This window comes from Mesorhizobium sp. ESP-6-4 (assembly GCF_020164735.1).
GTDB lineage: Bacteria > Pseudomonadota > Alphaproteobacteria > Rhizobiales > Rhizobiaceae > Mesorhizobium.
On record NZ_JAIUGS010000004.1, the window covers coordinates 1 to 113919 of the forward strand.

Below are 113919 nucleotides of genomic sequence, written 5' to 3' on the forward strand. Positions count from 1 at the left end.
ACTCCACAACCCCTTCGGGCCAAAAGTGTTACCCATGTCTCCGGTATAAACCGTAACCTATGTGTCCGGAACGGACCTTAAAAATTTTGGTGAGCGCGATGGGATTCGAACCCATGACCTACTGATTAAAAGTCAGTTGCTCTACCGGCTGAGCTACGCGCTCCCGTGGGCTCGGAACGCCGCCCTCGAAATTGCGCGGAACATAGGGAGAGTGCCGCGGCCGGTCAACCGGAAAAAGACGGGCTTCCAAGGCGGATTTCTTGAACGGATTCGAAGGGACGCCGCGGGTGAACGGCTTTCGATGCCTGCGCCAATGGCCCGGCCTGGGGCTGCTTCAGAAAGCCCTACAATAACAATGGGCTGACACAATGGGCTGATGCTGGAACGGGAACCATTGCAATTCGGGCCCGTTTCGCAAAACAGGACGTCCCCATCAACCATCGAGGAGAAGATCAATGAACAAGATCGCATCCGGCCTGTTGGCAACCGCTCTCTCGGCGTCGTTCCTCGCGGCGGAGATGGTGCCGGTCAACGCTCAGCCAGCTTATGTACCGCAACCCCAGGGCCTGTCGTCAGATCTTCAGACCGTGCAGTATCGGGACTGGAGAAGGCACCGCAGCTTCAACCGGGATTTCTCGCGTCGTGGTGACGCCGTATACTGGAACGGCCATCGCGGCTATCGTGAGTATCGCCGCGGCTATCGCCGGCATGGCGACTATTGGTTTCCGCTGGCAGCTTTCGCGACCGGCGCGCTGATCACCGGCGCCATCGTCAACAGCGAGAACAACCGCCTCTATCGCGGCAACGCGCACGTGCAGTGGTGCTACGACCGCTACCGCTCCTATCGCGCCTCGGACAACACCTTCCAGCCTAACAACGGCCCGCGTCAGCAGTGCGTTTCGCCCTACTGACAGCCTCCAGTCAGTACCCAGGGCCGTTGACTGAGCCCGTGCCGCAAGGCGCGGGCTCTCTCGTTGCCCTTCAGCCGAATTCAACTGGCCCAGCTAATGTTCTTCAAAATCAGATACAGACCTACGCCTTCATCAGAAGGAGAGCGATAGGCTCCGCAGGCGTTGCAAATCCGAGCCGCTGCCGAGGTCAATTCCCAACCGAGTGCATTAAGATCTTCGTCCGTCACATAGTCTTGAGTTAGCTCGCCGATGCCGTGCTTCTCACCGAAAGATCGAGTTGACTGGGCGTCAGTTATGAACTCCGAAGGCCAAATCGAATTGGCCCAAGCCCAGAGCCAATTGCCAGCCTTGGCGCTGGTAGAGCCCGCAACCTGGATTTCCGAAACGACCTTGACTCCACTCCGGTCGGAGAACAGCAGCTTTCCTGCCGTCAAATCGTAGTCGTAACGCGACCAACTGCCGAGGCGAAAATCTTTCGCCAGGCGCGCATTCTTGGCGATGAGCTGTTCAAAGGCCTCATCGCGCCAGGCAGGATACCAATCCGGCTGCATTTCCCGTTCGCCCGGTCCCGTAAACCGCTTCACACACTCAGCGTCCTGCGCACCGCATCGCGCCATCCGGCCAGTTTCGCACCCCGCGTTGCGGCGTCCATCTCCGGCTTGAAGCGCCGCTCCAGGGCCCAGCTCTTGGCGAATTCTTTCGCTTTCGGCCAGACGCTGGCCTTTGACCCGGCAAGCCAGGCCGCGCCCAGCGCCGTCGTCTCCAGGATCGTCGGACGGTCGACCGGTGCGTCGAGAATGTCGGCGAGCCGCTGCATGGTCCAGTCGGATGCCACCATGCCGCCGTCGACGCGAAGCACCGTCTTGGCCGAAGCGCCTTTCCAGTCCTTGCGCATGGCGTCGAGCAGGTCGCGCGTCTGGAAGGCGACCGATTCCAGTGCCGCGCGCGCGAACTCGGCCGGGCCTGAATTGCGCGTCAACCCGAAGATGGCGCCGCGCGCATCCGCGTCCCAATGCGGCGCGCCGAGGCCGACGAAGGCCGGCACCAGATAGACCTGCTGCGCAGGGTCAGCGGTCGCAGCCAACACTCCGCTCTGCTCGGCCTTGCCGATCACCTTGATGCCGTCGCGCAGCCACTGCACGGCTGCGCCCGCGATGAAGATCGAGCCTTCCAGCGCGTAGGTTGTCTTGCCGTTGAGCCGATAGGCGATGGTGGTCAAAAGCCGGTTCTTCGAACGCACCAGATCGGCGCCGGTGTTGAGCAGCGCGAAGCAGCCGGTGCCGTAGGTGGATTTCATCATGCCAGGCTCGAAACAGGCTTGGCCGATGGTCGCCGCATGCTGGTCGCCGGCCACCCCGAGGATCCGCATCTCGGCCCCGAAAAGGCTCTTCTCGGTGACACCGAAATCGTCGGCGCAGTCCTTCACCTCAGGCAGGATCGCGGCCGGGATCTTCAGGATCGAGAGCAGCTCGTCGTCCCAGACATTCTTCTCGATGTTGTAGACCAGCGTGCGCGAGGCATTTGTCGCGTCGGTGGCGTGCACTTGGCCGCCGGTCAGCCGCCAGATAAGAAAGCTGTCGATGGTACCGGCAAGCAGTTCGCCCCTCTCGGCGCGCCTTCTGGCACCCTTCACCTTGTCCAGCATCCAGGCGATCTTGGTGCCGGAGAAATAGGGGTCGAGCAGCAGGCCGGTCTTCTTCGTGAATGTCTTCTCCAGCCCCTGCTTCTTCAGCTTCTGGCAGAGCGGCGCGGTGCGGCGGTCCTGCCAGACGATCGCGTTATGGATAGGCTTGCCGGTCGCCTTGTCCCAGATGACGACGGTCTCGCGCTGGTTGGTGATGCCGATCGCGGCTACATCCGAAGCCGTGCGGGCGGCGGCCTTCAAGGCCGCTTTCACCGTGGCGAGAACGCTTGCCCAGATGTCTTCCGGGTCATGTTCGACCCAGCCGGAAGCCGGATAATGCTGCGCGAATTCCTGCTGGCCGGTGCCGGCGACTTTCATCCTGTCGTCGAACAGTATCGCCCTGGTCGAGGTCGTTCCCTGATCGATGGCCAGCACAAAACCGCTCATTCCGCATCCCTCCGCTTCTCATGCAACAGGGGAGACGGCAAAGCCGCCTCCCCTGCACTTCCGACATGGGCAAGCACGCCCGCGTCATGCAGTTACTGCTGCTGCCAGCTCTTCACCAGTTCGTCGTAGTTGATGGTGACCGGCTTTTCCTTTTCGTTCTCGATCTTCAACTGAGGAGCGAGATTGCCTTTCTTGACCGCGTCGGCGTTCCAGTAGGCAAGATCGTGCTCTTCGGCCATCTTCGGGCCGATGTCGCCCTGGACGCCCGACTTCTCGATGCGGCTCATGACTTTTTCCTGCTCGGCGCAGAGCGAGTCCATCGCTTCCTGGGCCGACTTCGCGCCGGAAGAGGCATCGCCGATCGCTTGCCACCAGAGCTGCGCCAGCTTCGGATAATCAGGCACGTTGGTGCCGGTCGGCGACCACTGGACGCGGGCCGGCGAGCGATAGAACTCGATCAGGCCGCCGAGCTTCGGAGCGCGCTCGGTGAAGCTCTTGTCGTGGATCGTGCTCTCGCGGATGAAGGTCAAGCCGACATGGCTCTTCTTCACGTCGACCGTCTTCGAGGTGACGAACTGCGCGTAGAGCCAGGCGGCCTTGGCGCGATCGTCAGGCGTCGACTTCATCAGGGTCCAGGAACCCACGTCCTGGTAACCGAGCTTCATGCCGTCCTTCCAGTAGACGCCGTGCGGCGATGGCGCCATGCGCCACTTCGGCGTGCCGTCGTCGTTCAGCACCGCTTTGGCGCCGGCGTCGACCATCGAAGCGGTGAAGGCGGTGTACCAGAAGATCTGCTGCGCGACCCCGCCCTGCGCCGGCACCGGGCCGGATTCGGAGAAGGTCATGCCCTGGGCTTCCGCCGGAGCGTAGGCCTTCAGCCAGTCGAGATATTTCTGGATCGAGTAGACCGCGGCCGGGCCATTGGTATCGCCGCCACGCGCCGTGCAGGAGCCGACAGGACGCGATTTCTCGTCGACCTTGATGCCCCATTCGTCGACGGGCAGGCCGTTCGGAATGCCCTTGTCGCCATTGCCGGCCATGGACAGCCAGGCGTCCGTGAACCGCCAGCCGAGTGACGGGTCCTTCTTGCCGTAGTCCATATGGCCGTAGACCTTCTTGCCGTCGATCTCGCGGCCGGTGAAGAACTGGGCGATGTCCTCATAAGCCGACCAATTGACGGGAACGCCGAGGTCGTAGCCGTATTTGGCTTTGAAGTCGGCCTTGTTCTTCTCGTCGTTGAACCAGTCATAGCGGAACCAGTAGAGGTTCGCGAACTGCTGGTCGGGGAGCTGATAGAGCTTCTTGTCGGGCGCCGTCGTGAACGAGGTGCCGATGAAGTCCTTCAGGTCGAGGTTCGGATTGGTGACGTCCTTGCCTTCATTCGCCATCCAGTCGGTCAGGTTGCGCACCTGCTGGTAGCGCCAATGCGTGCCGATCAGGTCGGAGTCGTTGACCCAGCCGTCATAGAGGTTCTGGCCGGTCTGCATCTGGGTCTGGATCTTCTCGACGACGTCGCCTTCCTGGATGACGTCATGTGTGACCTTGATGCCGGTGATGGCGGAGAAGGCCGGTGCCAGCACCTGTGACTCGTATTGGTGCGTGGCGATGGTTTCCGAAACGACCTTGATGTCCATGCCGGCGAACGGCTTGGCTGCGTCGATGAACCACTGCATTTCCTTTCCTGGTCGGCGCGTGAAAGCGTCGACAGGTCGCCTATCTCCTTGTCGAGAAAGGCTTTTGCCTCGTCCATACCGGCATAGGCATGGCCCGCTCCCAGCAAAAGGACAAGGGCTGTCGTCGATGTTAGAAATTGCCGTCGCATGTGTCTCCTCCAGTCTTAAGTTGCAAGTGCGATCCGGGGCGGCCGCCAGCACGCGGCCGATCCGGCTATTCCCCCTCTATACGTATCGGAACACGCCAACGGCGTAGACCACGGAGAGAGCGAGAGCCCACCACAGGTTGGGTCCAACCAGACCCAGCCAAGCGAGATGGATAAATGCGCTGCCAAGCAGCGACAGGAACAAACGATCGCCGCGCGTCGTCTCGAAGCGCAGCACCCCGATGCGCGGACGACCGCCGGGCGAGGCATATTCCCAGACGCCCATGCCAAAGAGCATCAGCACAATGACGATGAAGAAGGCGGCCGTCGGCCACGTCCACGCCATCCAGGAGAAGTCGAGATTCATGGCTTTAGACCCTCCCCAGGGCAAAGCCCTTGGCGATATAATTTCGCACGAACCAGATAACCAAGGCGCCGGGGATCAGCGTCAGCACGCCGGCGGCGGCGAGCAGACCCCAATCCATGCCGGCGGCAGAGACCGTGCGGGTCATGGTGGCGGCGATCGGCTTGGCGTCCGTCGTGGTCAGCGTGCGCGCGATCAAGAGCTCCACCCACGAGAACATGAAGCAGAAGAAGCAGGCGACGCCGATGCCGCTCGCGATCAGCGGCATGAAAATCTTCAGAAAGAAGCGCGGGAAGGAATAGCCGTCGATATAGGCGGTCTCGTCGATCTCCTTCGGCACGCCGGACATGAAGCCTTCGAGGATCCACACCGCGAGCGGCACGTTAAACAGGCAGTGCGCCAGCGCCACGGCAATATGAGTGTCGATCAGGCCGAACGCTGAATAGAGCTGGAAGAACGGCAGCGCGAACACCGCGGGCGGCGCCATGCGGTTGGTCAAAAGCCAGAAGAACAAATGCTTGTCGCCGAGGAAGCGGTAACGCGAGAAGGCATAGGCCGCCGGCAGCGCCACCGCCACCGATATCACCATGTTCATCACCACATAGGTGATCGAATTGATATAGCCCGAATACCAGGACGGGTCGGTGAAGATGGTGCGATAGTTCGCCAGTGTCGGATTATGCGGGAACAGCGTCAGCGACGACACGATCTCCGCATTGGTCTTGAAGCTCATGTTGATCAGCCAGTAGATCGGCAGCAGGATAACGACGATGTAGACCGTCGGCACGATCCACCACCAGCGCGATTCCTCGCCGCGGCGGCGCATCAGCTTCGCCACCTCGTCCTGCGACAGCGTGCTGCCCACTTCGGTGACCGCCGTCTCGCTCACGCGCGTCGTTTCGTTGGCACCCGCCATCTCAGCGCTCCGCGTCGTAGTTGGTCATCACGGTGTAGAACACCCACGATAACAACAGGATGATCAGGAAGTAGACCAGCGACATCGCCGCCGCCGGGCCGAGGTCGAACTGGCCGAGCGCCGTCTTGACCAGGTCAATCGACAGGAAGGTGGTCGAATTGCCAGGACCGCCGCCGGTGACGACGAACGGCTCGGTATAGATCATGAAACTGTCCATGAAGCGCAACAGCACGGCGATCAGCAACACGCGCTGCATCTTGGGCAGCTGGATGTAGCGGAACACAGCCCAGCGCGACGCGCCGTCGATCTTGGCCGCCTGGTAGAAGGCGTCGGGAATAGAGACCAAGCCGGCATAGCAAAGCAGCACGACCAGGCTGGTCCAGTGCCAGACATCCATGATGATGACGGTTACCCAGGCATCGATCGGATCCTGGACGTAGTTGTAGTCGATACCGAGCGCATTGATGTAATAGCCGAGCAGGCCGATGTCGTTGCGGCCGAACACCTGCCAGATCGTGCCGACAACGTTCCACGGAATGAGCAGCGGCAGCGCCATCAGCACCAGGCAGACCGGCACGCCCCAGCCCTTCTTCGGCATGTTGAGCGCGATGAAGATGCCGAGCGGCACCTCGATCGCCAGGATGATGAAGGAGAAGATCAGGTTGCGCACCATCGCTTCCCAGAAGCGGTCGGAGTGCAGCAGGTCCTCGAACCATTCGGTGCCGGCCCAGAAGAAGACGTTGTTGCCGAACGTGTCCTGCACCGAATAGTTGACGACCGTCATCAGCGGGATGACGGCCGAGAACGCCACCAGCACCAGCACCGGCAGGACAAGGAACCAGGCCTTGTTGTTCCAGGTCTTGTCCATCTATGCCCCCATCTCGACGCGCCAGGAATCGGCATAGATGTTGATGCCGGCCGGATCGAAGCGGACTTTCGGTTCGGCCGGCACCTCGTCGTCCTCGCCGATTACAGCGGCAATTTCCCTGCCTTCAAGGTTGGCGCGCACGACCTTGTGGCGACCGACGTCCTCGACCTTGCTGACCTGCACCGTCATGCCCTCGCGGCCGAGCCGCACATATTCGGGACGGATGCCGAGCTCGACGGCGCCGGTTTCAGCCTTGGGCACGCCGGGTAACTCGATGTGCTGCGCGCCGAGCTTCGCCGTCCTGCCTTCCAGCGCAACCGGCAGCACGTTCATGCCCGGCGAGCCGATGAAATAACCGACGAAGGTGTGGCGCGGACGCTCGAAAAGTTCGGCAGGCGTGCCGATCTGCACGATCTCGCCGTCATACATGACCACGACGCGGTCGGCGAAAGTCAGCGCTTCGGTCTGGTCGTGTGTGACATAGACCATGGTGTAGCCGAAGCGGCGGTGCAGTTGCTTCAACTGCGAGCGCAGCACCCACTTCATATGCGGGTCGATGACCGTCAGCGGTTCGTCGAACAGAATGGCGTTGACGTCGGAGCGCACCAGGCCGCGTCCAAGCGAGATCTTCTGCTTCTGGTCCGCGGTGAGCCGGCGCGCCTTCCTGTTCGCCATCGAAGCGAGATCGATCATGTCGAGCGTCTCGCGCACCTTGCGGTCGACATCGGCTTCCGGCACGCGCCGGTTGCGCAGCGGGAAGGCCAGATTGTCGTAGACGGTCATGGTGTCGTAAATGACCGGGAACTGGAACACCTGCGCGATATTGCGCTCCTGCGTCGACAGCCTGGTCACGTCCCGGCCATTGAACAGCAACTTGCCATGCGAGGGGTGCAGCAGTCCCGAAATGATGTTGAGCAAGGTGGTCTTGCCGCAGCCCGAAGGCCCGAGCAGCGCGTAGGCGCCGCCATCCTCGAAAGTGTGGTGCACTTCCTTCAGAGCGAAGTCGGAATCCTTCTGCGGGTTGGGCAGGTAGGAATGGCGGATGTGGTTGACCTCGATGCGCGCCATCGTTTTCTCCTCAGGCCGCCAGCTTCGACGCCGTCACGGCGCGGCCGTTATGGTCGAACACCATGATGTGGCGCGGGTCGATGAACACCTCGACCTCGTCGTCCGTCTCGAAATCGAGAATACCATGCGCAAGCATCACCCAGCGCGCATCGGCGAAATCGAGATGGACGAAGCTTTCCGAGCCGGTGATCTCCGTGATGGTGACCTTGGCCCGCACCGGCACGGCGCCGGCGTTCGGCCGCTCCAGCGACAAATGATGCGGCTGGAAGCCGATCGTGTAGCTGGCGTCCGCAATGCCGGCGAGTTCCGTCGGCACCGGCAGCTTGACGCCGCCTTCGAGCAGGAAATCCGACCCCTTCTTGGAGAGCACGATGGTGTTGAGCGGCGGATCGGCGAAGGTCCGCGCCGTCACCAGGTCGATGGGCTTGCGGAACACTTCGACCGTCGGGCCGAATTGCGTGACGCGGCCTTCCGAAAGCGTTGCCGTGTTGCCGCCGAGCAAAAGCGCTTCGTGCGGCTCGGTCGTCGCATAGACGAAGATCGTGCCGGCCGCGGCGAAGATCTTCGGCAATTCGGCCCGCAATTCCTCCCGCAGCTTGTAGTCGAGATTGGCCAAAGGCTCGTCGAGCAACACCAGGCTGGCATTCTTGACGATGGCGCGGGCAAGCGCGGTGCGTTGCTGCTGGCCGCCGGACAGGCTGAGCGGCGTGCGCTCGAGATAGGGCGTCAGCTTCAAGAGCGCCGCGGCGTTGCGCACCTCCTTGTCGATCATGGCCTGCTCGACGCCGGCGACCCGCAGCGGCGAGGCGATGTTCTCGTAGACGGTCATCGCCGGGTAATTGATGAACTGCTGGTAGACCATGGCGACGTTGCGCTTCTGCACCTTCTGTCCGGTGACGTCCTTGCCGTCGAACCAGACCGAGCCCGAAGTCGGCGCGTCGAGGCCCGCCATCAGCCGCATCAGGCTGGTCTTGCCGGAGAGCGTCGGCCCAAGCAGGACGTTCAGCGAGCCGTGCTGAAGCGTCAGCGACACGTCGCGGATATGCTCCTGCGCGCCGACGGTCTTCGTCACGTTCCTCAATTCCAGCATCACGCCTCCTCCCAGGCCTTGCGCATCAGCGGCCGATCCTTATTCCGCCGCCGCGACATGGCGGCTGCTCAGTCCGCGCATGAATTCTTCCAATGCCGCCGTCTGCTCGCGGCTGAAATGCAGGCCGCGCTTGGTGCGGCGCCACAACACGTCCTCGGCGGTGACCGCCCATTCGTTTTCGGCCAGATAGCGAACTTCCGCCTCGAAAAGGTCGGCGCCGAAATTGCGGCCGAGATCGGCATTCGACTTGGCGAGCCCGAGCAGCCTTTCCGCCCGCGTGCCGTAGAGCCGGGTGAAGCGGCGCGCCAGCCGCTGGTCGAGGAACGGATAGGCGCTCTTCAGCCTGGCGACCTGGGCATCGAAGCCGGTCGCTGCGAAATCGCCGCCAGGCAGCGGCGCGTCATGCGTCCACGGCCTGCCGCGCTTGCCGAGAAAACCTTCGATCTTCTCCAACATCGATTCCGCCAGCCGGCGGAAGGTGGTGATCTTGCCGCCGAAGGCGTTGAGCAAGGGGGCAGCACCCTCCCCGCCATCGGCCTTCAGCACATAATCGCGCGTCGCTTCCTGCGCCTTCGAGGCGCCGTCGTCATAGAGCGGGCGCACCGCCGAATAGGTCCAGACGATATCGGACCGCTTCACCGGCTGCGCGAAATATTCGCTTGCCGCCGCGCACAGATAGTCGATCTCGGCGTCGGAGATCTTCACCTCATGCGGATCGCCCGGATAGTCGCGATCGGTGGTGCCGATCAGCGTGAATTCTTCCTCGTAAGGAATGGCGAAGATGATGCGGCCATCCTTGTTCTGGAAGAAATAGGCGCGCGGATCGTCGAACTTCTTTCCGACTACGATATGGCTGCCCTGGACGAGGCGGACATTGTGGACGTCGTTCTGGCCGACGGCGGTCGAGAGCACGTGATCGACCCAGGGGCCGGCAGCGTTGACGAGAAGCCGCGCGCGAACTTCTTCGGTATCACCGGTGAGCACATTCTGCACTTTCACGGCCCAAAGCGCACCGTCGCGCCGCGCGCTGACGACTTTTGTGCGGGTGCGGATAATGGCACCCCGATCGGCGGCGTCACGCGCGTTCAGCGCCACCAGGCGCGCGTCGTTGACCCAACCGTCCGAATACTCGAAAGCCTTGCGGAACAATGGCTTGAGCGGCTTGCCTGCCGGATCGCGGGCCATGTCCAGCGTCTTCGTCGCCGGCAGCAGCTTGCGCCCGCCGATATGATCGTAAAGGAACAATCCCAACCGGATCAGCCAGGCGGGCCTGAGGCCCTTGGCATAGGGCAGCACGAAGCGCATCGGCCAGATGATGTGCGGCGCGTTCTTCCACAGAACCTCGCGCTCCATCAGCGCTTCGCGCACCAGCCGGAATTCATAGAATTCGAGATAACGCAGGCCGCCATGGATGAGCTTGGTCGAACCGGAGGAGGTCCCGCTGGCGAGATCGTTCATTTCGGCAAGGTAAACTGAAAATCCGCGGCCAACGGCATCGCGGGCTATGCCGCAGCCGTTGATGCCGCCGCCGATGACGAAAATGTCATGGATCCGAGATGCGTCCAAAGATTCCTCCAACGATTTCGCATTGCACCATTTTTGTGTTTTACGAAACCGTGACGGAATTATTTCGAACTCAAAGCGAATGTCAAACGAAATATCGCAGTCGGCTGAGTAAGCCGTCGAGGCGTGCCTTATTCGAACGCTGTCTCGATCAGTCGGACTTCGGTTTCCTCGCAAATCCTGCGAATCGACGGGATCTCGCAACGATCGGTGATGAAGGTATTCACCTGCGAAAGATGGCCAATCCGGACCGGCGCGGTGCGTTCGAATTTCGTCCGGTCGGAAACCAGGATGACGTGGCGGGCATTTGCGATGATGGCCTGCGCAACTTTCACCTCGCGGAAATCGAAGTCGAGCAGCGCACCGTCATGGTCGATCGCCGAGGCGCCGATGACTGCGTAATCGACCTTGAACTGGCGGATGAAATCGACCGCCGCCTCGCCGACAATGCCGCCGTCGGAACCGCGCACAACGCCGCCGGCAATCACCACCTCGATCGTGGGGTAGATGCGCATCCTATTGGCAACATTGATATTATTGGTGATGACCATAAGCCCGTTATGGTCGAGCAGCGCCTTGCTGACGGCTTCGGTGGTGGTGCCGATATTGATGAACAGCGAGGCATTGTCAGGAATCAGCCGCGCCGCCGCGCTGCCGATCGCCTCCTTCTCGTCGGCGGCAATCTTGCGGCGTGCCTCGTACTCCATGTTCTCGATGCCGGACGGGAACAGCGCACCGCCATGGATACGGGTCAGCAGGCGCTGATCGCACAGGTCATTGAGGTCCTTGCGGATGGTCTGCGGCGTCACGTTGAAATGCGTCGCCAGGTCATCGACCAGCACCCTGCCATGGTCTTTCGCCCTCTGGATGATCTCGGCATGGCGTGGCGAAAGAAACATTGCGCGTCCTCCATTTTCGTTTTTTCCCGTCTATATCGGAAAACGAAAGCGAAGAAAAGGTATAAGCCGGCTAACGAAAATCACCTGATTGAAAAAGGCAAACCAGTGTGGAACAGGTCTGCTGCCTCAGGATAAGCGCCGCGCAATCTCGGTTATGACGTCGAACGCCGCATCGACATCTGCCGCCGTCGACTCGAACTGCCCCGCCTGAAAGCGGATCGCCACGCGCCCATCGACCCGCGTTTGAGTCAGGTAAATGCGGCCGTTGGTGTTGATGGCGTCGACGAGGCGGAGGTTGTGCTCGTCAGGGTCGGCGCCTGCCACCGTGCGGTGCCGGAACGAGAACAGCGAAAGCATTGGCTCGCTGACGAGCTCGAAATCCTCTTCCCCGGCAAGGCGCGCGGCAAGCCCTGCGCTCCAGGCGACATGGTTGCGGATCATGGTGCGCAGGCCCTCGAGGCCATGGGCGCGCAGCAGGAACCAAAGTTTCAGGGCGCGGAAGCGGCGGCCGAGCGGCACCGACCATTCCGAATAGTTGATGATGCCGTCATGACCCAGCGTCTTCAGAAACTCCGGCTTGATGGCCAGCGTGCGAACGAGGTCTTCCGGCTGGCGCACGAACTGGATCGAGCAATCGAACTGCGCGCCGAGCCATTTGTGCGGATTGAAGACAATGGAATCGGCGCCTTCGACGCCGGCCCAGAAATGCCGGTATTCCGGGCAGATCATCGCCGACCCTGCCCAGGCGGCGTCGACATGGAGGTAAAGCCCGTGCCGCTGAGCGACCGCGGCCACCGCCGCGATGTCGTCCGTGCCGCCGGTGCTGGTGCCGCCGACGCAGGCGATGATGCCCGCGGGCAGCAGGCCAGCCTTGCGATCGGCAACGATCGCGGCCTCGAGCGCGTGCGTATCCATGGCGCGAAAACGTCCGGCGACCGGGATACGGACAAGGTTGTCCTCGCCGATGCCGGAGACCCAGATGGCTCGGTCGATCGAGGTATGGACCTGGTCGGAGGAATAGACGCGTAGCTTCGCCTGCCCGGCCAGCCCCTTCTTGTTGCCCTGCCAGTCAAGTGCCCGCTCGCGCATGGTGAGCACCGCCGCAAGCGTCGCCGAGGAAGCCGAATCCTGGATGACGCCGGAAAAGCCCTCGGGCAGGCCGAGCGCCTGGCGCATCCAGTCGACGATGCGCGTCTCGAGTTCGGTCGCCGCCGGCGAGGTCTGCCACAGCATGCATTGCGCGGCCATCGCCGAGACCAGATATTCGGCCACCACCGAAACCGGCGCTGCATTGGCGGGAAAATAGGCGAAGAAGCGCGGATGCTGCCAATGCGTCATGCCCGGCACGATTTTTTCTTCGAAGTCGGCGAAGATCCTGTCCATCGGCTCCGGCATTTCGGGCGGCGACGCCTCGATGCTTCTGAAAATCTCGCCCGGCGCGATCGCCGGCCGCACCGGACGGTCGCGCAGGTTGGCGCGATAGTCGGCGCCCCAGTCGGCGGCGCGCCTCGACCAGTCGCGGAATTCGTCGCTGTCCATATTTTCACTCCCCAGCGGCCGTCGAAGATACCGGCCGGTCGAACCGCTCTCGCAAAGCCCTATCCCGGAAAGTCCGGCAGATTTGAAAAAGCGATTTTCAGCGCGCTGGACCAGCCGTCCGATATGGTTCGGTAGTAAGGATCATCATGGCCGATCCGCCGGTTCAGCCCCACACTGAGCGCATCCTGTTCCAGGAACAGCAGATCGAGCGGCAGCCCGACCGAGAGGTTGGATTTCAGCGTCGAGTCGAACGACACCAGAAGCAGCTTCACCGTTTCGGCCAGGCTCATTGCCCGATCATAGGCACGGATGATGATCGGCTTGCCGTATTTCGTCTCGCCGATCTGGAAGAAAGGCGTGTCGTCGGTCGACTCGATGAAATTGCCTTCCGGATAGATCATGAACAGTCTGGGCGGGCTGCCCTTGATCTGGCCGCCGAGGATGAAGGAGGCATTGAAGTAAGAATCCGCCTTGTCGCCATTCGGCGAGGCATGCTCTATCACTTCCTTCACTGTATCGCCGACCAGCCTCACCGTCTGGTACATAGAGGGAGTTTCGAGCAGCTTCGGATGACGGTCGCTGACCGCCTTGTTACGCTCGTCGAGCAGGCTGACAACGGCCTGCGTCGTGGCAAGGTTGCCCGCCGACATCAACACGATGACGCGCTCGCCGGGCTGTTCCCACACATGCATCTTCTTGAAGGTCGAGATCGAATCCATGCCGGCATTGGTGCGCGTGTCCGACATGAACACGAGCCCGCTATCGATCTTGAGGCCGACGCAATAGGTCATGATTGCTCTTCTGCTAGCGATTCCGGCGCAGATTACTGCTCTACCGTGACGGTGACGGCAAGCTTCTCTTGCGCCTGCCCGAGCAGTATCCCCGACACCGGCGAGGCATCGCGATAGTCACGCCCCGTCGCCACCCGCACATAGCGTTCGTCGGGGGAGATACCGTTCGCCGGGTCGAAGGCAACCCATCCGAGTCCCACGACATAGGCCTCGGCCCAGGCATGGCTTGCCGCCTGCTCGACGGCCGCATCCATCATCAGGTAGCCGCTGACATAGCGCGCGGGAAAGCCGAGGGCGACTGCGGCGGCGATGAAGATGTGGCTGTGGTCCTGGCAGACACCGGACTTCAACGCGAGCGCCTCCTCTGCCGGCGTCACGACGCTGGTCGTGCCCGGCCTGTAGGCGACGCGTTCGCCGATAGCGCCCATCAGCCGGTGCAGTCGCTCGATCTCGGTGCCCTGGCCCAGCGTGCCGGCCAGTTCACGTATGCCCTCGCCGGCGGCGGTGAGTGGCGTCTGCTGTCCGAATAGCCAGAGCGGGGCAAAGCCCTGATGCGGACCCGTCACGCCCGCCGTATCATGCGTGGTCACGTCTCCGGCTGCCTCGACGGTGATCGAATTCTGGCCGCTCTCGGCGCTCACCAGCCGCGTCTCGTTGCCGAAGTGGTCGATGAAACGCACCTCCTCACGCGCGCCTTCGACCTTGATCGCCCAGGAGCCGATGGTCTGCGTGCGCCCGCTGGAAGGCCAAAGGCGCAGCCGCTGCAGCAGATACTGCACCGGCTGATCGTAGCGGTACTCGGTACGATGGGTGATCTTGAGCCGCATAACGCTCGCCTCGGCTGTGCTCAATAGAACCGGTAGTCCTGGGCGATCTCGTCGCCCAGCCTGGTGTTGTCGCGAATGAACTCGGCCAGGAACTCGTGCAGGCCATGATCGAATATGTCCTTGATCGACCCCCTCTTGAGCAGCGCCTGGATCTTCTCGGCCGTGCCATGGCAGGCATGGCGTTCACCGTAATCGTCGGCGAGGAATTTCAAATGCTCGCCGAGGAAGCGGTAGCAGAAAGTCAGCGAGCGCGGCATGCGCACGTTGAGGATCAGATAGTCGGCGATATTCGTCGGCTTGTAGTCGGCTTCATAAACCCAGCGATAGGAACGGTGCGCCGACACCGAGCGCAGGATCGATTCCCACTGATAGTTGTCGAGCGTCGAGCCGACCCAGGACAGCGACGGCAGCAGCACATAATATTTCACGTCGAGGATGCGCGCCGTGTTGTCGGCGCGTTCGACATAGGTGCCGAGCTGCGAGAAATCGAAAATTTCGTTGCGCAGCATGGTGCCGTAGAATGAACCGCGGATCAGCGCCGTCTCGCGCTTGATTGCATCGAGCACCGTCGGCAGGTCGCGTTCGTCGATCGGCCTTGCCAGCATGCGCTTCAGCGACATCCAGGCTTCGTTGATGCTTTCCCAGGTCTCGCGGGTCAGCGCCGTGCGCACCATGCGGGCATTGTTGCGCGCCGTCTCGATCGACGACATCGTGCTCGACGGGTTCGAGGTGTCGCGTAGCAGGAAGTCCGAGACGTTGGCGGCTGTATAGTCCTGGTACTTCTGGCTGAACGCGATGTCCGAGCCGGCGCTGAGCAGGACCGAGTTCCATTCCTCCGAAGCGCTCTGCGTGCGCGTCAGCGCCATGCGCAATCCCGCATCGACCAGGCGCGCCATGTTTTCGGCCCGCTCGATATAGCGGTTCATCCAATAGAGACCGTTTGCGGTGCGGCCGAGAAGCATGTCAGGCCCCTAGGGCTAGCGAATAGGGAGTAGCGAATAGCGAATAGGGAAGAATGCGTTTCATGATTGTTGCGTCCCCCTGCTCGCCTCAGTCATCCAACACCCAGGTGTCTTTCGTCCCGCCGCCTTGTGAGGAATTGACTACCAGGGACCCCTCCTTGAGCGCGACGCGTGTCAAACCGCCCGGCACAATCTGGATACGATCCGAAACCAGCACGTAAGGCCTGAGATCGACATGGCGCGGCGACAGGCCCTTCTCGGTCAAGATCGGGCAGGTGGACAGCGCCAGGGTCGGCTGGGCGATGTAGTTCGAGGGCTTCGCCTGCAGCTTTTTTGCAAAGTCCTGGCATTCCTTCTTGGTCGCCGCCGGGCCGACCAGCATGCCGTAGCCGCCGGAGCCGTGCACTTCCTTGATGACGAGCTCGTGGATGTGCTCGAGCACATATTTGAGGCTGTCGGGCTCCGAACAGCGCCAGGTCGGGATGTTGCCGAGGATCGCCTTGCGGCCGGTGTAGAACTCGACGATCTCCGGCATGTAGGAATAGATCGCCTTGTCGTCGGCGATGCCGGTTCCCGGCGCGTTGGCGATGGTGATGTTGCCTGCGCGATAGACATCCATGATGCCGGGCACGCCGAGCGCAGAATCCGGCCGGAAGGTCAGCGGATCGAGGAAGTTGTCGTCGACGCGCCGGTAGAGCACGTCGATCTGCTTGTAGCCTTCGGTCGTGCGCATCGCCACATGGCCGTCGACGACACGCAGGTCCTGCCCTTCGACGAGTTGCACGCCCATCTGGTCGGCAAGGAACGCATGTTCGAAATAGGCCGAATTGTACGAACCCGGCGTCAGCACCGCGATGGTCGGCGCACCCTTGCTGCTTTGCGGCCGCACCGCGGCCAGCGACTGGCGCAGGAGTTGTGGGTAGTTCTCGACCGGCCGCACCTTGATCTTTTGGAACAGCTCCGGAAAGAGCTGCATCATCGTCTCGCGGTTCTCCAGCATGTAGGAGACGCCCGACGGCGTGCGGGCATTGTCCTCCAGCACGTAGAACTCGTTCTCCGAGATGCGGACGATATCGACGCCGATAATGTGGGTGTAGACACCGGCCGGCGGCCTGATCCCGATCATCTCGGGCAGGAAAGCCTCATTCCTGGCGATCAGATCCTTGGGTACCCGCCCGGCGCGCAGGATTTCCTGGCGGTGGTAGATATCGTCGAGAAAGGCGTTCAGCGCCTGCACGCGCTGCTCGATGCCTTGCGTCAGCCGGCGCCATTCCTGGCCGGAGAGGATGCGCGGGACGATGTCGAAAGGGATCAGCCGCTCGGAAGCTTCCTGCTCGCCATAGACGGCAAAGGTAATGCCGGTCTTGCGGAAGACGCGCTCGGCATCCTGCATTTTCTGGGTAAGCCTGGCTGGGTCCTGCTCCTTCAGCCAGCGATCGTAAGCCTCATAAGGTCTTCTCAGTCCGGAAACTTCCGGAAGCATTTCGTCGAACGCTGCCAATCGCGTACTCCCCTCTGAGACCATTTCACTGGCCTCGCCGGAGAAAATCAAGCGCAATCGGTGATTTAGGGAGCCGCGACGGCCACTCCATGCAAATTGCCTAAATTTCAGGCATGAGCGGCTGGACCGGGTCAGCTCCTGCTTCCCGGCGGGGCACAGACAGGCCCGGTCAGAACGCCCGGAAGGTCACGATCGTGAAGGTGTCCTTGATTCCAGGCAGAATCTGCACCCGCTCGTTGACGAAATGGCCGACGTCTTCCTCGTCGTCGATATAGAATTTGGCAAGCAGGTCGTAATTGCCCGCGGTCGAGTAGATCTCGGAGGCGATCTCGGCATCGGCGAGCGCGCTGGCGACCTCATAGGACTTGCCCAGGTCGCACTTGATCTGCACGAAAAATGCCTTCATTGCCCGGTCCTACCAGCCTGCTTCATGAATAAGCGGCCCTTGTGGCAGACTGCTGCCCGGCTTTCAAGCTTCCCGCGCCGCGCACCTCGAAGAGTACCTGATCCCGCTTCCCGACGCTGAAATGGTGAAATCTTCGCATCCCGGTGAAACCACGCCATGGCGCGATGCGTATGTTAGATTGCATTCGCCAACGCGAATTCCGGGGAGGCAGGCCATGCGCCGCGCTTTGTTCGCACTTGCTCTTGTTCCGATGTTGATAGCCTCGCTTGCTTTTGCCGGCGAGGCCGAGATCAAGGCCGCGCAGACGGTCATCGACAGCCAGTTGAAGGCCTTCGTCGCCGATGACGGCGCCACCGCCTACAGCTTCGCCGCGCCGAACGTGAAGCAGATCTTTCCGACCGTCGACACCTTCATGAACATGGTGACGAATGGCTACGCGCCGGTGCGCAAGCCCCGGTCCTATTTCTTCGGCAAGGTCGAGCAGACCGGACCCGGCTCGATCATCCAGCAGGTGCTGATCGTCGGGCCCGACGGCAAGGATTATGAGGCGGTCTACACGCTGCAGCAACAAGCGGACGGCAGCTTCAAGATCACCGGCTGCAGCCTGCGCGCCTCGACTTCGGTCAGTACCTGAGCCCGACCGGCATGACCGCTCAATCTCGGCGGCTATACAGTGTCCAGCCCAGACCGGAGAGGCCCCAGAAGGTCGAGGCTCCGGCTCGTTCGTAGGCAAGCGCGCAATCGAAATCCACGCGCTCCGGCTGTTTTTGGGTATCGCCTTCGAGAATCAGCCAGTCCGCGCGCCCGGCGCAAATCTTGTCCTGGGTGACGAGCGATGCCTGGCGGCCAATGCGCGCGGCGAAATAATCGACCACCATGCCGGTGCGGAAATCGGCGTTGGTGGCATATGTGGCGGCGCCGCTCTTTGTCATCTCGTCCACCATCTCGGAATAGGAACCGCGCCCATGCTCATAGAAATGGGCCAGCAACGCCGCGTTGCCGCCCGCCACAAGAACGAGCATCCCGGCGGCAAAAAGCCTTCTCTTACCGCCGGCGTCGAAGCCGCGTCCGATCAAGTCTCCGGCCCAAAGCAGCAACAAGGTTCCGCTGACAATGAAATAGCGCGGGAATTCAACATTCGGCAGATGCGCCGCCGCCATCAGGGCGGGCAGCCCGACGATGCCGATGGCATAAAGGCTGGCCCGGCGATCGCGCGAGACGCCTGCATGTGCCAAGACCAGGATGCAGGTCACCGCGACGCACGTCCAGTCGCCGATCCAGTCCGGTAGACCGAAAAGATAGCGGATCATTCCGCCATAGCCGGCGGCGAATTTCTCGAGCGAGAAAGAGGAAAAACCGCCGATATTGAAGCTAAACAATCGCCCGCCTACAAGCATTGCCGCGGCAAGCGGAAGCACGGCAAGGAAAGCAGGCAGAAAGGCCTGGACGACCTCCTTGTTGACGACAATCAGACTGCGGCTGCCTCGCCAGCTCAGCCACGCCGTCCAGGCCGTTAGCACCACCACCGTTTCGACCATTGTCAGGTGGGAAAGGAAGCCAAGCAGAATTGCGGCAGCAAGAGCGACGCCGTACGCGCCCCGCTTGTCGAACCAGCGCTCCAGAAGAGCCACCGCAACGAGCGTGAACAGCGCCAGGCCGGCATAGCCACGCGCCTCCGAGCCGTAGTGAACCATCGGATAGCTCAACGCAAACAGCAGCGCCGACCCAATCATTGCCCAACGTCCGCGCGATATCGCCGCGGCTGCAATGACGGTGCATCCGCTGAGCGTTATCGACAAGCCGCGCTGGACCAGCGGCGCGGCATCGGGCCCGACGACATACTGGTATATCGAGTTGAGAAAGTGGTTGTTGTCGTGGTTCACACGCCAGAATATCTGGTCGATCGACGTCAGCGGCTTCAGCAACGTGATGCTCCAGATCTCGTCGTGCCAGAGATCCCCGCGCGCGCCGAGCAGGCGCAAGATAAGGCCGACAAGCACGACCCCTGAAATTACAAGTAATAGACTGTAACTCCATTGCTGGGTCGCCGCAGAACCTGGCCGGTAAACATCAGCGCTTGCTGCTTTATGGTCGACGATCGACGCATCCATCTTTACCAAAGTCGTGCCGCCCCTTGCCTCGATATGGCAAGGCATACTTACTCTTGATCTGATTTATGAAAGGTTTTCCGACGCTTCCTGATCAAAGGACCGGGATATCGCCCCGTGCCCAGCCTTCGGTAATCTCGGCGGCGCGCGCTTCGAAAGCCTGCGCCTCGATGGCTGTTCGGACGTCCTGCATCAGCCTCTGATAATAGGACAGGTTGTTCCAGGTGAGCAGCATGGCGCCGAGCGCTTCCTGCGAGCGCACCAGGTGATGCAGGTAGGCGCGCGAATAATCGCGCGCGGCGGGGCAGTCGCTTTCCTCGTCGAGTGGGCGCGGATCGTCGGCATGGCGGGCGTTCCTGAGATTGACCTTGCCGCGGCGCGTGTAGGCAAGGCCATGGCGGCCGGCGCGGGTCGGCATCACGCAGTCGAACATGTCGATGCCGCGCGCCACCGATTTCAGGATATCGTCCGGCGTGCCGACGCCCATCAGGTAGCGCGGTCTGTCGGCCGGCAGCTCCGGGCAGGTGATGTCGAGCATCTCCAGCATCACCGACTGCGGCTCGCCGACCGCCAGCCCACCGACCGCATAGCCTTTCAGATCCATCGCTTTCAGCGCCTGGGCCGAACGCACGCGCAAGGCCGGGTTGTCGCCGCCCTGGACGATGCCGAACATCGCCTTGCCCGGCTGGTCGCCAAACGCCGCCTTGCAGCGCTCTGCCCAGCGCAGCGACAATTCCATGGCGCGCTCGATCTCCTCGGGCTTGGCCGGCAGCGCCGTGCATTCGTCGAGCTGCATCTGGATGTCGGAATCGAGCAGTCCCTGGATTTCGATCGATCGCTCCGGTGACATCTCGTAGGGCGCGCCGTCGATATGCGAGCGGAAGGTGACGCCCTGTTCGGTCAACTTCCTGAGCTTCGACAGCGACATGACCTGAAAGCCGCCGCTGTCGGTCAGGATCGGATGCGGCCAGCGCGCGAACTCGTGCAGGCCGCCGAGTCTGGCCACGCGCTCGGCGCCTGGTCGCAGCATCAGATGGTAGGTGTTGCCGAGGATGATGTCGGCGCCGACCCCGCGCACCTGGTCCATATACATGGTCTTGACGGTGCCGCCGGTGCCGACCGGCATGAAGGCCGGCGTGCGGATCTCGCCGCGCGGCATCGAGACCAGGCCGCGCCGCGCCTTGCCATCGGTGGCAAGCACCTGAAATGAAAAAGTCTCAGCCATTGAATTCCTTGTCGTGCTCCGGCGCGCCGGGTGCCTGCTCGTCGAGCGACTGCCGGTAGCGGATGCAGCCGCGCATGAATTTCGGCCATGGCGGCACGGCAATCGCCGGGTCGGTCCTTTCCGGCAAAAGCTCCCAGAGGTCAGGATGATGCCAGCACAGATCATGCCCGGTCGCGTCGCGATGCGCGCGAATGCCGGCGCGCAGTTTCTTCACCTGCGCGATCAGCGTATCGCGGTCCATGCTGTCGAGGTCATCGTCCATTGCTCGTCTCCGCACGAAAAAGCAGGCTTGCGTCTCCATAGGAGTAGAACCTGTAGCGGTTCGCGATGGCATGCGCATAGGCCGAGCGCATCGTCTCCAGCCCGCTGAAGGCCGAGACCAGCATGAACAGCGTCGAGCGCGGCAGATGGAAATTGGTCATCAGCATGTCGGCCGTACGGAAGCGATAGCCGGGCGTGATGAAGATGTCGGTGGGTCCGGACCAAGGCTCTATCCTGCCGTCGTCGCGCGCCGCGCTCTCCAAGAGCCGCAGCGATGTCGTGCCGACGCAGATGATCCGCCCTCCCCGCGCCTTGGCCGCGTTGAGTGCCGCCGCCGTCTCCGGGCTTACCGAGCCGGTCTCGGCATGCATCTTGTGGTCGGTCGTATCGTCGGCCTTCACCGGTAAAAAAGTGCCGGCGCCGACATGCAGCGTGACGAAGCGGCGCTCGATGCCCTTGGCGTCGAGCGCCGCGAACAGCTCCGGGGTGAAATGCAGGCCGGCGGTAGGCGCGGCGACCGCGCCTTCCTCGCGCGCATAGATCGTCTGATAATCGGCGCGGTCGCGCTCGTCGTCCTCGCGCTTCGACGCAATGTAGGGCGGCAGCGGGATATGCCCGACGGCATGCAGCGCCTCGTCGAGAAAGGCGCCCGACAGATCGAAGCCGAGCAGCGCTTCGCCGCCCTCGCCTTTTTCAATCACCGTGGCGTCGAGCCGGCCCAGAAAGCAGGAATTGCCGTCATGGCCGAAATGGATGCGGTCGCCGGCGGCGATGCGCTTTCCCGGTCGCATGAAGGCCAGCCAGCGGTCGGGGCCGGTGCGCATGTGCAGCGTCGCCTCGACCTGCGCCGCCGCTTCGCCGCGCAGCCTGATGCCCTTCAATTGCGCCGGGATGACCTTGGTGTCGTTGAACACCAGCACGTCGCCGGCCTTGAGCAGCGCCGACAGGTCCCGGACTGTCTGGTCCTCGAAACCGGCACCCGGCCTCACCACCAGCAGCCGAGCGCTGTCGCGCGGCTCGGCCGGCCTGAGCGCGATGCGGTCTTCGGGAAGATCGAAATCGAAGAGGTCCACTTTCATGCCTGCGGCAATAACCCGATCGCCGCGCTCTCGCCACCGTCTTGTTGCCGCGCCTTGCGAGCAATTGCCGTCGAACGAAACAGCCGACGCTCAGGTCAGCCGCACCAGCAGCGCTCCGGCCAAGAGCAGCACAGCGCCGGCGACGCGGCCAAGCGAGATTTCGCGCACCGCCACGCCAAGGAAGCCGGCGCGGTCGATCAGCATGCCGGCGATCAGCTGGCCGGCGACGAGGAAGGCCATCAGCGCCGCAGCGCCGATGCGTGGCGTGAGAATCGTCGACAGCGTCACATAGAAGCCACCGAGCATGCCGCCGGCGACGAACAGCCAGGGCGCCGGCGCCTTCCAGTCGAGCGAGATGCCCTGCAGCTTCACCACGGAAATCGAGATGATGCCGAGCACGATGGCACCGGACAGGAAGGAAAAGGCGGCGGCCGCGACCGGAAGGCCGAGGCCCTTAGCCAATTGCGAATTGATCGGCGCCTGGATGGCGATGAAGGCGCCGGACAGGATGCCGAGCAGGGACCAGACAGCGCCCATCATCGTTCCGCCTTTACTTGACGTCTGCCGCGACTTTCAGCGACACGATCTTGTCGGGATCCTGCACCGGCTCGCCGCGCTTGATCTTGTCGACATTCTCCATGCCTTCGATGACCTGGCCCCAAACCGTGTACTGGCGGTTGAGGAAGGCGGCGTCGTCGAAGCAGATGAAGAACTGCGAGTTCGCCGAGTTCGGGTTCTGGGCCCTAGCCATCGAGCAGGCGCCGCGGCCGTGATTGGCGTTGGAGAACTCGGCCTTGAGGTCCGGCTTGTCGGAGCCGCCCATACCCGCGCGCGACGGCGCATAAGTGGGCTTGCTCGAATTGCCGAACTTGACGTCGCCGGTCTGCGCCATGAAGCCGTCGATGACGCGGTGGAACACCACGCCGTCATAGGCGCCTTCGCGCGCCAGCTCCTTGATGCGGGCGACGTGCCCGGGCGCCAGCTCGGGATACATTTCGATGACGACCGGGCCCTTGGTCGTTTCCATGATGAGCGCGTTCTCGCGGTCCTTGATCTCAGCCATGTCGGAAAATCCTTTGAAAATTGAGGGAGTTACTTGCTGTCGGCGGCGATGCGAACCTTGATCATGCGGTCGGGGTCGGTGACCGTGCCGTTGTCGGCCTCATCGCCCTTCTTGATCTTATCGACGAGATCCATGCCGCCGACCACCTTGCCGACGATGGTGTACTGGCCGTCGAGGTTCGGCGCCGGCGCGAACATGATGAAGAATTGCGAGTTGGCCGAGTTCGGGTCCTGCGAACGGGCCATGCCGACCACGCCGCGCGCGAACTGCTCGCTCTGCGAAAACTCGGCCGGCAGGTCGGGAAGATCGGAGCCGCCGGTGCCGACGGCTTCGGGGTTGAACCCCTTCTTCATGTTGCCGAATTTAACGTCGCCCGTCTGCGCCATGAAGCCGTCAATGACGCGGTGGAAGGCGACGTTGTCGTAGGCGCCGTCGCGCACCAGCTTCTTGATCTGCGCGACATGCTTGGGCGCCAGATCGGGACGCAACGCGATGGTCACGTCGCCGTTCTTGAGCGTGATGATCATGGTGTTTTCCTTGTCGGCGGCGACGGCCGGCAAGGACGCCGCGAAAAGGCCGGCAACCACGACAAGGAACGAAGCGAGCTTCTTCAGCTGCATGGGTATCTCCGGGAAAACCTATTTGGTGAACTTGGCGGCGAGCGCGCCGGCAACGGCCGCAGGCACGAACGGGCGGATATCGCCGCCCATCGACGCAATCTGGCGCACAAGTGTGGCGGTAATGGTGCGCACCGAAGGGCTGGCGGGCAGAAAAACCGTCTGCAATTCCGGCGCCATCGTCTCGTTCATGCCGGCCATCTGCATTTCGTAATCGAGGTCGGTGCCGTCGCGCAGCCCCCGGATCATAATTGAGGCGCCGTGCTTGCGGGCCGCGTCGATGACCAGGCCGTCGAAGGACACGACGTTGATACGATCGCTGTCGCGACCGAATTCGGCCTTGGTTGCGGCCTCGATCAACTCAACGCGTTCCTCGAAGGAAAACAACGGCTTCTTGCCCGGATGAATGCCGATCGCCGCGTAGACGGTGTCGGCCACCGCCAGCGACGCTTTCAGCACATCGAGATGGCCATTGGTCAGCGGGTCGAAAGAGCCGGCGTAAAGGGCGGTGCGTTCCGTCATGGCAGGCTTCTAGCGACCCTCTCGGACAAAGGCAAATCTCATTAATTGCATTGCCGTGAACCTTTTCGCGCCGATGAACGACAGATGAATGCGGCAATCACGAACATTTCACGCAGCGTTCACTAGGTTGCCGCTTCAACAGGTGAAACCAAATCCCCACCTCATCGTTGTACGCCCAGGAGAACACGCAAATGCTGATCTATATGCTTGCCACTGCAATGACCATTGTGATGCTGATCGCGACTGCATTCGGGTTGCATCAGGAAGCAACGCGGGTGCGCGTCAAGGCCAATACCAAGCGGCTCGATGGTTTCGCCCATCGCAACGTCTACCGTCGCCACTGATCATGATCGCACCGGCCCAGAGAGGCCGGTGAAGCTTGAACCTATTCGCCTTCGCCCATGCCCTCGGTGCCGGTTTCGCTTGAAGCCACGTCTTCGGCCTCTTCGTCCGACTGCGGTTCCGAAATCCGCTCCACCGATACAACCTTCTCGCCTTCGGCCGTGTTGAAGATCGTCACGCCCTTAGTGGCCCGGCTGGCGAAGCGTATGCCGTTGACCGGCACGCGGATGACCGTGCCGCCGTCCGAAACCAGCATGATCTGATCGTCATTGCCGACCGGGAACGTCGCGACCAGCCGGCCGATCTCGGCTACCTTCGACACATCGGTGGCGCGGATACCTTTGCCGCCGCGGCCCGTCAGCCGGAAATCGTAGGACGACGAGCGCTTGCCGTAGCCATATTCGGTCACCGTGAGCACAAGCTTCTCATGCGCCTTGAGGAACTCGTAGCGCTCCTCGGAAAGCTCGGCTTCCTCGCCGATTTCCTCATTGGTGAGCGCGATCTCCTCCTCCTCGCCGGCTCCGCCGGCGGCAAGCCTGCGCTCCGCCGCGGCGCGCTTCAGATAGGCCGCGCGCTCTGCGGGCGACGCATCGACGTTCTCGATGATGGACATCGAGATGATGCGGTCGGTCTCGGCCATGGTTATGCCGCGCACGCCGACGGAATTGCGGCTCTGGAACACACGCACATCGGAGACCCGGAAACGGATGCACTGGCCGGAATTCGCTGTCAGAAGCACATCGTCATTGTCGGTGCAGGTCTCGACGCCGAGGATCTCGTCGCCCTCTTCCTCCAGCTTCATGGCGATCTTGCCATTGCGGTTGACCTGGACGAAGTCGGACAGCTTGTTGCGGCGCACGGTGCCACGCGTGGTCGCGAACATCACATCGAGCTCGCCCCAGCTGGTTTCGTCCTCCGGCAGCGGCATGATCGTCGTAATGCGCTCGCCCTGCTCGAGTGGCAGCATGTTGATCAGCGCCTTGCCGCGCGATTGCGGGTTTCCGATCGGCAGCCGCCAGACCTTTTCCTTGTAGACGATGCCGCGCGAGGAGAAGAACAGCACCGGCGTGTGCGTGTTGGCGACGAACAGGCGGGTGACGAAATCCTCTTCCTTGGTCGACATGCCGGAGCGGCCTTTGCCGCCACGGCGCTGCGCCCGGTAGAGTGAAAGCGGCACGCGCTTGATGTAGCCGGAATGGCTGACGGTGACCACCATGTCCTCGCGCTGGATCAGGTCCTCGTCTTCCATATCCGAACCGCCGTCGGTCAGCTCGGTGCGGCGCGGTGTGCCGAACTCGTCGCGGACCGCGACCAGCTCGTGCTTGACGATCTGCTGGATACGCGCGCGCGATGACAAAATATCAAGGAAATCGACGATTTCAGCGCCGATCTGGTTCAATTCGTCGGCGATCTCGTCGCGGCCGAGCGCGGTCAGGCGCTGCAGGCGCAGGTCAAGAATGGCGCGCGCCTGTTCCTCGGACAGATTATAGGTGCCGTCCTCGTTGATGCGATGGCGCGGATCGTCGATCAGCTGGATCAGCGGAGCGACGTCGTGTGACGGCCAGCGCCGCTCCATCAACTGCTCGCGCGCCGTCTGCGGATCCGGCGCGGTGCGGATCAGCTTGATCACCTCGTCGATATTAGCGACCGCAATCGCCAGCCCGACCAACACATGCGCCCGCTCGCGCGCCTTGCGCAGCAGATATTTCGTGCGACGGCTGACGACTTCCTCGCGGAAGCCGACAAAGGCCTTCAGCATGTCGATCAGCGTCAGCACTTCCGGCTTGCCGCCGTTGAGCGCCACCATATTGGCGCCGAACGAGGTTTGCAGCGGCGTGAAACGGTAGAGCTGATTGAGGACAACGTCGGCTACGGCGTCGCGCTTCAACTCCACGACGACGCGGTAGCCCTGGCGGTCGCTCTCGTCGCGGATGTCGGAAATGCCCTCGATGCGCTTGTCGCGCACCAGCTCGGCCATCTTCTCGATCATCGAGGCCTTGTTCACCTGATAGGGAATCTCGGTGACGACGATGGATTCGCGGTCATTGCCGCGCTGCTCGATCTCGACGCGGCCGCGCATGACGATCGAGCCGCGGCCCGTCGAATAGGCATTGTAGATGCCCGAACGGCCAAGCACGATGCCGCCGGTCGGGAAATCCGGACCGGGCACGATGTCCATCAGCGCCGTCAGGTCGATCGCCGGATTGTCGATGAGAGCGATGGCGCCGTTGCAGACCTCGACAAGATTGTGCGGTGGAATGTTGGTGGCCATGCCGACGGCGATACCGCCGGAGCCATTGACCAGAAGGTTCGGGAAACGGGCCGGCAGTACCTTGGGCTCGCTGCCGGACGCATCGTAAGTGTCCTGGAAATCGACGGTTTCCTTGTCGATGTCCTCCAAGAGCTCATGCGCGACCTTGGTGAGCCTGGACTCGGTGTAGCGCATCGCCGCCGGCGGATCGCCGTCGATCGAGCCGAAATTGCCCTGACCGTCGATCAGCGGCACGCGCAGCGACCAGTCCTGCGCCATGCGCACCAGCGCGTCATAGATCGAGGCGTCGCCATGCGGATGGTATTTACCCATCACGTCGGCGACCGGGCGGGCCGATTTCACATATTTGCGGTTCCAGTGGTAGCCGCTCTCATGCGAGGCATAGAGGATGCGGCGATGCACCGGCTTCAGGCCGTCGCGCACGTCGGGCAGCGCACGGCTGACGATCACGCTCATGGCGTAATCGAGATAGGAGCGCTGCATCTCCTCGATGATCGAAATCGGCTCGATGCCGGTGGGGCCGCCGTCCGGCCCGCGCGGTGTCTTCTGGTCGGTCAAATCAGGTCACAATCCAGTCGGGAATCACTCACCGCTTATATAGGAAGCCTCGCCGAAACTCCAATGTCGGCCGGACTTTTCCAGAGACAATTTTGATGGCAATTTCAAATGGATATCGCTGATTGCGACGATATGGCCAAGGTCGATTTCGCTTCAGCCGGCGTTAGCGCCCTCTGGTCCGTCTGGCGCGATACGCGCCGGGAGCTTGTCCCATCTCGCGCCGGAACCGGCGGTTGAAGGTCGACAGATCGTTAAAGCCGGCATCGAAGGCGATCGTCGAGATCGCCGCGCCCGAGCTGCGCAGACGCACCGCGGCGCGGTGCAGCCTCGTCCTCAGCAGGAATTGATAGGGCGTCATGCCGGCAACCTGCCGGAACGTGCGCAGGAAGTGAAACGGGCTTGTCGCCACGCCGGCAGCGAGCTTGCTAAGCGACAATGGTCGATCGGCGTTGAGCTCGATCAGCCGCACCGCCTCGGCAACGCGTTTCTGGTCGCGGCGGCTGGGCGCCCGGTCAGGTGTTGAAGTGTCGGCCGCAGCCGTGGCGACCGCCCCGGCCATGCGCAGGCCGAGTTCCTCGAATGCGTCGCCGTCGCCCGCTTCCCGTGCCGCCTCCGCCTCGGCCAGCAGAGGCGCCAGCGCCGGCAAGGGCGGCAGGCGTGGATGGGTAAAGCCGAGCCGTTTCACATCCGGCAGGTCGGCCAGGACGCGCTCCAGATAGGCCGGCGAAAAATGGAAGGAGAGGCAGCGGTCGCCGGCGCCGTGCTCATGCCCGCATTCATAGCAGGCGCCGGGATTGCCGAGCAGGATGGCGCCCGGCGCCAGCATCGCCGTCCCCTGGCGCGTGCGGTAGCGGAACGCGCCCCTGGTCACGGCGGCGACGCAAAAGCTGCAATGCTCTTCCTCGAACGGCTTGTCGCCGGCGATGGCCGTGCACACCACGTCGGACACATGCCAGCCATGTCCGGAAGCCAGAGTCTTCTGCGCGGTCGTCATGGCTGAAAGATAGCAATTTTTCCCAAGCGCAGAACCCTGCCATACCGCTATTGCTGGCCCTCTCCTGACAAACGAGGCAGCAACAATGACCGATCCCTTTGCCGAGGCCCTGCACAGCGACGGCCCAAAATCGGACCTTGCCGAAAAGCTGAAACTCTATGGCCGCTTCATCGGCGCCTGGACGTTCGATGCCACACGCATTCTCGAGGATGGCACAAGGCTCGCGGGTCGCGGCGAAGTGCATTTCGGCTGGGTTCTCGAAGGCCGCGCCGTGCAGGACGTCTGGATCTTGCCCGCGCGGAACACCGGGGCCCAGACTTCGCTCGGAGCATGGACCTTCTACGGCACCACATTGCGTGTCTACGATCCGGGCGCCGACGCCTGGCACATCTTCTGGAGCGACCCGCGCAACCAGTATTACAGCCGCCAACTCGGCCGCGTCGAGGACGGCACGATCGTCCAGGTCGGTGCCGACGGCACCGGCGCGTCTGTGCGCTGGAGCTTTTCACGCATCACCGAAAACTCGTTTCGCTGGCTCGGCGAGCGCTCGCATGATGGCGGCGCGACCTGGCGCATGGAGGTCGAGTTTCTGGCTCGTCGCCTAAATGAACCTCGATAGCGATCGAAAAGCCGCAAGGAATTGAAAGTAGCGATCCTTCGCGCCTGCTTTCGCAGCTTCGCACACCATTTCCTTCCGCTTTCCAGCGCCGCGGCTTTGCTCTACCAATTGCAAAACCTGGGCTTCGCCCGGCGGGAGGGGACCAGCGATGCCGAGTTTCGACAGCCTGTTCAACGCCTTCGTCACCATCCTGGTGACCATCGACCCGCCGGGACTGGCGCCGCTGTTCCTTGCCGTGACGCGCGGCATGAACCGTGACGAGCGCCAGCAGGTTTCGATCCGCGCCTCGGTGATCGGCTTCCTGGTCATGGCGTTGTTTGCGATTGCCGGCGCCTCGATCCTGTCGGTGTTCGGCATAACGCTGCCGGCCTTTCGCGTCGCCGGCGGCTTCCTGTTGTTCTTCATCGCCTTCGAAATGGTGTTCGAGCGCCGCCAGGACCGTAAGGAGAAGATCGGCGACGTCGCCATCACCAAGGACATGATTCACAACATCGCCGCCTTCCCGCTGGCAATCCCGCTGATCGCCGGTCCGGGCGCCATCTCGGCAACCGTGCTGCTGTCGGGCTCCTTCCAGGGTTTTGGCGCACAGGCGGCGCTGGTCGGCATCATAGCGATCTGCCTGGTGATCACCTTTCTGGTTTTCGTGCTGTCCGAGCGCATCGACCGCATCCTCGGCCAGACCGGCCGCTCGATCCTGACCCGTCTGCTCGGCGTCATCCTCGCGGCGCTTGCCGTGCAGTTCGTGGCGGACGGCATCAAGGCGCTGATGGCCGCTTGAACGGTATCCTACTGCCTACTGCCTACTGCCTACTGCCTAATTGCCTCACTTCACCGCCGTCTCGACCACCTCGAAATCATGCGTGATCGTCGCCGTCTTGGCCATCATGGCTGAAGCCGAGCAGTATTTCTCGATCGACAGATCGATCGCGCGTTTCACCTTGTCGTGCGACAGGGCTCTGCCCTTGACGATGAAATGCATGTGGATGCGGGTGAACACCTTTGGATCGGCTTCGGCTCGGTCGGCGTCGAGCTCGACCACGCAATCCTCGACCGCCTCCCGGCCCTTCTCGAGGATGTGCACGACATCATAGGCCGAGCAGCCGCCGGTGCCGATCAGCACCAGTTCCATCGGGCTCGGTCCCGGCGTCTTGCCTTCCGGCCTGTACGCCGTGCCCAGCACGACCTTGTGGCCGCTGCCGGACTCGCCGACGAAGGTGCGTTCCTCGACCCATTTGATGCGTGCTTTCACGTTGACCTTCCTTGAGAAATTCTTATTGGCCGAACACGACGGCATGCATGATCCGGCCGGGCAGCAGCGTGAAGATGCCGGCGCCGATCAGCGCGAACAGATAGAGCTTGATCATGGCGCCGCGATGCGCGGTTACCTTATGCGTGTGCGCATACCAAGCCGCCAGCGGCACGGTGACCAGCACCAGGATCGACAAAAGATGGATCGGGCTGAACGGACCGACGAGCCGGATCTGCTGGATCCAGAAGCTCGATATGGCGATGACCAGCATCAACGCCACCCAGGTGTAGCCCAGCACACCATGACGCACAGTACCTTTCGGCAGCGCCAGCTGGGCGCCGCCGATGGCCAAAGCGGCGAAGGCCGCGAATGCATGCCACGGAATGGGAGGCGACGCCGACAGAAGCGGTCCGAGCGACATCACGCCTCCCCTCAGACAGCCGTTTCGAGACGCCTAGAACGGGATCTCGTCGTCCAGCTCGCGTGACGAGCCGCCGCCACCGCCGCCCCTGGAGCCGCCACTGCCGCGGTTGAAGCTTTCATTCGGGCTGGACTGGCCGAAATCCGACCCTCGGCTGTTGCCGCCGCCGGAATAATTGCCGACCTGGCCGCCGCCGCCCTCGCCGCGCGCGTCGAGCATCTGCAACTCGCCTCGGAATTTCTGCAGCACGACCTCGGTGGTGTATTTGTCGGCACCGGTCTGGTCCTGCCATTTGCGGGTCTGCAGCTGACCCTCGACATACACCTTCATGCCCTTCTTCAAATACTGCTCGGCCACCTTGGCGAGCTGGTCGTTGAAAATGACGACGTTATGCCACTCGGTCTTTTCCTTACGCTCGCCCGAGTTCTTGTCGCGCCAGCTTTCCGACGTGGCGATGCGAATGTTGACGACCGGATCACCGGAATTCAGGCGGCGGATTTCAGGATCCGCTCCGAGATTGCCGACCAGAATGACCTTGTTGACGCTACCCGCCATCTTACTTCTCCGCGCTCATCCGAAACAAATTTCAAGTCGCTCACCTTATAGCCTGCGGGTCGTCGCCGCCCGCAAAAGGCTGGCTTTTCCCACAAGGTTTTTGTTCTCTTTTCGTTCTAGTCATAGCTGCACTTTCTGTCAAGGAATGTCAGCAAAGGCAGGAGTGGACGTGCATTCTGATATGGCGATCAAATAGAAGCTTGCCAAATCGATAAGTATCGGCTTATGCTTCTGCCATGATCGAAGCAGAGATTTTCCGCGCTCTGGCCGACCCGACGCGACGCGCGGTTTACGAGCGGCTGGCCGCTGGCGAGATGAGCGTGAGCGAGCTACGCGCCGGCATGAGCGTGTCGCAGCCGGCGGTCTCGCAGCACCTTGCCGTGCTGCGCGGCGCCGGCCTGGTGGTCGAGCGGCGCGCCGGCCGCAACGCATATTATCGCGCCGATCCGCAAGGGCTCGACCCGCTGCTCGGCTGGATCGAACGCTACCGCGCCTTCTGGCCGGAACGCATCGAGAAGTTGAAGACGGTTCTGAAGGGAATGGACCAATGACGGCAACCGAAAACCCGATTGTCAACGAAGCGCCGCTCAGCTTCGAATGCGACCTCCCTGAGCCGCCGGAAAAGGTCTGGCGGGCGCTGACCGAGCCGGACCTGCTCGCCGCCTGGATGATGCCGAACGACATCAAGGCGGAAGCCGGCAGCCGCTTCGCCTTTGCCGGACCGGATGCGCCGATCGAATGCGAGGTGCTCGAGGCCGAGCCCGGCAGGGTGCTGCGCTATTCCTGGCATCAGCGGCCCGACGCAAACGACCGCGACCGGTTTCCGGCCTTCGACAGCATCGTCACCTTCACGCTGGCGCGCACCGCCTCAGGCGGCACGCATCTCAGCGTCGTCCATGACGGCTTCGTGCCGGTGGCGGAATCTGTCCTCGCCATTGCCGGCGCCAGCTGCGGGCTCTCGCTTCACGCGCGCAAGAACCCGATCGCCGCCAACGCGCCCTGCATGATGCTGCGCGCGGCCTGATCAAAAAGAGGACCGAGGAAACCCGTCATGAGCATTGCCAATCTGGTGCCGATGGTCATCGAGCAATCGAGCCGTGGCGAGCGTTCCTTCGACATTTTTTCGCGGCTGCTGCGCGAGCGCATCGTCTTCATCAACGGCGAGATCAACGACAACGTCTCGGCGCTGGTCTGCGCGCAGCTTCTGTCGCTGGAGTCCGACCACCCCGACAAGGAAATCTCGATCTACATCAACTCGCCGGGCGGCATGGTGACCAGCGGCTTCGCCATCTACGACACCATGCAGTACATCTCCTGCCCGGTGTCGACGGTCTGCATGGGCTTTGCCGCCTCGATGGGCTCCTTCCTGCTGATGGCCGGCGCGCCGGGGCGGCGGATCGCGCTGCCCAACACAAGGATCGTGCTGCATCAGCCGCTGGGCGGCTTTCAGGGCCAGGCCTCAGACATCCAGCGCCATGCCGAGGACATCGTGCGTACCAAGCAGCATATGACCGAGCTCTACGCCAAGCATTGCGGCCGGACCTACGAGGAGGTCGAGCGCACGCTCGATCGCGATTACTTCATGAGCGCCGCGGAAGCCAAGACCTGGGGCCTCGTCGACCACGTCTACGACACGCGCAAGAAAGCGGCCTGACGTTGCGGGCAGGCGCGCGGCAAATTGATCGCCGCGCGTCTGGCATCGCCCTAGCCGTGTCCCTATAGTCCGCGCATGATCAGGTCCGTTCAGCCCAGACATCTATGCGCCGCCCTCGCCGCGCTTGCCGGCGCGCTGGTGGCCGGCGCCGCCCTTGCCGACGACAGTTCGGCGCAGAAACTGCCTGGCGTCAGCGGCGACTACCGCATCGCCAAGCCGGCGCCGCAGCCGGAACCGGACGCGCTACCGGCCGGCAGCGACGGTTCCTTCAAGATCGGCGACACCGATGTCAGGATCGGTGGCAGCATAACGATCGATATGGCCACGGGCGGCGCTCGGATCCCGAACCATTGATCGCGAGCGGGTCAAACGCGAACACCACAAAATGTAAGCCCCGCCACTGCTTCCGCAGGTGGACGGGGCTTTCATGGATCTGATAATCCAATTTTAGCCGGGAGTGGACTGCCGGCGTTCTGTTTCGGATGCAACGCGGCGTTCAGCCGACGATCCGACTATCGTCTCTGATTGTTAAGAATCGGCAAGTCACGGTTTGTCGGGCCGGCGTTTCAAGTCTGCCCTGGCACTTATGCCCGCCGCGGCTCCATCTCAGTGTGGAGCCTCAATGGACTGTCCGGTGGCGTCATGCTCCGCTCCTGGGTCCGTTGCGACAATGTCGTTCGAAGCGCAAATCGCTATCGCCTGCGGCGTCTCGCAGACCGCCTATTGGGCGGCGAGGCCATCGAAAGACGGCCGGCTTCGTTGACGCGTTTGAGACTGCTCCCCTGGGCCCGGGACGTCAACCGTTGAATAGTCGGTTACCGAAAAATGTGATCGTCTGGAGGTTACGTGCAGGTAAGTCGAGTGCTTCGGCACACCCAACGGCGCGTAGCTCGGCCGCGATTGTTCCACAACGCTTGGACAATTGTTCTCACAACGCTTGAGCGATTGTTTCCACAACGCTTTGTCAGGAGCGTGTTCGACCTTTGTTCTTTCCGCTTGCCCGGTCGCGCGAAAGACGGTTAAACCCATGATCGGCTTGTCCCGTCGAGATTGTGGCGTCTCTCGACGTGGCGGTGAAAATACCTACATAGGGGATGGCCGGGACAATCCCGCCAATCCAGCAAATTCCAGATCTGAGGCGGCGACCGGCGATGGCCGACCATAAATACCTTTCCATTCGCGGGGCGCGCGAACACAATCTCAAGAACGTCGATCTCGACCTGCCGCGCGACAGCCTGATCGTCATGACCGGACTGTCGGGATCCGGCAAGTCGTCGCTTGCCTTCGACACCATCTATGCCGAGGGCCAGCGCCGCTACGTCGAAAGCCTGTCGGCCTATGCCCGCCAGTTCCTCGAGATGATGCAGAAGCCGGACGTCGACCAGATCGACGGCCTGTCGCCCGCCATCTCGATCGAGCAGAAGACCACCTCGCGCAACCCGCGCTCGACCGTCGGCACCGTCACCGAAATCTACGACTACATGCGCCTGCTGTTCGCGCGTGTCGGCATCCCCTATTCGCCGGCCACCGGCCTGCCGATCGAAAGCCAGACGGTTTCGCAGATGGTCGACCGCGTGCTGGCGCTGGACGAGGGCACGCGCCTGTTCCTGCTGGCGCCGATCGTGCGCGGCCGCAAGGGCGAATACCGCAAGGAACTGCTGGAACTGCAGAAGAAGGGTTTTCAGCGCGTCAAGGTCGACGGCGTCTTCTACGAGATCGCCGACGTGCCGGCGCTGGACAAGAAATACAAGCACGACATCGACGTCGTGGTCGACCGCATCGTCGTGCGCGGCGATCTGGCCACGCGTCTCGCGGACTCGATCGAGACAGCGCTGAAGCTCGCCGAAGGTCTTGCCGTGGCCGAATTCGCCGACAAGCCGCTCGACGCCAGCCAGACCGGCGAGGATTCGGTCAACAAGTCGAAGAACGAGACGCATGAGCGCATCCTGTTCTCGGAGAAATTCGCCTGCCCGGTGTCTGGCTTCACCATTCCGGAGATCGAGCCCAGGCTGTTCTCCTTCAACAACCCGTTCGGCGCCTGCCCGACCTGCGACGGCCTCGGCAGCCAGCGCGCAATCGATCCCAACCTCGTCGTGCCGGACGAGAACGTGTCGCTGCGCGACGGCGCCATCAGCCCGTGGGCGAAATCGACCTCGCCCTATTACGCGCAGACGCTGGAAGCGCTGGGCAAGGTCTACGGTTTCAAGCTCGGCGACAAGTTCAAGGATCTGAGCGCCGAGGCCAAAGAAGCCGTGTTGCGCGGCACGGGCGAGCGCGAGATCACCTTCCAGTATGATGACGGCCTGCGCTCCTACAAGACGACCAAGACCTTCGAGGGCGTCATCCCCAATCTCGACCGGCGCTGGAAGGAAACTGAATCCGCCTGGATGCGCGAGGAGATCGAGCGCTTCATGTCGGCCACCCCCTGCCCCGCCTGCAACGGCTACCGCCTGAAGCCGGAAGCGCTGGCGGTGAAGATCGGCGGCAAGCATATCGGCGAAGTCACGGAGATGTCGATCCGCAAGGCCGACCAGTGGTTCACCGACCTGCCGGCGCAGTTGAACGACAAGCAGAACGAGATCGCGGTCCGCGTGCTGAAGGAAATCCGCGAGCGGCTGCGCTTCCTCAACGATGTCGGCCTCGACTATCTGACCTTGTCGCGCAATTCCGGCACGCTGTCGGGCGGCGAGAGCCAGCGCATCCGGCTCGCTTCGCAGATCGGCTCCGGCCTCACCGGTGTGCTCTATGTGCTGGACGAGCCGTCGATCGGCTTGCACCAGCGCGACAATGCGCGCCTGCTCGATACGCTCAAGCACCTGCGCGACATCGGCAACACGGTGATCGTCGTCGAGCATGACGAGGACGCCATCCTGCATGCCGACTATGTCGTCGACATCGGCCCGGCGGCCGGCATTCATGGCGGCCAGATCATCGCGCAAGGCACGCCGCAGCAGATCATGGCCACGCCTGCCTCGATCACCGGCAAATACCTGTCGGGCGAGCTCGAAGTGGCAACGCCCGCGGTGCGCCGCGAAGCGAAGAAGAACCGGCGCATCAAGGTGGTCGGCGCGCGAGGCAACAATCTGAAGAATGTGACGGCGGAAATCCCGCTTGGCACCTTCACGGCTGTCACCGGCGTGTCCGGCGGCGGCAAATCGACCTTCCTGATCGAGACGCTGTTCAAGGCGGCCTCGCGCCGCATCATGGGCTCGCGCGAGCATCCGGCCGAGCACGACCGCATCGAGGGCCTGGAATTCCTCGACAAGGTCATCGACATCGACCAGTCGCCGATCGGCCGCACGCCGCGCTCCAACCCCGCGACCTATACCGGCGCCTTCACGCCGATCCGCGACTGGTTCGCCGGCCTCCCCGAAGCCAAGGCGCGCGGCTATCAGCCGGGCCGCTTCTCCTTCAACGTCAAGGGCGGCCGCTGCGAGGCCTGCCAGGGCGACGGCGTCATCAAGATCGAGATGCACTTCCTGCCCGATGTCTATGTTACCTGCGACGTCTGCCACGGCAAGCGCTACAACCGCGAGACGCTCGACGTGCTGTTCAAGGGCAAGTCGATCGCCGACGTGCTCGACATGACGGTCGAGGAAGGCGTCGACTTCTTCTCGGCGGTGCCGGGCGTGCGCGACAAGCTGGAGACGCTGAAGCAGGTCGGCCTCGGCTATATCCATATCGGCCAGCAGGCGACGACGCTCTCGGGCGGCGAGGCGCAGCGCATCAAGCTTGCCAAGGAACTGTCGCGCAAGGCGACCGGCAAGACGCTCTACATCCTCGACGAGCCGACCACCGGCCTGCATTTCCACGACGTCGCCAAGCTGCTCGAAGTGCTGCACGAGTTGGTCGACCAGGGCAACACGGTGGTGGTGATCGAGCACAATCTCGAAGTGATCAAAACCGCCGACTGGGTGCTGGACCTCGGCCCCGAAGGCGGCGACGGCGGCGGCGAGCTGGTGGCGTCGGGCACGCCGGAAGCGATCGTGCGCGAGAAGCGCAGCTACACAGGCCAGTTCCTCAAGGAGCTGCTGGAGCGGCGCCCCGGGGGCAAACGCGAAGCGGCGGAGTGAGCGCGCATTTCGTCGGAAGGGCGCTTGAATGACAATTAGAAGAGCGTTTTCCGGTGATCTTCCGGCCGTTGCCGCGGTGACGACGGCCGCCTACGCGCCCTACACCGCTCTGTTCGGCGCCCCGCCGATTCCGGTGACGGAAGACTACGCGCCGCGCATCGAGCGCGGCGAGGTCTGGCTGCTCGAAGAGGACGGAGGACTGGCCGGGCTGATCGTCCTCGAACGGCATCCCGACCACGCCATGATCTTCAGCGTCGCCGTCGCGCCGGCCTTCCAAGGTAAAAAACTCGGCATCAAACTGCTCAACTTCGCCGACGAGCAGGCGCGGTTGTGGGCCGTGCCGGAGGTGCGGCTTTACACCAATTCGCGGATGGAGCGGAACATCGCGCTCTATTCCGCCTACGGCTATCGGGAAACGGGTCGCCGCGCCAACCCACACCGGCCAGGATGGATCCTGGTCGACATGATGAAGTCGGCGACCGAGCCGCCTGATCCCATTTTGAACAGAGGAGGACGATAATGAGCCAAGGAACAATCCGCGCCGGCATGGGCGGCTGGACCTTCGAGCCCTGGGACACGTCCTTCTATCCGGACAAGCTGCCGAAGGCGAAGCAGCTCCACTACGCCACCCGGCAGGTGCCGAGCATTGAGGTCAACGGCACCTATTATTCCAGCTTCAAGGAACCGACTTTCGTCAAATGGGCGAAAGAGGCCCCTGACGGCTTCGTCTATTCGCTGAAGGGCAACCGCTTCGTCACCAACCGCCGCGTGCTCGGCGAAGCCGGCGAATCGATGATGCGCTTCCTGGGCTCCGGCGTTGCCGCGCTCGGCGAGAAGCTCGGCCCGATTCTGTGGCAGTTCGCGCCGACCAAGAAATTCGACGCGGACGATTTCGAAGCCTTCCTGAAACTGCTGCCCGTGAAGCAGGACGGTGTGCCTCTGCGTCACGCGCTAGAGGTGCGCCACGACAGCTTCGTCGTGCCGGAGTTTCCAGCGCTCGCCCGAAAATACAACGCCGCGATCGTCTATGCCGATCACGCAAAATATCCGGCGATCGCCGATGTAACCGGCGACTTCGTCTATGCGCGGCTGCAGACCGGCAGCGACGACAACCCTGACTGCTACACGCCGAAAGGCCTCGACGAATGGGCGGGACGGGTGAAGACCTGGGCGCAAGGCAAGCAGCCCGCCGACCTGCCGCGCGCCGATCCCAAGACCGATGCGCCGGTCAAGCCGCGCGACGTGTTCGTCTACTTCATCACCGAGGGCAAGGTGCGCGCGCCGTTCGGCGCCATGGCACTGATGAAGCGGGTGACCGATTGAAGGGGCGAGTTCCGCCGGAACTTACGGGGCATCTCGACCGTTTTGCCTTTCTCGCCGGGAGCGGGTTTCCATAGCGGTTGAGCGTCGCGGAACAATGGCCCGGGCTCCGGCATCGGGAGAGCCCGAAGAAAGCGAGGTGATATGGCTGTCATCCTCATCGGGGCATTGCTCATCGTCGCCGGCATCGTGTACATGGCCGGCGCGGTCCTCAGGCGCGGGAAACTTAGCGATCCGGCACCTGCAGCCTCGAATCGCCCGGTGCCAAACCTCACAACACCTGGCCCGACGCTTGAGCCACGCCGGCGCGGCCTCGGTTTCCTCGGCCTGTCGCAGAATTGGCCGGGTCTGCTGATGATGGGGGTCGGCATCATCCTGCTGTTGTTGGTGGCGGTCCTCTGACGCCGCGGAATTATGGCATCTTCACTGCCTATCGTAACGTAATCGATACTTCCTTGCTGCACTAATGGACCTACGTCAGGTTGCGGAAGCCCGGCGCGCCGGCAAGGACGGGTGCATGCTGCTCGACTACAACTCATTGCTTCTGGCCGTCGGCTTCTCCGCAGCCTGCCTCAGCCTCACTCTGTTCGGGACCTGGCTGACCGCCCGTTCCGACAGGTTCCTGCTGACCTGGGCGACCAGCGTGCTGGTGGTGGTGGCGGAGGTTTTTGTCTATGACGCCTATATCGATGCGCCCGGAACAGCCCTCGGCATCCTGGCGCTGGCGCTGCTGCTGTTCGGCTTCTCGGTGATGTTGGGCGCCGCCCACCAGTTCCGGACCGGACGCTCGCCGCTGCCGCGCATCACGCTTGGCACTGCCATCTCCTTTGCGCTGGCGTTACCCCCAATGGCGCTCGGCTATGACGGTCTGGGCTTCATGCTTGAGAATTTCCTTGCCGCGCTGCTCCTATTCGGCACCGCGCATGAATATTGGAAGGGTCGCGAGGAGGCACCGGCGCAACTCGGGGGCGTGGCGCTGCTCTATTCATTGACCGCTGTTTCCTTCGTGCTTTGCGCGGCCGTGCTGGCTTGGGACGGCAAGCTCATCCTCGGCCACGCGCCGAGCAACTGGGCGGAGGATCTGAGCTTGGTCATCGTCATCGCCTCGATGACCGGCATCGGCGGGCTGTCGCTGGCGCTCAACCAGGGGCGGCTCGCGCGCCACCACAAGCATGAGGCCGAGACCGACGTGCTGACTGGGCTGCTCAACCGCCGCGCGTTGTTCGACCTGCACGGCAAGACGCCCGTCAGCGCTTTCACGGCGGTGGTGGTGTTCGACCTCGATGGCTTCAAGGCGATCAACGACCAATTCGGCCACGCCGCCGGCGACGAAGTGCTGAAGGTTTTTGCCCAGGTGCTGTCCGCTGACCTGCGCCCGAACGACTCCGTCGCCCGCATGGGTGGCGAGGAATTCGCAATGGTGTTGAGGCGCACCTTGCCCGAGACAGCCGAGGCGACGGCCGAACGCGTCCGGGCCGCGTTCGCCGCGCGCACGGTCGAGACCGAGACCGGACCGCTGCGCTGCACGGTCAGCGCGGGCTTCGCATTTGGCAGCAGGGATGGCATGAGCTTCGACAAAGTGCTCAGCGCCGCCGACAAGGCGCTCTATGCCGCCAAGCGCGGCGGCCGCAACCGCGTCCTGGATTTTCGCCGCGCCGGTTGAGTTTTAGCGCCGCTTGCAAATTCTCAATGGTGTGAGATCACTTCGTTGAAGGCGTCGAGATCGACGTAGAAAACCTTGGTGATCTCATCCAGGAGATGATCTTCGTCATAGCCTTGCGACATCAGGATGTTGATCGCGGTCATGATGTCGACGCGCTCGGTGAGGCGCCGCTTTTGGTAGTCCTCGACAAAACGTTCCATCGCCGTCCCCTGGCAAAATTCTTTTTGGACGCATTGACCGACAATCACTGCGGGGAAAGCTAGGTGGATTGGCTTGCGTGGAACTTGCGGACGGAGTCCGCGCCTTCCCCCCATTCGCAACTGATACGGAAAGCGGCCGACTCACCAAGGCCAAGAAAAGACTAGCATGCGGTATTCAACGCGCCAGAGCTCGGCCTGGCCAGCGGAGAGAAATACTGGGGTTGCTGCGCCTCGCGATGTCGACCGAAGTCGAGCAAACGATTCTAGACTGTCAGAAACTTCCGCACATCCGCCCGGTCCAGGTCTTCGGCGGGGCCGGTATGCACGATCTGGCCGCGATCCATGATGTTGACCTCGTCGGCAAGTTCCCGGCAGAAGTCGAGATACTGCTCGACCAGGAGCACGGCGATCCCCGCCTGGTCGCGGAGATAGCGGATGGCGCGGCCGATATCCTTGATGATGGACGGCTGGATGCCTTCGGTCGGCTCGTCGAGCACCAGGAGCTTGGGCCGCATCACCAGCGCGCGGCCGATGGCAAGTTGCTGCTGCTGGCCGCCGGAGAGATCGCCGCCGCGGCGGCCGAGCATCTGCTTCAAGACCGGAAACAGCTCGAAGACATAGGCCGGAATGTTGCGGTCGGCGCGCCTCAACGGCGCGAAGCCGGACTCCAGGTTTTCGCGCACCGTGAGCAGCGGAAAGACTTCCCTGCCCTGCGGCACGAATGCGATGCCCGACCGGGCGCGATCATACGCCGCGCTCCGGTCGAGCGCCTTCCCCTCGAAGGCAACGCTTCCGCTCGTCAGCCGGTGATGGCCGACGATCGATCTCATCAAACTTGTCTTGCCGACGCCATTGCGGCCGAGCACGCAGGTGATCTTGCCGGCGTCGGCTTTCAGCGAGACGCCACGCAGCGCTTGGGCAGCGCCGTAATGCAGCGTGGCATTGGAGACCTCGAGCATGATCAGCCCCTTCTCCAGCGCTTCAGGAAAGCGAAATCGAAACGGTGGAAGGGAACCCGCCAGACCATGCTCACCGCCCCAGATAGACTTCGACGACGCGCTCGTCGGCCGAAACGAAATCGAGCGTGCCTTCCGACAGCACCGAGCCCTCGTGCAGGCAGGTGACCTTGACGCCGAGCTCGCGCACGAAATGCATGTCGTGCTCGACGACGATCACCGAATGGTCGCGGGCGATGTCCTTGAGCAGCCGCGCGGTCTCCTCGGTCTCGGCATCGGTCATGCCGGCGACTGGCTCATCGACGAGCAAAAGCTTTGGGTCCTGCGCCAGGAGCATGCCGATCTCCAGCCACTGCTTCTGGCCATGGCTGAGATTGGCGGCGAGCTCGCCGCGCTTGTCGCCGAGACGGATGATGCCGAGGATGTCGTCGATGCGCCGCGTCTCGGCCGCCGAACGGCGATGGAACAGCGCGGGAAAGATCGAGCGCGGCCCTTTTAGCGCCAGCATGAGATTGTCCTCGACGCTGTGGCTCTCGAAGACGGTCGGCTTTTGGAACTTGCGGCCAATGCCCATCATGGCGATCTCGGCCTCGTCATGCCGCGTGAGATCCACCTCGCCGTCGAAGAACACCTCGCCCTCGTCCGGCCGCGTCTTGCCGGTGACGATGTCCATCATCGTTGTCTTGCCGGCGCCGTTGGGCCCGATGATCGCGCGCATTTCGCCCTTGTCGAGCACCAGCGACAGGTTGTTGATAGCGCGAAAGCCATCGAAGGAAACCGAGACGCCGTCGAGATAAAGGATGGTGTTCGACTTGCTCATGATCGTTCACTCCGCCGGCTGCGGCTCGGCGCCGGTGGCAGACCAGGCGCCGGGCGTCGTCGCCGCCGAGCGCATGATCTTCGGCTGCGGCGGCTCCTCGGGATCGGCGCCGGCTTCCGCCGCAAGCGAAGCTGAGCGCCGCGCCTTGGCCTGGCTGCGCCAGGCATCCCACATGCCGACGATGCCTTTGGGCAAAAGCAGCGTGACGGCGACGAACAGGCCACCCAGGGCGAACAGCCAGAATTCCGGCAGCACGCCGGTGAACCAGGATTTGCCGGCGTTGACCAGCAGCGCGCCGAGGATCGGGCCGACAATGGTGCCGCGCCCGCCGACAGCGGTCCAGATCACCACCTCGATCGAGTTGGACGGCTCGAATTCGCCGGGATTGATAATGCCGACCTGCGGCACGTAAAGCGCGCCGGCGATGCCGGCCATGATAGCCGAGACCGTGAAGGCGAACAGCTTGACGTTCTCCGCCCGCCAGCCGAGGAAACGGGTGCGGCTTTCGGCGTCGCGCACCGCCATCAGGAGCTTGCCGTATTTTGAGCGCACGATCGCAGCGGTGACGAAGACGGCGAGCGCCAGCGTAACGGCGCTGGCCGCAAACAGCGCCGAGCGCGTAGCGTCGGCCTGGACGCTGAAGCCGAGTATATCCTTGAAATCGGTCAGGCCGTTGTTGCCGCCAAAACCCATGTCGTTGCGGAAGAAGGCGAGCAGCAGCGCATAGGTCATCGCCTGGGTGATGATCGAAAGATAGACGCCGGTGACGCGGCTGCGGAAGGCGAACCAGCCGAAGACGAAGGCGAGCAGGCCGGGCACGGCCAGCACCATGAGCGCCGCGAACCAGAAATGATCGAAGCCGTACCAGAACCAGGGCAGCTGCTTGTAGTTCAGGAACACCATGAAGTCCGGCAGGATGGGATTGCCGTAGACGCCGCGCGAGCCGATCTGGCGCATCAGATACATGCCCATCGCATAGCCGCCAAGCGCGAAGAAGGCGCCGTGGCCGAGCGAAAGGATGCCGCAATAGCCCCAGACCAGGTCGAGCGCCAGCGCCAGCAGCGCGTAGCAGAGATATTTGCCAATCAGCGCCACGATGTAAGGCGGGATGTAGAAGGCGCTTTGCGGCGAGACCGCCAGGTCGAGCAGGGGCACGATGATGGCGGCGGCCAGCAGGACGAAGATGGCAATGCCGATGCGGCGATCGGCGGAAAGGAAGCGCTGCGCGATCATGCTTCCACCGCCCTGCCCTTCAGCGCGAACAGGCCGCGCGGACGCTTCTGGATGAACAGGATGATCAGCACCAGAACGACGATCTTGCCGAGCACCGCGCCGGCATAGGGCTCGAGGAACTTGTTGACGATGCCGAGCGAGAAGGCGCCGACCAGCGTCCCCCACAGATTGCCGACGCCGCCGAAGACCACGACCATGAAACTGTCGATGATGTAGCCGCGGCCGAGATTGGGCGAGACATTGTCGATCTGGCTGAGCGCCACGCCCGCGATCCCGGCGATGCCCGAGCCCAACGCAAAGGTCAGCGCGTCGACCCAAGGCGTCCTGATGCCCATCGAGGCGGCCATGCGGCGGTTGGCGGTGACGGCGCGCATCTGCAGCCCCCAGGGCGTGCGCTTCATGACGTAGAGCAGCACACCGAACACGGCGAACGCGAACACCAAGATCCACAGCCGGTTCCAGGTGATGGCCAGCTGGCCGACATCGAACGAACCCGACATCCAGGACGGATTGCCGACCTCCTGGTTGGTCGGCCCGAAGATGGTGCGCACCGCCTGCTGCAGGACCAGCGAGACGCCCCAGGTGGCCAGAAGCGTTTCCAGCGGGCGGCCATAGAGGAGGCGGATGATGCCGCGTTCGATTGCAAGGCCGACCAGCCCCGCGACAAGGAAGGCGAGCGGCAGCGCGATCACCAGCGACCAGTCGAACAGGCCCGGAAACGAGGTGCGGATAACTTGCTGGACGACGAAGGTGGTGTAGGCGCCGAGCATCACCATCTCGCCATGCGCCATGTTGATGACGCCCATGACGCCGAAGGTGATGGCAAGCCCGATCGCCGCAAGCAGCAGCACCGATCCCAGCGAAATGCCGTACCAGATGTTCTGGCCCGCATCCCACAAAGCCAGCTTGGAGTTGATCTTGCCGATCGCGGCGGCTGCCGCCTCCTTGACCGCGCCCTGGGCGTTCGCCTCAACTGAGGTGAGCAGCGAGAGCGCGTCGCGATCACCACGCGCGGCGACGACCGAGATCGCCGCGAGCTTATCGGCTTCGGGCTTGTCGGAAACCAGAACCGATGCCGCGCGCGCCTGCTCGAACAGGGCCTTGACGCCGGGATCGATTTCGGCGGCGATTGCGGCATCCAGCGGCCCGATGTTCGCCGCATCGGGCGTCTTGAACATCGTCATTGCCGCGGCAAGACGCACGCTTGCGTCCTTGGCGCGCAAGGTCAGCGTACCTAGGGCATCGCGGATCGTGCGGCGCAGGCTGTTGTTGACCTTGATCTTGGTGAGATCGGCCTTGGCCGCTTCGGCGGCGTTCTCGCCGCTCAGCGGATCGAGCAGCTCGATGCTGTCGCCGCTCTCCTTGCCGACAAAAACCTGGGAATCGGCCTTGCGGATGTAGAGATTGCCGTCGGCCAGCGCCGAAAGCGGCGGCTCGACGGCGGGATCGCCGCTCGCGGCAAGCTCGCGCACGACGGCCTCGGTAGCCGAGAAGCCGGTTGCAGCTGCGAATTTGCCGATCGATGCGCGAAGGTCGGCCTCACCCGCCTTCGACGGCGTCAGTCCAGCCATCGTCAGCAGCAACATCAGACCGATTGCGCGCAGCAGCAGCATCGTCGTTTTCAAGCAGCTTTCTCAAGCAATTCCAGGAAAAGTGTGAAGCGGTTTTCCGTTCGGAATTGCGCAAAACTAGGTTTCAGGGATCTTGCCCGGGCGGGTCAGGAACCTGCCCGGGCGGCGGTCTCGGATCGCGGGGCCACTCCGCGATCCGACAGACCTGGGATCACGGACCGGGATCAGTTGGTGCCCTTGCCGCCGCACTTTCCGGTGGCGACGTTGAAGTTGCCGCAGGACAGAGGCGCGCGCCAATCGGAGATCAGGCCCTTGGAATCCGGCAGGTAGTCGGACCATTCGTCGCCCATGACGAGGCCGGGCGTTTGCGAAACGGTCTCGAACTGGCCGTCGGCCTGGATCTCGCCGATCAGCACCGGCTTGGTGATGTGGTGGTTGGGCATCATCGTCGAATAGCCGCCGGTCAGGTTCGGCACCGAAACGCCGACCATGGCGTCGATGACCTTGTCCGGATCGGTGGTGCCGGCCTTCTCCACCGCCTTCACCCACATGTTGAAGCCGATATAGTGGGCTTCCATCGGGTCGTTGGTGGTGCGCTTGTCGTTCTTGATGAACTTGTGCCAGTCGTCGATGAACTTCTTGTTCGCCGGCGTGTCGATGCTTTCGAAGTAGTTCCAGGCGGCGAGATGGCCGACCAGCGGCCCGGTGTCGAGACCGGCCAATTCTTCCTCGCCGACCGAGAAGGCCATGACCGGAATGTCCTCGGCCTTGACGCCCTGGTTGCCGAGCTCCTTGTAGAACGGCACGTTGGCGTCGCCGTTGACGGTCGACACCACGGCCGTCTTCTTGCCGGCCGAGCCGAATTTCTTGATCGCCGAGACCTCGGTCTGCCAGTCGGAGAAGCCGAACGGCGTGTAGTTGACCATGATGTCCTCGGCCGGCACGCCCTTCGACTTGAGATAGGCTTCGAGGATCTTGTTGGTGGTGCGCGGATAGACATAGTCGGTGCCTTCAAGCACCCAGCGCTTCACCGAGCCACCATCGGCGCTCATCAGGTAATCGACGGCCGGAATGGCCTGCTGGTTCGGCGCCGCACCGGTGTAGAAGACGTTGCGCTCGCTCTCCTCGCCCTCATACTGGACGGGATAGAACAGGATATTGTCGAGTTCCGAGAACACCGGCAGAACCGATTTGCGCGACACCGAGGTCCAGCAGCCGAACACGGCCGCGACCTTGTCCTTCGAGATCAGCTCGCGCGCCTTTTCGGCGAAGAGCGGCCAGTTGGACGCCGGATCGACCACCACGGCTTCCAGTTTCTTGCCGAGCAGGCCGCCCTTGGCGTTTTGCTCGTCGATCAGCATCAGCATGACGTCTTTCAGCGTCGTCTCCGAAATTGCCATGGTCCCCGACAGCGAATGGAGAATACCGACCTTGATCGTGTCTTCAGCCGCCTTGGCGGAAGCTGAAGCCAGCAGACCAGCCGCGACGACGCCGGCGGACAGGATTTTTGTTATTTTCGCGAAGTTACCCCTCATATGACACGCTCCCAAGCTGGTTGTTTTGCACCGCAATATTAGCGGTGCAAGCGACGTGCCAGATAGGAATGCGCTGAACTGATTTTCGCGATAATGCAGTGATTACAGTCGGTTACATGATAGCCGCGCAACTGTCGCCTCTACTGCAACGCGGCAGGATTGAGAAAAGTTTACGCACCTCTGCCTAGATTTTGCCCAAATTTTGAAAATGCCTATGATTTCACCACAAAGGCAAGGATAGCTTTGTCGGCCCTGTTGCGGGCTCATGGCTAAATGGGGCAAGGTCGCCGTGCAAACGAGCGACGTCATGGCCCTGCGAACAATCCTGGCTTTCCTGCTTCTTGTGTCCGCCGCCGGCGGCGCCCGCGCCGATTTTGCCGACGGCAAGCTGCCGGACGGCGTCTATCACTGCGAGGTCTACCTGCTCGGCCTGTTCCTCAACCTGGGCGACATCACCATCAAGGGCAGCCTCTACAGCGGCCCGGTGACCTTCGGCGCCGCGCCGCCGCCTTACAATTACCAGATGAATCCCAATGGCGAGATCACCTGGCTCGGTCCGCTCGGCGGCTACACCAGCGGCGGCAATTCGGTCTCGATGACCCAGGCGACCTTGGATGACCCGAGCGGTCCCTCGTTCGACATCATCATGAAACAGCAGGACGGCGCCTTCACAGCCTCGACCTGCACCAAAAGATAGCCCGCATAAAAAAGGCGCGGAACCCGTTTGGGTCCCGCGCCAGCAGGCAGTCGGAGGTCAGATCGTTTTCGCCGACATCTGGGCGGCGATGTAGTCAGCCTGGCGGATCGCCAGCGTCACGATGGTCAGCGTCGGGTTCTCCGCCGCACCCGTGGTGAACTGGCTGCCGTCTGAGATGAACAGGTTCTTGATATCGTGCGACTGGCCGTGCTTGTTGACGACGCCGTCCTCCGGCTTTTCGCTCATCCGGTTGGTGCCGAGATTGTGGGTCGAAGGATAAGGCGGCGTCGGGAAGGTCCTGGTCGCGCCGACCGCGGCGTAGAGCGCCTGGCCTTGGCTGTAGGCATGGTTGCGCATGGCCTCGTCGTTCGGATGGTCATCGAAATGGACGTCGGCGATCGGCATGCCGTGCTCGTCCTTCTCGTCCTTGTGCAGCGTGATGCGGTTCTCTTCGCGCGGCATGTCCTCGCCGACGATCCACAGGCCCGCCATATGGTCGTAATGGTCGAGCGCCGTGGTGAAGGAGCGGCCCCAGCCGCCGGGATTGAGGAAGGCCGCCATGAACGGCAGGCCGAGCGACAGCGTCTCCATCTCATAGCCGCCGACGAAGCCACGCGACGGATCGTGGCGCGCCTCGTCGCGGATGATGCCGGCCATGGTGGTGCCGCGATACATATGCACCGGCTTGTCGAAGATGGCATAGACCGAGCCGGTGGTGTGGCGCATGTAGTTCTTGCCTACCTGTCCCGACGAGTTAGCGAGCCCGTGCGGGAATTTCGATGATTCCGAGTTGAGCAGCAGGCGCGGACTCTCGATCGAATTGCCGGCGACGGCGACGATGCGGGCTTTCTGCTCCTGCAGCTTGCCGTCCTTGTCGGCATAGACGACGCCGGTCACCTTGCCTGAAGCGTCATGATTGATCTTGATTGCCATCGAGTTCGGCCGCACCTCCAGATGCCCGGTCGCCTCGCCTTTCGGGATCTCGGTGTAGAGCGTCGACCATTTGGCGCCCCATTTGCAGCCCTGGAAGCAGAAGCCGGTCTGCTGGCAGGAATTGCGGTCGTCGCGCTCCACCGAATTGATGGCCATGTTGCCGGTATGGCATTCCTTGTAGCCGAGCTTGTCGGCGCCGGCCTTGAGCACCTTGAAATTGTTGTTGCCCGGCAGCCGCGGCCAATTGTTGGTGCCGGTGACACCCATCTTGGCTTCGGCCTTGGCGTAATACGGCTCCATCTCGGCCAGCGTCACCGGCCAGTCGAGGAGGTTGGCGTCCTTGACCTTGCCGTAGGTCGTGGCCGCCTTGAATTCGTGCTCCTGGAAGCGCAGCGAGGCGCCGGCCCAGTGCGTGGTCGAGCCGCCGACCGACTTGACGATCCAGGCCGGCAGGTTCGGAAAATCCTTGGCCACGCGCCAGTCCCCCGAAGTGATGCGCTTGTCCTTCCAGGCGAGCTGGGCGAACGACTCCCACTCGTCATTGATGAAGTCCTCATATTCGTGGCGTGCGCCCGCCTCGAGGATGACGACGTCGATGCCTTTCTGGGCGAGCTCGTTGCCGAGCGTGCCGCCGCCCGCGCCCGAGCCGATGATGACGACCACGCCGTCATTGTTGAGATCAAATTGTGCTGCCATGGTTTCCTCCCATGAAATCTGTCGAAAAGCGGTTCGTGACAGAGCGGCCTACAGCCACTCGATGTCGTTGAAGCCGCGCGCGATATAGCCGCCCTTGGAGTAGGACTCGCCTTCGTAGCCGAAGATCGGCCACACCTCCTTCTGGTTGTAGAGACTGACGACAAGACCGCCGCGCACCGCCTGGAAGAACGGCGTCTTCTCGATACCGGTGAGGAGCGCCACCCGCTGCTCTTCCCAGCCAAGCCCGCGATAGCCGCCCTTGCCAGCCTTCTTGTCGAGCTCGGCGATGCCTTTCTCGATCAGTTCCTTGTGGGCAGGGTCCTTGGCGGCCGTCTCGTCATGGCCCTTGACGGCAATGGCGTAATATTTGTCCGGCACCTGGTCGTGCGGGTAGATGTCGCGCGCCACCTGGATCAGCGTCGCCATCGTTTCGGGCTTCAGCGCAGAGGTTTCGAGACCCCAGGCGTGTTCGGGGCTGATGACGGCGCTGCCGGAGATCATGAGCAGCGCGCCCGCGCCGCCACGTTTCAGAAGCTCGCGCCTAGATAGTCCGGCTTTCCTCTCGTAACCGGGTTTCTTCTCGTAGACTGTAACCATGATTTTCCTCCCTGCTTGCTGTTCGCACCCCTGAGAGTGCCGTTGCTGGCGCCGCGCCTCTCCGCGGCGTATCCTTATTGGAAGCGCCCTCCCCGCTGCAGGACCTCGATCTTGTAGCCGTCGGGATCCTCGATGAAGAAGAAGCGGGCGATGAGCGCCCCGTCGTGATTGAACTCGACAATCTTCTTCGGGTTGAGACCGAGCGCGCCGATCCGGTCGTGTTCGCTGTCGAGATCGGCGACCGAGACGGCGAGATGGCCGTAGCCGTCGCCAAGCGCGTAGGGCTCGGTACGTCCCTTGTTGACGGTCAGCTCCACCTCGAAGGGCGAACTGGCATTGCTGAGATAGACAAGCGTGAAGGTCTCGAAATCGAGCCGCTGGGCGACCTCGAGGCCGAAGGCCTTGTTGTAGAAGTCGACGGAGCGCGCTTCGTCGAGAACCCTGATCATGGAATGGATCGTCTTCGCCAAATCGGACTCCGTGAGCTCTCATGCTTTCGAAGCCGATTATGCGCGCCGGCGAAAAATGGTGGTGGCAGCCGATTACCACGCGTGGAGCAGGAAAACGGCTAGTGTCGCTCCAATTCTAAGGACGAAAGTCCGATTGCCGTCGGCGGCTATCGGATCGAAAATGACCAACGCAGGCAGTGTTCAAAAAGGGCGCCAGCCAACCCAATCGGCGCCCAAGACAAACAACAACGGGAGGTACCGATGTGCAGAGTCTTCGCCGGGCAGGACCCGGAAGGCTACCGGCAGATCAACAGGTCGATCCGCATCGACGGCCATTCGACCAGCATCCAGCTCGAAGCGACATTCTGGGGTCTTCTTGACGAGATCGCCGACAGCCAGGGACTGACGACCCCGAAATTCATCTCGAAGCTCTATGACGAGGCGATCGAGATCAACGGCCAGATCCCGAACTTCGCTTCCATGCTGCGCACGACCTGCGCGCTCTATTTGCGCGGCCATCGGCCCAGCGCCGAAGACCAGGCCGCATTGAAGCAGGAAGCCGCCTAACTGCTCTCGACTGCGACTTCGAGCGCCAGCCGGGTCATGTCGGTGAAAAGCGCCTGGCGCTCCGAATCGTCGATCAGCTCGCCGGTGGCGACATGGTCGACGACGGTCAGCAGCGACAGCGCTCGAGCGCCGAACTGTGCCGCAATCCGATAGAGGGCGCTGGTTTCCATATCGACGGCCAACGCCCCCAGCGCCATCGGCTCGTCAAACCGAGCGCGGCCATCGGGATGGTGGAAGACGTCGCTGCAGATCGTCAGTCCGGCGCTGCAGGCGATACCGAGATCGGCGGCGCATTGCAGCGCCCGCGCATGCAGCGCCGGGTCCGGCCCCGCCGGCTGGTAAAGCCCGAACACTTGCCCGCTGATTGCACTCTCGGCCCGCACCTCGCTGGAGATGACGACGCCGCGCAAAGGCACGTCTTCCGACAAGCCGCCGCATGTGCCGGTGCGGATCAGCGTTTTGACGCCGTAATACTCCATCAGCTCAAAGGCATAAATCAGGAAAGACGGCGCCCCTATCCCGGTCGCCTGGATGCTGACCGGCTTGCCGCGGAACCGGCCGGTGAAGCCCAGCGCGCCTCTTCGGCGGTTGACGCAGCGCGGCGCCTCGAGAAACATCTCCGCCATCCATTGCGCGCGCTCGGGATCGCCCGGCAACAGCACCGTTTCGGCATAGTCCCCCCGGCCCGCCTCGATATGCGGCGTCACGCGCTACCACCCCTGATAGACCCATCCGGCGACCATCATGGCAGGACTGCCGCAATGCGCAAGCTCTGGCTTATTTAGAGCAATCCAAGGAAGCGCTGAACGCCCTAGGATTCCAGCACGTCCTTGACGATCGTCGCCAGTTGCTTGAGCGAGAACGGTTTCGGCAGGAAACCGAAATGCGCCTCGGCCGGCAGGTTCTTCGCAAACGCGTCCTCGGCATAGCCCGAAACGAACACGAACTTGATGTCCGGCTGGCGTTTGCGCAGCTCGCCGAGCAATGTCGGCCCGTCCATCTCCGGCATCACCACGTCGGACACCACGATATCGACCTTGCCGCCGAGTGCCTCGAACACTTCAAGCGCCTCGACGCCGGACGACGCCTCGTGCACGGTATAGCCGCGCGAGGTCAGCGCCCTGACGCCGCCCATGCGCACGGCATCTTCGTCCTCGACCAGAAGCACCGTGGCCGAGCCGGAAAGATCTTTTGCGGTATCGGCGGTCTTGGCCGGAGCAGTCGCCGCTGTCGACGGCGCCTCGCCAGGCTCGGCCTGCTTCTTCACCTCGGCGATGTGGCGCGGCAGGAAGATACGGAACACCGTGCCCTTGCCGACTTCGGAATCGCAGAAGATGAAGCCGCCGGTCTGCTTGATGATGCCGTAGACCATCGACAGGCCGAGGCCGGTGCCCTTGCCCACTTCTTTGGTTGTGAAGAAGGGCTCGAAGATCTTTTTCAGCACCTCGGGCTCAATGCCGCTGCCGGTGTCCTCGACGTCGACGAGCACATAGTCGGCCGGCGTCAATTCGCGGTAGGCGAAGGATTTGCACTCGTCGGCGGTGACGTTGCGGGTGCGCACGGTGAGATCGCCGCCGCTCGGCATGGCATCGCGCGCATTGACGGCGAGATTGACCACCACCTGCTCGAACTGGCCGATATCGACCTTGACCGGCCACAGGTCGCGGCCGTGGTCGATCTTAAGCTTGATGTCGTTGCCGACGAGGCGCGCGAGCAGCATTCTGAGATCGGCCAGAACATCGGTCAGGTTGAGCACTTCCGGCCGCAGCGTCTGCTTGCGCGAGAAGGCGAGCAATTGCCGAACGAGCGAGGCCGCCCGGTTGGCGTTCTGCTTGATGTTCATGATGTCGGGGAAGGACGGGTCCGACGGCCGGTGGTTGGTCAAGAGAAGGTCGGACGCCATGATGATGGCGGTCAGCACGTTGTTGAAGTCGTGCGCGATACCGCCGGCGAGCTGGCCGACTGCCTGCATCTTCTGGCTCTGCGCCATCTGGCCCTCGAGCGCCTTCTGCTCGGTGGTCTCTACCGCATAGACGATCGCCGCCTCCTCGGCGCCTTCGCTGCCCGCGCTGTCGGCGACGGCATTGACGTAGAAGCGGATGTGGCGCTCCTCATTGCCGGGCAGGACGGAATCGATCGGCTCGATATTGGCCTGCCGCTGCCGGGCCTTCTCGAAGGCGGCGGCGAATGCCGGCCGGTCGCGCTCGTGGACGATGGTCTCGAACCGCACCCGCCGGTCGACGGCGTCGCGGTCGACCACGGACGAAAACAGCTGCAGGAACGGCGCGTTGGTGCGCAGGATGCGTCCGCTCGCATCGACGCCGGCAATGGCCATCGGCGTCGAGTTGAAGAAGCGGGTGAAGCGAACCTCGGAGGCCCGCAGCTCCGCGGAAGCGTCCTCGCCCTGGGTACGGTTGAGCACGATCGTGCGGGTCGGACCGTTCACGCCTTCGCGGCTGGCCGAAACCCGGTGCATGAAGCGCACCGGCAGCGCCTGGCCGCTCATCGTGGTGAGGTCGAGGTCGATGACGGCGTTGCGTGTGGTGCCCGGATCGGCCTTGACCGAACGGACCAGCGCCATGCCGTCGCCGGCGATGATTTCCGGCAGCGTGATGGCGCCCGGCGTGAACGAGGCAAGGTCGATGCCCAGCCACTCGGCGAGCGTGGCGTTGAGATAGGTGACGCGGCCTTCCTGGTCGGCCGAGAAGAATCCGGCCGGCGCATGGTCCAGATGGTCGATGGCTTTCTGCAGGTCGAGGAAGAAACGCTCCTGCTCCGCCCGTTCCTGCGAGATGTCGGCCAGCTGCCAGGCCAGCATCGGCAGCCTTTGCCCGGGCATGCTGAAGGCGCGGGCGCGAGCGCGGTACCAGCGCGCGCCCGGCTCGGCGCCCGGCTTGATCGACTGCGCCAGCCGGAACTCGCCGTCGCCAGCCTGGCCGTCGCGCAGGCCCGACGCCAGCCGGTAGATCGTCATCGAGGCCTCGGGGACATCCGACAACAGCCCTTCGACGGTCTTGAGATCGGCGGCCGAGGCAGCACCCGTCATGTCTGCATAGGCGCGGTTGGCGTAGACGACGCGGCCCTTTGTGTCGGTGACCAGCAGGCCCTGCGACATGGAGTCAACGAAGGCTTTTGACAATTCGTCGCCGGTTGAACGCGGTGCGATCTGCACGAAGCCGATCGCGGTCGCGAACAGGAAGCCGACGCCGATCATGGCGAGCACGCCGAGCATGCCGAGCAGGAAAGGATCGCCGAGGCGCTCGCGGAAAAGTCCGAAGACGATCGCGGCGCCGGTCAAGACGACGATGAAGACGATGAGCCTGGTGACGGCGCCCGGACGCGTGTTCTGGTCGACGATCGGTACCGGATAGAAATCGCCGCGCGCTTCCTTGGCCATGTTCCCCCTGCTCGTGATTCCGGTGTCCGATGGGCACGGACGGCCGGTTGAATCACATTCTCCTGTAGCGGAAAAGGCCTCGGCGGCAAATGTCCGATAAAATCAACGATTCATGTTTCAAACTGTTCACGATGGGTGATGTGAACTTGCGGTCGCTGGTCCCAACGGTCTAGTGTTCCCTGACTTCAAAGATGGCGATTGGGGTGCACCGATGCAGTGGCTGGATAATGTAGCGGGCCCGGGTTATGTCGCTGCAATCCTGTGGACGGTAGCGGCTCTCATCATGCTGGTTGTCGTCCTGCTCGCCATCAAGGTGGTCCGCAACCTGACGTTCGGCACCTTCGTCGCCGGCGGCAGGAACCGCAAGACGCGGCTTGCCGTGATGGATGCCACCGCTGTCGACAGCCATCGCCGGCTTGTCCTGGTGCGCCGCGACGACATAGAGCATCTGATCCTGATCGGCGGGCCGACCGATGTCGTGGTCGAGCGCGACATCAGGCTGGCGGCGCTGCGCCGCCCGGCATTGACGGGCGACGCCGGTCAGCAGCAGACAACCGCCGCCGCGCGGCCGCGCGCGCCGCAACCGGCGCCCGCACCCTCTCCCGCCCGGCCGGCGCCGCCGCCTGCCGCCCAGCCTGCCGTCGCACGTCCGCGCGCGCCGGCGCCCACACCCGCGCCCAAGCCGGCGGCGCCGAGCCAGCCGACGGCGAAGGTTATGCCGCTGCCGAGCTACGGAACGACGAACGGCAGCACCCGATCCACGCCGCCGCCCTCAAACGATTCCATCGACGACACGCTGATGCACGAGCTCGAGACCTCTCTCGACGAGACGCATTCCCAGCCGGCACCCAGCAAGCCGGCGGCCAAGCCTTCGCTCGATGACGAGATGACCAAGCTGCTTGGCGAGTTGGGTAGCCACAAGCGCTGACCGGCCACCGGCGCAAACGAGCCTTTCGCGCCTTTGTCGGCAAAGATAATGGGGCGCTGAAAACAAAAATGGCCGGAATTCCGGCCATTTTTGATGTTCCTGCCTGTCGGATCGCGTCAGTCGTCGCGATAGACCTTCTCGCGGCGTTCATGGCGCTCCTGGGCTTCGATCGACAACGTCGCGATCGGACGCGCATCGAGCCGCTTCAGCGCGATCGGCTCCCCGGTCTCCTCGCAATAGCCGTAGGTGCCTTCGTCGATACGCTGGAGCGCGGAGTCGATTTTCGAGATGAGCTTGCGTTGGCGATCGCGGGCGCGCAATTCGATGGCACGATCGGTTTCGGAAGAGGCGCGATCGGCTAGGTCGGGATGATTGGCGTTTTCCTGCTGCAGGATTTCTAGGGTTTCGCGCGCTTCGCGCAGAATGTCGTTCTTCCAGGTGATAAGCTTTTGACGGAAGTACGATTTTTGCCGTTCGTTCATGAACGGCTCGTCTTCGGAGGGTACGTAATTGGCGGTAACGATATCGTTCATTCGACTCACCCAACAACCCCAAAATTTGGCGCCTATATATTCGGGGAAAAGAGCCTGCACAAGCGCTATCGGCAACAGTTTCACGCAATTGTTAGTCTTGCATCGGCAACTCCGGCGACAATGTTGTTCAACGGCAGAAAACGAATTCGCACCTGATTCGTTGCAGTTGCGGGCCGACCATTGTGCATGACATCGTTCTGGTGACTAATCGCGCTTTGTCACGAAGGCAGCACCATGGGGGTCCGGTTGAGCAGACTTTATCTGTTGCGGCATGCCAAAGCCGGCTGGGCGCTGCCCGGCATGCGTGATTTCGACCGCCCGCTCGACGAATCGGGCATGGCCGATGCCGAAGCGATCGGAGAGGCCATGCGGGCCCGCAACTATGTGCCGGACGTCACTCTTTGCTCCAGCGCCAAGCGGGCCAGGCAGACGCTGGAAGGCCTGGCGGGGCGCACCGACACCGGCCGGGTGCTGTTCTTCGACACGCTCTACAGCGAGGATGCGGCCGGCTATCTGGAGATCATCCGCAAAAATCGGGACGCTGGCCAGCTTCTGGTGATCGGCCACAACCCCATGACCGAAGATCTGGCCATGGCGGTGTCCGGGAATGGCGAGCAGACGGCGCGCGGCATGATGAATCACGGTTTTCCGACCTCCGGCCTTGCCGTGGTGCGCTTTCCCGGCAACCTTGCCGAAGCGGCCCAGGGCAATGGCTATCTCGAAGCCTTTCTCACGCCGGCCGACCTCTGAGGCCATTTCAAACGCGCGGTCCAGGGCCTATATCGGGCGCTGACGCGCAACCAGAGGCCTGATTTGGCATCATCGCTGACCAGTTTTACCGACGAGGCGAGGATTGCGCTCGACACGTTGTCGGGCCGCGCCGCCGGGCTCTTCTCTCCGTCAATGCGCCTTGGCGTCACCGGCCTGTCGCGCGCCGGCAAGACCGTGTTCATCTCCGCCCTCGTCCACAATCTCATTCATGGCGGTCGCCTGCCGCTGTTCGAGGCGCAGAAATCCGGCCGCATCGCCCGCGCCTTCCTCGAGGAGCAGCCGGACGATGCCGTTCCGCGTTTCCAATATGAAGACCATGTCGCGGCTTTGGTGAACGAGCGCGTCTGGCCGGACTCGACCCGCGCGATCTCCGAGCTCCGGCTCACCATCGAATATGAGTCGGCTTCCGGCTGGAACCGGTTGTTTTCAGCCGGAAAACTATCTGTCGACATCGTCGACTATCCCGGCGAATGGCTGCTCGACCTACCACTGCTCGGCAAATCCTTCGCCGATTTTTCGCGCGAGGCGGTCGAGTTGGCCGCCCTGCCCGTCCGCTGCGACCTGTCGCAGGCCTGGCGTGAGTTGGCCTCCACCATCGATCCAGATGCCGAAGCCGACGAGATGACCGCCCGGCGATTGGCCGAAAGCTTTGCCGCCTATCTCAAGGCGTGCAAGCTCGACGACCGCGCGCTGTCGACGCTGCCGCCAGGCCGTTTCCTGATGCCGGGCGATCTCGAAGGCTCGCCGGCGCTCACCTTCGCGCCGCTGATTACGCTGTCGCAAGGCCGGCCGCGCTCCGGATCGCTGCGGGCGATGATGGAGCGCCGCTACGAGGCCTATAAGACGCATGTCGTCAAACCGTTCTTTCGCGAGCACATCGCCCGCCTCGACCGGCAGATCGTGCTGATCGACGCCATGCAGGCGCTCAATGCCGGCCCGGCCGCGATGGCCGATCTGGAGCGCGCGGTGACCGAGATCCTGTCCTGCTTCCGGCCCGGACGGGGCAATTTCCTGACCGACTTCTTCTCGCGCCGCATCGACCGCATCCTGGTGGCCGCGACCAAGGCGGACCATTTGCACCACGAAAGCCATGACCGGCTGCAGGCGATCGTGCGCCGGCTGACCGACCGGGCTGTGGCGCGGGCGAATTTCAGCGGCGCCGCCGTCGATGTCGTCGCCATGGCGGCGGTCCGCTCGACCCGCGAGGGCACAGTGAAGCGGGGGCGAGAAACGCTCCCCGTCATCATCGGCACGCCGCTGAAAAGCGAGACGATCAACGGCGAGACATTCGACGGAAGGGCCGAGACCGCCATTTTCCCGGGCGATTTGCCGGAAAAGGTGGATGCCGTCTTTGACGTTTCCGGATCGCAGGTGGACAGCGCCGAACCGGCGATCCGCTTCGTGCGTTTCCGCCCGCCGAAGCTTGAACGCACCGCCGAAGGCGTCACGCTGTCCCTGCCGCATATCCGGCTCGACCGCGCGCTGCAGTTCCTGATCGGAGATCATCTGGCATGACCGCGCCCCGCAAACCGGCGGCCTTCCGCATCGAGCCTGAGACCGAAGCGCCGCCGCAACCACAGCGAAACAGCGCCGCCGAGGAGCCGCCGGCGCGCAGACCACGTGCCGCGAGGGCTGATGTAGCGGTCGTGATCCCCTCGGAAGTCGACGTCTTCGACGAGCCGGATATCGAGGCCGCGGTCCCGCCGCCGGCGACAGCGCCGAGAAAGCGCTCGCTATTGTCCCGGCTGTTCTTCGGCGCTCTCGGCGTGCTCGTCTCGCTGGCGGTCGGCCTTTGGGCCGACCAGCTGATTCGCGACCTGTTCGCGCGCGCCGAATGGCTCGGCTGGCTGGCGGCCGGCATGGCGGCGATCGCGCTGCTCTCGCTGCTCGTCATCCTGATCCGCGAATTCCTCGCCATCGCCCGCCTTGCCGAAGTCGAAAAAATGCAGAAACAGGCTCTGGATGCCGTGGCGCGCGACGACCCCAAGGCGGCGCGCGCCTTGGTCGACGAGCTCTCGGCTTTCGTCGCCGCAAAACCCGAGACCGCCGCCGGCCGCCGTTCGCTGGCCGAATTGCGGGGCGAGATCATCGATGGCGCCAATCTGGTGCGGCTGGCCGAGACCGAGATCCTGTCGCCTCTCGATGCCCGCGCCAAAGTCATGATTCTGGAGGCGGCGAAACGCGTGTCCCTTATAACGGCGGTCAGCCCGCGCGCGCTGGTCGACATTGCCTATGTCGTGTTCGAGGCCGGGCGGCTGATCCGGCGCCTGTCCGAGCTCTATGGCGGCCGCCCAGGCACGCTCGGCTTCTTCCGGCTGGCGCGCGGCGTGCTCGCGCATCTGGCGGTGACCGGCTCGATCGCGGTTGGCGACAGTTTCGTGCAGCAGATCGTCGGCCATGGGCTTGCCGCAAAACTCTCGGCAAAACTCGGCGAAGGCGTCGTCAACGGCATGATGACGGCGCGCATCGGCATCGCGGCGATGGAAACGGCACGCCCCTTGCCGTTCATCGCCGTGAAGCGCCCGGGCCTCGGTGATTTCCTCTCGGCGCTGACGTCGTTCGCGGCACGAAAGGACGGCCAGGACGACCGATAAGGTAAACGCGCGACCCGCCGCGGGTGACGAAGCATTAACCAATCTTCTGCATGGTCGGTCCGGTCCCAAGAATAGACTCTTTCGTGCCGGGTGTCGTCGATGAGAAGCGTGATCCTGTCCTGCGTCCTGCCTGCCGCCATTGCGAATGCCGCGCCGCTCGGCCTCGTCGAAAAGGCCCTTGGCGCAGAGCCGGACAAGCAGTTTTTCCGCTCCGTCGAAGGCAGATGGGTCGGCCCTGGCGAGATCATCGCCGGCAAATACAAAGGCACCAAATTCACCTGCGATTTCAATGGCTCGACGCCCGCCAGCAAGCTCGGCATGACGCTTGACGGCGGCTGCAGGGTCGGCGTGTTCACGCAGAAGATGTCGGCCAGCGTCGAGCGCAAGGGCCGCGATGGCTATCGGGGCACCTTCATGGGCGGCTCGACCGAAAGCGGCATGGACATTGTCGGCGGCAATGTCGTCGACGCCCAGAAGGTCGTTTTCACCATCAACCGCAAGCAGTTGAACGGCGTCATGCAGGCGCGTGTGCCCGACGGCAATTCGATGACCGTGACGGTGGCCGTGCGCGTCGACAATCAGCTGGTGCCGGTGATCGGCATGAGCCTGAAGCGGGTCGATTCGGTCGAAGTCGGCGCCATCGCCAAGAACTGATCCGGCGCGGTTCCGGCAGCCCGCGTCCGCCACCCGCTACAAGACGGTTCAGGTCAAAGTCGGGAAGTGGCAGGCCACTTTGCGGCCCGGACGATATTCCTTCAGTTCCGGCCGCTCAGAACGGCACCGGTCCGCAGCGATCGGGCATCGCGGATGGAAGCGGCATCCGGACGGAGGCTTCAGCGGGCTCGGCACGTCGCCGGTGAGGATGATGCGCTTGCGCGCGCCCGCAGGCGTCGTCTCGACGACGGGAACCGCCGAGATCAACGCCTGGCTGTAGGGATGGGCGGGTTTCGCAAAGACCTCTTCCGCCGGGCCCTCCTCGACGATCGAGCCCAGATACATGACCGCGATGCGGGTCGAGACCTGGCGCACCACGGAGAGATCGTGGGCGATGAAGATATAGGTGAGCTTCAACTTCTCCTGCAGATCGGCGAGCAGATTGACGATCTGGGCCTGCACCGACACGTCGAGCGCGGAGACCGGCTCGTCCAGCACGACAAGGTCGGGGTTCAACGCGATCGCCCGCGCGATGCCGACGCGCTGGCGCTGCCCGCCGGAGAACTCGTGCGGATAGCGCATCATATGGTCCGGCAACAGCCCGACCAGCTCGAACAGCTCCGCCACCCGCGCGGTGATTTCTTTGGAGGTAAGCTTGCCATGGATGCGCAGCGGCTCGGCGACGAGATCGCCGACGCGCCGGCGCGGATTGAGCGAGGCCGAGGGATCCTGGAACACCATTTGCAGGCGCCGCCGCAGCGGCCTGAGATCGGACAGCGATTTCGAGGTGATGTCGTCGCCTTCGAACAGAAGTTTGCCGTCGGTGATGTCGTAGAGCCGAACCAGGCAGCGCGCCAGCGTGGACTTGCCGCATCCGGATTCGCCGACCAGCCCGACAGTCTCGCCGCGCCGCACGCTCAGCGAGACGTTGTCCACCGCGTGGACGGTCCGCCTGCCCTCGGCGGAAAAGCGAGTGCCGATCGAAAAGCGTTTTGCCAGCGAACGCGTCTCGAGGATCGGTCGGTCTGTGTCTGTCATCAACTCGCTCATGCCTGCACCACCCGAAAGCACGCGGCGGCGTGCGCGCTCGCGCCGAGATCCGGCTTGCCGGCCTCGCAAGGCTCGTAGCGGACCGGACAGCGCGGGCCGAAGGCGCAGCCTTCCGGCAGCCGCAGCAAGGAAGGCGGCGAGCCGGGGATCGCCGGCAGCCGGCACGGTTTCTCGCCGGTCAGCGGCGGGATCGAGCCAAGCAGCGCGCGCGTATAAGGATGTCGCGGATCGGAAAACAGCTCAGTGCGGGTGCCGCGCTCGACAACGCGGCCGGCATACATGACCATGACCCGGTCGGCGAGTTCGGAGACCACGCCCATGTCATGCGTTATGAAGACAACCGCCGACTTGTGCTTCGCCCGCAATTTGCGCACGAGGTCGAGAATGCCGGCCTGCACGGTGACGTCGAGCGCGGTGGTCGGCTCGTCGGCCACCAGCAGCGCCGGATCGCAGGACAAGGCCATCGCGATCACCGCCCGCTGCCGCATGCCACCGGAAAGCTGATGCGGATAGCGCGACATCGCCTCGTGAGGGTTGGGGAAATTAACCTCCGCCAGCAGCTGCTCGACGCGCTCCATCGCCTTCGGCTTGCTGACGCCACGATGCGCCCGGATCTGCTCGGCGATCTGCCAGCCGATCGTGTAGACCGGCGTCAGCGCCGTCATCGGGTCCTGGAAGATCATGGCGATCTCGTTGCCGCGCAAACGACGAAGCTCGCGCGGCGGCAGGCCCACCAATTCGCGGCCTTTGTAACGGATCGAGCCTTCGATGGTGGCGTTCGGGTCGGTGATAAGCCCCATCACGGCAAGCAGCGACACCGTCTTGCCGGAGCCGGATTCGCCGACGACGCCGAGGATCTCGCTTTCCTCGAGATCGAAGGAAACGCCGTCGATGGCCCGTACCGGCCCGTCATGGGTGCGGAAGGACACTTTGAGATCGCGCACCGACAATATCATGATGCCCTCAGGCGCGGATCGAGAAGGATGTAGACGAAATCGACGACCGCGTTGGCGATCACCACGAACATGGACGCATACATGACCGTCGCCATGATCATCGGCAGATCGAGATTCTGCAGCGCGTCATAGGTGAGCTTGCCGATGCCATGCAGGCCGAACACGACTTCGGTCAGCAAGGCCGAGCCGCCCACCAGCGCGCCGAAGTCGAGGCCGAACAGGGTGACGAAGGCGATGAGCGACGTGCGCAGCGCATGGCGAAACAGGATACGGGTCTCCGACAGGCCCTTGGCGCGGGCGGTGCGGATGTAATCCTCCTGCATGGATTCGATGATAGCCGCGCGCAGCACGCGTCCGTAGATGCCGATATAGAGGATGGCCAGCGTGATCCATGGGATGACCAGCGTCAGGAACCAGCCCTTGGGATCGTCGGAAAAATTCTTATAGCCAAGCGGCGGCACCCAGGAGAATGCCCAGCTGTCGTGATAGCGGCTCTGGGTCATCAGGTTCATCACCTCGCCCAGCCAGTAGACCGGCATGGAAATGCCGAGCAGGCCCAGCACCATCAGAAGCTTGTCCAGCCAGCTGTCGCGGGTGGCCGCGGCGACGATGCCGATGATGATGGAGACGACCACCCACAGGACCGCGGCGCCGAACACCAGCGAGAGCGTGACCGGGATCGAATCCATGACGGCCGGCACAACCTTCCAGCCGCGGTTGACGAAGGAGGTCAGATCGCCGGTGACGAAGATCTTCTCCATCATGCGCGTGTATTGCACGTAGAGCGGCTGATCGAAGCCGAAGCTGTGGCGCACCGCCGCCAGCACTTCAGGCGACGCGTTGCGGCCGGCGATGCGCGCGGCGGGATCGGCGCCGGGCGTGGCGAAGAAGATCAGGAAGACGATGACCGAGATGCCGAACATCACGAACAGCATCTGACCGAAGCGGCGAAGGATGGCATAAAACATCAGTCGCGCCCCAGCCGGACCTTGGAGCGCGGGTCGAGCGCATCCCGCAGGCCGTCGCCGAAGACGTTGAGCGCCATGACGGAAACGGCGATCGCCAGGCCAGGCACCAGCGCCACCAGCGGTCGCGTATAGAGCAGCGCCTGCCCGTCCTGGATGATGGTGCCCCAGCTCGCGGCCGGCGGCTGCACGCCGATCGACAGGAACGACAACGCCGATTCGGTCAGCATGTTCAGCGCCATCATCAGCGGCACGAAGACGATCAGCGTGGTGGTGATGTTGGGCAGGATGTCGCGCCACAGGATGCGCCAGCCCGGCACGCCGAGATTGATCGCGGCGAACACGAACTCGCTATGGCGCAGCGCCAGGACCTGCCCGCGGATCGGCCGCGCCACATAGGGTATATAGACGATGCCTATGATGATGATCGGCAGCCATAGGCTGCCCGATTGGATCTCGATCGGGCCGATCGCGATGCCTTGCGCGATGGTGACGATGGAAAGCGAGATCGCCAGCAGATAGATCGGAAACGCCCAGAGCACGTCGAGCAAGCGCGACAGCACCGTGTCGGTGATGCCGCCGAAATAACCCGCGATCAGTCCTGCCATCGTGCCGACGATCAGTGTGAAGATGGTGGCTGCTCCCGAGATCAAAAGCGAGTTCAGGCCGCCATAGAGCAACCTTGCCATGACGTCCCGCCCCTGGCTGTCGGCGCCGAGAAAATAATTCCCGAGCCGCCACGTCGGACCGATCGGCGTGTAGCCAAGCCCCAGTCCCTCGGTCGACTGTTCCATCACCGGAACGTCGGCGCCGTCGATCTGGATGACGGCGTCGAGCGTCGAGGCGAACGGATCCGTGCCCGCCCATTTTGCATAAAGCGGCGCGCTGAAACAGGCGAGAACGATGATGAGGAACACGGCCAGGGACGCCATGGCGGCCCTGTCCGTTGCCAGCTTCGCAAACGCGACGGCCCAGGGCCCTCGCGTCTTGCGCGGCATGGCGGCGACTTGGCTGGACACGATATGTGATTCCGCGGTTCGTTACTGGACACAGGCCCCTTACTGCACCCAGGACTGGGTGATAATCCAGTTGAACTGCGGGTTGAACTTGAAATTGCCGATGCGCTTGCTGACGAAATCAAGCCGCTTCGGCGTGAACAGCCCGACCGCCGGCGCCTTGTCGGTGACCTGCTTGTCGATTGCCGCCCACAATTTGTCGGCCGCCTTCTGGTCGGTCACGCCGAGGTCCAGCGCCTTCTGCATCTGCGCGTCGATATCCTTGTCGCAGAAGCCGGAAATGTTGATCGAGGCGTCCGAACCTTCGCGATAGGAAGCGCAGCTGAACAGGATGTTCAGGAAGTCCGACGCCGCCGGATAGTCCTTGTACCATTGGGTGACGGACATCTGCACTTTGTTGTTGGTGTTCTGGATATAGGTGAACTGCAGGTTGGACGAGATCGGCTTGACGTCGGCGACGTAGCCGATGTTGGTCAGCACGCTCTGCAGATAGACACCGATGGAACGCGAAATGGCGGTGTCCTCGACGATGATTGTCACCTTCTGGCCCTTGGTGCCCGATTCCTCGACGAGCTGCTTGGCCTTCTCGACATCCGGAGCCGACCATTTGGCGCCCGGGTTCTTGGTGAAGGGGCAATAGTCCTCGTGTCCGGGGAAGTCCGGCGGCAGGACTTGGCAGACCGGCGAAGCCAGCACCTTGCCGCCGAACAGCTTGACCAGCGTGTTGCGGTCGACCGCATAGGCGACGGCCTGGCGCGCCTTTTCATTGTCAAATGGGGCCATGCGGGTGTTCAGCGGCGCGTACCACCAGGCTGAAAGCGGCGAGATGTGCAGCTGGTCCATGGACTTGCTGCCGAGCTCGCCGAGGCGGTCGCTGGGCAGCGCGTCGAACATCCAGTCCGCCTCGCCGTTCTGGATCGCCGTCACGGCCGCCTCTTCCGACAGGCCGAAATCATACTGCACGACGTCCGGATAGCCGTCCGGCTGGGCTTCCTCGCTCCACTGCTTGAAATTGGGGTTGCGGGAAACCGTCATGCCCTTGTTCGGATCGAAGGCCGAGATCATGTACGGGCCGGTGCTGGAGATCGGCTTGGAGCCCATATCTTCCGCCGGCGTGTCCGCCGGCAGGATCACGGCGTGCGGCAAGGCAAGCTTGTAGAGGATCTCGGCGTCCGGCTTGGTGAGATTGAGGGTGATCGTGTTGGCCGCCTCGTCGGCGACGACGCCGCCTTCCAGCGTGCAGCTCTTGGTGTCGGCCAGGCATTTGTCGGCGCCAACGATGCCGGCATAGAAGGTGCCCGAAGTCGGCCCGGAAATCTTGAAGATGCGCTGGAAGGAGGCGACGACGTCCTTCACGCCAAGATCCTGGCCGTTGGAGAACTTGATGCCCTTGCGCAGCTTGAAGGTGAAGGTCTTGCCGTCATTGCTGACCGTGGGCAGCGCCTCGGCCAGGTCGGGAACGATGGAAAAGCCGTCGACGCCCTCGGCTTTGCGGAAGGCGACCAGGCCGTCATAGATCGGCTGGTACATCTGCCAGCCCTGGTCCGTGTAGTTGATATGCGGATCGAGCGTTCCGGCCGCCGATCGGGCGAGAAGGCGAATGGTGCCGCCGCGGTGCTCCTTGAGATATTCGGCCTGTGCCGGAGCGAGCCACGAGCCGGCCAGCAATGCGGCGGCCGACGCCGCCAAAAGCAGTTTCTTCATGTCGTCATTCCCCTTTTCTGTTGTCGTTGTCGTCCAGGAAGTCTCCCACCACACGCATGCAGAGTTCCTGCTCCTCGACATGCGGCATGTGGCTGGAATGCTCGAATATCTGCCAGCGCGATCCCTTGATGCCGTCCTTGAACGGCTGCACGGTCGCGGGCGTGGCTTCGTCGTGCCGGCCGGAGATGAGGAGTGTCGGAACATCGATGGCCGGCAGGCGGTCGATGACGCTCCAGCTCTTCAGCGTGCCGATGACGTGGAATTCGTTCGGGCCGTTCATCACATTGTAGACGGTCGGATTGCGCACGATCTGGGCGAAAGTCTCCGTCACCTCGGGCGGGAAAGGCACGACCCGGCAGACATGCCGTTCGTAGAACCGCATCGTCGCTTCCTGGTAGGCCGGATCGTCGGTCGTGCCGGCCTGCTCGTGCTTCGTCAGCGTCTCCTGCACGTCCCTGGGCAGATCGGCGCGCAGCCGGTTGGCCTCCTCGACCCAAAGCTTCATGGACGCCGGCGAATTGGCGATGGTCAGCGACTTCATGCCCTTCGGCCGGATCACGCCATATTCGGCACCCAGCATGCCGCCCCAGCTTTGACCCAGCACATGGAAGCCGCCGCGGATGCCGAGATGGTCGATGAGGTTTTCCAGCTCGTCGATGAAGAGTTGGGGCGTCCAGAAGTCGGCGCCTTTTTCCGGCAGCAAGGTGGAATTGCCGCAGCCCAACTGGTCGTAGTGGATGACGGCACGGCCGCCCCGGGCAAGAAGCTTATAGGCATCGACGTAATTATGGGCAGCACCCGGTCCGCCATGCAGGATGATGACCGGAGCCTTGCCGGCATTGAGCGCGCCGCTGACCCGGTACCAGGTCTCATAGGCGCCGAAGCCGGCCCGCCCTTCCTTGCTGACGATCTCGGACGGCATCCCGGCTCCCTCAGTGGTTGAAGACATCTCGTTGCCGCCTAGTTCGCCGTCCGGCCGGACTGCACCCATTCTTCCAGCATCTGCACGCCGAAGGCCGTGGCGCCCTCCCGGCCCAGCGGCCGGTCCTTGTCGGCCAGTTCCTTGCCGGCAATATCGAGATGCACCCAGGGGCGGTCTTCGGTGAAATTGCGCAGGAAGGCCGCGGCATAGGGCGCGTCGCCGTCTTCCATGTCCTTGGCGTGGTGACGGATGTCGGCGAAGGGCGATTGCAGCCCCTCGTCATAGGCCCGGTCGAGCGGCAGTTGCCAGAACCGCTCGCCGACCTTTTCCCCCGCCGCGATCATGCGCGACGCGATGGTGTCGTCGGTGCTGAAAAGTCCGGCGAAGACCGAGCCGAGGCCCCGCATCACCGAATAGGTCAGCGTCGCCAGATCGACGATCACCGAGGGATTGAAGCGCGAAGCGGCATAATAGAGGCAGTCGGCCAGGATCAGCCGGCCTTCCGCATCCGTGTCGAATACTTCCACGGTCTGGCCCGACGCCGTCGTGATGATGTCGCGCGGCTTGAGCGCGGTGCCGGACGGCATGTTCTCGGCAATGCCGAGCACGCCGACGGCATGCACCGGGCTGCCTTGCCGGGCGAGCGCGATCAGCAGCCCGACAACGGCGGCCGCGCCGCCCATGTCGGCCTTCATGTCGAACATCTGCTCGCCGCGCTTTATGCACAGACCACCAGAATCGAAGCAGACGCCCTTGCCGACGAAAGCCAGCGGCTGCGCGGGAGCGCTCTTGCCGCGATAGCGCAGGACCGCGATGCGCGGCGGTCGCGCCGAGCCGGAGCCGACGGCCAGGATCGCATTCATGCCGAGTTCCTTCAGCCGCACCGCATCGAGGATCTCGACATCGATGCCGGCCTCGCGCAGCGGCTCCAGATGATCGTGGAAATTGTCGGGGTGGAGATGGTTCGGCGGCAGGTTGACCAGCGTGCGCGCATATTCGACGCCGTCCGCGATGGCATTGACCCGCGCCAGCGCCGCCTTGAGCTCCGGACCGGCTGCGCCGATCAATTGCACTCGCAACGTTCGGTCGGCCCCAGCCCCTTGCCGCCGGTTGCGCATGTCGAAACGATAGCGCCGCAGCCGCATGCCGAGCGCGACCCGCGCCAGTATTTCCGCTGCGGGCAGGTCGACACCGGCGAGCGGGTCCAGCATCAGGGTGGCCGCGCATTCGCCCTTGCCTTCCAGATGCGCCGCAAGCAAACCGCCGGCCCGCGCCAGCGAAAGCGGGGTTACGGCCTCGGCCTTGCCCAAGGCCAGCACCACCACGCGGCGGGTCGACATCGCCTTCGGCGCGATGACATCGACGCAGGCGCCGGACTCCTCAAGCGCGGCCGGCTCGGAACACGCGCGGGACAAGATCCCGTCCATTTCAGCATCGAGCGCCGCTGCCCGGAGCCCAAAACCGTTTTGAGCGGTTTGCAGGATCACGACGACCGAGGTTTCCGCGGAAATCTCTTCCGCCGCTTCAAAGACCGGCGCCGGCGACTGAGGCATAGAAGCTCATTCTCCCATTCTGGGGCGCCCCGCCGAGGCTCAGCTGGCGTCATACGCAAAGCTTCGCCGGTCCCCGGTGGAAGTCGGTCATACCGGTTTCCGCCGCTGGTGGAATGGCATCGGAGTGCCCAAACAATCGTTTTTGGATGGCGACTTGGTCGCTCTTGCCTTTTGGGTATCCCCGAACCGGCCAAGCGATCAAACGCCAATTTTGCCCAAGTCGATTGACAAAAACTCAACTGACATTTCATGATCGGCCAATGGCCCTGCCCTCACTCAATGGCATGCGCGCTTTCGAGGCCGCCGCGCGTCTCGGCAGCATCAAGGATGCAGCGGAAGAGCTGCATTTGACGCCCTCGGCCGTCAGCCGCCACATCCGCGCGCTCGAGAAGAACCTTGGCCAGGAGCTGTTCGAGCGCGGCTTTCGCCAGATCACACCGACCATCAGGGGCTCATATTATGCGCGCGGCCTCTCCGAAGCATTCGAGGCTATCTGGCGCGCCACCGACGATGTCAGCTTCGTCCATGGTCACGGCAGGACCCAGCGGGTCAGGGTTCTCTGCGTGCCGGCGGTTTTGAACCTTTGGCTGGCGGACCGGCTGCCGAATTTCCGCAAGCTGCATCCGTCCGTGAACCTGGAGATCTCGACGTCGGGCAAGCGCGCCAACTTCGATTTGGCCATTGTCGACGAGTTCGTCTACAAGGCCGGCCCGGCCCTGACGCTGCTGATCCCGCTCGTTCTGACGCCGGTCTGCGCGCCGTCGCTGCTTGAGGGACCGGTGCCGCTCAGAACGCCCGCCGATCTGGTCAATCATCACCTCATCCACGAATGCGAGAGCATGCGCTGGCGGCGCTGGCTGGAACAGGAAGGCGTTCTGGACGCCACGCCGAAATCCAGCACGACGCTCGATGACTGCACCTTGATCATGCGCGAGGTGATAAACGGCGCGGGGATCGCTTTGGCCGACACCATGATGGCGCAGGACCTTTTGCAGCAAGGCAAGCTTGTCGCCCCGTTCAGCGCCCGCCACACCTATCCCGCCGGAATCTACCTGCACCAGCGCCGCAGCATCGGAAACAAGCCAGGCACCGGCCTGTTCCAGGATTGGCTGCTCGCCGAGATCGCCGACCATAAGCGCACGATGGGTATCGCATAGCGCGTCTCCTCCGAAGCGCCGCGCAAGAAAAAGGCGGCGACCGACCGGCCACCGCCTTCGCATTGTCGACGGCTGGGCTCAACCCTTGATGGTGGCGGTCAGCTCGTCATAGGCCTTGCAGGCTTCGTCGAGCGTCGTGGCGCCCTGATATTTCGTCGTCACAGCTTGCACCTTGGCGGTCAGATCGGCCGCCTTGCTCGGATCCTTGGTGATGGCTTCCTGGAGCGCGGCAGCCATGTCCTGCGCCTTCTTGGCGGCGATTTCCTGCGTGCATTCCGGCCCCTTGGAGCAAGCCGAACCGGCCAACGCCGCAACACCCACGGCAACGAGCAAAAACTTCTTCATGTCAATCATCTCCTCAAAAAAAAGGCAGCCGCCCATCGCCGCTGCCTCCACTGGCCGAAGCCGAACGTGCCATAACCTCCGATTGTGGCGTGAAGCAACGACCGGACCGCATAAACTTGTGCAATCAGGCTGCAACGTCGCGGCGTCCGTGTTGAGGCCGCCCGATGCATGTCGCCCAAAGCGCGCAGCGGTTTTGGGTCGACGACAGGCATAAAGCAACAAGCTAGAGCGCGTCGTACGAGGCCATTCAGGCGCGACGGCTTTAGAGCAATCCCAGGAAATGGGCGAAACGGTTTTCAGCCCTGAAAACAAAGAGATAGTGCGTCTCACCGTTTTCGTGAAACGATGAGACGCTCCATGTCAGCTGGAGCAAAGTTCACCCGCGAGGCTGTAGCAGCGCCAGCACGACGGTCAATGCGGCAAGGACGGCGGTAAGGGTCAAAGGTCCCGTGGCGCCATGGGTATCCACGACATAGCCGCCGACAACCGCGCCGATGGTGATGGCAACCTGGAAGGAGACGACCATCAGGCTACCCGCAGCTTCCAGCGCATCAGGTGCCGCGCGGGACAGATTGGTCGGCAGCACCACCGGCGCCATGCCGAAGGCCAAGCCCCAAAGCGTGACAAATGCGAAGGCGACGCCAATGTGCACGCCCCAAAGCACCAATGCCAGCGCCGCAAACGCCATCAATGCGGCGTTGCCCGCGAGCGCCATGCGGATATTGGCGTCGGCCATACGGCCGCCGGCGACGTTGCCGATCACAGCCGCGATGCCAAATCCGAGCAGGGCCAGGGCAATTGGCCCGGTGGCGAGGAGCGTCACGTGTTCGAGGAAGGGGCGCACATAAACAGAGCCGGCAAAATGCCCCGTCATCAGCAAAAGTATGGCAAGCATGCCGAGTTGGATGCCGCGCCGCTGTGTCAGCCGAAATACGTCAGCCAGACTATTGCTGGCCGTGGCAGGCAGGGTCGGCAAGCTAACCAACTGCAGCAGCATGGCAATCACTGCCAACCCCGCCGTCAAGGCCATGGCGCTGCGCCATCCCAGCCAGTCGCTGATCAAGGCCCCCATTGACGGGGCGGCGATGGTGGCGAGCGAGACGCCGAGGGTGACGATGCCCATGCCCCGACCTGTCGCATTGGCGCCGACCAGCCTGGCCACGACGGCAACCGAGAGTGCCCAGAACGCACTGAGAGCGATTCCGAGCCCGGCCCTGCCCAGCAGCAACAGCCAGAAATTGGGCGCTAGCGCGGCAAGGAGGTTGGAACCGACCGCCAAGGCGCTGAGGCCAACCAGCACCGTCTTGCGGTTCAATCGTCCGATGAGAACATTGCTCAACATGGCCGTCACGGCGCCGACCGAAGCCGTGGCGGTGACGACCTGTCCGGCGGTTCCTTCGCTGATGCCGAGGTCCCGCGCCATCGGCGTCAGCAGGCCTGCCGGCAGGAATTCGGCTGATACCAGGGCAAAGCTGGTGGCCGCCAATGAAATGACCGCAAACCAGGTGGCTGCGTTCCACGGGGCTGGCGCGGCGTCATCGAGGTCTATCGCCGCGTCTTCAAGCTGTAATGTTGTGTCTGTCACTGAAAGATCTCCAAAGTCTGGAGGTCTTCAATAGACGAGTCTTCTCGGATGATATGTACCTTATAATCCGAAATTCATGTCCGTTCGTCCGGAAATTGTGCGGCGCACAACGCCTGGCGAGACATTGGTGATGCGTTTGAACGCGCGCGCGAAGGATGCTTCGCTATCATAGCCCAAACGGGTAGCGACCTCGGCAACCGACAGGCCGTTTTGCCCGAGCAACTCGCGGGCAAGCTGCATCCGCAGACGGGCGAGATAGTGGGCAGCGCCCTCCCCTAACACAGCGCTGAAGCGCTCGGCGAAAATCGAGCGCGATTGGCCTGCTAGGGCGGCAAGGCTTTCCAGGGTCCAGTTATGGCCAGGGTCTCGATGCATGGCTGCCAGAGCGCGGCCGATATGGGGATCGCGGATGGCTGCAAGCCAACCAGTGGTAGAAGCTCCAGTGCAATTGACCCAGCAGCGGATAAGCCGGGCGGTCAGCAAGTCCGCCATACGGGACAGAATCGTGGCGCTGCCCATCTGCGGTTGCGCGGCCTCCGCCGTCATAGCCGCCAGCAAAGGACGGACGACCGGATCGTTGCCGGCAACATCGCACCCCTTGATAATAGAGGGCATCAACGTGATCAGTGGATTGAGCGCACAGACGCCCAGGGCCATGGAGCCGCAGAAAAGGGTGCTTGTCGCGCCCGTCCCTTCCCGCACCACCTCACAGACATTGCTCCCCAACTTGGTAACCTGGCAACTCTCGAGCGAGTCGTCGACAACGTCCGGCGCACTAGCCAGCCGATGGGCGATGCCTTGCGGCAACAGCACCAGATCGCCATCGCGCAACTCCTGCCAGCCTTCCGCTTCGGTATAAATCCAGCATGGACCCTGGCCGACAAAGTGAAAGCGAAGCAGCTTCTGTTGCGGAAAGGCGATGCTCCATGGATGCCGGAGCTCGCAGCGGCCATAGTTGACCCCACTCAAGCGAAAGTCCTGTAGGACTTCGCTGAGCGCATCCATCGGAATATGCAGAGGCGGGCGGGACGAATAGTCAGGCATTCGGCTACTGTATATGCCGAACGTCCGGCAGGCAAGCGGAGGCCGCTTCAACGGCACCCTACCTTCAAGTCAGTCCGCCCGCCCTTGCCTCTCGCTCCCGGGACATGCAAGGAGTGCTTCGAGCAACGGGACGACAGGCATGGCAGTTGAAGCGTCGAGCAGCGATCTGGTGCAGGTTGTGGCGCTGCTCGCCGCGGGCGTCGTCGCCGTGCCGATCTTCAAGCGCATGGGGCTGGGCTCGATCCTCGGCTACCTCGCCGCCGGCGTGGTCATCGGTCCGTTCGGCCTGCGCATCTTTTCTGAATCGGATGCGATCCTCCACGTCGCCGAGCTCGGCGTCGTCATGTTCCTGTTCATCATCGGGCTGGAGATGCAGCCGTCGCGGCTCTGGGGCCTGCGTCGCGAGATCTTTGGACTCGGCGCGCTGCAGGTCGGCGTCTGCGCAGTCCTGCTCACTCTCGTCGGACTGGCCGGCGGCTTTCCCATCGCGCAGTCCTTCGTCGCCGGCGCCGGCTTCGTCCTGACCTCGACGGCGATCGTCATGCAGTTGCTCGAAGAGCGCGGCGAGATCGCCACGCCGAAAGGCCAGCGCATCGTCTCCATCCTGCTGCTCGAAGACCTGATGATCGTGCCGCTGCTCGCGCTTATCGCATTCCTTGCGCCCGGCGGCGCCGAAACCAGCCTTTCGGAGCGGCTGACCGAAGTCGGGATCGGCATCGCCGCGATCGTGGGACTGGTCGTGGCCGGCCGTTACCTGCTCAATCCGCTCTTCCGCATCCTGGCCGATGCCCGCGCCCGCGAGGTCATGACCGCCGCGGCGCTGCTGGTGGTGCTGGGATCGGCCCTGGCCATGCAGCTCTCCGGCCTGTCGATGGCGATGGGCGCCTTCCTCGCTGGCGTGCTGTTGTCGGAATCGACCTTCCGCCACCAGCTCGAAGCCGATATCGAGCCGTTCCGCGGCATCCTGCTCGGCCTGTTCTTCCTCGCCGTCGGCATGTCGCTCGACCTTTGCGTCGTAGCCCAGAACTGGCGGCTCATCGCCATCTATGTCGTCGCCTACATGGTCATGAAGGCATTCGGCATCTACGTCGTCGCGCGCATTCTGAAAAGCGGTCATCGCGAGGCGCTCGAACGCGCCGTCTTCATGGCGCAGGGCGGCGAGTTCGCGTTCGTGCTCTATTCGTCCGCTGCCGCGGTCGGCATCATCGACGGCCAGGCCAACGCCACGCTGACCGCCATCGTCATCATCTCGATGGTGCTGACACCGCTCGCGATCTTGGCGCTGCGTTACCTCACCCCGCGTGACGAGCAGTCCCTCGACGGCGTCGACATCGCCGACAACCTCACCGGCAGCGTGCTGATCATCGGCTTCGGCCGCTTCGGCCAGATCGCCAGCCAGCCGCTTTTGCTGCGCGGGATGGACGTCTCGATCATCGACAACGAGGTGGAGATGATCCAGGCGGCGGCCGATTTCGGCTTCAAAGTCTATTACGGCGACGGCACGAGGCTGGACATCCTGCATGCGGCTGGCGCCGGGCGCGCCCGCGCGGTGCTGATCTGCGTCGACAAGCCCGACGCCGCCGTGCGCATCGCGCAGCTTATCAAGGCCGAATTTCCACTGGTCACCATCCTGGCGCGCGCCTTCGACCGCGGCACCGCGCTGCAGCTCGTGCGCGCCGGCGTCGACTATCAGCTGCGCGAGACCTTCGAATCGGCGCTGGTCTTCGGCGGCTCCGCGCTGGAGGCGCTTGGCGTCGATCCCGAGGAGGTCGCCGAAGTCATTGAGGATGTGCGACGCCGCGACGAAGCGCGCTTCGAGACGCAATTGGCCGAAGGCGTGCGCGCCGGCCAGCGTTTCCTCAAGGGCAATATCGGCACGCCGATCCCGACGCCGCTCACGCAGCCACGCCGCGCCGGCCGCGCGCTGAACCAGGAAACCGCCGTGGTGCTGAACCAGGCAGAGACCAAGAACTGAGAGGCAAATATGGCAAAGCTTGATCCGCGAGCGCTTTCGGTCATCGCATTCTGGCGCGACGCCGGCGAGGACGCCTGGTTCGAAAAGAGCGACGCCTTCGATGCCGATTTCCGCGGCCGCTTTCTCGAGCTGCATTACGCCGCTGCGCGGCGCGAATGCGACGACTGGAATGCGCATGCCGAAGGGTCGCTGGCGTTGATGATCCTGCTCGATCAATTCCCGCGCAACTGCTTCCGCGGCACCGGCCACATGTACGCGACCGATCCGCTCGCCAGATACTTCGCCGACAGGGCAATCGCCGCCGGTCAGGACCTCAAGCTGGAAGAACCGGTTCGCGTCTTCCTCTATTTGCCCTTCGAGCATTCCGAATTGCTGGCGGATCAGGAACGGTCGGTGGAACTCACCGCCAAGCGAGCGCCGGACTATCTTAAATACGCCAATGAGCATCTGGAGATCATCCAGCGCTTCGGTCGCTTTCCGCACCGCAACCGCATGCTCGGCCGCGCGACGACGGCCGAGGAGCAGGCATTTTTGGACGGCGGCGGGTTTTCCGGCTGACCGGCCTGCTGAACTAAGCGAGCCACCATTCGCGGCCCGAAGGCAGCCGCTCGATGCCGGACGTATCGACGGCTTCGAGCCGCTCCGATACGCTTCTGCCGCCGACGGAAAGCCCTGGCGCGATCTCGGCCAGCGGCGCCAGCACGAAGGCGCGCTCCAGCATGCGCGGATGCGGCACTTCGAGGCCGGTCTCGTGGATCACCCGGTCGCCGAACACCAGGATGTCTATATCGATGAGGCGCGGCCCCCAGCGCTCCTCGCGCACGCGCTTCAGCCGCTTCTCGACATCGAGGCAAAGCTCAAGCAGCGCGCGTGGCGAAAGCGCCGTCTCGATCGCGGCGGCGGCATTGAGGAAATCGGGCTGGTCGAGCTTGCCCCAAGGAGGCGTGCGGTAGAGCGACGAGACGGCGGTGACGCGCGTCGCGTCGTCGCCGTCCAGCATGCGCAATGCCGCGCCCATGGACTTCGCCGGCTCGCCGAGATTGCCGCCGAGACTGAGGTAGACGGCGCTATTCTGGCCAGACAACGGTCACCTCGACATGATCGAGCACGCCCGGCACCGGGGCGTTCGGCTTGCGCACGGTGATCGCGGCTTTCCTGATCTGCGAGAATCGCGCTGTCAGCGCCTTCGCCACCTCCAGCGCCAGCGCCTCGATCAGGAAGCGGCGATGTCCGGTCACGATCTTTTCGATAACCGAGAAGGCGACGCCATAATTGACGGTGTCTTCGATGGAATCCTCAGTCAGCGGCCGGCTGGGCTCGACCGTCAGCTCGGCATCGACGTAGAAACGCTGGCCAAGCGTCTCCTCCTCGTCCAGCACGCCGTGGCGGGCGAAGAAGGCGCAGTTCTTCATGCGGATGAGGTACATGATCAGTGTCCGGGAGGAAGCTCGGTTTCGCGTTGAAGCATAGCATCGGTGACCGCCAGCGCATCCACGTTGATTGCGACATCGTGGACGCGAAACAGGTCGGCTCCCTTCAAGCGCAGGATGACACTGGTGGCCGCCGTGCCGGCAGCCCGTTCCGCGGGATCGCGCCCGGTGGCAGTGCCGATGAAGCGCTTGCGCGACGTCCCCGCCATCAACGGGTAGCCGAGCGCCTGAAGCTCGGAAAAACGCGCCATCAGGTCGAGGTTTTCCTCCGCCGTTTCCTTGGCGAAGCCGAAGCCGGCATCGAGCACGATCTGGCTGTCGGCGACATTGCCGGCGCGCGCGATCTCCAGCGATTTGCGCAGGAACAGGAACTGGTCCTCGATCACGTCGGGCAGCTTCTGCCGTTCGCGCCCGGTATGCATGATGACGAGCCCGGCGCCTGTCTCGGCCGCGACGCGCGCGATGCCCGGCTCACGTTGCAGCCCCCAGACGTCGTTGACGATATGGGCGCCGGCGGCGACGCCAAGCCGCGCGGTGTCCTCGCGGTAGGTGTCGACCGAGATCAGCGCCTCGCCGGAAGCGGCGAGCGCCGCGATGACCGGCAGCACGCGCGCCTGTTCTTCCTCGGCGGAGATCGGGGCGAAACCGGGCCGCGTCGATTCCCCGCCGACGTCGATGATCGCCGCGCCCTGCTTCACCATGCGGTGCGCCTGCTCCAGCGCCTTCTCGGGCGCGATGAACAGGCCGCCGTCCGAAAAGCTGTCGGGCGTCACGTTGAGGATGCCGGCGACGACCGCCTTCGGACCGAGGTCGAGATAGCGTCCATGCGCCAGCTGCCATCGCCTTGTCGTCATTGTCCATCAACCATGCGTGATCCGCGCGAAATCAATTCCGTTGCGCTGGCGACGGCCCTAAAGCAAGGTGCGTGAAGAGGCAATATGATGAACCGCTCCCTGCTCTGCGCCCTGATGCTCTCGCTCACTGCCCTGCCGGCGGGCGCGGCCAGTCTGGTCAAGACCTACAGCTATTTCAGCGTCGGCGGCCGCACGCTCGACGATATCCAGAACCAGCTGTCGAGAAACGGCCCCGAGGTGAAGAGCACCGGCTCGCGGCATCCCGGCGCCACCCAAATGGCCTTCACCACCCGCATCAGCTACGCGCAGAGCGCCGGGTCCTGCCGCATTGCCGACGCGGCCGTCACCTTGAAGGTCAAGGTGATCCTCCCCGAATGGCGGCGCCCGCGCAAATCCGATCCCGGCGTCAGGCTGGTCTGGGATACGCTCTCGGCCGACATCAAACGGCATGAGGAGCGCCATGTCGAGATCGCCAAGAACCATGCGCGCCTGCTCGAGGATGCGCTGAAGGCACTCCCACCGCAAAAGACCTGCGAGCAGGCGAAGCTCAACGCCGCCGCGGTCCAGGCAGCCGAGCTCGCCAGGCACGATCAGGACCAGGTCCGCTTCGACCGCGTCGAGAGCGTCAATTTCGAAAGCCGTATCCTTCGGCTGATGCGCTACCGGATGGAGCGTGTCGAAGCCGGCCAGCTGCCGCCGCCTTGACTTGAGAGCCGAGCCCTGTCCGGGGCCAATTTCATCCAAGCATGGTGCCAGACCGGAAAAACTTTCGAGTGATGGTCGAAATCGGCCTATATCGAACGACATAATGCGGGTTCGAAGCGCCAAAGCCTCGGGTCCACGATGAGAAATGACACGTGCGACCGGCCAAAGCCGTCTTGGCGCACCAAGCACCAGCCTTTGAAAGAATGACGCATGGACCAGACCGTCGAGAACCAGGCGATGGCGCCGAAATCCGCGCCGATGATGAGCGAGAGCGAGAAGAATGCCATCATCGGCGGCGTGCTGTTATCGATGCTGCTGGCGGCCCTTGATCAGACCATCGTAGCCCCTGCCCTGCCGACGATCGCCGGCGCGCTCGGCCATGCTGAATATCTGCCGTGGATCGTCACCGGCTATCTTCTGACCGCGACCGCGATGGCGCCGCTCTACGGCAAGATTTCCGATGTCTACGGGCGCCGCCCTGTCATCTACGCCGCCATCCTCGTCTTCCTGCTCGGGTCGCTGGTCAGCGCGCTCGCTCCCAACATGCTGGTGCTGGTCATCGGCCGCGCCATCCAGGGCGCCGGCGGCGGCGGTCTCTTCGCGCTGGCCCAGACGGTCATCGGCGACCTCGTGCCGCCGCGCGAGCGCGCCCGCTATGCGGCCTGGATCGCAGGCACATGGGCGGTCGCCAGCGTCGCCGGCCCGCTGCTCGGCGGCGTGTTTGCCGAGCATCTGCACTGGTCGCTGATCTTCTGGATCAACCTGCCTATCGGCTTCCTGGCCATGGCCATCATCAACAACCCGTTGAAGAAGCTGCCGGTCGCGGCCAAGAACCATCGCATCGACGGCTTGGGCGCCGTGCTGCTGGTTATCGCCACAACGCTTCTGCTCCTGGCGCTCAGCTGGGGCGGCAGTGCCTATCCCTGGTTTTCCCGCGAAATCCTTGGGCTGGTTGCCTGTTCGGCGGTGTTCTGGGCCTTCTTCGCGCTCAGGCTGCTCAAGGCGGCCGAGCCTTTGATCTCGCTCGAAGTCTTGAGCAACCCGATCGTGCTCGCCGGCACACTGTCGATGTTCCTCTTGCAGGCCGCAAATATCGGCGCGTCGGTATACCTGCCGGTCTATCTGCAATCGGTCGTCGGGCTTTCGGTCAGCGAATCCGGCACCGCGATGCTTGGCCTCCTGCTCGGCACGGTCGTCGGCGCGACCTTCAGCGGCCGCACGATTCCGCGCTTTGTCCACTACAAGCGCATCGCGATGATCGGCGTCGGGCTGGCCATCGTCTGCATTGGCGTGCTCAGTGCCATTGCGGAACACGCCTCGTTGCTCGAGGTGGAAATCCTGACGACTTTGATCGGCCTTGGCAGCGGAACGACATTCCCGGTTGCCACCGTCTCGGTCCAGAATGCCGTCGATCGCGCGCATCTCGGTGTCGCGACGGGCGTTCTGACCTTCCTGCGCACGCTGGGCGGCGCGCTCGGCGTGGCCATGCTCGGCGCCGTCGCGCTCGGCTACGGCCTGCCATTGTCCTCAGAAGGCTCGCACACGCATATCCATCCGGCATCGGCGTTGCCGTTCGTGATGATATTCGTCGCCGCCGGAGCAACGCTCGTTCTGGCGCTGATCACGCTAGCCCTGATGCCCGAAAAGGAGCTGCGCGGTCACGACGAGCAAACCGCCCCCGCGCTTGCGGAGTAGATCGCTTGAAGGTGTGTTGAGATTCAGGTCAGGCCGAGTCGAGAAGGGCAGTTTCCGAGAACCGGAGCGGAGCGTACTTGAAGTACGTGAGCACCGGAAGCGCAGGAAGCTGCCGTTCGCAGTCCGGCATCACCTGAATATCAATATGCCTTAATCATGCACGCCGAGCTTCTTCTGCAGGCTGGTCGACGAGGTCGTGTACTGAAAGACGATGCGCTCGCCCGGGCTGACGATCCGCTTGGCGGCCTGCGCCATCAGCGCCACCTCATGGAAGCCTGACAGGATCAGCTTGAGCTTGCCTGGATACCAGTTGATGTCGCCGACGGCAAAGATGCCCGGGATCGACGTCTGGAACTTCTCGGTGTCGACCGGGATCAGGTTCTCGTTGAGGTTAAGGCCCCATTCGGCTATCGGCCCGAGCTTCATGGTGAGGCCGAAGAACGGCAGCATGCGGGTGCACGGCACCTCGACGTCGCCATCCGGACCACCCTTGATGGTCGCCGATGACAGCTGGCCGTCGGCGCCGGCAAGGCCGCTGACCTGGCCGACCAGGAATTCGAGCTGCTTCATCTCCTGCATGGCATACATTTTGTTGACGCTGTCGGGCGCGGCCCGGAATTCCGGGCGGCGATGCACCAGCGTCACGCTTTTGGCGATCGGCTGCAGGTTGAGTGTCCAATCAAGCGCCGAATCGCCACCGCCGACGATGACGAGATCGTGGCCGCGAAATTCCTCCATGCGCCGGACCGAATAGAAGACGCTCTTGCCTTCGTACTCCTCAATGCCCGGAATGGGCGGACGCTTGGGCTGGAACGAGCCGCCGCCGGCGGCGATCACCACCACCTTGGCCTCGAACAATTCACCTTCGTCGGTGGCGACGCGGAAACTGCCGTCCTCCAGCTGTTCGAGGCTCGACACCATGCGGTTGAAGGTGAAGTCCGGCTTGAACGGATGGATCTGCTCCATGAGCTTGTCGACCAGGCCTTGCGCGGAGATCATCGGCCAGCCTGGAATGTCGTAGATCGGCTTTTCAGGATAGAGCTCGGCGCATTGGCCACCGGGACGATCGAGAATGTCGATCAGATGGCATTTCATGTCGAGCAGACCGAGCTCGAACACGGCGAACAGGCCGATCGGCCCTGCCCCGACAATGAGAACGTCCGTTTTGATGGTATCGGTCATGCGCTGCGCCCTGATTGGGAATGCGGCGAGACTGCATGAGCTATGGGCCGCTGCCAAGCTGCCGGCGCGAAAGAATATTGGGAAGCTGCCAAGGTGTGTCGAGATTCAGGTTGGGCCGAGTCGGAGTCGAAGACGGGCGCGAAGCGACCAAACTGGGTGACTTCCGAGAACCGGCCAACCCCGGCCGTAGCCTTCGTAGAGCGGAGACACTCATGAGGGCTTCGGCCGGCCAAGGCCGGAGCGGAGCGTACTCAAGTACGTGAGCACCGGAAGCGCAGGAAGTCGCCATTTGCAGGCCGGCCTCACCTGAATATCGACGCGCCTTAACCCTGGCGCGCGGGGACCCGAACCACCAGCCCGTCCAGCGCGTCGCGCACCTTGATCTGGCATGAGAGGCGTGAGTTCGGCTGGACCTCGTAGGCGAAGTCCAGCATGTCCTCCTCCATCGCCTCTGGCTCGCCGACCTCCGCTGTCCATGCTTCGTCAACATAGACATGGCAGGTCGCGCAGGCACAGGCGCCGCCGCATTCGGCTTCGATGCCCGGAACCGCATTGCGGATCGCGTTTTCCATGACCGTCGAGCCGTTTTCGGCTTCCACGTCAAACCGGGTCCCGTCATGGGCGATGTAAGTCAGCTTGGTCATTAAGTCACCTGAGGAGTCGCAGCCGAGATAATCACTCTGCCGGACAAGTCAACTGCGGCGCGAAAGCGCCACGAAATGACGTTTTTCAGAAAGGCGGGATACTAGCGGCTGATGCCGGCGATGAAGTCGCGCACTTCCTCGATCAGCGTGCTGAGCCGCTTGAGCGCCCGGACGTCTTCCGGCTGGGTTTCGATGATCGCCGCACAGTCGGCCACCGCAAAGGCGCCGATGCCGCGCGCCGAGCCCTTCAGGCCATGCGCCAGAAGCACCCTTTGCCTCGCGTCGGCATCCTCGATCTGGTCACGGACCGACAGCGACTGGTGCACGAACAGCGCCAGCACCTCGCGTTCTAGGTCGCGGTCGCCCATTGTCTGGCGTGCCAGATGGCCGAGATCCACCGGTCGGGCTCCAGCCGTTCCGGAGGCGTCGCCTCCCGGCATGGAAAACGCAATACCACTTTCGCCACGCATACGCACTGCAACTCCATCAAGCGGGCAGACGGGCCCACGAAAATAGGCGCTCCCGGTCGCCAACGGGTTAACGACTGCAGGGAAAAATGTTGTCACGGAGGCAGCCGGATCACGTCTCCGTTAACCTTATATTTAAAGTTTTACGTATCGCCCGGAATGCATGTTTTCTTTACCCCTGTGTGTCATTACGATACGAAGGTCCATTTTTCAGCCTCCTGCGCGGGATAGACAAGCCAGAATCGGGCCAGAATCAGGCCAAAATCATAAGTCCCGCGGCAGCTAGTACAGGGTAGCGAAGGCATGGCTAAGAAACCAACGACGACGAAGTCTCTCGAGAATGACGTGGCCGCGGAACTGGAAAAGGCGCTTGACCTTGACCTTAACGGCGACGAAGGCGGCCTCGACATGGCGGCGTCGATGGAGGATCTCGAGGCGCAGATTTCGGCGGCGGCCGACGAGCTGGCGCGCGAAGGGCGCAGCCACAGGACGGAGCCGGCAAACAATCCCCAACCTGCCAACCCCCAGCCTCCGAGGGCGCCCGCGGCCAAGCCGGCCGAGTTGCGCCAGGTCGAGCCGCGCAATGGGCAGCCGTCCGGCTTTACGCCTCCCACCGGCTTCACGCCGGCCAATGATGACCGCCAGAAGGACTACAAGACGCTGCTTCACAGCCTCAATCGCCGTGCATCCAGCACCGTCTACTGGGTGATCGCCTTTATCTCGCTGGCCTGGATCGCCGGCGCCGGCGGCCTGGCCAACCTGTTGTTCGGCCCCGGCATCTGGAAGATCCGTACCTTCGACCAGTTCTTCGCCCGTCCCGAGCTGATCGGCCTGGCGGTTGCCGCGATCGTTCCGGTCATCCTGTTCTGGGCTTTTGCCGCCATGATCCGGCGCGCGCAGGAAATGCGCCTCGCCGCGCAATCCATGACCGAGGTCGCCTTCCGCCTGGCGGAGCCCGAAAACCTCGCCCAGGACCGTGTCATGATGATCGGCCAGGCCGTTCGCCGCGAGGTGGCGGCCATGGGCGAAGGCATCGAGCGCACCCTGGCCCGCGCGGTCGAGCTCGAAACGCTCGTCCACGGCGAAGTCAGCCAGCTCGAACGCTCCTATTCCGAGAACGAGGCCCGCATCCGTTCGCTGGTCGACGGTCTCGGCAGCGAGCGCGAGGCGGTCGTCACCCATGCCGAGCGCGTGCGCGCCTCCATCGCCAGCGCTCACGAGACGCTGCGCGACGAGATCGGCTCGGCCAGCGACATCATCCGCGACTCGATCCTCAACGCGTCGACCAAGCTGTCGATGACGATCAACAATTCCGGCGACACGCTGATCGACCGCATCAATGAAAGCTCGACGTCGATCTTCGATTCGGTGGAATCGCGCCTTGACAACATCACGGACCGTCTTTCGACCTCCGGCGAGGCCTTCGCGAGCCTGCTCGACACCCGTATCGCCAAGCTCACCGACACCACGGACGGCCTGACACGCTCGCTGACCGACCTGCTCGACGACCGCACCAACGGCATGGTCTCGCTGCTCGGGGGCGCGGCGCGTACCTTGAGTTCGGAGTTCGAGACGAGCCTCAGCGGCATCGAGCGGACGCTGGCCGAGCGCGGTCAGGCGCTGATCAGCGAATTCCAGACCCGCGCCGAGGCGCTCGACACCGGTACACAGAAACTCAACGCCGCCCTCGAAGCCCGCGCCCGCCAGATCAACGAGACGCTGGTCGAGCGCGCCCGCGAGATCGCGCACACCTTCGCCGAGAGCAAGGACCAGCTGTCATCGATGATCGATCAGGGCAAGACGCAGATCGGCGCCGACATGGCGGACATCATCTCGTCGACCTCCTCCATGCTCGAAGCCCGCGCCACCGACTTCGCCGGGCGCATGGAAGCGGCCAGGCATGTCGTGTCGCGCTCATTCGATTCCGACATCCAGCGGCTGGCCGATGCCCGTGTCGGCATCGAGGAAGCTGTCGAGAACCACAGCCGCGCGCTTTCGGAGAGCCGCGAGCGCATGGCGGCCGCCATGCAGGAGGACCTGGCGAAATTCGCCGAAGGCCGCGTGGCAATCGATGCCGCCGTCACTAACCAGGTGCAGAAGCTGGCAGAAGGCCGCAGCCTGATCTCGCGCGCGCTGGAAGAAGACCTGCGCAAGGTCAACGAGTCGCGCGCTGCCATCGATGCGTCGCTGGGCAGCCATCTGGAGCAGCTCGAAGAAGGCCGCAACCGCCTGTCCCAGGTCTTGAACGAAGACTCCGGCAGGCTCGTCCAAGCCCGTACAATGATTGACGAAATGGTCGCCGGCCATGTCGGGAAGCTGGCCGAAGGCCGCAACATCCTGGCGCGCGCCCTGGAGGCCGATCTCAACAAGCTGCAGGACAGCCGCGCCTCCATCGACGGCCTTGTCGCCGGTCAGGTCGAGAAGATCGCCGAGGGCCGCGCGGTGCTCGCCAAAGCGCTCGAGACCGACATCATCGGCATCCGTGGCCTGATCGAGACCCACTCGACCAAGCTCGCCGAGGACCGCGGCGAGCTCAGCCGCGCCCTTGAAAGCGATCTGAGCGGCATCCGCGGCCTGATCGACAGCCACGCCGGCAAGCTCGCCGAGGACCGCAGCCTGCTGTCGCACACGCTGGAAGCCGACCTCGCCAAGCTCGCCGAAAGCCGCGCCTCGATCGACGGCCTTGTCGCCGGCCAGGTCGAGAAGCTCGCCGAAGGCCGCGACATCCTCAAGCGTGCCCTGGAAGCCGACCTCAACGCCATCAAGGGTGCCATCGCGGGACATTCGGACAAGGTTCTGGAAGATCGCTCACAGCTTTCGAAAGCGCTTGAAACCGACCTGCAGGCCGTCAGCGGCGCCATCGCCGACCATCAAAACCGGCTCGTTCAGGACCGTTCCGTGCTGTCGAAGTCTCTGGAGGACGATCTCGCCAAGCTGGCGGAGAGCCGCTCCAGCATCGACGGGCTGGTCGCCGGCCAGGTCGAGAAGCTCGCCGAAGGCCGCGACATCCTCAAGCGCGCGCTGGAGGCCGACCTCAACACAATCCAGGGCGCGATCGTCGATCATTCGCAGAAGATCACCGACCATCGCGCCGAGCTTTCGCGTGCACTGGAGACCGATATGGCTAATGCCAGCGGCCTCATGCAGACCCATGCCGACCAACTGTCGCAGAACCGGGCGACGCTGTCCAAGGCGCTCGAGGACGATCTTGCCAAGCTCGCCGAGAGCCGCGCCGGCATCGACGGCCTGGTCTCCGGCCAGGTCGAGAAGCTCGCGGAAGGCCGCGACATCCTCAAGCGTGCGTTGGAAGCCGACCTCGCCAAGCTCGCCGAAAGCCGTTCCTCGATCGACGGCCTGGTCGCCGGCCAGGTCGAGAAGCTCGCCGAAGGCCGCGATATCCTTAGGCGCGCCCTCGAAGCGGACCTTCAGAAGCTGACGGAAAGCCGCTCGGAGATCGACGACGTCATCGCCGGCCATGTCGGCAAGCTGTCCGAGGGCCGCAACATGCTGGCCAAGGCCCTCGAGGACGATCTCGTCAAGCTTGCCGATGCGCGCAAGGACGTCGACCGTTCGGTTTCCGGCCATATTGACCAGATCGCTGCCCGAAGCAGCGATATCTCGGCGGCGATTGCCGCCGATGTCGAGAAGATCGAGCAGGCCTTCAGCCGGCAGACCGGTGTCATCGAGGAGCGCGCCGGCACCATGGAGCGTGCGCTGTCGACCGGCGTCGACAATGTCCGCGGCGTGCTGGAAAAGACCGCTGTGTTCGTGGCGGGCGCGCTGCGCGACAAGGTCATGGAGATCACCAGCACCCTGCACGAGCAGGCCGGTGCGGCTTTCAGCGACGCCGACCGCAAGATCGCCGAACGCGCCGAGCAGACGTCCGCCGCGCTGCTTGCCAGAGCCGAGGACATCGCGCAGGCTTTCGAGGCGGCGGACCGCCGCCTGCACGAGCGCGCCCAGGATACGTCCAACATGCTGATGGCGCGCGCCGACGACGCCTCCAACTCGCTCATGGCCCGCGCCGAGGAAACCGCCGACAAGCTGGCAGCACGCGCCGGCGACATCGCCAACACCTTCGACGCGGCCGACCAGAAGCTGGTTGCCCGCGCCGTCGAGACGGCGCAGTCGCTGGCCGCCCGTGCCGGCGACATCCTGCGCAACTTCGAGGGCGCCGATGAGCGGCTTTCGATGCGCATCAGCGAATCGGCCGAAGCGCTGGCCGCCCGCGCCTCGGACCTCGGCCGCATCTTCGACAGCGCCGACCAGCATCTGATCTCGCGTATTGCCGAGGGCTCGGAGGCACTGTCGTCGCGGGCGTCCGAAATTGCCCGCATCTTCGACGACGCCGACAGCCGTTTGGTGTCGCGTATCGCCTCGAGCACCTCGACCATCGGCGAGCATGCCGACACGATCGTCGGTGCCTTCGCGGCGACCGAACAGCGCGTCGCCGACCGTGCCCGCCAGACCGGGCAGGAGCTTGCCGTGCATGCCCGCGAGATCGAGCAGGCGCTGGCGGGAGCCGACGAGCGGCTGGCCGCAAGCGCCTCTGCCGCGGCCGCCCGTGTCGAGGACCAGGTGGCGAGCGTGGAAAACCGCCTCGCCTACAGCGCCGAGACCATGGGCCAGAAGCTCAACGAGCAGGTCTCCAGCGCCGAGGCCCAGCTCATCTCGCGCGCCAATGTCATCGCCGAGACCTTCACGGCGGTCGGCCAGCATATCGGCCAGAGCACCAACGAGGCCGCGCGCACGATCGGCGCCAACACCCGCGAACTCAACACCATGCTCGCGGCGCGTTCGGCAGAGATGGCGAAAATCCTCGACGAGACGGCCAAACCGCTGGTCGAGCGCTTCGCCCAGGGCGGCTCCGAGCTGCAGCGCAGCATGGAAGAGGTCACCGAACGGGCGGCCGAGAAGCTGCGCAGCGAGAACACGAACCTCGTCAATGCTCTCGCCAGCCGCACGGCCGAGACGCTGTCGGCCGTCGAAGGCGCCCGCTCGTCGCTTGCCGACAGCGTGGCCGATCTTATCGGCCGCATGACGACCTCCAGCGCGCAGCTCGGCCAATTGATCGACCAGGCTGCCGTCAATCTCGGCCAGGTCGAGGAGCGGCTCTCCGGCAGCACGCAGAGCTTCGCCACGACCACGGAGAAGGCCGCCCAGACTTTCGCCAGTTCGGCGCGTCTGGTCGATTCCAACACGACACGTCTCACCGAGCTGTCCTCGGCGACGCTGCGCGAGGTGGCCTCGATCGCGACCAAGTTCGACGAACACAGCCGGTTGCTCTCCAGCGCCTCGAATTTGCTCAGCTCCGCGCAAAGCAATCTTGAGCACACGCTGGAGCGTCAGTCCTCGCTGGAAGACCTCGCCGTCGGCCTGGTCAAGAAGTCGGAAGACCTCGAGAAGGTGATGCGCTCCTTCGAAAACCTCGTCGGCCAGACGATGCAGACTGCGGAGGGCCGCACGATGGAATCGGCGGAAAAGATCCGCGCCGCCATCGCCGACGTCGTCGATTCGGCGACACGGCGCTTTGCTGACGCGACCGAAGAGATGCGTCGCACCGCAGGCTCGATCAAGAGCGAGCTCGACCTTACCCGCGCCGAGCTGAAGAAGGGCGTGATCGAGATGCCGGAGGAGGCTAAGGAATCGACCTCGGCCATTCGTCGCGCTGTCGCAGAGCAAATCAATGCGCTCAAGGAACTGTCGGATATCGTTGCGAAATCCGGTCGCAGCGGCAGCAGCGAACAAGGCGAGCCACGCGGCCTGCGCCCTGCTCCGCAGGCGCCGGCCCGAGCCGCCGAACCGCCGCTGCGCCGTCCCCCGGCCCCGCAGCCACAGCAGCAATCGCAACCAACGGCCCGCGCTCCGCAGGCGCCGCTCGCGGAGACCACGCTGCGCGGCACGCTCGATCTTGAACGCCCCGCCGAGGCGCCGCGCCGCGATCCGAACGGCAAGCCCGCGCAGGGCGGATGGGTGCGCGACCTCCTGACCAATGCCTCGCGTGAGGAAGAGCTGCGGCCGGCAACGCCGGCGGAAGCGCCGCGCGCGACGCCTGCCCAGCGCTCGCCGCTGCATGTCATGGAGTCGCTCAACTCGCTCTCCGTCGACATCGCGCGGGCCATCGACCATGACGCCTCGATCGAGCTCTGGAACCGCTACCGGCGGGGCGAGCGCGACGTCTTCACCCGTCGCCTCTACACGCTGAAGGGCCAGCAGACCTTCGACGAGATCCGCCGCAAGTATCAGGCCGAGGCGGAATTCCGCGCCGCGGTCGACCGTTACTGCGAGGATTTCGAGAAGCTGCTCAAGGACGTCTCGCGCAACGACCGCGACAACATCATGGCGCAGACCTATCTGACGTCCGATACCGGCAAGGTCTATACCATGCTGGCCCATGCCAGCGGCCGGCTGCAGTGAGCGGCCGACAAGTCTGACAAAAAAGGCGGGCCTCGGCCCGCCTTTTTCTTTTGTCCGTTGATCGATGGAATTGGTTTCCCGGCGCCTTGGCAACCGCGCTCAGATCGTCGAATCCGTCCAGCGGACGATGTCGGCCGCCGCCTGGCCGAAGGCGCTGTCCAGCGCGCCGACATAAGCCGCATTGCCGCCGCCTGAGACCGGGGCGCTCGCGGTGAAGTTCTTCGAGGCGCGCACCTCGCCGTTGCGGTCGTTCAGGATGCGCACGAACAGATCGACATCGGCATGCTCGCCGCCATTGACGCGCACCTCGAAGGAGCGCACCTCGACGATGATCTGGTAGTCGATGGCCAGTCCCTCGCCCGGCTTTCCAACGCCGGCAAAGCTGCCGGAGCGCTGGAAGGTTTCGGCCAGCCTCGCCTGCACGATCAGCGGCAGCCGGTCCGCCCATTGCGCGCCCTTGAGGAACTGGATCGACCGGTCGGAAGGCCTGATGACGATGTTCTGGCTGTCCAGCGCCTTGAGCGCCGACGGCTGGGCGATCAGGATCTGACGGCGGCTGTGGGCACGCACATCGAGCGACGGCGCGGACAATTCAAACGTGTCGAGCGGCGCCGGCTTGCCGCCCAGTGCCGCGCAGCCGGCGACCGCAAGCACCAGCAACGCTGCGGCGGACGATCTCAAACTACCCGCAACCACCCCGATCGACTTCACGCGTGATCCCCGCTGTCCCCGGATCTTACGATCAACCCGCATTTGCGGTTCATTTCTTGACGGTCGCGACGGCCGAAGTCAACGCCGTGCCCTTCCATCGAACTGCCGGACCTCGCCGGCGCCGCCGGACAGAATGCGCTGCGGGTTGCGGCTGAGGTCGGTCACCGCTTCCTCGATGCGATTGATCGAGCGCCGGCTGTCCTGCACCAGCCCCTCTACGTTCTGCAGGCCCTGGCCGGAGAAGCGCGACAGGTTGTCGACGATTGTGCCGAGGCGGGAGTTCAGCGTGTCGGCCACCTGCTTGAATGATTTCAACGTCGCCCTGGCATCGGCCATGACGCCGTTGGCCTCGCCGGAGCCGAGGAGCTTGTCGACCTTGACCAGGATGCCGTCGACGCGCACCGAAGCGTCGTTGAGCCGCTGCGCGAGCTGGCGGGCGTCCTTGATGGTCTCGTTGATGTCGTCGGAACGGTTGGCGATCTTGTCGGTGACCTTGGCGATGTCGGACGCCGCCTTGTCGGCGTTGGCGCTGGCCTTCTGGATGTTGGCCAAAGCGGCCTTGACGTCGGCGGGATCGATGCCGTCGAGCACGCTGTTGACCTTGGCCAATGTCCCTTGCGTCTGCTTGGCGAAATCGTTGATCGAGCCGACCGCCGTGTTGACGTTGTCGATGACGGTATCGAACTGCTTCGAGGTCTCTTTCAGGTTCGTCGTCACCGTGTCGACATTGGCCACGATGCTCTTGATCTGGTCCTTGTCGACGGAATTGAGCAGGCCTTCGGCGGCCTTCAGCGTGCTGTCGAGCCGGCCCGAGACATTCTTCAGCTGATCCGAAAGCGAGCTCACCGCCGACAGGAACTTGTCGATGCCGTCGGAATTCTTGGCCAGCGCGTCCGAGAAGGTCTCGACGTTCTTGACCGTCTGCGTCAGCGGACCGCGAACGTCCTTGGTGAAGCCTTCGAGCTCGCCAAGCACCTTGTCAGCGCGGGTAAAGATGTTCTGCGCCGTCTGCAAAAGGTTGGTGACCGCGGACGGATTGGCGACGATTTCGGCGACCTTGCCTTCCTTCTCCGCTTCGTCGAGCAGCCTGGTCTCCTTCGGATCGGCGCCCTTGAGCTCGATATTGGCCTGGCCGCTGAGGCCGGTCAGTCCGATATCGGCCTGCGTCGATTTGGTGATCGGCGTCCAACGGGCGATTTCGGTGTCGGCGATGGCGACGGTCGGATCGTCGCCGTCGATATAGACGTTCTTCACGTCACCCACCCTGACGCCGTTGAACAGCACAAGGCTGCCGCGGCTGAGGCCGGAGGCCGAGCCCGGGATGCGCACGCGCAGCATCGCCGTTTCGCCCCTGTCGCCGATGGCGGCCGTCCAATAGACGAAGGCGAAGGCAGCCAGGATCGCGCCAAGCGTGAAGATGCCGACAATTATGTAGTTGGCTCTTGTTTCCATCGCCCCACTTATGGCTATGCGCGCGCCGCAAGATCAAGTTGCCGGGCGCGTTTTCCGCGGAAATAGGATTTCACCCACGGCTCGTCGCTCTTCAGCATGTCGTCGATCGTACCTTCGACCAGCACCTTCTTCTTGCCGAGCACCGCGACGTGATCGCAAGCGGTAAACAGCGTGTCGAGATCGTGCGTGACCATGTAGACGGTCAGATCCATCGTGTCGCGCAGCTTGACGACGAGCTCGTCGAACTCGGCGGCGCTGATCGGGTCGAGCCCCGAGGTCGGCTCGTCGAGAAAGACGATGTCGGGATCGAGCGCCAGGGCGCGCGCCAGCGCCGCGCGCTTGATCATGCCGCCGGACAGTTCGGACGGGAATTTCAGCGCGGCGTCGGGCGGCAACCCGACCAGCTCGATCTTGAGCAAGGCCAACTCGTCCATCAGCGCCTTGGGCAGGTCGAGATATTCGCGCATCGGCACCTGCACGTTTTCCATCACCGTCAGCGCTGAAAACAGCGCGCCATGCTGGAAAAGAACGCCAAGCCGCATGTCGATGCGCAGGCGATCGGCGTCGCTGGCCTTGTCGACGTCGACGCCGAACAGGCTGATCGTCCCCGATTGCTTCGGCATCAGCCCCAATATGGTGCGCAACAGTACCGATTTGCCGGCGCCCGAAGCGCCGACGAAGCCGAGGATTTCCCCACGCTTGATATCGAGCGAGAGCTTGTCGAGGATCACCTTGTCGCCGATCGCGACGGTAACGTCGCGAACCGAAAGCACGATTTCGTCGTCATTCGTGTCCTGCGCTGCCGTGGCGCCGTTGCCGTTCGCCATCTCAGAACCCGATCGCTGCGTAGAACATGGCGAAAAGCCCGTCGAGGATGATGACGACGAAGATCGACTTCACCACCGACGCGGTCACGTGCAGGCCGAGCGATTCGGCGCTGCCGCCGACCTTCATACCCTCGACCGACGCGATGATGCCGATGATGAGGGCCATGAACGGCGCCTTGATCAGGCCGGCAAAGATGGTGCTGAGGTCGATGGCGACGCGCAGCCTGTCGATGAACGCGGCCGGCGGGATATCGGAATAGAGCCAGGCGGCAACGATGCCGCCGCCAAGCGCGGCAAAATTGGCGATGATCGTGAGGCATGGCAGCCCGATCACCAGCGCGACGAGCCGCGGAAAGACCAGCACGCCGATCGGATTGAGGCCGATCACCTTCAGCGCGTCGACCTCCTCGCGCATTTTCATCGAGCCGATCTCGGCGGTGATGGCGCTGCCCGAACGGCCGGCGAGCATGATCGCCGTCATCAGCACGCCGAGCTCACGCAGGATCAGCACGCCGACGAGGTCGACGACGAAGATGTTGGCGCCGAAATAGCTGAGCTGGTAGGCGCCCTGCTGGGCGACGATGGCGCCGACAATGGCCGACATCAGCACCACCACCGGTATCGCGCCGACGCCCATCCGATCGATCTGGTTGAAGATCGCGGCTGGGTTGACCGCGTGGCCGCGGCCGAGCTTCATCTGCGCGCCGCGGATCGTGGCGCCGAGAATGTTCATGGAGGCGAAGAAATCGTCGCGCATCTCGTAGACACGCCGGCCAACCAGCTCCAGCGCGCGCAGGATGATGTTGGGCGGCCCGGACGGACCCGATTCGGGCTCCCGGCGAACCGCATCGCCGACCGCGCCGAGCAGGATCGAGGCGATCTCGCTCTGCCCCTGCAAATGGACCTCGACGCCTTTCTTCTCGAAGGCGCTGGCCAACCGGTCGATAAGCCATGCGCCGGCGGTGTCCATCTTTTCGATGTGGGAAAGGTCGAGCATCAGCTGTTTTGCGCCGCTTCTCTGCTCGATCCTGCGCATGTCGGCATCGACCAGCGCCACAGTGCGCGTCGTCCACACGCCAGAAAAGGCGCAGCCCAGCACGCCCCCTTCCTCGCCCACGGCAATGCGAGGCCGGTGCTCGGCGTCCTTGGCCTCGCCGCTTGCGTCGCGTTTGCGGATGGTCAACATGGCGTCCTGTTTAGCGTGACCGGACTGGCGTGTCGATTTGCCGGCAGACCGGTGTCGCACAGCCGGAGAAGAAAATTATGGCGCGTGTCATTTCGGTCGAGATGGAGCGGTTCCCGATCGCCGGCACCTTCACCATCTCACGCGGATCCAAAACCGAGGCCGAAGTCATCACCGTAACGATCGCTGACGGGGGACGTTCCGGGCGCGGCGAGTGTGTGCCCTACAGGCGCTACGGCGAGACCATGGAGGGGGTGCGCGCGGCCATCGAGTCCATGCGCGATCCGGTCGTCGCCGGCATCGACCGGACTGCCTTGCTCGCGGCCATGCCCGCCGGTGCCGCACGAAACGCCATCGACTGCGCCCTTTGGGACCTGGAAGCCAAGCTGACCGGAACGCCGGTGGCGGCGACCATCGGGGCGCTTCCGACGAGGCCACTGGAAACCGCCTACACACTGTCGCTCGCCGAACCGGACGCCATGGCGGCGCAAGCACGCGCCAATGCCGCGCGACCCCTCCTCAAGGTCAAGATCGGCGGCGACGACGACATGGCAAGGATCCGCGCGGTGACGGAAGCCGCTCCCGAAAGCCGCATCATCCTCGATGCCAACGAGGGCTGGACCGACGAAAATGTCGAGGCGAACCTCAGCTTCGCCGCGCAGCACGGCGTCGCGCTTGTCGAACAGCCGCTGCCGGCGGGCAAAGACGACATTCTGCGCCGGATCGCGCATCCGGTGCCGGTCTGCGCCGACGAAAGCGTGCATGCGGCAAAGGACCTCGATGCGCTGACCGGGCTCTATGACGCCGTCAACATCAAGCTCGACAAATCCGGCGGCCTGACCGAGGCGTTGAAGTTGCGCGACCGCGCGCGCGAACTCGGCTTCGGCATCATGGTGGGCTGCATGGTCGGCACCTCGCTTGCCATGGCCCCGGCGGTGCTGCTCGCGCACGACGCCGACTTCGTCGACCTAGACGGTCCGCTGCTGCTGGCACGAGATCGCGAGCCCGGTCTCGTCTACCGGGGATCGCTGGTTTCACCCCCCGACAGGGTGCTTTGGGGCTGAACGGGAAGCTAGGCCTATCAGCACCATGCCGACGACCGCGATCGGGATCATCGCCCAGAAACCGTCGACGCCCAAACGGTCATAGAGCGGGCCTGAAGCGAGCGTCACCGCCGCCATGAAGAAGCCGTTGAAGAAATAGGCGATGCCTTGCGCGGCGCCCGTGCGCTCTTCGGAGACCGTTTCGCCGATCATCTTCTGCAGGCCGATCAACACCATCGCCACCGATACCGAATGCAGCGTCTGGACGCCGAAGAAGCCGGCGACGCCCAGGCCGAGCGGCCAGACCAGCGGAAAGGCGATCCAGCGCACGATCGAACCGATGCCGGCGATCACCATCACCCTGGCGACCGAGATGGAAGCAAAAATACGATTGAAAAACAGAAACATGCAGACTTCCGACACCACGCCCCAGGCCCATAGCAGGCCAACGACGGAATCGCCGATTCCGATCGATTTCCAGTAGATCGAGACGAAGCCGTAGAGGAAGGCATGGCTGGCGCTGATGATGCCGACGCCAAGCGTGAAATAGAGGAAATAGGCATTGAACAGGCTCGGCGCCTTGTGCTGGATCTCGGTCGCCGAAAGCGGCGAGGCCTTGCGCGGCCGCCCCATGCGCGGCGACAGCAGCGCCGCGACCAGGGCCGCGCCGAGCGCGATGAAGATGATGACCGGGACCGCCTGCGGACCCGTGGCCGCCAGGATGAACCCGCCCACGACATTGGCGCACAGATACGAGATCGACCCCCATTTGCGCATTGCCGTGTAGTTCGAGCCGAAACGGCGCACGCCCGAAAGCGCCAGCGAATCGGCCATCGGCGAATGCGGCGTCCAGACGATCGTCAAAAGCAGCGACACGGCGAGCACGACGGCATAGGTGGCCGGCAGGAAATAGCCGGCAGAGATGACCATGGAGGCCGCAACCACCGCGATATAGACATCGGCGCGATCCCGGGCCCGGTCGGCAAGCGCGGTCAGCATCGGCGTCGTCAACACGCGCAGGAACATCGGCGCGGCCAGGATGACCGCAATCTGCTCGGCATGAAAACCTTTCGCCTGCAGCCAGAGCGGAAAGTAAGGCAGATGCGTGCCTTGCGAGACGAACAAGGTCGCGAAGATCAGGCTCATGCGCAGTTCGAAATGGCTCGGCTTGACAAGCTGTTCGGGCGATAGCGGCGGCAGCGACATGAATCGATCCAATTTCGCTGCATTCGATTCCCGTGCAACGTCTCTCGATCCCTAACATGCGGCAAAGCGCGACGGAACCGGCTGGACCAATCGATCGAGAGCTAGGCTGTTGAAGGACGGGGCCTTCGAGCGAGCGCTGCGCGAGCGCGAAGGCAGCAGGCTGAACCGGGGAAACGTGGCCGGGCTCAAGCCGCCTGAGCCGCCCTGCCCTTGAGGTCGATGATATCGATCGGCACCAGCGCTTCATTGCCGACCGACGCCTCAGGCAGCACATGCGCCCAGGTCAGGATTTCCATGCGGCCGTCGAAGTGCTCGACCACCGCCGTGCAGCTTTCCACCCAGTCGCCGGTGTTGATGTACTGCACATCGCCGTAGTTCTCGATTGCCGCGTGATGGATGTGGCCGCAGATCACGCCGTCGACATGCGAGCGCCGCGCCTCCTCCGAAAGCACGGTCTGGAACGAGCCGATGAAGTTCACCGCCTTCTTCACCTTGACCTTGGCCCATGACGAGAACGACCAGTAAGGCAGGCCGAGCAGGTGGCGCAGCTTGGTCACGACACGGTTGACCAGCATCGCCGCGTCATAGGCATAGTCGCCGAGATAGGCCAGCCAGCGCTGGTTGTGCACCACCGTGTCGAACTGGTCGCCATGGATGACCAGCAGGCGCCGGCCGTCGGCGGTCTCGTGGATGGCGCGGTCGGCGACGACGATGCCGCCGAAATGCACGCCCTGGAACTGGCGGGCGAATTCGTCGTGATTGCCGGCAATATAGGTGATCGAGGCCCCCTTGCGCGCCTTACGCAGCAGCTTCTGCACCACGTCATTGTGGCTCTGCGGCCAATGCCAGTTGCGCCGCAGCCGCCAGCCGTCGACGATATCGCCAACCAGATAGATGATCTCGGCATCGTGATGACGCAGGAAGTCGATCAGGAAATCGGCCTTGGCCGCTTTCGAGCCGAGATGCACGTCGGAAATGAATAGCGCGCGGAAAGTGTGGGGCTCTGGGTCTGACATCACGATTTCACCCTTTGCTTTCGCGTGCCTATGCCCCGATTCATGCAACAACCGTATGACGGTTGCGGTTGGTCCAGCCCAGGCGCTAGCTTGCGCGCGACACAATCAGGAGAAAAACGTCATGGATCTCGGCATTCGCGGCAAGAAGGCCATCGTCTGCGCCTCGAGCAAGGGACTGGGGCGAGGCTGCGCGATGGCGCTTGCCGAAGCCGGCGTCGATCTGGTCGTCAACGGCCGCAACGCCGAACTCGTGGCCAAGACCGCCAAGGAGATCCGCGACCGGTTCGGCGTCGATGTTATCGAAGTCGCCGGCGACGTGTCGAAGCCCGAGGTGCAGAAAGCGATGCTCGCCGCCTGCCCTGATCCCGACATTCTGGTCAACAACAATGGCGGCCCGCCGCTGCGCGATTTTCGCGAGCTCGACCGCACCAAGATCCTCGAGGGTGTGACGCAGAACATGGTCACGCCGATCGAGCTCATCCAGGCGGTGATCGACGGCATGGCCAAGCGCGGCTTCGGCCGCATCGTCAACATCACCTCGCTGTCGGTCTATGTTCCGATCCCCGGTCTCGACCTGTCGTCCGGCGCGCGCGCCGGCCTGACCTCGTTCCTCGCCGGCGTGGCGCGCACGGTCATCGACCGCAACGTCACCATCAACAGCCTGCTGCCTGGCAAGCTCGACACCGACCGGCTGCGCGGCCCGCATGAGGCCGGCACTCCGGAAGACCCGGCCGCAGCAGCCGCGCGCAAGGCCCGCATCAGCGCCGACGTGCCGGCAAAACGTCTCGGCACGCCGGAGGAATTCGGCCAGATCTGCGCCTTCCTGTGCTCGGTCCATGCCGGCTATCTCACCGGCCAGAACATCCCGGTCGACGGCGGCCTCTACGTCAGCGCGTTCTGACCGCCGCCAATCAATAAGCCTGAGGCTCCTGAGCCAACCGACTGGAATCGTTTGATTATTTCCGCTCCGGCATTGTGAAGGCCGGAGCCCGAGATTTTGGCGTCGCGAAATCGTCGACACATGCTAAAAGGCTCCAAACCAGTATCGCAGGGAGGGGCCGCAATGGACGGCGAGAACAAGAAAACGGCCCGGTCGGACCTCGACGAGGCCGCCCTCTTCTTTCACAAGCACCCAACGCCGGGAAAGCTCGAGATCCAGGCGACGAAGCCGCTCGGCAACCAGCGCGACCTGGCGCTTGCCTATTCGCCGGGCGTGGCCGCGCCCTGCCTCGAGATCCGCGACGATCCCGCCACCGCCGCCGACTACACCGGCCGCGCCAACCTCGTCGGCGTCGTCTCCAACGGCTCCGCCGTGCTGGGGCTCGGCAATATCGGTCCGCTCGCCTCGAAGCCGGTCATGGAAGGCAAGGCGGTGCTGTTCAAGAAGTTCGCCGGCATCGACGTCTTCGATATCGAGATCGACGCGCCCGAGATCGAGCGGATGGTCGAGACGGTGGCGGCGCTCGAGCCGACCTTCGGCGGCATCAACCTCGAGGACATCAAGGCGCCTGAATGTTTCGAGGTCGAAGAGCGGCTGAAGGCCCGCATGGGCATTCCGGTCTTTCACGACGACCAGCACGGCACCGCGATCATCGTCGCCGCCGCGGTGCTCAACGGGCTGGAACTGGCCGGCAAGACGATTTCCGACATCAAGATTGTCACGTCCGGCGCGGGGGCGGCAGCACTTGCCTGCCTCAACCTTTTGGTCTCGCTCGGCGCCAAGGTGGAAAACATCTGGGTCACCGACCGTTTCGGCGTCGCCCATAAGGGTCGCGTCGAAGAGATGGATCGCTGGAAAGATCCCTATGTGAAGGATACCGAGGCGCGCACGCTGGCCGACGTCATCTCCGGCGCCGACGTCTTTCTCGGCCTTTCCGCCGCCGGCGTGCTGAAGCCGGAGCTTTTGCAGCACATGGCGCCGAAACCGCTGATCCTGGCCTTGGCCAACCCCAATCCCGAGATCATGCCGGAAGTGGCACGCGCCGCGCGGCCGGACGCCATGATCTGCACCGGGCGCTCGGATTTTCCCAATCAAGTCAACAATGTGCTGTGCTTTCCTTACATCTTCCGCGGCGCGCTAGATTGCGGCGCCAGCGCCATCAACGAAGAGATGAAGATGGCGGCGGTGCGGGCGATCGCCGCCCTTGCCCGCGAGGAGCCTTCCGATGTCGCGGCGCGCGCCTATTCCGGCGAGACGCCGATGTTCGGCCCCGATTTCCTGATCCCCTCGCCCTTCGATCCGCGCCTGATCCTGCGCATTGCGCCGGCGGTGGCGAAGGCTGCCTGCGACACCGGCGTCGCGACGCGGCCGATCGCCGATTTCGCCGCCTATATCGACAAGCTCAACCGCTTCGTCTTCCGCTCCGGCCTGGTAATGAAGCCGGTGTTCTCCTCTGCCAAAGCCTCGAGCGCCAAGCGCGTCATCTATGCCGACGGCGAGGACGAGCGTGTGCTGCGTGCCGCGCAGGTGGTGCTGGAGGAAGGCATCGCCGAGCCGATCCTGATCGGCCGTCCGCATGTCGTGGAGGTCCGCCTGAAGCGTTACGGCCTGCGCATCCGGCCCGGCGTCGATTTCGGCCTGATAAACCCGGAAGACGATCCGCGTTACCGGCACTATGTCGACCTCCTGATCGAGCTTGCCGGCCGCCGCGGTATCACGACGGAAGCCGCCCGCACCATGGTGCGTACCAACAATACGGTGATCGCCGCTCTTGCGCTGAAGCGCGGCGACGCGGATGCCATGGTTTGCGGGCTCGAAGGCCGCTTCGAGCGGCATCTGCGCAATGTCACGCTGATCATCGGGCCTCGCGCCGGCATCAAGGACCGCGACCTGTCGACATTGTCGATGCTGATCTCGCAGCGCGGCATCATCTTCCTCACCGACACGCATGTCTCGGTCGATCCCACAGCGGAAGAGATCGCCGAAATGACTGTGCTCGCGGCCGAGGAAATCCAGCGCTTCGGCATCGAGCCGAAGGCAGCGCTTCTGTCGCATTCGGATTTCGGCTCACGCGATTCACCCGGCGCGCTGAAGATGCGCCAGGCCGCGGCGATCCTGGCTCGCATCGCCCCGGAACTCCAGTGCGATGGCGAGATGCATGCCGACTCCGCTCTTTCAGAACATCTGCGCCAGCGCGTCTACCCGCATTCGCGGCTGAAAGGCGAAGCCAATCTGCTGGTCTTCCCGAACCTCGATTCGGCCAACATCACGCTGACGGCTTTGCGCGCCATGATGGACGCGCTGCATGTCGGACCGATTCTGCTCGGCACCGACAAGCCCGCGCACATATTGACGCCGTCCGTAACCTCGCGCGGCGTCGTCAACATGACCGCGCTTGCGGTAGTCGAGGCGGCGCATAAGGCGCAGGCGCTCGTCGACTTGAACTGAGGTGGCGCGACAAAGCGCAATTGTGCCGGGTTGCAGACAGAGCAATTCCAGGAAAAGTGTGAGCGGTTTTCCGTCTGGAATTGCGTAAAACAAAGAAATAGGGCGTTTCGCCGTTTCCGTGAAACGGTGAAACGCATAGCGAACAGTTAACCACGAACGCGGTAGCCTTCCGGCACGGGCAATCGGGATTCCACGAGAATGAAGGGGCTGAAGCTGATGCATCTTGCGACGCTGCTTGCAGCGCTTGCAGGCTCAGCTGTCGCCGCCGCTGAAACCCAGGCAGCTTCTCGCATATGCCGGCAACTCGAAGCCGAACTCGCCGCGACGCGCGGTGGCGGCGGAGGGCCGGGTCTCGTCCGCAAATATGACGACGCGATCGCCAGGCAGCGCGAGCAGCTTGCCAAGGCCCGCGGCCGGGCAAGCGACGCCGGTTGCGGCTTCACGCTGTTTTCGCGCAATGTCAGCCAATGCGCCGCGATCAACGCCTCGATAGAGCGCATGAACGCTAATCTCGACACCTTGCAGGCCAAGCGCGAACGGCTGGCCGCCGGCGGCACGCGGCGCGACCGCAGCCGCATCCTGGCGGCGCTCGATGCCAATGGCTGCCGCGACGACGAGATCGCGCCGCGCCGCGCGCCGCTTCGGGAGGCGGCACGCGACAATGGCGGCGGCAATCTGTTCGAGCAGCTTTTCGGCCGCCAGGACCAGCAGCTCGAAACACCCGATGCCCCCGATATCCCGGACTCGGCGGAGGTGCCGCCCGATGATCCGAGCGTGCGCAACATCCGCCGCGTCATCAACCAGCCGGACGGCATGGACCTGCCCCGGCTGGGCGGCGAGTTCCACACGATGTGCGTGCGCACCTGCGACGGCTATTTCTTCCCGATGTCGAATGCCGCTTCCATCGGTGACTTCGAGCGCGACCAGAAGAATTGCGAGTCGAGCTGCCCAGGTACCGAGATGCAGGTCTTCTATTCGCGCAGAATGGACGACGACTCTGGCTCGATGACCTCGTCGGCGACAGGTCAACCCTACAGCGAGCTGCCGACCGCCTATCTCTACAAACAGGCCAATTACACGCGCCCGCCCACCTGCGGCTGCAATGCGCAGGCCGGCAATTTCACGATCATCGGCGGCAACCCGCCTGATCCTGAACAATCGCAGCCGAACGGCGAGGCAGCGCGCTTCATACCGATGCCGGCGTCCAAGCCCGATCCGGGCGCCGATCCGGAAACGCTCGCCAATGCCGAAGGCGGGCTCGACCTTGATGCGATCAGGCGGCTGACCACCAAAGTGCCGGTGTCGCCGGTCTCGGCGCTGCCGCCCGATCAGCGCAAGGTCAGGGTCGTCGGGCCAGCGTTCCTTCCCGACCCATCAGCGGCAATAGATCTGAAAGCTCCGGCCCCGAAGTCCGCCCGGTAAGGGCCAGCCTCAGCGGCATGAACAACGGCTTGCCCTTGCGCCCGGTGGCTTCCTTGATCTTGCCGGTCCAGTCCTTCCACACCGTGCCGTTCCACGGCTCCTCGGGGAGAACGTCGAACGCCTGATTGAGGAAATCGCGGTCTTCGCCGGAAAATTCCGCCGGCTCCTGCGGACCCTCGCTCAGGATACGCCACCAAGCGACCGCGTCCGACAGGCGGTCGAGATTGCCGCGCACCGCCATCCAGAACGGCTCGGCCTTGTCGCCGGAAATGCCCAGCACCATCAGCCGGTCGCGCGCTTCCTCGAACGACATGCGATGCATCAGCGTGCGGTTGAGCACGAAGAGCTCGTCCGGGTCGAATTTGGAGGCGGACTTGGACGTCGCAGCCGGGTCAAAATGGCCGGCGAGCTCGTTGAGATCATGCGCTGCGGTGACATTTTCCGACGTGCCGACAAGCACCGCCAGCGAAGCGACGGCCATCGGCTCGATGCCGTCCTCGCGCAGGCTTTCGATCGACAGCGCGCCGGTGCGCTTCGACAACCCCTCGCCCGACACTGTGGTGAGCAAATTGTGGTGGCCGAAGATCGGCGGCTCGGCGCCCAGCGCCTTGAAGATGGCGATCTGCACGCCGGTATTGGTGACATGGTCGTCGCCGCGGATGACATGGCTGACACCCATCTCGATGTCGTCGACCACCGAGGGCAGCGTGTAGAGATAGGTGCCGTCCTCGCGCACCAGGACAGGATCCGACAGCGAGGCGAGGTCGACCGTCTCCTCGCCGCGCACCAGGTCGTTCCAGCGCACCTCGGTGCGCTCCGGCTGCAGCGGGTCGTTGGTGTAGTTGGGCAGCAGGAAACGCCAATGCGGCCGGCGGCCATCCGACTGGTACTCCGCCACCTGCTCCGGCGTCAGCGTCAGCGCTTCGCGGCCATAGACCGGCGGCAGGCCGCGCGTGCGGCGCACCTTGCGGCGCAGGTCGAGCTCTTCCGGCGTCTCGTAGCAGGCGTAAAGCACCCGCGTCGCCTTCAGCCGCTCGACCGCCGCGTCATAAATCTCGAAGCGGCGCGACTGGTATTCGGTGACATCCGGGAAGATGCCCAGCCAATGCAGGTCGTAAAGGATGGAATCGGCGTATTCCTGCGTCGAGCGGGCAATGTCGGTGTCGTCGAAGCGCTGGATGAAACGGCCTTTGTTGTTCATGGCGAAAAGCCAGTTGAACAGCGCGGTGCGCGCATTGCCGATATGGATGCGGCCGGTCGGCGATGGGGCAAAACGTACGGTAACTGTCATGAGCGGGGCGTAGCGGATGCTTTTGGTGTTGACAAGGCGCGCCCCCGCGTGAACGCAACAGATAGTGCAAGCCAGCTAAAATGAAAAGCCATCGGCCCGACACGGCTTCCGGCTTGGCCGGTCGCCGCGTCAAGCGCCTGCAAAGCCGGGCTTCTTATGTCCCCGTTATCCACATATGTGACACACAACATGTTGGGGTCATAAAGGCTACGCAAACGAATCCTTGACGGGTCGGAACGAGTCGCTTTTTATAGGCCATGCGCTCCTGTAGCGGGCGCGACCGGAGAGTTCTGAGGCCGGTCTTTTTTCCCGGATTTTGTGCGTTTTGCCCGGATTTCCGCCTGTTCACGAGGCCGGCGGAAGCGTTGGGATCGTTAGGGCTTGGGTGGCGAAAGGGAGAATTGTCGGCCTGGAAAAAATGTTCTGTTAACACTATATTTAGTGTTTGCAGGCAGGCTCGACGCTAGATAGTGTGAACCTCCCTCTCCGGAGGGAATCGACAAAAAGTTTCAGTTCGAGGGACCCGCGGGTCGGCCGGCAACCTGGGTAAGCGCCTGGAAAGGCGTTTGCTTGTCTGCATGGTGGCGCCCGCGACGAGGAGAGTGTCGGCGTCGCCCGCGATGCCGGCAAACGGCGGACTGCGCTTTTCGCCATGTGGGGCAGGCAATCCCTTGGGAAAGGCGCTATATATAGACACAAAGGAACGGGACCAATGCGCATCGAGCGTCGCTTCACCAAGCCAGATCAGTCTGCCTATGCGGAGATCGAATTCCGCAAGGCTTTGTCGGAGATCAAGAATCCCGACGGCTCGGTGGTGTTCCGCCTGGACAATATCGATGTGCCGGCGCAGTTCAGCCAGGTCGCAGCCGACATCCTGGCCCAAAAGTATTTCCGCAAGGCCGGCGTGCCGGCGCGCCTGAAGAAGGTCGAGGAGAACGACGTCCCCTCCTTTCTGTGGCGTTCGGTTGCCGACGAGGCCGAGCTCGCCAAGCTGCCCGAGGCCGAGCGCTATGGTTCGGAAACCGACGCCCGCCAGGTTTTCGATCGCCTCGCCGGCACATGGACCTACTGGGGATACAAGGGCGGCTACTTCAAATCCGAGGATGACGCGCGCGCCTTCCGCGACGAGCTCGCCTATATGCTCGCCACCCAGCGCGTCGCGCCGAACTCGCCGCAATGGTTCAACACCGGCCTGCACTGGGCCTATGGCATTGACGGCCCGAGCCAGGGCCACTTCTATGTCGACCCCTTCACCGGCAAGCTGACCAAGTCGAAGTCCTCCTACGAGCACCCGCAGCCGCATGCCTGCTTCATCCAGGGCGTGCAGGACGACCTCGTCAACGAGGGCGGCATCATGGACCTGTGGGTGCGCGAGGCGCGCCTGTTCAAATACGGCTCCGGCACCGGCTCGAACTTCTCGATGCTGCGCGGTGAGGGCGAAAAGCTTTCCGGCGGCGGCCGCTCGTCCGGCCTGATGAGCTTCCTCAAGATCGGCGACCGCGCGGCGGGCGCCATCAAGTCGGGCGGCACGACGCGCCGCGCGGCGAAAATGGTCATCGTCGACGCCGACCACCCGGATATCGAGGACTTCATCGACTGGAAGGTCAATGAGGAGCAGAAGGTCGCCTCGCTGGTGACCGGTTCCAAGATCGTCAAGAAGCATCTCGAAGCCATCATGAAGGCCTGCGTCAATTGCGAAGGCCATGGCGACGACTGCTTCGACCCGGCGCTGAACACCGCGCTGAAGCGCGAGATCAAGGCGGCCAAGAAGGACGCCGTGCCGGAGAACTATATCTACCGCGTCATCCAGTTCGCCCGCCAGGGCTACACCTCGATGTCGTTCAAGACCTACGACACCGACTGGGATTCGGACGCCTATCTCACCGTCTCCGGCCAGAACTCCAACAATTCGGTGTCGCTGAAGGACAATTTCCTGCGCGCCGTCGAGGCCGATGGCGACTGGCAGCTCACCGCCCGCAAGGACGGCAAGGTGCTGAAGACGCTGAAGGCGCGCGACCTGTGGGAAAAGATCGGCTACGCCGCCTGGGCTTCCGCCGATCCGGGCCTGCACTTCAACACGACGATGAACGACTGGCACACCTGCGCCTCCGCCGGTGCGATCCGGGCCTCCAACCCGTGCTCGGAATACATGTTCCTCGACGATACGGCCTGCAACCTCGCCTCGATCAACCTTTTGCCCTACCGCCGCGAAGACGGCACGATCGACATCGCCGCTTACGAGCACACCGTTCGGCTGTGGACCATCGTGCTCGAAATCTCGGTGATGATGGCGCAGTTCCCGTCCAAGGAGATCGCCAAGCTCTCTTACGAATACCGCACGCTCGGCCTCGGCTACGCCAATATCGGCGGCCTGCTGATGACCTCGGGCATTCCCTACGACTCCGACGAGGGCCGCGCCATCTGCGCCGCGCTCACCGCCATCATGACCGGCGTCGCCTACTCGACCTCGGCCGAAATGGCCGCCGAGCTCGGCGCCTTCCCGGACTATGACCGCAACGCCCAGAACATGCTGCGCGTCATGCGCAATCATCGCCGCGCCGCTTACGGCGACAAGGACGGCTATGAGAAGCTCGCCGTCAACCCGGTGCCGCTGGTCGCCTCCGACCTGAAGCAGCAGGCGCTGGCCGAGCATGCCCGCGCCGCATGGGACCGCGCCATCGAGCTCGGCGAGGAGCATGGCTACCGCAATGCGCAGGCAACCGTCATCGCGCCGACCGGCACGATCGGCCTCGTCATGGATTGCGACACAACCGGCATCGAGCCCGACTTCGCGCTGGTGAAGTTCAAGAAGCTCGCCGGCGGCGGCTATTTCAAGATCATCAACCGCGCCGTGCCGGAAGCGCTGCGCACGCTGGGCTATTCCGAGAGCCAGATCGCCGAGATCGAGGCCTACGCGGTCGGCCACGGCAACCTCAACCAGGCGCCCGGCATCAACCCCTCCTCGCTGAAGGCCAAGGGTTTTAGCGATGAGAAGATCGCGGCGCTGAATGCGGCGCTGAAGTCGGCCTTCGACATCAAATTCGTGTTCAACCAGTGGACGCTCGGCGCCGACTGGGTGAAGGAGACGCTTGGCTTCACCGACGAGCAGCTCGGCGACATCTCCTTCGAGATGCTGCCGGCTCTCGGCTTCTCGAAGAAGGACATCGACGCCGCCAACATCCATGTCTGCGGTGCGATGACCTTGGAAGGCGCGCCCTTCCTCAAGGCCGAGCATCTGCCGGTGTTCGATTGCGCCAGCCCCTGCGGCAAGATCGGCAAGCGCTCGCTCTCGATCAACAGCCACATCCTGATGATGGCGGCAGCGCAGCCTTTCATCTCGGGCGCCATCTCCAAGACCATCAACATGCCGAACGAGGCGACGGTCGAGGACGCCAAGAACGCCTACATGCTGTCGTGGAAGCTGGCGCTGAAGGCCAACGCGCTTTATCGCGACGGCTCCAAACTGTCGCAGCCGCTCAATGCCTCGCTGCTCGTCGATGACGACGAGGACGAGGACGAGGCGGTCGAACAGCTGATCGCGGCGCCCGCCGCGCAGCGCGCCGTGCAGGTGACAGAAAAGATCGTCGAGCGCGTCATCGAGCGGCTCTACCGCGACCGCGAGAAACTGCCGAACCGCCGCAAGGGCTACACCCAGAAGGCCGTCGTCGGCGGCCACAAGGTGTATCTCAGGACCGGCGAGTTCGACGACGGTCGCCTGGGCGAGATCTTCATCGACATGCACAAGGAGGGCGCCGCCTTCCGCGCGATGATGAACAACTTCGCCATCGCCATCTCGCTCGGCCTGCAATATGGCGTGCCGCTCGACGAGTATGTCGAGGCCTTCACCTTCACCAAGTTCGAGCCGGCCGGCATGGTGCAGGGCAACGACGCCATCAAGAACGCGACGTCGATCCTCGACTACGTGTTCCGCGAACTCGCGGTCTCCTATCTCGGCCGCCACGACCTCGCCCATGTCGACCAGTCGGACTTCGACAAGACCGCGCTCGGCCGCGGCATCACCGAAGGCAAGGCGACGCCCTTCTCCAAGGGCCTCTATCGCGGCGCCTCGCCGGTGAAGCTGGTGTCCGCTGCTGGTTCAGACCCGAAGGGTTTCGGCGGCTCTGGGCCGTCGACCGCCCCTGCCCGCGCTGCGCCGACGGCCTTCTCAGGCTCCAACGTGCTGGCGCTGAAGCCGGCAAGCGACGAGGCTATCGCCTACAAGCGCGACTATGAGGAGCGCGCCAGGGAACTGGCCGAGGATATGGTGGAAGAAGAAGCCGAAGCCGCCGGCGGCGCCGAGGCTTTATTCACCGACGCCGCCGCCAACGAGGCGGCCGAAGCGAAAAAGCTCGCCGCGACAAGGCGCCAGCAATCGCTTCTCCAGGGCTACACCGGCAACGAATGCTCCGAGTGTCACAACTTCACCATGGTGCGGAACGGCACCTGCGAGAAGTGCGACACATGTGGAAGCACGAGTGGGTGCAGTTGAGAGCGTTAAAACGCAACATCGAGGGGCCCGGTCGTAAGATCGGGCCATTCTTCTTTGGAGCCAAGTTCAAACCGTCGCCCCGGAGGCGAACAAAGGAGATGATTCGCTTTATGTCAGGATGGGTGACGCAATAAAGTTAGGGAAAATGCCTTGTGGATAACCGGCTTATCCACAGCTCTCAAGAGAGAGGCGTTGACTAGGCCAAACGCATAGATATTGTAGCACAAAGGAGAGCGCGTGCGTATATCTAGCAATTTCTAGGCTGCAGGTTGGATAGCAATCAAGGTACGATTCGTCAACAACACCCTGTGGATAACAGCGGGACTTGGCAAAGCATAAATCATCATGGAGATTCAGTAACGCAAGAAAAAGGCGGTGCAATTTCTTGCACCGCCTCTGTGAACAGCCAAGGCGGACCCGCCGCCCTTGAAGCTCACTCGCTCGCTAAAGCGTGGGCATGCTGTTCTCGTGATCAACGGATGTCAAGCGCGACAAGAGCGCGAAGCATCAAGTGATGCGGGAGAAAGGAGCAAAGAGCATGGCCACCAACCCCCCGAAGGGTGACGGTCACCGGAATGGCGCAGTGCGCGACCGGTCCCAGACCTACAATCCCAAGAATGATCGCTGGACTAAACGGGATACTGATACCGGCAAGTTCATGGATCAGAAGGCTGATGACAAGCCTTTTAAAGGCGTGCGCAAAGAAAAGTAGTCTCAGAGGCCACCCCTTGCGGGTGGCCTTTTCGTTCGCACACATTTTTCTTGGAGATTGGTGATGTCACTTAAAAAAATGCACCTGCGTAAAATCCTCACGCTGATGTTTGCCGAGGACGCGAAGAAGGTATCGATGCTTCGGGCCGATATCCGTGAAGAGATCGGTAAACGAACAGGCGCAAAAATCGAGGGAGGTGACTTTCATGCCCCCTTCTGGCACGACGCAAAAGCTCACGTAAACGGTGAGAACGACCTTCGCCTTGCGGTCATACAGCGAATCGCCACCAACAACCGGCGCGAGCGTCTGTACACGGCACTAAGGGATGGGTTTCTGGATTGGTGGGACAACAAGCGGCGTTGGACGAACGAAGCCTCCAAGTCGCAAATGCTCGCGGTCAAAGGAGCACTCGACTTCCCCGAACTACAGTGCACCGTCAAGGTTGAAAACCTTTTGGCTATGACGATTGGGCGTTCGAAGAATCGCATAATCTATCCATACTTTTCAGAAGAACCTTCATTAAGTAGCGATGCAGCACGGCTCGGGCTTTGGGCGATTATTACATCCGTGGACGAATATCCACCTGACGAATTTAGGATACTCGACGTGATAAGAGGCCAATCGTTCGCCGCCTCAGACTTGGCTTTCAGTGGGCTGGAACGGGAGGAGTTTGTAAGCCGCTACTCATCTCTTCTGGTGATGTGGGAGAAGCTCTGGATGGAGTATGAGCCCGCCTAGCGAGGGACTTCGAGTTGAGAGCGTGATCGACCACATCACCATCGAAGTGAGCGACCTCGACAAGAGCAAGCTCTTCTACGAAAAGGCTTTCGCGCCCTTGGGCTATCGTCTCGCCTTCGGCAAGGACGGCGTGTTCTGGGCCTTCGATGTCGGCAACGGCTGCCTGTTCGAGATTCAGAGCACGGGTGAGAAACCTTCGCCGCTCACCCACTTGCATGTCGCCTTCCGGGTGAAGAGCAAGGCGGAGGTCGATGCGTTTTATCGGGCGGCGCTCGATGCCGGCGCAGCCGACAATGGGGCGCCCGGGCCTCGTCCGGATTATGCGGAACATTACTACGCCTGCTTCGTGCTCGACCCCGACGGCTATAACATCGAGGCGATGATCAACGAGGGGTAGGTGGCGATGCTCCTTCTGTTTCGTCATTCCAGGGCGGAGCAAGGAGCGAAGCGACGCGCGCAGACCCTGGAATCCATTCCGTTACATCGACGCGTTGCAACGGTCCAGAATTCTGCTCCGTTTGCACGCTTCACCGTGGTCACGGAATGGATCCTCGGGTCAAGCCCGAGGATGACGACCGCGCGGGGCCGAGGCATGAGCGCCCTTTCCTTCTCCTCTTGTGGGAGAAGGTGGATCGGCGCGCAGCGCCGAGACGGATGAGGGGTGCTCCAGCGGAGTGAGAGGCTGGCGATCTTACTGCGGCGCCCCAAGCTGGCAAGGTTCCATCAAGCTGGAGCACCCCTCATCCGGCCGCTTCGCGGCCACCTTCTCCCGCAAGGGGAGAAGGGAAAACTCCGGCTCAATCCGCGTCGGCCACCATCTGCCCGCCGCCCAGCCAGGCGCGCCATTGGCGCTCGTCGCCGTGGAAGACGTTGAGGTCGATGCGGCCGCTGACGCCATGCGACAGGCCGGAGCCGGAATACTGCCAGAACAGCCATCTGCGGCCCGGATAAACCTTTGACGGATGCGCCGCCACGGCGCGCAGCCAAAACGGGTAGTCCTGGAAGGCACCGCGCAGGTTGTCGCGATAGAAGTCGGGGCTGGTGTAGATGATGGGCCGCTGGCCGTAGTGGCGCTCCAGCCTGTCCATGAACACCTGCATCTTCTCCAGCACCTTTTCACGCGAAGGCCGCCGCTTGCAGGAGGACTCGCCGTTCCACTCGACGTCGATAACCGGCGGCAGCGCGCCGTCGACCTTCGGCACGTTGCGGATGAACCAGTCGGCCTGCTCGCCGGCGGTGCGGCACCAGTAGAAGAAATGATAGGCGCCCCGCTTCAGCCCGGCGGCATCGGCGTTGCGCCAGTTCTTCATGAACATCGGGTCGAGATGATCGCCGCCATCGGTCGCCTTGATGTAGGCGAAATTGGCGCCCTGGGCGCGCAGCTTTCCCCAGTTGATGTTGCCCTGCCAGCGCGAGACGTCGACGCCGTGCACGGCCAGATGGCGCGGCGAGGAGCGACCGAAATTGATCGGCTTGGCGTCGCGGAACGCATAGCGGGTGACCGGACCGGCGAGCATGGCGGGCGTGGCGCGCGACAGCCGTTTCGGCGGCGAGACGAGCGCTGCCTCCTGCACCGGCGGCTCGACGCTGTCCGGCAGATTGGCCGCCGGGAAGTTCACCGTCTCCTCCTCGGCAAGGCCGAAGGGGCGCGAGTTCTCGTCACCGGGGCGAGCGTTCTCGTCGTCGGGGATTGCATTGTTTTCGTCGAGCAACGGCGCCGGCGGCTTGATGCGCGCGGCGCCCGACATCGATGCGGTCTCGACGGTTCTTTCGGCGACGGCTGTCCTCGCGCCCTTCGACACCGGCGCGCTTGGCCGCACGACCGAGCTCGTCGTCTCATTGGACGGCATCTGCAAGGCATCGACGCCGGACGTAGACGAGCAGCCGGCGAGGTAAAGCGATGCGAGCACGAAACTGACGACGCCAAAAATCCGCATCTTGACCTGTACGCAAAACAACACAGACCGAAGGCAGGAACAGCGCCGCCGGAAACGCCATTCCTAATGAGAAATTACCAACAAAGTTTGAATCAAAATTTACTTTTGGCGCGAGCGGATGATTCGGGATGGCGCCGAAGCGGTTCTCGGCTAGCGCCGGAACACGCCGATCATCGGCCCCAGATTCCAGAAATCGTCGTTGCGGCCGATCCCGGGCGCATAGAGGCTCGAGATCGAGCCATCGAGGAAGAGCGCGTTCGGGCAGCCGAGCCGGTCGCGGAACAGCCGCGCGAATTCATGGAAGGTCACGACATCATTCGAGATCGCGAAGACCGCGACCCCGTCGGCGCGCACGCCGACGCCATCGCGGATCTTGCGCGAGGTGCCGTCGTAACGGAATTTCGGATGCAGCTTGCCGTCAATGACCAGCATCGGCCCGGACTGCGTGGCATAGTCGACGCGCGGCGGGCGCTTCAGATAATCCTTGGTCGCGCGAACACCCGCCTTGCCGGCGCTGAGATAGAAGATGCCGTTGGGCTGCATGGAGAAATTGCCGGTTCCCGATCCGGTCCTGGCTGGCGTGACCTGCTTGCCGCGCTCGACATAGAGGCCGACCGGCGCGAGGTTGGGATGATACATGCCGGCATTGATGCCGAAGAGCATGGTGCGCCCCGCCGCCTGCTGCGCGCTTCGCAGATTGTGCAGCGATCGGTAGAGATCGCCGTCCTTGTTCTTCCAGAACAGCTCGATGGAAAAATGCTTCGGATCGGCCTCGCAAACCAGATAGGTCGCGTTCTCAAAAATCTGGTTGCGGCAGGGCGGCAGCGCCGCCAGCCATTGGCCGAGGCCCATGCCGGCGCCAATAGCCGCCGGCGCCGCCGATTTCACCAGCGTCGCAAGCAAAGGCACGGATTGCAGCAGCGTCACAAGATCCATCAGCGCACCCGGGCGTCGGCGTCGATATAGCGGAGTGGGCCGAGACCTCTAGACCAGCCAGCCGGTCGCGACGCCGATCAGCAGCACCACGCCGAGCAGGCCGCGATAGATGACGAACGGCCAGGCGGAGAAGCGCTCGAGCACGCGCATCAGCCCCCAGATCGCGAAGAAAGCCGAGATCGAGGCGACGACAAGGCCGACGGCCAGGATCGACCAGCCATGCGCATCGAGATGCACCTTGTGCAGTTCATAGAGCTCCTTGAGGCCGGCCAGTGCGATGGCCGGCAGGCCGAGCAGGAAGGAAAGGCGCGCCGCCTCGGGCCGGGCGAAGCCCAGCCCCATCGCCGCCGTCAGCGTCGAGCCCGAGCGCGAGACGCCGGGGATAAGCGCGCCGACCTGGGCCACACCCACCAGCAGCGCGTCGAGGATCGATGCCTGGCGCAGCACGAGCTTGTGGCTGGCGAAAATCTCGGCGAGCGCCAAAAGGACCGCCATGGCGATACAGGCCCAGCCGATGACGGCGAGCCCCCGCAGCGGCGAGTTGCAGGCGTTGAGCACGCCGGAAAGCGCGAGGCCCACAATGACGATCGGGACGGTGGCAAGCACGATGCTGATCGCCAGGCGGAAATAGCGGTCGCCGAAATCGCGGCGCGAGATCGCCGCAACCGAACCGAACAGCACATCCCTGACATCGCTCCAGAAATAGCTGACCACCGCCGCCAGCGCCGCCAGTTGCATGGCGGCGGAGAAGGCCGAGCCGGGGTCCTGCCAGCCGAGAACGGCCGGCACGATGCGCATATGCGCCGTGGACGAGATCGGCAGCAATTCGGTGATGCCTTGCACGATGCCGAGAAATGCCACCTTGGCATAACCCAGGCCGACAAAGCCGGTATCCAGTCCTTGCGTGCAGACGTCGGTCATCCCGGTCCTTTCCCCGTGCCCCTATCGTTCTTGGGGGCAAAAAGTGAATCGTCATTCGAAAAGCCTGGAGGACAGGCTTAGCCTCACGATAGCGTGATTCCAACTCACGGATTTGTAAGGTGCCGCTAATCCTGCTTGACAACTGGCACCGCCATATTATTCTCCGCTAATCTTACACTGTAAGGCAAATCGGAGGAGCATCACAATGTCGACCGCCGCCCTGTCGGAATTGGAGCCGGTCACGCCGCCGGAAACGCATGCTGCCGAAATTGCGATCGAGGAGGTGTCGCGCGATACCAGCCGCGCCATCGAGCGCGCCGAGGTCGCTGCCTGGCTCGACCTCTACGAGGCGGCGCCGGCGGATTTCGCGGCCCGGCAAGGGCTGACGATTGACAAGGACGGCGATCTTGTCTGGACCACCTGCACGACGATCCCGTTCATCCATTTCAACTGCGTGAAGAATATCGGCGTCGATGGTCCGGCGACGGAAGAACAGGTCGACACGTTGCTCGCGCATTACCGCGATGCCGGCATCAGGCGGCCGTGGTTCTATACCAATCCACACACTGAGCCGTCGCGGCTGAGATGCTGGCTGGAAGCGCGCGGGATGCAGCAGCAAGGCGGCTGGGAGCGCATCTATCGCGACGCGACGCCGCTGGCGGACGAACCGCTTTTCCCGAGCGACCCGCTGATCCCGGTTGACGATCTGGTGATCGAGGAGGTCACGCCCAGGACAGCTTCGGAATGGGCATCTTTCATCGATGCCAAATACAGGCTCCCCACCTCGCCCTGGCTGATGGCGCTTGTCGATCGCAAGGGCTGGCATCATTACATGCTGAAACGCAGGGGCGCGGTCGCCGCCGTGCGCTCGCTCTTCATCTCAGACGGGGCCGCCTGGACCGGCATCGACGCGCCGGTACCGGGCATCATGGCGCCAAGCTTCGATCTTGACGCCATGCTTGGCGAAAGGCTGGTCCGCGACGGCATAGCCGCCGGTGCGAAATTGTTTGTCGCCGATATCGAGGCGCCGCGCCCCGACCGCGACGGGCCGGCCTATCGCAACTACGACCGGCTCGGCTTCAAGCTCGCCTATTTGCGTTGCCATTACAGTTACTTGCCTGCGAATTCGAGCTGACCAATTTCCCTGGAGTTGCCTCAGCGGTACAACCACTGCTTCAGGCAGCTTCTTGCCACCACATGCGCCGGCGGCACCGAAGCCTGATCGATGCGGGAATCATCGCTTGCCCTGTCGCGAGCCTTTTCCAGAAGCAGGCGAAGCTCGGCCGGGCGCACGCGGTCGCGCGCCATCACGAGTTGGACCATCGGGTCGTTCAAAAGCTCGTCCAGGGTATTGATGCTCTCGCTCATCCGTCGCCTCCTCGATGCCTTCCCGCATGGCGCGTAGATAGGCAGCCAAAGATGGCCCGCCAATGACGCTTTGCCGGCTATGTCGTAAATCGAAGATGAATTTTTTGTGCAGGCCTTCTTCCTTCTCCCTTGTGGGAGAAGGTGGATCGGCGCGCAAGCGCCGAGACGGATGAGGGGTGTTCCAGCGGAGTGAGACGCTGGTATTCTCTGGAACACCCCTCATCCGACCGAGCTTCGCTCGGCCACCTTCTCCCACAAGGGGAGAAGGAAGAAGCTACGCTGGCGGCGCGCCTTCATATTGCGGCAGGCCATCGTCGAGCATCACCCAGGGCTGCTTCGACGCGGTCCAGAAATGCATGTCGGGCTTGAACAGCGACGGGTCGTCGAGCGAGCCGGAGGTGATGCCGAGAATGCCCCTGGAATCACGGCGTGAGAACAAAGTCGTGCCGCAAACCGGACAGAAGCCGCGCTTGAGGTCTGGCGTGGAATTGATCGTCGCCACCGGTCCTTCGATGGTCACGTCGTCAATGCGAAACAGAAGTCGCGCATTGAAGGCGGCGCCGATCGCTCTCTGGCAGATGCGGCAATGGCAGACGCGTTCGTTGATCGGCTCGGCCTCGGCCCTGTAGCGCACCGCGCCGCAAAGGCATCCGCCCTCATACTTGGTCATCACCAGACACCTGCCTAGAGGAAATGCCGGGCACCCTAGTGGCCGGCATGGCAGGGTCAATCAAAAAACATTGATGGGATACGATCGCTTGAGCTGATGCCGCTGGCCGGCTGCGTCAGGCGGCCAGCGGCCAGGATTCATTCGCTGACGATCTCGTCCCAGGTCTTCACCTTGGTGACACCGTCGAGGAACGGCAGCGTGCTGGCGACCAGTTCCGGCGCGAAGAACACGTCGTAATGCGTGCGGTTGGGGATGATCGCCAGCCGGTTCTGCGACAGGTGCTCGCGCATCCAGCCCGCGTCCCTCAATCCGCCGCCGAGCATCTGGAAGAACTTGATCTCGTGCTCGGGCTTGTACATGTCGCTGTCGCCGTAGACGAGCATGACGGGCATCTTCAGCTTCGGCACGTCGGCCGAGAAATCATAGTCCTTGCGCATGAAGGCGCCGAGCGCATCGAGCAGTTTTGGGAAATCCTCGGGCTTCGGCGCCACGGCGACATAGGATTTATACATCGGCGTGTCCTTCATGAACTCGGCGGCCGCCGCGCTCACCTGCGCCTGCTGCGGACGCATCTCGTCATAGAAGCCGTTGGCGGCGTAGCCGGTCGACACCATGACCAGCCGACGCACCGCCTCCGGATGCTGAACGGCCATGCGGAAGGCGACGCCGCCGCCAAGCGAATAGCCCATGACGTCGACCTTGTCGTAGCCGAGCGCCTTGACGATGGCCGCCATATCGTCGCCCATCGCCTCAAGGCCGAAAGGCCGTTCGCTGAGCGCGGTGCGGCCATGTCCCTGCAGGTCGACGGCGATCACCGTGCGATGTTCGGCAAATTTCGGCAGGATCGGCGCGAACATGTCACTCGAACCCAGGCCGCCATGCAAAAGAAGCAGCGGCTCGCCCTTGCCGTAGACGGCGTAGTAGTAGTTCACGCCGTCGATCGGCAGCAGGCCGGATTTTTCCGGCTTCAAGAGAGCTTTGGTTTCACTGGTCATGACAGGCTTGGTCTCCTCGGATTTTGCGCTCGGCGAGGCTATGAGGGTCATTGCCGAAGCAAGGATGGCGAAAAACAGGGTCTTGGGCATTTCAGTCTCCTCTCCGCTTGCGTTGCCTCAAGGACGCGGTGGGAGAACCCAAGCCGACATGGCCCGCTAAATAATTCGAGGGAGAGTGGAAGCGCCTCGGCAGGCGACTCCAAAGAAGAAGGATCAGTGGCGCTTGGCCTGCACGAGATAAGCGTCGATCATGGTCTCGCCGAGCCACTTCGCGGCTTCGAGCCTATGCAGCCCCTCGACCAGGATGTGGCGCTTGCCGTCGTGTCGCACCTGTATCGGGGTCTTCATGCCGTTTTCGAGAATATCCTCGGCGAGATGGCGCACCGTCTCGGGATGCAGCGTCTTGCGCCGCGCCGTCGGCACGTAGATGTCGTCGACCTTGACCTTTTGCACACGCAGCATGTCGGCTCCTCGGCGAGAATGTCGCCTCAGCATGAATAGTTGGTTTGCCGGCGGCGGCCAAGCGCGAGCGCGCTGGCCCGATGCTTTCCATTTGACGCTTGGCCAGCCGATGGTCTCAATGACGGCCTCGTGATCTCAGGTGTTCCTTGACGCAACTGCCCAGTG

The 113919-nt window shown here is 63.4% G+C and carries 107 protein-coding genes, 1 tRNA gene and 1 pseudogene (1 of these 109 only partly in view); 37 read left to right on the top strand and 72 right to left on the bottom strand.

Annotated elements, in window-relative coordinates; all coding sequences use genetic code 11:
- Window positions 1-87: 87 nt before the first annotated feature.
- A tRNA-Lys gene (locus LB523_RS09545) sits at window positions 88-163 on the bottom strand.
- Between the two features lie 292 nt (window positions 164-455).
- On the opposite strand from LB523_RS09545, the gene LB523_RS09550 reads away from it, so the two are divergent.
- Complete coding sequence (locus tag LB523_RS09550) at window positions 456-911, top strand: BA14K family protein (RefSeq protein WP_224544455.1); 456 nt, start codon at window positions 456-458, stop codon at window positions 909-911.
- 80 nt (window positions 912-991) lie between these two features.
- On the opposite strand, the gene LB523_RS09555 is transcribed toward LB523_RS09550, so the two are convergent.
- The 16 genes and pseudogenes from LB523_RS09555 to LB523_RS09630 form a co-directional block, all read right to left on the bottom strand.
- A complete protein-coding gene (locus tag LB523_RS09555) occupies window positions 992-1462 on the bottom strand; it encodes a DUF6882 domain-containing protein (RefSeq protein ID WP_224602420.1) in 471 nt (156 codons plus the stop codon).
- A gap of 29 nt (window positions 1463-1491) precedes the next feature.
- Window positions 1492-2982, bottom strand: coding sequence for a glycerol kinase GlpK (gene glpK / locus LB523_RS09560; RefSeq protein ID WP_224602421.1), 1491 nt, complete (start codon window positions 2980-2982; stop codon window positions 1492-1494).
- Between the two features lie 92 nt (window positions 2983-3074).
- A pseudogene (locus tag LB523_RS09565) lies at window positions 3075-4804 on the bottom strand (ABC transporter substrate-binding protein).
- Window positions 4805-4880: 76 nt separating this feature from the next.
- Entirely contained in the window at window positions 4881-5168 is a 288-nt protein-coding gene (locus LB523_RS09570) for a DUF2160 domain-containing protein (protein WP_224602422.1), read from the bottom strand.
- 4 nt (window positions 5169-5172) lie between these two features.
- The gene (locus tag LB523_RS09575) at window positions 5173-6081 is read right to left on the bottom strand and encodes a carbohydrate ABC transporter permease (protein ID WP_095765317.1); all 909 of its coding nucleotides are present in this window, start codon (window positions 6079-6081) and stop codon (window positions 5173-5175) included.
- A 1-nt stretch (window position 6082) separates the two neighbouring features.
- Window positions 6083-6949: a carbohydrate ABC transporter permease gene (locus LB523_RS09580; RefSeq protein WP_095765316.1), complete on the bottom strand. Its 867-nt coding sequence runs from the start codon at window positions 6947-6949 to the stop codon at window positions 6083-6085.
- Window positions 6950-8017 carry an ABC transporter ATP-binding protein gene (locus LB523_RS09585; RefSeq protein ID WP_224602423.1) on the bottom strand — a complete coding sequence of 356 codons (1068 nt, stop codon included), beginning with the start codon at window positions 8015-8017 and terminating at the stop codon, window positions 6950-6952.
- A gap of 10 nt (window positions 8018-8027) precedes the next feature.
- Complete coding sequence (locus LB523_RS09590; RefSeq protein ID WP_224602424.1) at window positions 8028-9107, bottom strand: ABC transporter ATP-binding protein; 1080 nt, start codon at window positions 9105-9107, stop codon at window positions 8028-8030.
- Between the two features lie 39 nt (window positions 9108-9146).
- The gene (gene glpD / locus LB523_RS09595; RefSeq protein ID WP_224602425.1) at window positions 9147-10673 is read right to left on the bottom strand and encodes a glycerol-3-phosphate dehydrogenase; all 1527 of its coding nucleotides are present in this window, start codon (window positions 10671-10673) and stop codon (window positions 9147-9149) included.
- Window positions 10674-10801: 128 nt separating this feature from the next.
- Window positions 10802-11569 carry a DeoR/GlpR family DNA-binding transcription regulator gene (locus LB523_RS09600; RefSeq protein WP_140545843.1) on the bottom strand — a complete coding sequence of 256 codons (768 nt, stop codon included), beginning with the start codon at window positions 11567-11569 and terminating at the stop codon, window positions 10802-10804.
- 126 nt (window positions 11570-11695) lie between these two features.
- The gene (locus tag LB523_RS09605) at window positions 11696-13108 is read right to left on the bottom strand and encodes a pyridoxal phosphate-dependent decarboxylase family protein (RefSeq protein WP_224602427.1); all 1413 of its coding nucleotides are present in this window, start codon (window positions 13106-13108) and stop codon (window positions 11696-11698) included.
- Between the two features lie 59 nt (window positions 13109-13167).
- Window positions 13168-13899: a peptidase gene (locus LB523_RS09610; protein WP_224602428.1), complete on the bottom strand. Its 732-nt coding sequence runs from the start codon at window positions 13897-13899 to the stop codon at window positions 13168-13170.
- A 32-nt stretch (window positions 13900-13931) separates the two neighbouring features.
- Window positions 13932-14726, bottom strand: a complete 795-nt coding sequence (locus LB523_RS09615) for a transglutaminase domain-containing protein (protein ID WP_095765310.1) — start codon at window positions 14724-14726, stop codon at window positions 13932-13934.
- A 20-nt stretch (window positions 14727-14746) separates the two neighbouring features.
- Entirely contained in the window at window positions 14747-15688 is a 942-nt protein-coding gene (locus LB523_RS09620) for an alpha-E domain-containing protein (protein WP_095765309.1), read from the bottom strand.
- A gap of 88 nt (window positions 15689-15776) precedes the next feature.
- Complete coding sequence (locus LB523_RS09625) at window positions 15777-17189, bottom strand: circularly permuted type 2 ATP-grasp protein (protein WP_224602430.1); 1413 nt, start codon at window positions 17187-17189, stop codon at window positions 15777-15779.
- Between the two features lie 169 nt (window positions 17190-17358).
- Entirely contained in the window at window positions 17359-17595 is a 237-nt protein-coding gene (locus LB523_RS09630) for an Lrp/AsnC ligand binding domain-containing protein (RefSeq protein ID WP_040995065.1), read from the bottom strand.
- Window positions 17596-17809: 214 nt separating this feature from the next.
- Between LB523_RS09630 and LB523_RS09635 the strand changes: the two genes are divergently transcribed.
- Window positions 17810-18229, top strand: a complete 420-nt coding sequence (locus LB523_RS09635; protein ID WP_140841205.1) for a DUF4864 domain-containing protein — start codon at window positions 17810-17812, stop codon at window positions 18227-18229.
- A gap of 19 nt (window positions 18230-18248) precedes the next feature.
- Here the strand turns inward: LB523_RS09635 and LB523_RS09640 are convergent, their stop codons facing one another.
- From LB523_RS09640 to coaD, 8 genes are all read right to left on the bottom strand, one after another.
- Entirely contained in the window at window positions 18249-19706 is a 1458-nt protein-coding gene (locus LB523_RS09640) for a hypothetical protein (protein ID WP_140841203.1), read from the bottom strand.
- A 91-nt stretch (window positions 19707-19797) separates the two neighbouring features.
- Window positions 19798-20928 (bottom strand): tRNA guanosine(34) transglycosylase Tgt, encoded by a 1131-nt coding sequence (gene tgt / locus LB523_RS09645; protein WP_224602432.1) that lies wholly within the window; start codon window positions 20926-20928, stop codon window positions 19798-19800.
- Window positions 20921-21190, bottom strand: coding sequence for a hypothetical protein (locus LB523_RS09650; protein ID WP_140841199.1), 270 nt, complete (start codon window positions 21188-21190; stop codon window positions 20921-20923). Before LB523_RS09650 ends, tgt begins: the two co-directional genes overlap by 8 nt.
- Window positions 21180-22268, bottom strand: a complete 1089-nt coding sequence (gene queA / locus LB523_RS09655) for a tRNA preQ1(34) S-adenosylmethionine ribosyltransferase-isomerase QueA (RefSeq protein WP_224602433.1) — start codon at window positions 22266-22268, stop codon at window positions 21180-21182. Before queA ends, LB523_RS09650 begins: the two co-directional genes overlap by 11 nt.
- Window positions 22269-22358: 90 nt before the next feature.
- Window positions 22359-22808: a DMT family transporter gene (locus tag LB523_RS09660; RefSeq protein ID WP_095765301.1), complete on the bottom strand. Its 450-nt coding sequence runs from the start codon at window positions 22806-22808 to the stop codon at window positions 22359-22361.
- Between the two features lie 10 nt (window positions 22809-22818).
- Complete coding sequence (locus tag LB523_RS09665; protein WP_095765300.1) at window positions 22819-23331, bottom strand: peptidylprolyl isomerase; 513 nt, start codon at window positions 23329-23331, stop codon at window positions 22819-22821.
- Window positions 23332-23360: 29 nt separating this feature from the next.
- Window positions 23361-23951, bottom strand: coding sequence for a peptidylprolyl isomerase (locus LB523_RS09670; protein ID WP_411962438.1), 591 nt, complete (start codon window positions 23949-23951; stop codon window positions 23361-23363).
- Window positions 23952-23969: 18 nt separating this feature from the next.
- Window positions 23970-24470, bottom strand: coding sequence for a pantetheine-phosphate adenylyltransferase (gene coaD, locus LB523_RS09675; protein ID WP_224602435.1), 501 nt, complete (start codon window positions 24468-24470; stop codon window positions 23970-23972).
- A 191-nt stretch (window positions 24471-24661) separates the two neighbouring features.
- On the opposite strand from coaD, the gene LB523_RS09680 reads away from it, so the two are divergent.
- Entirely contained in the window at window positions 24662-24814 is a 153-nt protein-coding gene (locus LB523_RS09680) for a hypothetical protein (protein WP_224602437.1), read from the top strand.
- Window positions 24815-24855: 41 nt separating this feature from the next.
- Here the strand turns inward: LB523_RS09680 and gyrA are convergent, their stop codons facing one another.
- Both gyrA and LB523_RS09690 read right to left on the bottom strand, forming a co-directional pair.
- Window positions 24856-27642, bottom strand: a complete 2787-nt coding sequence (gene gyrA / locus LB523_RS09685) for a DNA gyrase subunit A (RefSeq protein WP_224602439.1) — start codon at window positions 27640-27642, stop codon at window positions 24856-24858.
- Between the two features lie 163 nt (window positions 27643-27805).
- Window positions 27806-28636, bottom strand: coding sequence for a helix-turn-helix domain-containing protein (locus LB523_RS09690; RefSeq protein WP_224602440.1), 831 nt, complete (start codon window positions 28634-28636; stop codon window positions 27806-27808).
- An 85-nt stretch (window positions 28637-28721) separates the two neighbouring features.
- Here LB523_RS09690 and LB523_RS09695 point away from each other — a divergent pair, with 85 nt between their 5' ends.
- Complete coding sequence (locus LB523_RS09695) at window positions 28722-29255, top strand: hypothetical protein (RefSeq protein WP_224602442.1); 534 nt, start codon at window positions 28722-28724, stop codon at window positions 29253-29255.
- A gap of 148 nt (window positions 29256-29403) precedes the next feature.
- Window positions 29404-30033 carry a MarC family protein gene (locus LB523_RS09700; protein WP_224528978.1) on the top strand — a complete coding sequence of 210 codons (630 nt, stop codon included), beginning with the start codon at window positions 29404-29406 and terminating at the stop codon, window positions 30031-30033.
- Window positions 30034-30078: 45 nt separating this feature from the next.
- Here the strand turns inward: LB523_RS09700 and LB523_RS09705 are convergent, their stop codons facing one another.
- Genes LB523_RS09705 through LB523_RS09715 form a run of 3 tightly spaced genes read right to left on the bottom strand, consistent with a single transcriptional unit; the run spans window position 30079 to window position 31480 of the window.
- Complete coding sequence (locus LB523_RS09705) at window positions 30079-30504, bottom strand: OsmC family protein (RefSeq protein ID WP_224602444.1); 426 nt, start codon at window positions 30502-30504, stop codon at window positions 30079-30081.
- 22 nt (window positions 30505-30526) lie between these two features.
- Window positions 30527-30925: a DUF2306 domain-containing protein gene (locus tag LB523_RS09710; RefSeq protein ID WP_224602446.1), complete on the bottom strand. Its 399-nt coding sequence runs from the start codon at window positions 30923-30925 to the stop codon at window positions 30527-30529.
- A gap of 33 nt (window positions 30926-30958) precedes the next feature.
- Window positions 30959-31480, bottom strand: a complete 522-nt coding sequence (locus LB523_RS09715; RefSeq protein ID WP_095765291.1) for a single-stranded DNA-binding protein — start codon at window positions 31478-31480, stop codon at window positions 30959-30961.
- 236 nt (window positions 31481-31716) lie between these two features.
- Here LB523_RS09715 and LB523_RS09720 point away from each other — a divergent pair, with 236 nt between their 5' ends.
- The 9 genes from LB523_RS09720 (at window position 31717) to LB523_RS09760 (ending at window position 40190) form a co-directional block, all read left to right on the top strand.
- Window positions 31717-32031: an ArsR/SmtB family transcription factor gene (locus LB523_RS09720; RefSeq protein ID WP_224602448.1), complete on the top strand. Its 315-nt coding sequence runs from the start codon at window positions 31717-31719 to the stop codon at window positions 32029-32031.
- The gene (locus LB523_RS09725) at window positions 32028-32504 is read left to right on the top strand and encodes an SRPBCC family protein (RefSeq protein ID WP_224602450.1); all 477 of its coding nucleotides are present in this window, start codon (window positions 32028-32030) and stop codon (window positions 32502-32504) included. The genes LB523_RS09720 and LB523_RS09725 overlap by 4 nt, the downstream gene beginning before the upstream one ends.
- A gap of 27 nt (window positions 32505-32531) precedes the next feature.
- Entirely contained in the window at window positions 32532-33134 is a 603-nt protein-coding gene (locus LB523_RS09730) for an ATP-dependent Clp protease proteolytic subunit (RefSeq protein WP_224601284.1), read from the top strand.
- A 75-nt stretch (window positions 33135-33209) separates the two neighbouring features.
- On the top strand, window positions 33210-33488 hold the full coding sequence (locus LB523_RS09735; protein ID WP_224602452.1) for a hypothetical protein: 279 nt from the start codon (window positions 33210-33212) through the stop codon (window positions 33486-33488).
- A gap of 797 nt (window positions 33489-34285) precedes the next feature.
- Entirely contained in the window at window positions 34286-37207 is a 2922-nt protein-coding gene (gene uvrA, locus LB523_RS09740; protein ID WP_095765286.1) for an excinuclease ABC subunit UvrA, read from the top strand.
- Between the two features lie 28 nt (window positions 37208-37235).
- Window positions 37236-37727, top strand: a complete 492-nt coding sequence (locus LB523_RS09745) for a GNAT family N-acetyltransferase (protein ID WP_224602453.1) — start codon at window positions 37236-37238, stop codon at window positions 37725-37727.
- Complete coding sequence (locus tag LB523_RS09750; RefSeq protein WP_224602811.1) at window positions 37724-38530, top strand: DUF72 domain-containing protein; 807 nt, start codon at window positions 37724-37726, stop codon at window positions 38528-38530. Before LB523_RS09745 ends, LB523_RS09750 begins: the two co-directional genes overlap by 4 nt.
- Before the next feature lie 141 nt (window positions 38531-38671).
- On the top strand, window positions 38672-38929 hold the full coding sequence (locus tag LB523_RS09755; protein ID WP_224602455.1) for a hypothetical protein: 258 nt from the start codon (window positions 38672-38674) through the stop codon (window positions 38927-38929).
- A gap of 115 nt (window positions 38930-39044) precedes the next feature.
- Complete coding sequence (locus LB523_RS09760; protein ID WP_224602457.1) at window positions 39045-40190, top strand: GGDEF domain-containing protein; 1146 nt, start codon at window positions 39045-39047, stop codon at window positions 40188-40190.
- Between the two features lie 23 nt (window positions 40191-40213).
- On the opposite strand, the gene LB523_RS09765 is transcribed toward LB523_RS09760, so the two are convergent.
- The 6 genes from LB523_RS09765 to urtA all read right to left on the bottom strand — a co-directional run bounded on the left by LB523_RS09765 (window position 40214) and on the right by urtA (window position 46505).
- Entirely contained in the window at window positions 40214-40390 is a 177-nt protein-coding gene (locus LB523_RS09765; RefSeq protein WP_095765283.1) for a hypothetical protein, read from the bottom strand.
- Between the two features lie 263 nt (window positions 40391-40653).
- Window positions 40654-41349 carry an urea ABC transporter ATP-binding subunit UrtE gene (gene urtE / locus LB523_RS09770; protein ID WP_095765282.1) on the bottom strand — a complete coding sequence of 232 codons (696 nt, stop codon included), beginning with the start codon at window positions 41347-41349 and terminating at the stop codon, window positions 40654-40656.
- Between the two features lie 70 nt (window positions 41350-41419).
- Entirely contained in the window at window positions 41420-42166 is a 747-nt protein-coding gene (gene urtD / locus LB523_RS09775; RefSeq protein ID WP_140841173.1) for an urea ABC transporter ATP-binding protein UrtD, read from the bottom strand.
- 6 nt (window positions 42167-42172) lie between these two features.
- Window positions 42173-43399 (bottom strand): urea ABC transporter permease subunit UrtC, encoded by a 1227-nt coding sequence (gene urtC, locus LB523_RS09780; RefSeq protein ID WP_140841171.1) that lies wholly within the window; start codon window positions 43397-43399, stop codon window positions 42173-42175.
- Entirely contained in the window at window positions 43396-45012 is a 1617-nt protein-coding gene (gene urtB, locus LB523_RS09785) for an urea ABC transporter permease subunit UrtB (protein WP_224602458.1), read from the bottom strand. The genes urtC and urtB overlap by 4 nt, the downstream gene beginning before the upstream one ends.
- 182 nt (window positions 45013-45194) lie before the next feature.
- Entirely contained in the window at window positions 45195-46505 is a 1311-nt protein-coding gene (gene urtA, locus LB523_RS09790) for an urea ABC transporter substrate-binding protein (RefSeq protein WP_224602460.1), read from the bottom strand.
- A gap of 307 nt (window positions 46506-46812) precedes the next feature.
- Here urtA and LB523_RS09795 point away from each other — a divergent pair, with 307 nt between their 5' ends.
- On the top strand, window positions 46813-47202 hold the full coding sequence (locus LB523_RS09795; protein WP_095765608.1) for a hypothetical protein: 390 nt from the start codon (window positions 46813-46815) through the stop codon (window positions 47200-47202).
- A gap of 57 nt (window positions 47203-47259) precedes the next feature.
- On the opposite strand, the gene LB523_RS09800 is transcribed toward LB523_RS09795, so the two are convergent.
- The 3 genes from LB523_RS09800 to LB523_RS09810 all read right to left on the bottom strand — a co-directional run bounded on the left by LB523_RS09800 (window position 47260) and on the right by LB523_RS09810 (window position 49898).
- A complete protein-coding gene (locus LB523_RS09800) occupies window positions 47260-48831 on the bottom strand; it encodes a GMC family oxidoreductase (RefSeq protein WP_224602462.1) in 1572 nt (523 codons plus the stop codon).
- 48 nt (window positions 48832-48879) lie between these two features.
- The gene (locus LB523_RS09805; protein ID WP_224602463.1) at window positions 48880-49428 is read right to left on the bottom strand and encodes a gluconate 2-dehydrogenase subunit 3 family protein; all 549 of its coding nucleotides are present in this window, start codon (window positions 49426-49428) and stop codon (window positions 48880-48882) included.
- Between the two features lie 74 nt (window positions 49429-49502).
- Window positions 49503-49898, bottom strand: a complete 396-nt coding sequence (locus LB523_RS09810) for a VOC family protein (protein WP_224601306.1) — start codon at window positions 49896-49898, stop codon at window positions 49503-49505.
- 240 nt (window positions 49899-50138) lie between these two features.
- Here LB523_RS09810 and LB523_RS09815 point away from each other — a divergent pair, with 240 nt between their 5' ends.
- Window positions 50139-50444, top strand: a complete 306-nt coding sequence (locus tag LB523_RS09815) for a ribbon-helix-helix domain-containing protein (RefSeq protein WP_095765274.1) — start codon at window positions 50139-50141, stop codon at window positions 50442-50444.
- On the opposite strand, the gene LB523_RS09820 is transcribed toward LB523_RS09815, so the two are convergent.
- Both LB523_RS09820 and cckA read right to left on the bottom strand, forming a co-directional pair.
- Entirely contained in the window at window positions 50441-51151 is a 711-nt protein-coding gene (locus LB523_RS09820) for a DeoD-type purine-nucleoside phosphorylase (protein ID WP_224532022.1), read from the bottom strand. The genes LB523_RS09815 and LB523_RS09820 overlap by 4 nt on opposite strands.
- A gap of 104 nt (window positions 51152-51255) precedes the next feature.
- A complete protein-coding gene (gene cckA / locus LB523_RS09825) occupies window positions 51256-53841 on the bottom strand; it encodes a cell cycle histidine kinase CckA (protein ID WP_224602464.1) in 2586 nt (861 codons plus the stop codon).
- A 211-nt stretch (window positions 53842-54052) separates the two neighbouring features.
- Between cckA and LB523_RS09830 the strand changes: the two genes are divergently transcribed.
- A complete protein-coding gene (locus tag LB523_RS09830; protein WP_224602465.1) occupies window positions 54053-54769 on the top strand; it encodes a flagellar biosynthetic protein FliO in 717 nt (238 codons plus the stop codon).
- Window positions 54770-54885: 116 nt separating this feature from the next.
- On the opposite strand, the gene dksA is transcribed toward LB523_RS09830, so the two are convergent.
- Window positions 54886-55302, bottom strand: a complete 417-nt coding sequence (gene dksA / locus LB523_RS09835) for an RNA polymerase-binding protein DksA (RefSeq protein ID WP_095765270.1) — start codon at window positions 55300-55302, stop codon at window positions 54886-54888.
- Window positions 55303-55548: 246 nt separating this feature from the next.
- Between dksA and LB523_RS09840 the strand changes: the two genes are divergently transcribed.
- The 4 genes from LB523_RS09840 to LB523_RS09855 all read left to right on the top strand — a co-directional run bounded on the left by LB523_RS09840 (window position 55549) and on the right by LB523_RS09855 (window position 59321).
- Window positions 55549-56052, top strand: a complete 504-nt coding sequence (locus tag LB523_RS09840; RefSeq protein ID WP_095765607.1) for a SixA phosphatase family protein — start codon at window positions 55549-55551, stop codon at window positions 56050-56052.
- A 63-nt stretch (window positions 56053-56115) separates the two neighbouring features.
- Window positions 56116-57588: a YcjX family protein gene (locus LB523_RS09845; protein WP_224602466.1), complete on the top strand. Its 1473-nt coding sequence runs from the start codon at window positions 56116-56118 to the stop codon at window positions 57586-57588.
- The gene (locus LB523_RS09850) at window positions 57585-58667 is read left to right on the top strand and encodes a YcjF family protein (protein ID WP_224602467.1); all 1083 of its coding nucleotides are present in this window, start codon (window positions 57585-57587) and stop codon (window positions 58665-58667) included. Before LB523_RS09845 ends, LB523_RS09850 begins: the two co-directional genes overlap by 4 nt.
- A 99-nt stretch (window positions 58668-58766) precedes the next feature.
- Entirely contained in the window at window positions 58767-59321 is a 555-nt protein-coding gene (locus tag LB523_RS09855; RefSeq protein WP_224602468.1) for a hypothetical protein, read from the top strand.
- Window positions 59322-59369: 48 nt separating this feature from the next.
- Here LB523_RS09855 and LB523_RS09860 read toward each other — a convergent pair whose 3' ends face one another.
- Genes LB523_RS09860 through LB523_RS09890 form a run of 7 tightly spaced genes read right to left on the bottom strand, consistent with a single transcriptional unit; the run spans window position 59370 to window position 67487 of the window.
- Window positions 59370-60359 carry an ABC transporter ATP-binding protein gene (locus LB523_RS09860; protein ID WP_224602469.1) on the bottom strand — a complete coding sequence of 330 codons (990 nt, stop codon included), beginning with the start codon at window positions 60357-60359 and terminating at the stop codon, window positions 59370-59372.
- 8 nt (window positions 60360-60367) lie between these two features.
- Entirely contained in the window at window positions 60368-61327 is a 960-nt protein-coding gene (locus LB523_RS09865) for an ABC transporter ATP-binding protein (RefSeq protein WP_224602470.1), read from the bottom strand.
- On the bottom strand, window positions 61324-62295 hold the full coding sequence (locus tag LB523_RS09870) for an ABC transporter permease (RefSeq protein WP_224602471.1): 972 nt from the start codon (window positions 62293-62295) through the stop codon (window positions 61324-61326). Before LB523_RS09870 ends, LB523_RS09865 begins: the two co-directional genes overlap by 4 nt.
- Window positions 62295-63290 (bottom strand): ABC transporter permease, encoded by a 996-nt coding sequence (locus tag LB523_RS09875; protein WP_224602813.1) that lies wholly within the window; start codon window positions 63288-63290, stop codon window positions 62295-62297. Before LB523_RS09875 ends, LB523_RS09870 begins: the two co-directional genes overlap by 1 nt.
- Before the next feature lie 60 nt (window positions 63291-63350).
- Complete coding sequence (locus LB523_RS09880) at window positions 63351-65012, bottom strand: ABC transporter substrate-binding protein (RefSeq protein WP_224602472.1); 1662 nt, start codon at window positions 65010-65012, stop codon at window positions 63351-63353.
- A 4-nt stretch (window positions 65013-65016) separates the two neighbouring features.
- Window positions 65017-65934 (bottom strand): proline iminopeptidase-family hydrolase, encoded by a 918-nt coding sequence (locus tag LB523_RS09885; RefSeq protein WP_224602475.1) that lies wholly within the window; start codon window positions 65932-65934, stop codon window positions 65017-65019.
- A gap of 38 nt (window positions 65935-65972) precedes the next feature.
- On the bottom strand, window positions 65973-67487 hold the full coding sequence (locus LB523_RS09890; RefSeq protein WP_224602477.1) for a leucyl aminopeptidase: 1515 nt from the start codon (window positions 67485-67487) through the stop codon (window positions 65973-65975).
- A gap of 260 nt (window positions 67488-67747) precedes the next feature.
- On the opposite strand from LB523_RS09890, the gene LB523_RS09895 reads away from it, so the two are divergent.
- Complete coding sequence (locus tag LB523_RS09895) at window positions 67748-68644, top strand: LysR substrate-binding domain-containing protein (RefSeq protein WP_095765261.1); 897 nt, start codon at window positions 67748-67750, stop codon at window positions 68642-68644.
- Between the two features lie 78 nt (window positions 68645-68722).
- Here LB523_RS09895 and LB523_RS09900 read toward each other — a convergent pair whose 3' ends face one another.
- The 3 genes from LB523_RS09900 to LB523_RS09910 form a co-directional block, all read right to left on the bottom strand.
- Complete coding sequence (locus LB523_RS09900; protein WP_040982305.1) at window positions 68723-68989, bottom strand: hypothetical protein; 267 nt, start codon at window positions 68987-68989, stop codon at window positions 68723-68725.
- A gap of 376 nt (window positions 68990-69365) precedes the next feature.
- Window positions 69366-70574: an MFS transporter gene (locus tag LB523_RS09905; RefSeq protein WP_224602479.1), complete on the bottom strand. Its 1209-nt coding sequence runs from the start codon at window positions 70572-70574 to the stop codon at window positions 69366-69368.
- A 60-nt stretch (window positions 70575-70634) separates the two neighbouring features.
- Window positions 70635-71618 (bottom strand): AraC family transcriptional regulator, encoded by a 984-nt coding sequence (locus tag LB523_RS09910; protein ID WP_224602480.1) that lies wholly within the window; start codon window positions 71616-71618, stop codon window positions 70635-70637.
- Window positions 71619-71757: 139 nt separating this feature from the next.
- Here LB523_RS09910 and LB523_RS09915 point away from each other — a divergent pair, with 139 nt between their 5' ends.
- Together LB523_RS09915 and LB523_RS09920 are read left to right on the top strand one after the other, a co-directional pair.
- Entirely contained in the window at window positions 71758-73593 is a 1836-nt protein-coding gene (locus LB523_RS09915; RefSeq protein WP_224602481.1) for a monovalent cation:proton antiporter-2 (CPA2) family protein, read from the top strand.
- Window positions 73594-73602: 9 nt separating this feature from the next.
- Window positions 73603-74151: a DUF924 family protein gene (locus tag LB523_RS09920; protein ID WP_224602482.1), complete on the top strand. Its 549-nt coding sequence runs from the start codon at window positions 73603-73605 to the stop codon at window positions 74149-74151.
- A gap of 13 nt (window positions 74152-74164) precedes the next feature.
- On the opposite strand, the gene folK is transcribed toward LB523_RS09920, so the two are convergent.
- Genes folK through folP form a run of 3 tightly spaced genes read right to left on the bottom strand, consistent with a single transcriptional unit; the run spans window position 74165 to window position 75877 of the window.
- Window positions 74165-74677: a 2-amino-4-hydroxy-6-hydroxymethyldihydropteridine diphosphokinase gene (gene folK, locus LB523_RS09925; RefSeq protein WP_140841127.1), complete on the bottom strand. Its 513-nt coding sequence runs from the start codon at window positions 74675-74677 to the stop codon at window positions 74165-74167.
- Window positions 74661-75020 carry a dihydroneopterin aldolase gene (folB, locus tag LB523_RS09930; protein WP_095765255.1) on the bottom strand — a complete coding sequence of 120 codons (360 nt, stop codon included), beginning with the start codon at window positions 75018-75020 and terminating at the stop codon, window positions 74661-74663. The genes folK and folB overlap by 17 nt, the downstream gene beginning before the upstream one ends.
- A 2-nt stretch (window positions 75021-75022) precedes the next feature.
- Entirely contained in the window at window positions 75023-75877 is an 855-nt protein-coding gene (gene folP / locus LB523_RS09935) for a dihydropteroate synthase (RefSeq protein ID WP_224532040.1), read from the bottom strand.
- A gap of 84 nt (window positions 75878-75961) precedes the next feature.
- Between folP and LB523_RS09940 the strand changes: the two genes are divergently transcribed.
- Window positions 75962-76582, top strand: coding sequence for a DUF922 domain-containing Zn-dependent protease (locus tag LB523_RS09940; protein WP_095765253.1), 621 nt, complete (start codon window positions 75962-75964; stop codon window positions 76580-76582).
- 210 nt (window positions 76583-76792) lie between these two features.
- Window positions 76793-78277 carry an MDR family MFS transporter gene (locus tag LB523_RS09945; RefSeq protein WP_224602483.1) on the top strand — a complete coding sequence of 495 codons (1485 nt, stop codon included), beginning with the start codon at window positions 76793-76795 and terminating at the stop codon, window positions 78275-78277.
- Window positions 78278-78427: 150 nt separating this feature from the next.
- Here LB523_RS09945 and LB523_RS09950 read toward each other — a convergent pair whose 3' ends face one another.
- The 3 genes from LB523_RS09950 to LB523_RS09960 all read right to left on the bottom strand — a co-directional run bounded on the left by LB523_RS09950 (window position 78428) and on the right by LB523_RS09960 (window position 80573).
- Window positions 78428-79459, bottom strand: coding sequence for an NAD(P)/FAD-dependent oxidoreductase (locus tag LB523_RS09950; RefSeq protein ID WP_140841121.1), 1032 nt, complete (start codon window positions 79457-79459; stop codon window positions 78428-78430).
- Between the two features lie 323 nt (window positions 79460-79782).
- Window positions 79783-80103 (bottom strand): 2Fe-2S iron-sulfur cluster-binding protein, encoded by a 321-nt coding sequence (locus LB523_RS09955; protein WP_095765250.1) that lies wholly within the window; start codon window positions 80101-80103, stop codon window positions 79783-79785.
- 101 nt (window positions 80104-80204) lie between these two features.
- On the bottom strand, window positions 80205-80573 hold the full coding sequence (locus LB523_RS09960; protein ID WP_224602484.1) for an Hpt domain-containing protein: 369 nt from the start codon (window positions 80571-80573) through the stop codon (window positions 80205-80207).
- A 300-nt stretch (window positions 80574-80873) separates the two neighbouring features.
- On the opposite strand from LB523_RS09960, the gene LB523_RS09965 reads away from it, so the two are divergent.
- Entirely contained in the window at window positions 80874-86987 is a 6114-nt protein-coding gene (locus LB523_RS09965) for a kinesin (protein ID WP_224602485.1), read from the top strand.
- Between the two features lie 99 nt (window positions 86988-87086).
- On the opposite strand, the gene LB523_RS09970 is transcribed toward LB523_RS09965, so the two are convergent.
- Genes LB523_RS09970 through LB523_RS09985 form a run of 4 tightly spaced genes read right to left on the bottom strand, consistent with a single transcriptional unit; the run spans window position 87087 to window position 91163 of the window.
- The gene (locus LB523_RS09970; RefSeq protein WP_224532044.1) at window positions 87087-87740 is read right to left on the bottom strand and encodes an ABC-type transport auxiliary lipoprotein family protein; all 654 of its coding nucleotides are present in this window, start codon (window positions 87738-87740) and stop codon (window positions 87087-87089) included.
- A gap of 36 nt (window positions 87741-87776) precedes the next feature.
- Window positions 87777-89150, bottom strand: a complete 1374-nt coding sequence (locus LB523_RS09975) for an MCE family protein (protein WP_224602486.1) — start codon at window positions 89148-89150, stop codon at window positions 87777-87779.
- Between the two features lie 14 nt (window positions 89151-89164).
- Window positions 89165-89977: an ABC transporter ATP-binding protein gene (locus LB523_RS09980; protein WP_140694926.1), complete on the bottom strand. Its 813-nt coding sequence runs from the start codon at window positions 89975-89977 to the stop codon at window positions 89165-89167.
- A gap of 1 nt (window position 89978) precedes the next feature.
- Window positions 89979-91163: an ABC transporter permease gene (locus tag LB523_RS09985; protein WP_224602487.1), complete on the bottom strand. Its 1185-nt coding sequence runs from the start codon at window positions 91161-91163 to the stop codon at window positions 89979-89981.
- 77 nt (window positions 91164-91240) lie between these two features.
- Between LB523_RS09985 and dgcA the strand changes: the two genes are divergently transcribed.
- Window positions 91241-92224 carry an N-acetyl-D-Glu racemase DgcA gene (dgcA, locus tag LB523_RS09990; RefSeq protein WP_224602488.1) on the top strand — a complete coding sequence of 328 codons (984 nt, stop codon included), beginning with the start codon at window positions 91241-91243 and terminating at the stop codon, window positions 92222-92224.
- Here dgcA and LB523_RS09995 read toward each other — a convergent pair.
- Window positions 92195-93409: an MFS transporter gene (locus tag LB523_RS09995; protein WP_224602490.1), complete on the bottom strand. Its 1215-nt coding sequence runs from the start codon at window positions 93407-93409 to the stop codon at window positions 92195-92197. The genes dgcA and LB523_RS09995 overlap by 30 nt on opposite strands.
- Window positions 93410-93594: 185 nt before the next feature.
- Window positions 93595-94425: a UDP-2,3-diacylglucosamine diphosphatase gene (locus LB523_RS10000; protein WP_224602492.1), complete on the bottom strand. Its 831-nt coding sequence runs from the start codon at window positions 94423-94425 to the stop codon at window positions 93595-93597.
- A gap of 121 nt (window positions 94426-94546) precedes the next feature.
- Here LB523_RS10000 and LB523_RS10005 point away from each other — a divergent pair, with 121 nt between their 5' ends.
- The 3 genes from LB523_RS10005 to LB523_RS10015 all read left to right on the top strand — a co-directional run bounded on the left by LB523_RS10005 (window position 94547) and on the right by LB523_RS10015 (window position 99235).
- Entirely contained in the window at window positions 94547-95326 is a 780-nt protein-coding gene (locus tag LB523_RS10005; protein ID WP_224602495.1) for an SDR family oxidoreductase, read from the top strand.
- A gap of 162 nt (window positions 95327-95488) precedes the next feature.
- A complete protein-coding gene (locus LB523_RS10010) occupies window positions 95489-97813 on the top strand; it encodes an NADP-dependent malic enzyme (protein ID WP_224602496.1) in 2325 nt (774 codons plus the stop codon).
- A 198-nt stretch (window positions 97814-98011) separates the two neighbouring features.
- Complete coding sequence (locus LB523_RS10015) at window positions 98012-99235, top strand: DUF2865 domain-containing protein (protein WP_411966447.1); 1224 nt, start codon at window positions 98012-98014, stop codon at window positions 99233-99235.
- On the opposite strand, the gene gltX is transcribed toward LB523_RS10015, so the two are convergent.
- The gene (gene gltX / locus LB523_RS10020; protein WP_224602497.1) at window positions 99153-100526 is read right to left on the bottom strand and encodes a glutamate--tRNA ligase; all 1374 of its coding nucleotides are present in this window, start codon (window positions 100524-100526) and stop codon (window positions 99153-99155) included. The genes LB523_RS10015 and gltX overlap by 83 nt on opposite strands.
- 712 nt (window positions 100527-101238) lie before the next feature.
- Between gltX and LB523_RS10025 the strand changes: the two genes are divergently transcribed.
- The 4 genes from LB523_RS10025 to LB523_RS10040 all read left to right on the top strand — a co-directional run bounded on the left by LB523_RS10025 (window position 101239) and on the right by LB523_RS10040 (window position 106862).
- A complete protein-coding gene (locus LB523_RS10025) occupies window positions 101239-105015 on the top strand; it encodes a vitamin B12-dependent ribonucleotide reductase (RefSeq protein ID WP_140841096.1) in 3777 nt (1258 codons plus the stop codon).
- Between the two features lie 538 nt (window positions 105016-105553).
- A complete protein-coding gene (locus LB523_RS10030; protein ID WP_224602498.1) occupies window positions 105554-105727 on the top strand; it encodes a hypothetical protein in 174 nt (57 codons plus the stop codon).
- Between the two features lie 63 nt (window positions 105728-105790).
- On the top strand, window positions 105791-106465 hold the full coding sequence (locus LB523_RS10035) for a hypothetical protein (RefSeq protein ID WP_224602499.1): 675 nt from the start codon (window positions 105791-105793) through the stop codon (window positions 106463-106465).
- A gap of 22 nt (window positions 106466-106487) precedes the next feature.
- Complete coding sequence (locus LB523_RS10040) at window positions 106488-106862, top strand: VOC family protein (protein ID WP_224602500.1); 375 nt, start codon at window positions 106488-106490, stop codon at window positions 106860-106862.
- 400 nt (window positions 106863-107262) lie between these two features.
- On the opposite strand, the gene LB523_RS10045 is transcribed toward LB523_RS10040, so the two are convergent.
- The 3 genes from LB523_RS10045 to LB523_RS10055 form a co-directional block, all read right to left on the bottom strand.
- Window positions 107263-108402 carry a GH25 family lysozyme gene (locus LB523_RS10045; protein ID WP_224602501.1) on the bottom strand — a complete coding sequence of 380 codons (1140 nt, stop codon included), beginning with the start codon at window positions 108400-108402 and terminating at the stop codon, window positions 107263-107265.
- Between the two features lie 150 nt (window positions 108403-108552).
- Entirely contained in the window at window positions 108553-109338 is a 786-nt protein-coding gene (locus LB523_RS10050; protein WP_224602502.1) for a phosphodiester glycosidase family protein, read from the bottom strand.
- Between the two features lie 48 nt (window positions 109339-109386).
- The gene (locus LB523_RS10055; RefSeq protein ID WP_224602503.1) at window positions 109387-110259 is read right to left on the bottom strand and encodes an undecaprenyl-diphosphate phosphatase; all 873 of its coding nucleotides are present in this window, start codon (window positions 110257-110259) and stop codon (window positions 109387-109389) included.
- A 205-nt stretch (window positions 110260-110464) separates the two neighbouring features.
- Between LB523_RS10055 and LB523_RS10060 the strand changes: the two genes are divergently transcribed.
- A complete protein-coding gene (locus tag LB523_RS10060; RefSeq protein WP_224602505.1) occupies window positions 110465-111394 on the top strand; it encodes a hypothetical protein in 930 nt (309 codons plus the stop codon).
- 20 nt (window positions 111395-111414) lie between these two features.
- Here the strand turns inward: LB523_RS10060 and LB523_RS10065 are convergent, their stop codons facing one another.
- The 4 genes from LB523_RS10065 to LB523_RS10080 all read right to left on the bottom strand — a co-directional run bounded on the left by LB523_RS10065 (window position 111415) and on the right by LB523_RS10080 (window position 113754).
- Complete coding sequence (locus tag LB523_RS10065) at window positions 111415-111627, bottom strand: hypothetical protein (protein ID WP_095765230.1); 213 nt, start codon at window positions 111625-111627, stop codon at window positions 111415-111417.
- 274 nt (window positions 111628-111901) lie between these two features.
- Window positions 111902-112297, bottom strand: a complete 396-nt coding sequence (locus LB523_RS10070) for a GFA family protein (protein WP_224602507.1) — start codon at window positions 112295-112297, stop codon at window positions 111902-111904.
- 137 nt (window positions 112298-112434) lie between these two features.
- On the bottom strand, window positions 112435-113382 hold the full coding sequence (locus LB523_RS10075) for an alpha/beta fold hydrolase (RefSeq protein WP_224602509.1): 948 nt from the start codon (window positions 113380-113382) through the stop codon (window positions 112435-112437).
- A gap of 123 nt (window positions 113383-113505) precedes the next feature.
- Window positions 113506-113754, bottom strand: coding sequence for a ParB N-terminal domain-containing protein (locus LB523_RS10080; protein WP_042644583.1), 249 nt, complete (start codon window positions 113752-113754; stop codon window positions 113506-113508).
- 146 nt (window positions 113755-113900) lie between these two features.
- On the opposite strand from LB523_RS10080, the gene LB523_RS10085 reads away from it, so the two are divergent.
- On the top strand, window positions 113901-113919 hold the beginning of the coding sequence (locus tag LB523_RS10085) for a N,N-dimethylformamidase beta subunit family domain-containing protein (RefSeq protein ID WP_224602511.1). It continues 1622 nt past the right edge of the window; 19 of the gene's 1641 nt are visible here — the first part of the coding sequence; it begins with the start codon at window positions 113901-113903; its stop codon lies off the right edge, out of view.

Coding starts and splice junctions, on each gene's coding strand:
- folB (WP_095765255.1), bottom strand. CDS start 75,020: ATGTACCTCATCCGCATGAAGAACTGCGCCTTCTTCGCCCGCCACGGC.
- LB523_RS09695 (WP_224602442.1), top strand. CDS start 28,722: ATGACCGATCCCTTTGCCGAGGCCCTGCACAGCGACGGCCCAAAATCG.
- LB523_RS09815 (WP_095765274.1), top strand. CDS start 50,139: ATGTGCAGAGTCTTCGCCGGGCAGGACCCGGAAGGCTACCGGCAGATC.
- LB523_RS09550 (WP_224544455.1), top strand. CDS start 456: ATGAACAAGATCGCATCCGGCCTGTTGGCAACCGCTCTCTCGGCGTCG.
- glpK (WP_224602421.1), bottom strand. CDS start 2,982: ATGAGCGGTTTTGTGCTGGCCATCGATCAGGGAACGACCTCGACCAGG.
- uvrA (WP_095765286.1), top strand. CDS start 34,286: ATGGCCGACCATAAATACCTTTCCATTCGCGGGGCGCGCGAACACAAT.
- coaD (WP_224602435.1), bottom strand. CDS start 24,470: ATGACGGAACGCACCGCCCTTTACGCCGGCTCTTTCGACCCGCTGACC.
- LB523_RS09635 (WP_140841205.1), top strand. CDS start 17,810: ATGCGCCGCGCTTTGTTCGCACTTGCTCTTGTTCCGATGTTGATAGCC.
- LB523_RS09640 (WP_140841203.1), bottom strand. CDS start 19,706: ATGGATGCGTCGATCGTCGACCATAAAGCAGCAAGCGCTGATGTTTAC.
- LB523_RS09760 (WP_224602457.1), top strand. CDS start 39,045: ATGCTGCTCGACTACAACTCATTGCTTCTGGCCGTCGGCTTCTCCGCA.
- LB523_RS09850 (WP_224602467.1), top strand. CDS start 57,585: ATGACCGCGCCCCGCAAACCGGCGGCCTTCCGCATCGAGCCTGAGACC.
- LB523_RS09660 (WP_095765301.1), bottom strand. CDS start 22,808: ATGATGGGCGCTGTCTGGTCCCTGCTCGGCATCCTGTCCGGCGCCTTC.
- LB523_RS09875 (WP_224602813.1), bottom strand. CDS start 63,290: ATGCCGCGCAAGACGCGAGGGCCCTGGGCCGTCGCGTTTGCGAAGCTG.
- LB523_RS09830 (WP_224602465.1), top strand. CDS start 54,053: ATGCAGTGGCTGGATAATGTAGCGGGCCCGGGTTATGTCGCTGCAATC.
- LB523_RS09570 (WP_224602422.1), bottom strand. CDS start 5,168: ATGAATCTCGACTTCTCCTGGATGGCGTGGACGTGGCCGACGGCCGCC.
- LB523_RS09765 (WP_095765283.1), bottom strand. CDS start 40,390: ATGGAACGTTTTGTCGAGGACTACCAAAAGCGGCGCCTCACCGAGCGC.
- urtB (WP_224602458.1), bottom strand. CDS start 45,012: ATGCTGCTGCTGCGCGCAATCGGTCTGATGTTGCTGCTGACGATGGCT.
- LB523_RS09745 (WP_224602453.1), top strand. CDS start 37,236: ATGACAATTAGAAGAGCGTTTTCCGGTGATCTTCCGGCCGTTGCCGCG.
- urtC (WP_140841171.1), bottom strand. CDS start 43,399: ATGATCGCGCAGCGCTTCCTTTCCGCCGATCGCCGCATCGGCATTGCC.
- LB523_RS10050 (WP_224602502.1), bottom strand. CDS start 109,338: ATGGATCTTGTGACGCTGCTGCAATCCGTGCCTTTGCTTGCGACGCTG.
- LB523_RS09970 (WP_224532044.1), bottom strand. CDS start 87,740: ATGCGGGTTGATCGTAAGATCCGGGGACAGCGGGGATCACGCGTGAAG.
- LB523_RS09910 (WP_224602480.1), bottom strand. CDS start 71,618: ATGCCTGACTATTCGTCCCGCCCGCCTCTGCATATTCCGATGGATGCG.
- LB523_RS09650 (WP_140841199.1), bottom strand. CDS start 21,190: ATGGACGATGACCTCGACAGCATGGACCGCGATACGCTGATCGCGCAG.
- LB523_RS09870 (WP_224602471.1), bottom strand. CDS start 62,295: ATGTTTTATGCCATCCTTCGCCGCTTCGGTCAGATGCTGTTCGTGATG.
- LB523_RS09980 (WP_140694926.1), bottom strand. CDS start 89,977: ATGGCGAACGGCAACGGCGCCACGGCAGCGCAGGACACGAATGACGAC.
- LB523_RS09890 (WP_224602477.1), bottom strand. CDS start 67,487: ATGCCTCAGTCGCCGGCGCCGGTCTTTGAAGCGGCGGAAGAGATTTCC.
- LB523_RS10080 (WP_042644583.1), bottom strand. CDS start 113,754: ATGCTGCGTGTGCAAAAGGTCAAGGTCGACGACATCTACGTGCCGACG.
- LB523_RS09755 (WP_224602455.1), top strand. CDS start 38,672: ATGGCTGTCATCCTCATCGGGGCATTGCTCATCGTCGCCGGCATCGTG.
- LB523_RS09665 (WP_095765300.1), bottom strand. CDS start 23,331: ATGGCTGAGATCAAGGACCGCGAGAACGCGCTCATCATGGAAACGACC.
- LB523_RS09895 (WP_095765261.1), top strand. CDS start 67,748: ATGGCCCTGCCCTCACTCAATGGCATGCGCGCTTTCGAGGCCGCCGCG.
- LB523_RS09915 (WP_224602481.1), top strand. CDS start 71,758: ATGGCAGTTGAAGCGTCGAGCAGCGATCTGGTGCAGGTTGTGGCGCTG.
- LB523_RS09995 (WP_224602490.1), bottom strand. CDS start 93,409: ATGTCGCTGCCGCCGCTATCGCCCGAACAGCTTGTCAAGCCGAGCCAT.
- dgcA (WP_224602488.1), top strand. CDS start 91,241: ATGGCGCGTGTCATTTCGGTCGAGATGGAGCGGTTCCCGATCGCCGGC.
- LB523_RS09865 (WP_224602470.1), bottom strand. CDS start 61,327: ATGATATTGTCGGTGCGCGATCTCAAAGTGTCCTTCCGCACCCATGAC.
- folP (WP_224532040.1), bottom strand. CDS start 75,877: ATGACGACAAGGCGATGGCAGCTGGCGCATGGACGCTATCTCGACCTC.
- LB523_RS09670 (WP_411962438.1), bottom strand. CDS start 23,951: ATGCAGCTGAAGAAGCTCGCTTCGTTCCTTGTCGTGGTTGCCGGCCTT.
- LB523_RS09730 (WP_224601284.1), top strand. CDS start 32,532: ATGAGCATTGCCAATCTGGTGCCGATGGTCATCGAGCAATCGAGCCGT.
- LB523_RS09920 (WP_224602482.1), top strand. CDS start 73,603: ATGGCAAAGCTTGATCCGCGAGCGCTTTCGGTCATCGCATTCTGGCGC.
- LB523_RS09600 (WP_140545843.1), bottom strand. CDS start 11,569: ATGTTTCTTTCGCCACGCCATGCCGAGATCATCCAGAGGGCGAAAGAC.
- LB523_RS09575 (WP_095765317.1), bottom strand. CDS start 6,081: ATGGCGGGTGCCAACGAAACGACGCGCGTGAGCGAGACGGCGGTCACC.
- LB523_RS10015 (WP_411966447.1), top strand. CDS start 98,012: ATGAAGGGGCTGAAGCTGATGCATCTTGCGACGCTGCTTGCAGCGCTT.
- LB523_RS09720 (WP_224602448.1), top strand. CDS start 31,717: ATGATCGAAGCAGAGATTTTCCGCGCTCTGGCCGACCCGACGCGACGC.
- LB523_RS09985 (WP_224602487.1), bottom strand. CDS start 91,163: ATGTTGACCATCCGCAAACGCGACGCAAGCGGCGAGGCCAAGGACGCC.
- LB523_RS09700 (WP_224528978.1), top strand. CDS start 29,404: ATGCCGAGTTTCGACAGCCTGTTCAACGCCTTCGTCACCATCCTGGTG.
- LB523_RS10000 (WP_224602492.1), bottom strand. CDS start 94,425: ATGTCAGACCCAGAGCCCCACACTTTCCGCGCGCTATTCATTTCCGAC.
- LB523_RS09680 (WP_224602437.1), top strand. CDS start 24,662: ATGCTGATCTATATGCTTGCCACTGCAATGACCATTGTGATGCTGATC.
- LB523_RS09900 (WP_040982305.1), bottom strand. CDS start 68,989: ATGAAGAAGTTTTTGCTCGTTGCCGTGGGTGTTGCGGCGTTGGCCGGT.
- LB523_RS09605 (WP_224602427.1), bottom strand. CDS start 13,108: ATGGACAGCGACGAATTCCGCGACTGGTCGAGGCGCGCCGCCGACTGG.
- LB523_RS09690 (WP_224602440.1), bottom strand. CDS start 28,636: ATGACGACCGCGCAGAAGACTCTGGCTTCCGGACATGGCTGGCATGTG.
- LB523_RS09615 (WP_095765310.1), bottom strand. CDS start 14,726: ATGCGGCTCAAGATCACCCATCGTACCGAGTACCGCTACGATCAGCCG.
- LB523_RS09795 (WP_095765608.1), top strand. CDS start 46,813: ATGGCCCTGCGAACAATCCTGGCTTTCCTGCTTCTTGTGTCCGCCGCC.
- gltX (WP_224602497.1), bottom strand. CDS start 100,526: ATGACAGTTACCGTACGTTTTGCCCCATCGCCGACCGGCCGCATCCAT.
- LB523_RS09630 (WP_040995065.1), bottom strand. CDS start 17,595: ATGAAGGCATTTTTCGTGCAGATCAAGTGCGACCTGGGCAAGTCCTAT.
- LB523_RS09855 (WP_224602468.1), top strand. CDS start 58,767: ATGAGAAGCGTGATCCTGTCCTGCGTCCTGCCTGCCGCCATTGCGAAT.
- LB523_RS09885 (WP_224602475.1), bottom strand. CDS start 65,934: ATGCCGTCCGAGATCGTCAGCAAGGAAGGGCGGGCCGGCTTCGGCGCC.
- LB523_RS09800 (WP_224602462.1), bottom strand. CDS start 48,831: ATGGCAGCACAATTTGATCTCAACAATGACGGCGTGGTCGTCATCATC.
- LB523_RS09960 (WP_224602484.1), bottom strand. CDS start 80,573: ATGCGTGGCGAAAGTGGTATTGCGTTTTCCATGCCGGGAGGCGACGCC.
- LB523_RS09880 (WP_224602472.1), bottom strand. CDS start 65,012: ATGAAGAAACTGCTTTTGGCGGCGTCGGCCGCCGCATTGCTGGCCGGC.
- LB523_RS10035 (WP_224602499.1), top strand. CDS start 105,791: ATGTCACTTAAAAAAATGCACCTGCGTAAAATCCTCACGCTGATGTTT.
- LB523_RS10025 (WP_140841096.1), top strand. CDS start 101,239: ATGCGCATCGAGCGTCGCTTCACCAAGCCAGATCAGTCTGCCTATGCG.
- queA (WP_224602433.1), bottom strand. CDS start 22,268: ATGAAAGTGGACCTCTTCGATTTCGATCTTCCCGAAGACCGCATCGCG.
- LB523_RS09805 (WP_224602463.1), bottom strand. CDS start 49,428: ATGGTTACAGTCTACGAGAAGAAACCCGGTTACGAGAGGAAAGCCGGA.
- LB523_RS09950 (WP_140841121.1), bottom strand. CDS start 79,459: ATGACCGATACCATCAAAACGGACGTTCTCATTGTCGGGGCAGGGCCG.
- LB523_RS09580 (WP_095765316.1), bottom strand. CDS start 6,949: ATGGACAAGACCTGGAACAACAAGGCCTGGTTCCTTGTCCTGCCGGTG.
- LB523_RS10045 (WP_224602501.1), bottom strand. CDS start 108,402: ATGCGGATTTTTGGCGTCGTCAGTTTCGTGCTCGCATCGCTTTACCTC.
- LB523_RS09555 (WP_224602420.1), bottom strand. CDS start 1,462: ATGCAGCCGGATTGGTATCCTGCCTGGCGCGATGAGGCCTTTGAACAG.
- LB523_RS09940 (WP_095765253.1), top strand. CDS start 75,962: ATGATGAACCGCTCCCTGCTCTGCGCCCTGATGCTCTCGCTCACTGCC.
- LB523_RS10060 (WP_224602505.1), top strand. CDS start 110,465: ATGTCGACCGCCGCCCTGTCGGAATTGGAGCCGGTCACGCCGCCGGAA.
- LB523_RS09620 (WP_095765309.1), bottom strand. CDS start 15,688: ATGCTTCTCGGCCGCACCGCAAACGGTCTCTATTGGATGAACCGCTAT.
- LB523_RS10075 (WP_224602509.1), bottom strand. CDS start 113,382: ATGCCCAAGACCCTGTTTTTCGCCATCCTTGCTTCGGCAATGACCCTC.
- LB523_RS09860 (WP_224602469.1), bottom strand. CDS start 60,359: ATGACAGACACAGACCGACCGATCCTCGAGACGCGTTCGCTGGCAAAA.
- LB523_RS09975 (WP_224602486.1), bottom strand. CDS start 89,150: ATGGAAACAAGAGCCAACTACATAATTGTCGGCATCTTCACGCTTGGC.
- LB523_RS10010 (WP_224602496.1), top strand. CDS start 95,489: ATGGACGGCGAGAACAAGAAAACGGCCCGGTCGGACCTCGACGAGGCC.
- LB523_RS09610 (WP_224602428.1), bottom strand. CDS start 13,899: ATGACCTATTGCGTCGGCCTCAAGATCGATAGCGGGCTCGTGTTCATG.
- LB523_RS09725 (WP_224602450.1), top strand. CDS start 32,028: ATGACGGCAACCGAAAACCCGATTGTCAACGAAGCGCCGCTCAGCTTC.
- LB523_RS09585 (WP_224602423.1), bottom strand. CDS start 8,017: ATGGCGCGCATCGAGGTCAACCACATCCGCCATTCCTACCTGCCCAAC.
- cckA (WP_224602464.1), bottom strand. CDS start 53,841: ATGGCCAAGGAAGCGCGCGGCGATTTCTATCCGGTACCGATCGTCGAC.
- dksA (WP_095765270.1), bottom strand. CDS start 55,302: ATGAACGATATCGTTACCGCCAATTACGTACCCTCCGAAGACGAGCCG.
- LB523_RS10065 (WP_095765230.1), bottom strand. CDS start 111,627: ATGAGCGAGAGCATCAATACCCTGGACGAGCTTTTGAACGACCCGATG.
- LB523_RS09715 (WP_095765291.1), bottom strand. CDS start 31,480: ATGGCGGGTAGCGTCAACAAGGTCATTCTGGTCGGCAATCTCGGAGCG.
- LB523_RS09710 (WP_224602446.1), bottom strand. CDS start 30,925: ATGTCGCTCGGACCGCTTCTGTCGGCGTCGCCTCCCATTCCGTGGCAT.
- tgt (WP_224602432.1), bottom strand. CDS start 20,928: ATGGCTGAGACTTTTTCATTTCAGGTGCTTGCCACCGATGGCAAGGCG.
- LB523_RS10055 (WP_224602503.1), bottom strand. CDS start 110,259: ATGACCGACGTCTGCACGCAAGGACTGGATACCGGCTTTGTCGGCCTG.
- urtE (WP_095765282.1), bottom strand. CDS start 41,349: ATGCTCGAGGTCTCCAATGCCACGCTGCATTACGGCGCTGCCCAAGCG.
- LB523_RS09945 (WP_224602483.1), top strand. CDS start 76,793: ATGGACCAGACCGTCGAGAACCAGGCGATGGCGCCGAAATCCGCGCCG.
- LB523_RS09955 (WP_095765250.1), bottom strand. CDS start 80,103: ATGACCAAGCTGACTTACATCGCCCATGACGGGACCCGGTTTGACGTG.
- urtD (WP_140841173.1), bottom strand. CDS start 42,166: ATGAGCAAGTCGAACACCATCCTTTATCTCGACGGCGTCTCGGTTTCC.
- LB523_RS10070 (WP_224602507.1), bottom strand. CDS start 112,297: ATGACCAAGTATGAGGGCGGATGCCTTTGCGGCGCGGTGCGCTACAGG.
- LB523_RS10030 (WP_224602498.1), top strand. CDS start 105,554: ATGGCCACCAACCCCCCGAAGGGTGACGGTCACCGGAATGGCGCAGTG.
- LB523_RS09965 (WP_224602485.1), top strand. CDS start 80,874: ATGGCTAAGAAACCAACGACGACGAAGTCTCTCGAGAATGACGTGGCC.
- LB523_RS09590 (WP_224602424.1), bottom strand. CDS start 9,107: ATGCTGGAATTGAGGAACGTGACGAAGACCGTCGGCGCGCAGGAGCAT.
- urtA (WP_224602460.1), bottom strand. CDS start 46,505: ATGAGGGGTAACTTCGCGAAAATAACAAAAATCCTGTCCGCCGGCGTC.
- LB523_RS10005 (WP_224602495.1), top strand. CDS start 94,547: ATGGATCTCGGCATTCGCGGCAAGAAGGCCATCGTCTGCGCCTCGAGC.
- LB523_RS09735 (WP_224602452.1), top strand. CDS start 33,210: ATGATCAGGTCCGTTCAGCCCAGACATCTATGCGCCGCCCTCGCCGCG.